Genomic DNA, 113,862 nt, shown 5'->3' on the forward strand with positions numbered 1-113,862 from the left:
TCTGCTGTTGCCGCTGTCGCTGGCTTTCGTGCTGGCGATCGGTGTGGCGTTGTGGTGGGCCGTGTTCAGCGGCCAGTACGACGACACCGAGGACCAGGGCGCCGCGATATTGCGCGATAACGACAACTGAGCGCCGCGCGGGTCCCGGAAACAGACGGAACGAAGGCCGCTTGACGCAAATCAAGGCGTCCCGGCGCACGGGGCCGCATCATCCATCCTGGAGAAACACTGTCTTTTCTTTTGGGGGATGGCTGATGAACGATTGCAGCGCAATCGCAAGCAAGGCCGAGACGTTCAACTACAAGGTCGTGCGGCAATTCGCCATCATGACTGTGGTGTGGGGCATCGTCGGCATGGCCGTGGGCGTATTGATTGCCGCCCAGTTGATATGGCCGCAACTGAATTTCGAAACCGCCTGGCTGACCTACGGGCGCCTGCGGCCGCTGCACACCAACGCGGTGATCTTCGCCTTCGGCGGCAGCGCCCTGTTCGCCACCTCGTATTACGTGGTGCAGCGCACCTGTCAGGCGCGGCTGTTCTGCGACAAGCTGGCCGCCTTCACGTTCTGGGGCTGGCAGGTGGTGATCGTGGCGGCCGCCATCACCCTGCCCATGGGCTTTACCAGCAGCAAGGAATACGCCGAGCTGGAGTGGCCCATCGACATCCTGATCACGCTGGTGTGGGTGGCCTACGCGGTAGTGTTCTTCGGCACCATCGTCAAGCGCCGCTCCAAGCACATCTACGTGGCCAACTGGTTCTTCGGCTCGTACATCCTGACCATCGCCATCCTGCACATCTTCAACAACATCGAGATGCCGGTGACGCTGTGGAAGTCGTACTCCGCCTATGCCGGCGTGCAGGACGCCATGGTGCAGTGGTGGTACGGCCACAATGCCGTGGGCTTCTTCCTGACACCAGCTTCCTCGGCATGATGTATTACTTCGTGCCCAAGCAGGCCGGCCGTCCGATTTATTCGTACCGTCTGTCCATCGTGCACTTCTGGGCGCTGGCGTTCACCTACATGTGAGCCGGCCCCCATCACCTGCTGTATACCTCGCTGCCCGACTGGACCCAGTCGCTGGGCATGACGTTCTCGCTGATCCTGCTGGCGCCTTCGTGGGGCGGCATGATCAACGGCATCATGACGCTGCAGGGAGCCTGGCACAAGCTGCGCACCGATCCGATCCTGAAGTTCCTGGTGACCGCGCTGTCGTTCTACGGCATGTCCACCTTCGAGGGATCGATGATGTCGATCCGCACGGTCAACTCGCTGTCGCACTACACCGACTGGACCATCGGCCACGTGCACTCCGGCGCGCTGTGCTGGGTGGCGATGATCACCTTCGGCTCGCTGTACTACCTGATCCCGCGCCTGTACGGCCGCCAGCAGATGTATAGCGTGCGCGCCATGGAGCTGCATTTCTGGGTCGCCACCATCGGCGTGGTGCTGTACATCGCCGCGATGTGGATCGCCGGCGTGCAGCAGGGCCTGATGTGGCGCGACACCGCCGCCGACGGCACGCTGGTCTACAGCTTCGTCGAGGAACTCAAGACGCGCGTGCCGTACTACGTGATTCGCCTGGCCGGCGGCATCCTGTACCTGAGCGGCGTGTTCGTCATGGCCTGGAACGTCTGGATGACCGTGCGCGGCGCGCGCGCCGTCAACCCGGCGATTCCGCTGGAAAACGATAACCGCGCGACGGCGCCCGCGGGCGTGCCGGCGGCCGTCCCGGCAGTCTGAGGAGCATCTCGTGGCACAGAAACAACATGGCTTTTTCTCCCACCAGACGCTGGAGAAGAACATCGGCCTGATGATCATCGCCAGCATCCTGGTGGTGTCCGTCGCCGGGCTGGTGCAGATCATCCCGCTGTTCTTCCAGCACTCGACCACCCAGGCCATGCCCGGGGTGGAGCCCTACGAGCCGCTGCAGCTGATGGGGCGCGACGTGTACATCCGCGAAGGCTGCGTGGGCTGCCACTCGCAGCAGGTGCGCACCCTGCAGGCCGAGGTGCAGCGCTACGGCCCGTATTCGGTGGCGGGGGAGTCGGTGTTCGACCATCCCTTCCTGTGGGGCTCCAAGCGCACCGGCCCCGACCTGGCGCGCGTGGGCGAGCGCTATTCCGACGAATGGCACCGCATCCACCTGCGCGATCCGCGCGCCGTGGTGCCCGAGTCCAACATGCCCGCCTATCCGTGGCTGCAGCATGCCGACCTGACCGGCCAGAACGTGGCCCAGCGCATGCAGGCGCTGCGTAGGCTGGGCGTGCCGTACACCGACGAGGCCATCGCGGCGGCGCCGGCGGCCATCGCCGGCAAGACCGAAGAGGACGCCCTGGTGGCCTATCTGCAGGCGCTGGGCGTGGGCGCGCGGCGCGGCGCCGCCAGCGAGCCGCAACGCGCGGCGGGAGGCTGATCATGATGGGTTATCTGAGCGCGCTGATAACGGTTCTTTCGATGGGAACGTTTCTTGGCATCGTATGGTGGGCCTGGTCGAGCCACCGCCAGAGCGCCAATCGCGAATCGGCCTTGCTGCCGTTCGCCTTGCCCGACGAGGACGGGCCCGCACAACAGGATGGAGCAATGCAGCCATGAGCGATTTCGTCAACGGCTTCTGGAGCTATTTCATTGGCATCATTGCCATCGGCGGCATTGTCTGGTGCGTCTGGCTGCTGTATTCGCAGCGGCGCTGGCTGAGCACCCGGCCGGCGGGGTGGTCGAGGACACCGGCCACGTCTGGGACGGCGACCTGACCGAGCTGAACAATCCGGTGCCGCGCTGGTGGACCTGGATGTACCTGCTGACCTGCGTGTTCGCGCTGGGCTACCTGGTGCTGTTTCCGGGCGTGGGCTCGTACCAGGGCACCCTGGGCTACACCTCGGTCGGCGAGGTCAAGCAGAAGCAGGCCGAGCTGGCCGAGCGCGTCAAGCCGGTGTACGAACGCTTCGGCGGCATGACGCCGGAGCAGCTGGTCGCCGACGCGCCGGCGCGCGAGATCGGCCAGCGGCTGTTTCTCAACACCTGTGCGCAATGCCACGGCTCGGACGCCAAGGGCAGCACCAGCTTCCCCAACCTGACTGACGGCGACTGGCTGTACGGCGGTACGCCGGAGATCATCGCCGAAACCATTGCCAAGGGGCGCCATGGGGTGATGCCGCCCTGGAAGGGCGTGATCGATCCCAGGATGGCTGGCGATATCGCCCACTACGTACGCTCGCTGTCCGGCCTGGCGGTCGATCCGGTGCGGGTGTTTCGCGGCAAGCGCGAGTTCGCCAACTACTGCGTGGCCTGCCACGGGGTGGACGGCAAGGGCAACCAGGCGCTGGGCGCGCCCAACCTGACCGACGATGTGTGGCTGTACGGCAGTTCCGAGGCGTCCATCGTGCGCACCATCCTGGACGGCCGCGACAACCGCATGCCGGCCCACGAGGAAGTGCTGACGCCCGAGCAGATCAAGCTGCTGTCGGCCTGGGTGTGGGGCCTGTCGAACCAGGCGCCGGCCAAGGCGGCCGAGGCGGCGCGATGAACGCGCGCCGGTGCGCCGGCTGGCCGTCGGCCGGCGGCCGCGCCGGCGGCGCGTACGCGCGTCTGCGCCAACCGCAGTACGGAGTATCGCAATGACCCAAGGGACACCGGCCGCGCCTGGCGGCCCGTCCGATCCGCAGCCGCCGGCCTGGCGGCCCGCTCCCGGCCCGCGGCGCGCCGACGGAGAAACGCTGGAGCAGACGCTCGCCGATGTGCGCAGCAAGATCTACCCGCGCTCGGTCAGCGGCATATTCGCGCGCTGGCGCGTCGTGTTCGTGGTCCTGACCCAGTTGATCTTCTACGGTCTGCCGTGGCTGCAGTGGAACGGCCGGCAGGCCGTGCTGTTCGACCTGGGCGCGCGCAAGTTCTATCTGTTCGGGCTGGTGCTGTGGCCGCAGGACGTGGTGTACCTGGCCGTGCTGCTGGTGATCAGCGCGCTGGCGCTGTTCCTGTTCACGGCCATCGCCGGTCGGCTGTTCTGCGGCTATGCCTGCCCGCAGACGGTCTATACCGAAATCTTCATGTGGATCGAGCGCCGCGTCGAAGGCGACCGCATTGCGCGCATCCGCCTGGACGAAGCGCCGTGGAGCGCGCGCAAGCTGCGCATCAAGGCCACCAAGCACGTGCTGTGGCTGGCGGTGGCATGGTGGACCGGCTCGACGTTCATCGGCTACTTCGCGCCCATCCGCGAGCTGGGCCATCAGCTGTTCGCGCTGCAACTGGGCGGCTGGCAATGGTTCTGGATGCTGTTCTACGGTTTCGCCACCTGGGGCAACGCCGGCTTCATGCGCGAATCGGTCTGCAAGTACATGTGCCCGTACGCGCGCTTCCAGAGCGTGATGGTCGATCACGACACGTTCGTGGTGACCTACGACAAGCGGCGCGGCGAGCCGCGCGGCGGCCGCTCGCGCAAGATCGACCACAAGGCGGCGGGCCTGGGCGACTGCGTCGATTGCAGCCTGTGCGTGCAGGTCTGTCCGACCGGCATCGACATCCGCGACGGCCTGCAGTACATGTGCATCGGTTGCGGCGCCTGTATCGACGTGTGCGGCCAGGTCATGGACAAGATGCGCTATGCGCCGGGCCTGATCCGCTATACGTCCGAGCGGGCCGTGGACGAGGGCCTGGACGGCCGGCGCGCGCGCTCGCACCTGCTGCGCCCGCGCGTGCTGATCTACGGCGGGTTGATCCTGGCGCTGGCGATCGCCTTCGCGGTGTCGCTGGGCATGCGCAACCCCTTGCGCGTGAACGTGATCCGCGACCGTGGCGCGCTGGGCCGCGAGGTGGCCGGCGGATTGGTCGAGAACGTATACCGCCTGCAGATCATCAATACGTCCGACCAGCCCCTGCGCCTGCAGCTGACGGCCGAGGGCATCGACGGCCTGGCCGTGCTGGCCGGCCGCGACGGCTCGGACGTGGTGGAGGTCGAGGCCGCCGCCAACAAGCTGGTGCCGGTGGTGCTGCGCGCGCCGCGCGGCGATACCGCGCCCGGCGCCCATGCCATCGTCGTGCAGGCCCGTTCGCAGGACACCGGGCGTGTGCTGGAAGTGCGCGAACCCGCAAGTTTCTACCTACCCGAATAGGCCGGAGCCCCGGCAAGGAGACGCTTTCATGACCGATACGCCCGCTGCCCGCCCCTGGTATCGCGAACCGTGGCCCTGAATCCTGATGGCCGGGCCGCTGGTCGCCATCATCGGCTGCGTCATCACCATCTACCTGGCGATGACGCGCTACGGCGACCAGCCCATCGCCGAGGGCGCGGTCAAGCGCGGGCTGGTGGTCGAGCGCGTCGCCGCGCCGGCCGCCGACGCGCGTCGCTGAAGCGGAGCCGACCATGCGCTGGCGTTCGCTGATGTGGATACTCTGGCCGTCCTTCCTGGCCGCCGGCGTGGGCAGCGCGCTGATCTTCGCGCTGATCGACCCGCTGGACGTGGCCATCTTCGGCCAGGTGCCGACCAGCCGGACCGGGTTCTATACCGTGTCCTTCTTCGTGCTGTGGCTGGTGACGGCGCTCTCCAGCACCGTTACCGCCTACCTGATGCCGCCTGGCGGCCAGGACGAGACGCCGTTCTGAAGCGCCGTGTTTGTTGCGACGCAGCAAACACGACCCGCGCAAGCCGGTAAGATCGCCGCCTGCCATCACGTTGAACAGGGGGCGACGGGCGTATCGTGGATGCATTGCATGTCGTGGTAGTGGCCGGCGCGGTGGTGGCCGGCTTCGTGCAGGGCCTGTCGGGTTTCGGCTACGGGCTGACCGCCATGTCTGTCTGGGCGTGGAGCATCGATCCGCGCCTGGCGGCCGCCCTGGTGGTGTTCGGGTCGCTGACCGGGCAACTGATCGCCGCCTTCTCGGTGCGGCGCGGCTTCGACTGGCGGCGGCTGCTGCCGTTCCTGCTGGGCGGCCTGGTGGGCATTCCGATCGGCGTGCGCATCCTCCCCATGCTGGACGTCCATATGTTCAAGGCGCTGCTGGGCTGCTTCCTGGTGCTGTGGTGCCCGCTCATGCTGGCGGTGAAGTACCTGCCCCGCATCACGGCGGGCGGCCGGCTGGCCGACGCCGTCGTGGGCGGGCTGGGCGGCGTGATGGGCGGGATCGGCGGGTTCACCGGCACCTTGCCCACATTGTGGTGCACATTGCGCGGCTTTGCCCGCGACGAGCAGCGCTCCATCATCCAGAACTTCAATCTGGGCACGCTCTTGGTTACCATGGCGACATACGTCGGCACCGGCATCGTCACCGCCGACATGCTGCCGCTGTTCGGCCTGGTGGCGCTGGCGATGCTGATTCCCACCGTGCTGGGCACGCGCCTGTACCTGGGCATATCGGATCAGGCGTTTCGTCGCATCGTGCTGGGCCTGCTGACCTTGTCCGGCGTGGCCATGCTGGCCTCGTCGCTGCCCCGATTGCTATAGGCGCCCGCGTGGCGGGCGTCGCGGGAGGCCCCATGCTGATCCGTTCCGAAACCCCCGCCGACCAGCGCGCCATCTTCGACGTGACGCAGGCGGCGTTTCGCGGCCATCCGCACAGCGAGCAGACCGAGGCGTACATCGTCCAGGCGCTGCGCGCCGCCGGCGCGTTGACGCTGTCGCTGGTGGCCGAGCTCGACGCCCGGGTGGTCGGCCATGCCGCGTTCTCGCCGGTGCAGATTTCCGACGGCAGCCCGTCGTGGTTCGGCCTGGGACCGGTGTCGGTCGATCCGGCCCACCAGGGCCGCGGTATCGGCACCGCCCTGATCGAACACGGCCTGGCGCGGCTGCAGGCGCGCGGCGCGGCCGGTTGCGTCCTGGTGGGCGAGCCGGCTTACTATGGGCGTTTCGGCTTTCGGCCCGAACCCGGGCTGGTGCTGCCGGACATGCCGCCGACGCATTTCCTGGCGCTGACCTTCGGCGCGCCCGCGCGCGGCACCGTCACCTACCATCCGGGATTCGCGGCGCGCGACGCATAATCCGCCGGGGCCGACAACTGTAGTCGGCGCTGGCGTGCAGTGGCGCGCGGCCAGCCGGTAGAATCGGCCATCCCGTACCTTTCCTCCAGGGAGACGCAGTGCAAGCAGTCATCTCCGTGCAAGGCCTGTCCAAGACGTATGCGTCAGGGCATCCCGCGCTGAAGAACATCAACCTGGATATCTACCGCGGCGAAATATTCGCGCTGCTCGGCCCCAACGGCGCCGGCAAGACCACGCTGATCAGCATCATCTGCGGCATCGTCAATCCGGGCAGCGGGCGTGTGCTGGCCGACGGCCACGACATCGTGCGCGAGTTCCGCGCCGCGCGCGACGCCATCGGCCTGGTGCCGCAGGAACTCACCACCGACGCGTTCGAGACGGTCTGGAACACGGTCAGCTTCAGCCGCGGCCTGTTCGGCAAGCCGGCCGACCCGGCGCTCATCGAACGCATTCTGCGCGACCTCTCGCTGTGGGACAAGAAGGACAGCCGCATCATGGCGCTGTCCGGCGGCATGAAGCGGCGCGCCATGATCGCCAAGGCGCTGTCGCACGAGCCGCGCATCCTGTTCCTGGACGAGCCGACCGCCGGCGTGGACGTCGAACTGCGCCACGGCATGTGGCAGATGGTGCGGCGGCTGCGCGAAAACGGCGTCACCATAATCCTGACCACGCACTACATCGAGGAAGCCCAGGAGATGGCCGATCGCATCGGCGTCATCCGCAAGGGTGAGATCATCCTGGTCGAGGACAAGCACGCGCTGATGAGCAAGCTGGGCAAGAAGCAGCTCGTCATCATGCTGGATGCGCCGCTGGCCGCGCTGCCGGCGCTGGCCGGCGACTACCAGCTCGAACTGGCCGCCGAGGGCACGCAGCTGGTCTATACCTACGACAACCAGGTCAGCGGCGGGATCGCCGCGCTGCTGCGCGAGCTGGACGCGCGCGGCATAGGCTTTCACGACCTGCAATCGTCCGAGAGCTCCCTCGAGGATATCTTCGTCAGCCTGGTGAGTGCGCAAACATGAACTGGTATGCCATCAAGGCCATCTACAAATTCGAAATGGCGCGCGCCTGGCGCACGCTGATGCAGAGCGTGGCCTCGCCGGTCATCTCGACCTCGCTGTACTTCGTGGTGTTCGGCGCGGCCATCGGTTCGCACATGGTCGAAATCGACGGTGTGAGCTACGGGGCGTTCATCGTGCCGGGCATGATCATGCTGTCGCTGCTGACCCAAAGCGTCGCCAATGCCTCGTTCGGCATCTACATGCCGCGATTTTCCGGCACGATCTACGAGATCCATTCCGCGCCGATCTCGTACGTCGAGATCGTGCTGGGCTACGTCGGCGCGGCGGCCAGCAAGTCCATCCTGCTGGGGCTGATCATGCTGGCGACGGCGCGCCTGTTCGTGCCGTTCCATATCGACCATCCGGTCTGGATGCTGGCCTTCCTGGTGCTGACGGCGGTGACCTTCAGCCTGTTCGGCTTCATCATCGGCATCTGGGCCGATGGCTTCGAGAAACTGCAGATCATCCCGCTGATGATCATCACGCCGCTGACCTTCCTGGGCGGCACCTTCTATTCGATCAAGATGCTGCCGCCGTTCTGGCAGACGGTCACGCTGTTCAACCCGGTGGTGTACCTGGTCAGCGGCTTTCGCTGGGCGTTCTATGGGTCGGCCGACGTCAGCCTGGGCGTGAGCCTGGGCATGACGCTGGCCTTCCTGCTCGTGTGCCTGCTGACCGTGCGCTGGATCTTCCGCACCGGCTACCGCCTCAAGACCTGAACGGCGCGCGCCGGCTCAGCCGGCCGGCGACTGCTGGCGCACCCACTGCATGAACAGGACATAGCCCAGCCCGAACCCCACCGATCCCAGGAACAGGCCGACGATGCCAGCGGCCAGCACGCCGCCCAGGGCCCCGATCAGGATGACCGGGATGGGGATGTCGACCCCGCGCGCCAGCATCAGCGGCTTGAGCACGTTGTCGCACAGCGACACCAGCAGGCACCAGACGGCGAACACGATGGCGACCGTGGGGGTGTTGTTCAGGAAGACGTACACCACCATGGGCACCATCAGCAGGAACAGGGGCAGCTGCACGATGCAGATCAGCAGCGCCACGATGGCCCACAGCCCGGCGGCCGGCACGCCGGCCAGCAGGAAACCCAGGCCGGCCAGCACGGCCTGGATCAGGGCCACGCCGATCACGCCCTGGGCCACGGCCCGGATGGTGGCGGCCGTCAGCTGCGCCAGCGCGACGCCCTGTTCGGGCCCGGCGATGCGCACGCCGATCGCGTGCGCGGCGCGCTTGGCCGGGTCGGCATAGACCAGGATGACGCCCGCGATGGCGATCGAGGCCAGGAAGACGGCGATGCCCAGGCCGGCGCTGGCCATGCCCGCCAGCAGCCAGCGGCCGGCGGTGGCCAGGTGGGGTTGCAAGGGCTTGAGCACGTCCTGCAGGTTGGTCATCGCCTGCAGCCAGATTTCGTGCAGGCGTACGCCGATCAGCGGCAGTTCGATCACGAAGTCCGGCGGCGCCGGGATGCGCACGATCCGGCCGGTGGAGTGATGGAAGATGTTCACCAGCGAGTCGCCCAGCGACGCGGTCAGCATGGCGCCGGGCACCAGCAGCACCAGCATGGTGGCCAGCGTCAGCACGACGGCGGCCAGCCGCGGGCGCGCGCCCAGCAAGCGGGTCAGCCGCATGTGCAGCGGCGCCAGGGTGACCGCCAGGATGATGGACCACAGCAGCATGCCGATGAAGGGTTCGGCGACCCGGTAGCACCAGACGGTCAGCCCGCCGATCAGGGTAATGCGGATGGCCAGGTCGAGCAGGTTGCGCGCAATGAAGCGTTCGGCCAGGGGATTGGATTCGGTCTGCATCATGAGCCTCGCGGATTGAAGACGGACTTCCGGCGCGCGGCGTCAGGAAAGCGGGCAACGGCAAGCGGGCGCGCGAGGCTATTCTACTGTCGGCCGGCCGCTAGTTGTGAAGATTCAATAGGTTGTATGCATGGTTCATCCGAACCGGATTTGAGAAACTGGAAATCGCCGATCCCCCAGTTCACTCAAGGAGCCCGGCCGGATGAACACCCATAAGCATGCCCGATTGACCTTCCTACGTCGACTCGAAATGGTCCAGCAATTGATCGCCCATCAAGTTTGTGTGCCTGAAGCGGCCCGCGCCTATGGGGTCACCGCGCCGACTGTGCGCAAATGGCTGGGCCGCTTCCTGGCTCAGGGCCAGGCGGGCTTGGCCGATGCGTCCTCGCGCCCGACGGTCTCGCCCCGAGCGATTGCGCCGGCCAAGGCGCTGGCTATCGTGGAGCTGCGCCGCAAGCGGCTGACCCAAGCGCGCATCGCCCAGGCGCTGGGCGTGTCAGCCAGCACCGTCAGCCGCGTCCTGGCCCGCGCCGGTCTGTCGCACCTGGCCGACCTGGAGCCGGCCGAGCCGGTGGTGCGCTACGAGCATCAGGCCCCCGGCGATCTGCTGCACATCGACATCAAGAAGCTGGGACGTATCCAGCGCCCTGGCCACCGGGTCACGGGCAACCGACGCGATACCGTTGAGGGGGCCGGCTGGGACTTCGTCTTCGTGGCCATCGATGACCACGCCCGCGTGGCCTTCACCGACATCCACCCCGACGAGCGCTTCCCCAGCGCCGTCCAGTTCCTCAAGGACGCAGTGGCCTACTACCAGCGCCTGGGCGTGACCATCCAGCGCTTGCTCACCGACAATGGCTCGGCCTTTCGCAGCCGCGCCTTCGCCGCGCTGTGCCATGAGCTGGGCATCAAGCACCGCTTTACCCGACCTTACCGCCCACAGACCAATGGCAAGGCCGAACGCTTCATCCAGTCGGCCTTGCGTGAGTGGGCTTACGCTCACACCTACCAGAACTCCCAACACCGAGCCGATGCCATGAAATCCTGGCTACACCACTACAACTGGCATCGACCCCACCAAGGCATCGGGCGCGCTGTACCCATCTCCAGACTCAACCTGGACGAATACAACCTATTGACAGTTCGCAGCTAGCGCCGGCTTCGATGGGCGAGACGATATAGGCGAACGCCAGCACGGCCGCGCCGATGAACAACAGGAAGAAAGCCGTCCAGCCCAGCCAGGGAATGCGCTGGCCGCGCGGGGCGATCTGCGTCTTGGCAGCGGCCTTGGCGGCGCGGGCGGCCGGCTTCGCCCCCTTGGGCGGCGCCGCCTTGCGGGGCGCCGGCTGCTCGGCCGCGGCGGCGCGCCGGGCGCGCAGCCAGCGCCAGAAAGCCGGGCCGCCGGCCAGCATGGCCGCCGCCGTGGTGGCGCCCATCAAGGCCGCGGCCGACACGTGGCTGTTGCCCGCCAGCCAATGGGGCGCGCCGCCCACCAGGGCCGTGGCGCCGATGGCGCCATACAGGATCTCGCCCACCGCATGGCAGCCCCACAGGGCCAACGCCACCAGGAGGAAAATCGCCACGCCGCTGGCCAGCGCCTGCGAACGCTCCAGCGCGAAAGCGCGCACGGCCCACCCTACCAGCCGGGTAGCCAGCAGCGTCGCCGCCACCAGCAGCATCAGCGCCGCCAGCAGCATGCAGAAACCAAACCCGAAACGGGCCAGAACCAGGGCCATGAAGCACGCCATGCAGGAAAAGAGGCGTCAGACATTAGCATAAAGTGCGCACGGCCCGCCCCGGAGCCATCCGCGCGCCCGGTCCTGTCCCGATGCGCGGGGGGCCTGTCCCCGCAGGGGGACTGGCACCCGTCGACGGCACGCGCAGATTCCAGGTGCCTGTCCCGGCGGGGACAGGCACCCGGTCGCTGCCGCGATGGGAAAAGACCCCCACGCTGCGCCCGCTGTGCGGGCTTGCTGCCCCCCGAGGGGGCTTTTTTGCCTTGGGGCGGCCCGGCGGCAAAAAAAAAGGGGGCGTCCGAGGACGCCCCAAATCCACCCTGCAACTACACTTGCTGGCGCCGGCCCCATGCGGGGCGGGCGCCGCCCGATCACGCCGCCTTGACGGCCTGCCCGCCCTGCTCGAACTGCACTTCCTCGGTCGAGCCGGTCAGGGCCGTGGTCGAGGATTGGCCGCCTTCGATGGTCTGGGTCACGGCGTCGAAGTAGCCGGTGCCGACTTCGCGCTGGTGCTTGACCGCGGTAAAGCCCAGTTCGGCGGCGGCGAACTCCTTCTGCTGCAATTCCACGAAAGCGCTCATCTGGCGGCGCGCATAGCCGTGCGCCAATTCGAACATGCCGTAGTTCAGCGCGTGGAAGCCGGCCAGCGTGATGAACTGGAACTTGTAGCCCATCGCACCGAGTTCGCGCTGGAACTTGGCGATCGTGCCGTCGTCCAGGTTCTTCTTCCAGTTGAACGAGGGCGAGCAGTTGTACGCCAGCAGCTTGCCCGGGAACTGGCGATGGACGGCCTCGGCGAACTTGCGCGCATACTCCAGGTTGGGCGTGGAGGTTTCGCACCAGATCAGGTCGGCATACGGCGCGTAGGCCAGGCCGCGCGAAATCGCCTGGTCCAGGCCGGCGCGGGTGCGGAAGAAGCCTTCCACCGTGCGCTCGCCGGTGATGAACGGGCGATCGTTCTCATCCACGTCGCTGGTCACCAGGTCGGCCGCGTCGGCGTCGGTGCGGGCCAGCAGGATGGTGGGCGTGCCCATCACGTCGGCGACCAGGCGGGCCGAGACCAGCTTGGACACAGCCTCGCGGGTCGGCACCAGCACCTTGCCGCCCATGTGGCCGCACTTCTTCACCGAAGCCAGCTGGTCTTCGAAGTGCACGCCAGCCGCGCCCGCCTCGATCATGGCCTTCATCAGTTCGAAGGCGTTGAGCACGCCGCCGAAACCGGCCTCGGCATCGGCCACGATGGGCGCGTAGTAATCGATGTAATCCTGGTCGCCCGGGTTCTTGCCTTCCATCCACTGGATCTGGTCGCAACGCGCCAGGGCGTTGTTGATCCGGCGCACCACCTGCGGCACCGAGTTGGCGGGGTACAGCGACTGGTCCGGGTACATCTCGCCGGCCAGGTTGGCGTCGCCGGCCACCTGCCAGCCGGACAGGTAGATGGCCTTCAGGCCGGCCTTGACCTGCTGCATGGCCTGGTTGCCGGTCAACGCGCCCAGCGAATTGACGAAGGGCTCGCTATGCAACGAATCCCACAAGCGGGTCGCGCCGCGGCGCGCCAGCGAATGCTCGACGGCCACCGAGCCGCGCAGGCGGATCACATCCTCGGCGCTGTAGGCGCGCTTGATGCCCTGCCAGCGGGTGTTCTCGGCCCAGTCTTTCTGCAAGTTGCGGATTTCGGTTTCGCGATTGCTCATGGTGTGCTCCTGCTCAGGTTTGGAAAGGCGTTGATCCGGCGGTTTTCAAAGCGCGAATCGTTGGAGAGAGTCTATGCCTTTGCTGCAGGGCAATGCGGGCTTATATCTTATATAAGACAAAAATTTTATATATTGAAAATCAAGTAGTTATATTTTAAATTTCGGATTACGAAACGCAATTGTTGTCTGTGAAATGCCATCGCATTGCCGCGCAACACGCACTTTCATATGACGGAGTCGGCTTTTCACATTGCAAAAAAAGCGGGCCGTGGAAGCGCCTACAATGCGGGCATCATTGCTTACGCGGATCCGGTTTCCATGTCGCTGTCCAACGCCCCGCTGGGCCAACACGTCGCCTACCCCTCGCAGTACGACCCCGGCCTGCTGTTTCCCATCCCGCGCGCGACCAACCGCGCGAGCCTGCAACTGGGCGCCGCCCTGCCCTTTACCGGCGTCGACCTCTGGAATGCCTACGAGCTCTCGTGGCTGGACGCGCGGGGCAAGCCGCGCGTGGCCATGGCCACCTTCAGCTTTCCCGCCGACAGTCCCAACATCGTCGAATCCAAGTCGTTCAAGCTGTACCTGAATTCGTTCAACCAGACGCGGCTGCCGAATGCGCAGGCGCTGCGCGACCGCCTGGAGCGCGACCTGGCCGCCGCCGCCGGCGCGCCCGTGGGGCTGGAGTTCATCAGCCCGCAGCGCTTTGGCGAATTGAACATGGCCGAACTGGACGGCATCTATATAGACAAGCTGGACATCGAGATCGACACCTACGAGCCGGCGCCGCAATTGCTGCAATGCGCGCCCGGCGACGAGGTGGAGGAAACGCTGGCCACGCGCCTGCTGAAGTCGAACTGCCCGGTCACCGGCCAGCCCGACTGGGCCAGCCTGCAGGTGCGCTACCGCGGCCGGCCGATCGACCGCGCGGCGCTGCTGAAGTACGTGGTGTCGTTTCGCCAGCATGCGGAATTCCACGAGCATTGCGTGGAACGCATCTTCGGCGACATCATGCGCGCCTGCCAGCCGCGCCAGCTCACCGTCTACGCGCGCTACACGCGACGCGGCGGGCTGGACATCAATCCGTGGCGCAGCAACTTCGAAAGCGCGCCGCCGGCCGACGTCCGCACGGCGCGCCAATAGCCGCGTTCAGCGCGGTGCGGCGCGCCTGCATCGCGATCCATTGCGCCAGCAGGGCGGCGGCGGCGAACGCCACGCCGGCGCCGACCCACGGGCCATGCGCCATGCCGGCATCGAGCAGCAGGCCGAAACCCAGCGGCCCCAGGGCCGACCCGACGTCCATGCCGGAATACACCAGCCCGTACACCGAGCCGGTCGCGCCCTTGGGCGTGACCCGGCGGATCAGCATGTCGCGCGACGGCGCCGCCACGCCCGAACAGAACCCGGCCAGTCCGACCACCAGCGCCGCTCATCCGGCCGGCACCCAACCCATGGCCAGCACGACCAGCGTCAGCCCCGCCATGATCAGCGCGGCGGTCACCGTCAGCTCGGTGCGGGGGGTGGCCGACACCAGGAAGCCGCCGGCGGCCATGCCCAGCGCGGACGCCACCATATAGCCCGACAGCGCCGAGCTGGCCGCCACCTTGGACAGATCGTAGAGCTGGCCCAGCAGCGGGATGGTGTAGTTCTGCACCGACGACAGCGCGATCGAGGTGCAGGCGAAGAACAGGAAGGCGCCCCACAGCGCCGGCCGGGCCAGCAGGGCCGCCAGCGTCTGCCAGACGCTTTCCTGGGCGGCCGGCCGCGCGGCGCTCTTGCCGCCCGCCTCGGCCGGCGCGGCGCCGCCCAGCAGGTCGCGGCCGATCACCGTCATCAGCAGCACCACGGCCACCAGCGCGGCGGCCGAAAACGCCGCCACGCGCCAACTGGCCAGCAGCGTGATGGTGGTGATGAACACCGGCGTCAGGGCCCAGCCCAGGTTGCCGGTCAGCCCGTGCAGGCTGAACGCATGGCCCAGCCGCGGCGGGCTGACGCGATGGTTGATGATGGAATAGTCGGCCGGATGGAACACCGAATTGCCGATACCGCCGATGGCCGCCGCCAGCATCAGCATGGCATAGCCGCTGGCCGCGCCGATCAGCACCGCCGACAGGACGAAGCAGGCCAGTCCGAACCACAGCACGGGCCGCGCGCCGATGCGGTCGACGACAAAGCCCGAGGATGCCTGCCCGAGGCCGGAGACCACGTAGAACACCGACACCAGCAGGCCCAGCCGGGCGAAATCCAGTCCGAACTCCGTGCCCAGCGACACATACAGCGAGGGCAGCACCAGCTGGAAGAAATGGGAAGACGAGTGCGCCACGCCTATCAGCAGGATGATTTGCCAATCGCGCCGGCGCAGGGCGGGGCTATCCAGTACAGCGGTTTCCGAATTCATAGCCATCACGGCCCCACGGCGGGGGCAGGAGCGAAGTGCGCCGATGGCGGCGGCGCTTCGCGGTCTCCAGAAAGCGGCGGCCGCGAACCAGCCCGCCACACCATGGACGAATGGCGCGCAGCGCGCTTCGCCTCTTGTATTGCCCGGGCCTGCGCCCGGCCGCGTACGCTCACTGCGACTTTTCGCGGATGGCGGGCCAGGCCCGCTGCAGGTAATACAGCATCGACCAGACGGTCAGCACCGCCGCCACCACGATCAGCACGTCGCCGATCAGGCGGCTGCTCAGGCCGAACAGCGGCTGGTCATACAGCAGGCACGGTATCGCCACCATCTGCGCCGCCGTCTTGAACTTGCCCAGCCGATGCACCGCCACGCTCGCGCTGGCGCCGATCTTGGCCATCCATTCGCGCAACGCCGAAATGGTGATTTCCCGGCCGATGATGATCAGCGAAATGAAGGCATCGACGCGGCTCAGGTCCAGCAGCACGATCAGCGCCGCGCAGACCATCAGCTTGTCGGCCACCGGGTCCAGGAACGCGCCGAAGGCCGAGGTCTGGTTCCAGCGCCGCGCCAGCCATCCGTCGAACCAGTCGGTCAGGGCCGCGATAATGAACGCCCAGGCCGCGAAGGTGTCGCGCATGGGCACGGACATCCAGCTCTCGGGCAGGTAGAACAGGCCGACCACCAGCGGAATCATGGCGATCCGCAGCCAGGTCAGGAAAATGGGTACGTTTATCGGCATAGTGACCGTATGCTACCTCACCGGCGCGGCGGGCGGATGTCAGCCATGCAGCGCATCATAGATGCGCACGGCCAATTCCTGCGAAATACCCTCGACCGAAGCCAGGTCTTCGATGCTGGCCGAACTGACGCCCGACAGGCCGCCAAAGCGCGCCAGCAGCCGCTGGCGCCGGCGCGCCCCGATCCCTTCGATTTCTTCCAGGCGCGAGACATTGCGCGTCTTGGCGCGGCGCGCGCGCATGCCGGTGATGGCAAAGCGGTGCGCCTCGTCGCGCACCTGCGCAATCAGCATCAGGGCCGCCGATTCCTTGCCCAGCGCGACGGGCGGCCGCCCGTCGGCGAACACCAGGGTTTCCAGCCCCACCTTGCGGCCCTCCCCCTTGGCCACCCCCACCAGGGACTGGATGTCCAGCCCGAGTTCGACGAACACCTGGCGGGCCACCTCGACCTGGCCCTTGCCGCCGTCGATTAGCACCAGCCCCGGCATGGGCGCCTCGCCGTCGGTCACCTTGCCGAAGCGGCGCGTCAGCACCTGCCGCATCGCCGCATAATCGTCGCCCGGGGTAATGCCCACGATGTTGTAACGGCGATACAGCGACGGCTGCATGTCGTGATGCAGGAACACCACGCACGAGGCCTGCGTCGCTTCGCCGGCGGTGTGGCTGATATCGAAGCATTCGATGCGCAAAGCATCGAGCGACTCCTCGTCGGTATCGAGATCCAGCGCCTCGGCCAGCGCCAGGGTGCGCCCGGCGCGCGCGCCCGATTCGGTCAGTGCCCGCGCCAGCGCCATCTCGGCGTTTTTCTGCGCCTGCTCCAGCCATGAGCGGCGCACGCCCTGCGGACGGGTCAGCACCCGGGCCACGCGGGTGCCGCCCTGCTCGGCCAGCAGGCCGACCAGGCCGCTGTCGGGCAGCGCGTGCGAACAGACCAGCACGGGCGGCATGGCGCCGTCGGCGTAATGCTGCGCCACGAAGGCCTCCAGCACCTGGGCCGGCTGCTCGCCCTCGGCATGCGTGGGAAAGAACGGCTTGTCGCCCAGGTGGCGCCCGCCGCGCACCATGGCCAGGTTGACACAGATCTTGCCGCCGGCCGACGCCACGGCGATCACATCGGTGTCGTCGCCGCCGACGTTTTCCATGGTCTGCTGGTGCAGCACCTTGGACAGCGAGCCCATCTGGTCGCGCAGCACCGCCGCTTCCTCGAAGCGCAGCTCGGTCGAGGCCTGCAGCATGCGGGCTTCGATCTCGTCCATGACTTCGCGCGCCTCGCCGTTGAGAAAGCGCACGGCGCGCTGCACGTCGTGGGCGTAGTCCTCGGCCTCGATCACGCCCACGCACGGCGCCGAACAACGGCCGATCTGGTGCAGCAGACAGGGACGCGAGCGATTGGCGAAGACCGTGTCCTCGCAGGTGCGCAGGCGGAACACTTTCTGCAGGATCTGGATGGTCTCGCGCACGGCCCACGAATTGGGGTACGGGCCGAAGTACTGCCCCCGCTTGCTGGTGGCGCCGCGGTAATACGCGATGCGCGGCCACGCGTGGCCGGTGATCAGCAGATAGGGATACGACTTGTCGTCGCGGAACAGGATGTTGTAGCGCGGCCGCAGGCTCTTGATGAGGTTGTTCTCGAGCAGCAGCGCCTCGGCCTCCGAACGCGTGACGGTGACGTCCACGCTGGCCACCTTGGCCACCATCTGCGCAATGCGCGGGCTGGCCAGGTTCTTCTGGAAATACGACGATACGCGTTTCTTGAGATCGCGCGCCTTGCCGACATACATCACCTCCCCGGCGGCATCGAGATGCCGGTACACGCCGGGCAGGTGCGGCAGGTCAGCCAGAAACGATTTGAGATTGAAGTCGTCGGGCATGCTGATAGCGGCTGTCATTCTGCAAAGTGTCCCAGTCCGGCGCGGCGAACCGCGGCAACAGCCGGCGGATGCGCTCGACCGAGGCGGCCGGATGCTGGACCTGCAGGCGGTCCAGCAGCTCGTCGGCCAGGTCCGGGCGGCATACCAGCACCATGTCGCAGCCGGCGCCCAGGGCCGCCTCGGCGCGGGCCAGGATGTCGCCCGCCACCGACGCGCCCTCCATGGTCAGATCGTCGGAGAACACCACGCCATCGTAGCCCAGCCGTTCACGCAGGATCTCGCTGACCCAGCGGCGCGAAAAACCCGCGGGCTGGGCATCGACCTTCGGATAGATCACATGCGCCGGCATGACAGCCGGCATGACCAGGTCGCCCAGCCAGGCGTAAGGCGCCGCGTCATCCTTCAGGATGCGCGCGAGCGGCCGCGGATCGACCGGGATCTCGTGGTGCGAATCGGCGCCCACGAACCCATGGCCGGGGAAATGCTTGCCGCAGGCCGCCATGCCCGCCAGCGCCAGGCCCTGCGTCAGCGCGCGCGACAGCATGGTGACCACGCGTGCGTCATGGTGGAAGGCGCGATTGCCGATCACCTTGCTCACGCCGTAGTCGAGGTCCAATACCGGCGTGAAGCTGAGATCGACGCCGCAGGCGCGCAGCTCGGCGGCCAGCACGTAGCCGGCCTCGGTCGCCAGCCGCATCGCCGCCAGCGGATCGCGGTCCCACAGCTTGCCCAGTTCCTGCATGGGCGGCAACGCGGTAAAGCCATCGTCGCGAAAGCGCTGCACGCGGCCGCCCTCGTGGTCCACCGCGATCAGCAGCGGCTCCTTGCGCGCCTTGTGGATGGCCCGCGTCAGCGCGCACAATTGCCGGCGATCGGTGAAATTGCGCGCGAACAGGATCACCCCGCCCACCAGGGGGTTGCGCAGGCGGCGCTTCTCGTCCTTGGTCAGCGTCGTGCCGGCCACATCCACCATGACGGGACCGGGAGGCAGGACGGGCTTGGTTTTCTTCTTGCTGGACATGGCTCTAGCCTCGGTTGGGATGGCGGCCGCGCCGGCCTCACGGCCGGCCGTCGGGCGCCGGTTTGCGTTCGACGATGACGTAGGCCGCGGCCATATCGGACTCGTCGGTAATGGACACATGCGCCGCGCCGAAGCGCGCATCGAACCAATCGGCCAGCTCGGCGCCGATCACCAGCACCGGCCGCCCGCCCGGCGCATTCAGGGTCTGCACCCGTCGCCAGCTCATGGGCATGCGCATGCCCAGCCCGATGGCCTTGGAAAAGGCTTCCTTGGCGGCAAAGCGGGTGGCCAGGAAACGCACGCCGCGCGCCGGGTCGCGGCGGCGGCGCGCCTGGAACTTGGCCAGCTCCTTCGGCCCCAGGATCTTCTGCGCGAAACGGTCGCCATGGCGCGCCAGCGCGCGCTCGATGCGTTCGATGCGCAACAGGTCCATGCCGATGCCGGCGATGCAGCCGGGCGACGCGGGCGGCGTCGCGCCGGCCGCGGAAACGGAGCTCATGTGGTTCGGATTCCTGCAGTGGAGCGCGCGGCGCGGCCGCGACGCGATATCGTGATGATAATACGCCGGGCGCCCCGCCCTGCTTCAGGCGTGGCCGCGCACGGCCGCCAGGCGCGCCTGCACCATCAGCGCCTTCATGTCGCGCACCGCCTTGTCCCAGCCGTCGAAGATGGACTGGGCCACGATGGCATGGCCGATGTTCAGTTCGGCGATGCCGTCGAGCGCCGCCACCGCCTGCACGTTGCCGTAATGCAGCCCATGGCCGGCGTTGACGCGCAAGCCATGGCGCAGCCCCTCGGCCACGGCGGCGCGCACGCGCGCCAGCTCGGCCTGCACCGCGGCATCGTCGCGCGCCTCGGCGTAGGCGCCCGTGTGCAGCTCGATGACCGGCGCGCCGGCGCGCGCCGCCGCCTCGATCTGGCGCGCGTCCGGATCGATGAACAGCGACACCCGGATGCCGGCCTCGGCCAGCAATTGCACCGCGTCGGTGACGGCCGCCTGCGCGCCGGCCACATCCAGGCCGCCTTCGGTCGTCAACTCGGTACGCTTTTCCGGCACCAGGCACACATCGCTGGGCTTGACCGCGCAGGCGATCTCCAGCATCTCCGGCGTGACCGCGCACTCGAGGTTCATGCGGGTGCGCAGCAAGGGGCGGATGGCGTAGACGTCGGCGTCCTGGATGTGGCGGCGGTCTTCGCGCAGATGCAGCGTGATCAGGTCGGCGCCGGCGTCCTCGGCGCGCAGCGCCGCCTGCACCGGGTCGGGATAAGCCGTGTGGCGCTGTTGCCGCAGCGTGGCCACATGGTCGATGTTGACACCTAGTTCAATCATGGTTGCTTCGTCGTTGATTCCTGCCAGCCGCCGCCGAGCGCCTTGTAGAGTTCGACGCGGTTGATCAATGCCGCCAGCCCGGTCTGCACCAGCGCGAGCTGCGCGTTGAAGAAGTCGACCTGGGCCGTCTGCACCTGCAGATAGCTGTCGATGCCATTGTTGTAGCGCAGGTTGGACAGCTCCAGCGTGCGCCCGGCCGCCACCTGCAACGCGCGCTGCGCGTCGAGCTGCGCGCTGTAGGTCGCCTCGCCGGCCAGCGTATCCGACACCTCGCGGAACGCTTGCTGGATGCTCTGTTCGTACTGGGCCACCGCGATGTTGTCGCGCGCCTTGGCCAGGTTCAGGCCTTCGCGGATGCTGCCGCCGGCGAACAGGGGCGTGGTGATCGACGGCGAGAAGCTCCAATAGCCCTGCCCGCCCTTGAACAGGGTGTCCAGCGACGTGCTGGCCACGCCCAACAGGCCGGTCAGCGAAATGGTCGGGAAGAACGCCGCGCGCGCCGCGCCGATATTGGCATTGGCCGCCTTGAGCTGGTTCTCCGCCGCCAGGATGTCGGGCCGGCGCGTCAGCAGGTCGGACGGCAGCCCGGCCGGCACGCTGGCCAGCAACTGGTCGCGGCCGAATACGGCCGGCGCCGGCAGGTCCTCGGGCAGGCCCGGCAGCCCGACCAGCACCACCAGGGCGTTGGCGGCCTGCGCGCGCCCGCGCCAGCGCCGCCAGGTCCGCGGAGGCGCTGTCGAGCAGCGACTTGGATTGGTTCAGGTCGAGCTCGGAAGCCACGCCGCCGTCAAAGCGCGTCTTGACCAGGTTGTACGACTCCTGGCGCGAGGCCAGCGTCTTCTGGGTCAACTCCAGCTGCACCTCGGCGGCGCGCAGGTTGAAGTACGACTGCGCCACCGCTCCGACCAGCGTGATGTGCACGCTGCGCTGCGCCTGCTCGGTCGACAGGTACTGCTGGTAGGCCGCCTCGGACAGATTGCGCAGGCGGCCGAACAGGTCGATCTCGAACGTGGTCAGCCCCAGGCCGGCCTGGTACTGGCTGGAGATGGAGGTCGAATCCGGGCCGAGCGGACGCATGTCGGGCGGCAGATGCTGGCGCTGCCCCTGGATGCCCGCGCCAATGCTGGGCCATTGCGCGCCGCGCTGCACGCCGTACTGCGCACGCGCCTCTTCGACGCGCTGCACCGCCACGCGCAGATCGCGGTTGTTGACCAGGGCCAGTTCGATCAGCTTCTGCAGGCGCGCGTCGCGGAAGAACTCGCACCAGCCGATCTCGTCGGCCGGCGTGGCGCCCTGCGGCGCCACCGCCGCGGCCGGCTGCTCGCCCAGCGAGGTCGGGCTGGCGTAGGCGCCGTACTGCACCTTGGGCTGGTCCGGCCAGTTCGCCTGCACCGGCGCCTCCGGTCGCTTGTAGTCGGGCGCCAGCGAGCAGCCCGCGAGCGCGGCCGCCACCAGCACCGAGAGCGCACTGCGCTTGCACATCACGGCCATCATTCCTTGTTCTCCTGACCGCCGGTCTGCGGCGCCGGCGTCGCGGCGCCGTCCTGCGGCTGCTGTTGCTCGGCGGCGCGCTTGGCCGCCTGCTCTTCCTCGAAGGCGCGCAGTTCGGCGCCCAGCAGGCGCGGCCGGGTCTTGAACAGGCCCAGCACCACCACGAAGAAGGTCGGCACGAAAATCACCGCGAACGGGGTGGCCGCCAGCATCCCGCCCAGCACGCCGATACCGACGGCGCGCTGGCTGGCGGCGCCGGCGCCGGTGGCGATGGCCAGCGGCACCACGCCCAGGATGAACGCCAGCGACGTCATCAGGATGGGGCGGAAACGCAGGCGCGCCGCCTCCACCGCCGACTCGTACAGGCCCTGCCCGCGCGCGTACTGGTCCTTGGCGAACTCCACGATCAGGATGGCGTTCTTGGCCGCCAGCCCGATCACCGTCACCATGCCCACCTGGAAGTACACGTCGTTGGACATGCCCAGCACCGTCACCAGCGCGACGGCGCCCAGCATGCCCAGCGGCACGACCAGCATCACCGACAGCGGGATGGCCCAGCTCTCATACAGGGCGGCCAGCACCAGGAACACGACCAGCAGCGCCAGCCCCATCAGGATGGGCGCCTGGTTGCCGGCCAGCCGCTCCTGGTAGGACAGGCCGTTCCATTCGTAGCCGAAGCCCTGCGGCAAGCGGGCCACCAGGTCCTGCATTTCCTGCATGGCTTCGCCGGTGGTGTAGCCCGCCGCCGCGTCGCCGCCGATACGCACCGACTCGTAGCTGTTGTAGCGCACCACCTGGACCGGCCCTTGCACCCACTTGGCCGACACGAAGGTCGACAGCGGCACCATGCCGCCCTGGTTGTTACGGGCGTTCAGCTTGAGCAGGTCTTCGACCTGCATGCGGTACTGCTGGTCGGCCTGCACCCAGATGTTCTGCATCCGGCCCATGTTGGGGAACTTGTTCAGGAAGGCCGAGCCCACCGCGGTGGAGATCAGGGTGGCCGCCTCGTCGAAGTTGACCCCCAGCGCCGCCGCCTTGTCGCGGTCGATCGTCAGGCTCAGCTGCGAACCCGGTCCCAGCCCGGTAATGCGCACCTGCGACAGCACCGGGCTCTTGGCCGCCATGCCCATCAGCTCGGCGGTGGCCGCGCCCAGCGCCTCGGTGCCGGCGCCGCCGCGGTCCTGCAGGCGGAAGTCGAAGCCCGAAGCGTTGCCCAGCGACGAAATCGCCGGCGGCACCAGGGTGAACACCTGCGCGTCGTGAATGCCCATCAGCTGCTTGGAAAAAGCCGTGAAGGCAATCGCGCCGGCCGAGTCGGCGCGGCTCTTGCGCTCGGAGAAATCCTTGAGCGTGGTGAACGCGATGGCCGCGTTCAGGCCGTTGCCGTTGAAGCTGTAGCCCTGCACCGTGATGACGTTCTCCACCGCGGGGATGTTGCGGAAGTAATTCTCGACTTCCTCGATCACCTCGATGGTGCGGTTGGCGCTGGCGCCGGTGGGCAGTTCGATGTTGCTGACCACGTAGCCCTGGTCTTCCTCGGGCAGGAACGACGACGGCAGGCGCATGTACAGCCAGCCCAGCAGCACCACCAGCAGCGCGAACGCCAGCATCATGCGCCCGCCCTTGTGCAGGATGCGCGAGACCCAGTTCTGGTAGTTGTGCGTGGTGGCGTCGAACTTGCGGTTGAACCAGCCGAAGAAGCCTTTCTTTTCCTGGTGATGGCCCTTGGGGATGGGCTTGAGGATCGTCGCGCACAGCGCCGGCGTGAAGCTGAGCGCGAGGAATGCCGAGAAGAAGATCGACACCGCCATCGCGACCGAGAACTGGCGATAGATCACGCCGACCGAGCCGGTCATGAAGGCCAGCGGCAGGAACACCGTGACCAGCACCAGCGTGATGCCGACGATGGCGCCGCTGATCTGCGGCATGGCCTTCTTGGTGGCCTCCTTCGGCGACAGGCCCTCGCTGGCCATGATCCGCTCCACGTTCTCGACCACCACGATGGCGTCGTCGACCAGGATCCCGATGGCAAGCACCATGGCGAACATGGTCAGCACGTTGATCGAGAAGCCCAGCGCCAGCATCACCACGAACGCGCCCAGCATGGCCATCGGCACCACCAGGGCCGGGATCAGGGTATAGCGCACGTTCTGCAGGAACAGGAACATCACCAGGAACACCAGCACCATGGCTTCGACCAGGGTGTGGATCACCTGCTCGATCGACACCTTCACGTAGGGCGCGGTGTCGTACGGGATGTCGTAGCGGATGTTGGACGGGAAGTACTGCGACAGCGAGGCCATCTGCTGGCGCACGCCCTCGGCGGTGGCCAGCGCGTTGGCGTCGGGCGAGAGCACGATGGCGAACGCCGCCGTGGGCTTGCCGTTCAGGCGCGCGCCGAACTGGTAGTTGTCCGCGCCCACCTCGATGCGGGCCACGTCGCGCAGCAACACCTTCGAGCCATCGGTGTTAGCGCGCAGCACGATCTGGCCGAAGCCCTCGATCGTGCTCAACTGGCCATTGACGATCACGGTGGCCGTGGCGCGCTGGCTGTCCGGATTGGGCGGCGCGCCGATGCTGCCGGCCGAAATCAGCACGTTCTGCTGGCTGATGGCCTGGTTGACCTCGGCCATGCTGAGGTTGAAGCCCACCAGCTTGTCCGGGTCGACCCAGATGCGCATGGCGCGCGGCGCGGCGAACAGCTGGAACTGGCCCACGCCGGGCACGCGCGACACCGGGTTCTTGACGTTGCGGGTGATGTAGTCGGCCAGCGCCGTCTGGTCGAGCGTGCCGTCGGTGGACGACAGCGTCACGATCATCAGGAAGCCGGCGCTGGTCTGCTCGTACTGCAGGCCCTGCTGCATCACCGCCACGGGCAGCTGCGCCGTCACGTTGGACACGCGGTTCTGCACGTCCACCTGGGCCAGGTCGGGATCGGTGCCCGGAGCGAACGTCGCGGTGATCTGCGACTGGCCGTACGAGTCGCTGACCGATTCGTAGTACAGCAGGCCCTTGGCGCCGTTGAGCTGGTCCTCGATGATACTGGTGACCGACTCGGCCACTTCCTTGGCGGAAGCGCCCGGGTAGGTCGCGGTGATCGTGATGGCAGGCGGGGCCACGTCCGGATACTGCGACACGGGCATATTGGGAATGGCCAATATCCCTGTCAGCAGGATGAACAGTGCGACTACCCAGGCAAAAATCGGTCTATCAATAAAAAATTGCGGCATGTGGGCTGACTCTGAAAGCGATGCTCACGAAAAGGGAACGCGGCGCCGTCGGGCGCCGCGCGCCGCTTAGGACTGCTGGCCTGCGGCCGGCGCCTGCTTGGCGGGTTCCTGCTTGGCGGGTTCCTGCTTGGCGGGTTCCTGCTTGGCGGGTTCCTGCTTGGCGGGTTCCTGCTTGGCGGGTTCCTGCTTGGCGGGCTGCTGCTTGGCGGGCTGCTGGGCCGGCGCCTGCTGGCCAGGAGCGGGCTGCTGGCCGGCAGGCGCCGCGCCCCCCTTGTTCCAGGGCGAAGCCTGCACCGGCGCCCCCGGACGGATCTTCTGGAAGCCTTCGACCACCACCACGTCTCCCGCCGCCAGGCCGCTGTTAATGACCCACTGGTTGTGGATCACGCTGCCCGTGGTCACCGGCACCTGCTCGACCTTGTTGTCCTTGACCAGCATCAGGCTCTGCATGCCGTCGGCGGTGCGCTGCAGGGCCTGCTGCGGCACCAGCAGCGCCTTGTCGTCGACGCCCTGGTCCACCCGCACGCGCACGTACATGCCGGGCAGCAGGATGTTGTCGGGATTGGGCACCTCGGCCCGCAGGTTCACCTGCCCGGTGGTCGGATCCACCGTCACGCCGGTAAACAGCAGCTTGCCCGCTTCGGGGTAGATCGAGCCGTCTTCCAGCACCACCTGGACCTTGACCGCGTCCTTGCCCACCTGCTGCAGCTTGCCGGCGGCGAACGCGCGGCGCAGCGCCGCCAGGTCGGCGGTGGATTGCGTGAAGTCGACATAGATCGGGTCGAGCTGCTGCACCGTCGCCATCTGGGTGGCCGAGGTCGCCTCGACCAGCGCGCCCTCGGTCACCAGCGGCTTGCCGATGCGCCCCTTGATGGGCGAGGTCACGTCGGTATAGCCCAGGTTGATCTTGGCATTGGTCAGGTTGGCCTTGGCCGCCGCCACGCTGGCGTCGGCCTGCCGGTAGCGGGCCACGGCGTTGTCGTATTCCTGCTTGCTGACGGCATTGGCCTTGACCAGCGGCGCGTAGCGCTCGGCCAGCAGCTTGGCGCTGAACAGGTCGGCCTGCGCCTGCTTGAGCTGCGCGGTGGCCTGGTCGTAGGCGGCCTGGTAGGGCGCCGGGTCGATCTTGAACAGCAACTGGTCGGCCTGGACGTCGCCGCCCTGCTCGAAGGCGATCTTCTGGACGATGCCGGTTACCCGCGCCCGGATCTGTGCATCGCGCACTGCATCCACGCGGCCGGGCAGCTCGGACACCACCGCGGCGCGCTGCGGCTGCACCGTGATCACGCTGACCTGCGGCATGCCAGGATTGAACTGGGGCTTTTCGCCGCATGCTGCCAACAACACTGAAAGCGTCGCAACAAGACCGAAAGCCGAGACACGCTGAGGCGAAAAACGCATGGATTCCTCACGGAGGTAAAAGCGCGCTGCTCCCAACCGCCATTGCGACGGCCGCACGCGAGCATGAGGCACGCAGAGAACGCATTAATGTAGCCGATTTTTGTTTAAAACGTCGGGGTTTCCCCCCTTTGGCCGATGGACATGCCGGCGTCAAAGGCGCATGGGGCGGTCGTTTGCGGACAGCGGCGGCATCTGCGCCGGGCCGATGTCCATGCACCCGCCTGGCGGGGCGGACACGACGCCGGACGGATTTCAACCCGCGGCGGGCGTCGCCTGCGGCGGCGCGGTGTCGCTGCGCAAGCCGGCCAGGAACACATAGCCCATGCCGTGCACGGTGCGCAGCGGCAAGACCTCGCCGGTCTCGCCCACCTTGCGGCGCAGACGGCTGATGACCACGTTGATGGCGCCCGCGCCCAGCCCGGGCAGGCTCTGGACCAGCGCCGCGCGGGTGAGCTCGCGCCGGGGATGCGCAAGCAGGCCCAGCATACAGATGCGTTCGGCGGCCGACAGATGCACGATGGCGCCGGCCGGCGTGACGAGCACCCAGGCCTGGTAACGCAGCTCCCAGAGCTGCGCCCCGGCGGACGGCTTGGCGGCGGGAAAGGAAGCGGAACGACGGAGGGACATCGGAGAGGGAGGTGCGGAAGCGGCAGGCGCAAGAGGCTACGCCATCCCACCCGATTGCAATCGCCTCCCCCAAGAAAAGCGAACTCGTCCTAGATACAAGGTTCAAGCGTCCGCGCGGTGGATGTCGTGCGTCACGAAACTCTCGTCGGGCGACGGCTTGTCCAGCACGCCGGGCTGCGCCAGCGTGCGTTCGATGTCGGCCAGGCCGAAGCGCCAGTGCTCCCGCATCGACTCGGTATTGAACTCGTAGTCCTTGGAATGGCGTTCGAACTGGTTGGCCTCGTAGATGAGGTTGACCACGTTGACCAGTGGCGTGCAGGCCTCGCGCCGGACCTCGGCCAGCTCGGGGCTGCTGCGCACCCGCGCAGGCAGGCGGTCGAGCACGCGCTGCAGGCTGCGGCGCAGCTTGAGCTGGCGGCGGAACGTATCGGTGACGATGCGCGTGCGGCTGGAGTACTGGATATCCTTCTGGCGCTCCGCCACCTCTTCCAGGCTGGCGGGCAAGGGGCCGCGCGCCGGCCACAGGTCGACCTGGAAAGCCAGCGTGTCGCGCATCGGGTGGACCGCCAGCACCTTGGTCAGCGGGGTGTTGGACACCAGACCGCCGTCCCAGTAGAACTCGCCATCGATCTCGATGGCGGGAAAGCCAGGCGGCAGCGCGCCGGAAGCCATGACGTGCTCGGGCCTGATGACGGTCTCGCGGCTGTCGAAGTAGGCGAAATTGCCGGTGCGTACGTTGACCGCCCCCAGGCTGACCCGCACATCGCCGCGGTTGAGCAGGTCGAAATCGACATAGTCGCGCAGCGTCTGCAGCAGCGGCGTCGTGTCGTAGAAGCTGGTCGCGGCCGCCCCGCCCCCCTGCACCAGGTACGGCGGCGGAAAGCGCGGCTCGAAAAACCCCGGCTGGCCGCGCGTGAGCGCGTTGAAGGCAGCCAGCTGGCCGTTGCTCTGGTTGGAGCCGAAGCCGAACGGCGCGTTGGCGAACAGCGCCGCCCAGGCATCGCCCCAGGGCAGCCCGGCGAATCCGGTGGGCCGGCAGATGGCTTCCCAGAAGCCGCGCAGGCGCCCGACCCGTTCGTCCACGGGGGCGCCGGCGATGATGGCCGCATTGATGCCGCCGATGGAAATGCCGGCCAGCCAGTTCGGCCGTATGCCCGCGGCATGCAGACCCTCGTAGACGCCGGCCTGGTACGCGCCCAGGGCGCCGCCGCCCTGCAGCACCAGCGCCACCGTCTCGTAGTCGAGCATGCCGGCGCCGCGGCGCGCCTTGCGCTTGCTCATCGGCGCCCCGCTACGGCTTGGGAGGCGTCTGCGGCTGGCCGTTGCCGGCGCGGAACGGATACTTAGAGAAGATCTGCGCCACGCCCTGCTCGACGCTGGCGGCGGATTGCGCCTTGTCGAGATCGTTGACCTCGCCCGTCGCCACGCCCTCCCAGACCAGTTGCCGGCGGCGCGCGTCGATCAGGTCGATGTTCAGCGTGCCTTCGGTGTACTGGTAGACGTCGTCGCCCCAGCCGTAGCCGGGCCAGCCGCCGTAGAAGCCGGCCCGGTAGCCGTAGTATGGGCCCATGGGCGGCGGCGCCGGCGTCACCTGGGTTTTTTCCTGCAGCTTGCCGTTGAAGTTGACCAGCAGGTCGGGCTTGCTCTCGTCATAGGTATAGCCGCGCATCTCGAGCTGGCCGCGAGTGGCCTGCTTGAGGCGTTCGGTCAGCAGGCTGCTGTAGCCGGCCCGGTCGGTGCCCAGCGGCGACATGAACGCGAAGGTGCGGTACTGCGCGAAGTTGGCGCTGTGGTCATAATCGCTGCGTAGCGTGGGGCCCGACGCGCAGCCGGCCAGCAAGCCGGCGGCCACCGAGACGGTAAGCAATTTGACGATCTGCATGTCTCACCTGTGTAGCGACGTGTGAGCGCCCATCATGCCGCGATCGGAGGCAACTTGCAATAAACTCTCATTTGCATCCGCCATCCGCCGGCCGCGCCGGCCAGACCGCCATGTCCGCACCTTCCCTGCAACTCGACGGCACGCTTTGGCTGCGCTCGGGCGACCAGCCCTGGGGCGGCCAGCATCGCATCGACCTGCTGGCCCAGATCGAGGCCACCGGCTCGATCAGCGCCGCCGCGCGCGCCGCCGGGATGAGCTACAAGGGCGCCTGGGACGCCATCGACGCCATGAACAACCTGGCCGGCGAACCCCTGGTGCTGCGCTCGGCCGGCGGGCGCGGCGGCGGCGGCACGCGCCTGACCGACCGCGCGCGCCGCCTGATCGCCACGTTCCGGGCGCTGCAGGCCGAACACCAGCGTTTCGTCCAGCACCTGGCCGCCAGCGGGCTGGACGCCGCCGGCGACATCGACATCATGAGGCGATTCATGCTCAAGACCAGCGCCCGCAACCGCCTGCTGGGCACCGTGGAGGCGGTCCATGCCGGCGCCGTCAATGACGAAATCGTGTTGCGCATCGCCGGCGGCCAGCGCATCGCGGCCGTCATTACCCGCGCCAGCACCGAAGAACTGGGCCTGGCGCCCGGCACCCAGGCCATCGCCTTGATCAAGGCGCAGGCGGTGCTGCTGGGCCTGCCCGGCCCCGGCCTGCGCCTGTCCGCGCGCAACCAGCTGCCCGGCAAGGTGGCCGAGGTGCGGCCGGGCGCCGTCAACAGCGAGATCATCGTCGACCTCGACGGCGGCGGCACGCTGGCGGCCATCATCACCGAGGAAAGCGCGCGCGACCTGGCGCTGGCCGCCGGCATGCCGGTCTGCGCCCTGTTCGACGCCGCCAGCGTGATGCTGGGCGTACTGGACTGACGCGCCCGGGGCAGCCCCGGCGGGCTCAGCCCAGCAGCAGCGCGTCGTCGGACAGCTTCTCGCCGCGCACCCGCTCGAACATGGCCAGCAGGTCGGGCACGTCCATGCCCTTGCGCTCGTCGCCGGACACGTCCAGCACCACCTGGCCCTGGTGCAGCATGACGGTGCGCTCGCCCACGTCGAGCGCCCGGCGCATGCTGTGCGTGACCATCATGGTGGTGAGCTGGCTCTCGGCCACGATGCGGGCGGTCAGCTGCAGCACGAAATCGGCGGTGCGCGGGTCCAGCGCGGCCGTATGCTCGTCCAGCAGCAGGATGCGCGAAGGCTGCAGCGCGGCCATCAGCAGGCTGACCGCCTGGCGCTGCCCGCCCGACAGCAGGCCGATGCGGTCGGCCAGGCGGTTCTCCAGCCCCAGGCCCAGGGTCGCCAGCCGCTCGCGGAAACCCTCGCGCATCGACGCCTTGACGGCCCGGCTGAAGCCGCGCCTGGCGCCGCGCATCTGGGCCAGCGCCATGTTCTCTTCGATGGTCAGGTCTTCGCAGGTGCCCGCCATGGGGTCCTGGAAAACCCGCGCCACGCGTCCGGCGCGCTCCCAGACCGGCTGGCGGGTCACGTCGGCATCGTTGATGCGTATGGTGCCGGTGTCGACCGGCAGGTCGCCGGAGATGGCATTGAGAAACGTCGACTTGCCGGCTCCGTTGGAGCCGATGACGGTCACGAACTGGCCGTTCGGAATGTCCAGCGACAGCCCGCGCAGCGCGCGCGTCTCGATCGGCGTGCCGGCATTGAAGGTAATGTGCAGATCCTTGGCGCTCAGCATGTCAGGCCCCCTTCCTGCCGACCAGGCGGCGCTTGAGCATCGGAATCACCAGGGTGATCGTGACCAGCACGGCCGTCACCAGGTTCAGGTCCTGTGCCTTGAGTCCGATGAAATCGCTGTTCAGGGCCAGCGCGATGAAGAAGCGGTACACGATGGCGCCGAGGATGACCGCCAGGGTCGCCATCACCAGGCGGCGCGACGGCAGGATGCTCTCGCCCACAATGACCGCGGCCAGCCCGATGACGATGGTGCCGATGCCCATCGAGATGTCGGCGCCGCCCTGGGTCTGCGCGAACAGCGCGCCCGCCAGCGCCACCAGCGCGTTCGACAGCGCCATGCCGGCCAGGATCATGGCGCCGGTATTGACGCCCTGGGCGCGCGCCATGCGGCCGTTGGAGCCGGTCGAGCGCATGGCCAGGCCGGCCTGGGTGGCGAGGAACCAGTCCAGCGCCAGCTTGACGATGATGACCACCACCAGGAGGATCAGCGGCCGCGCCACGTAATCGCTCAGCCACTGCGGCTGCAGCAGGGTGAAGACGGTGGGTTCGGTGATCAGGGGCACGTTGGGCTTGCCCATGATGCGCAGGTTGACCGAGTACAGCGCGATCATCATCAGGATGCTGGCCAGCAGGTCCATGATGCGCAGCCGCACGTTGAGCCAGCCGGTGACCAGCCCGGCGGCGGCGCCGGCGAGGGTGGCGACGCTGGTGGAGGTGAAGGGGTCGTAGCCCGCGGCGATCAGGGTCGCGGCCACCGCGCCGCCCAGCGGGAAGCTGCCGTCGACCGTGAGGTCGGGAAAGCGCAACAGGCGGAAGGAAATCAGCACCCCCAGCGCGACCAGGCTGAAGATCAGGCCGATTTCCAACGCCCCGAGCAAAGAGAACAATGACATGTAGGAGAACCTGGCCAGCCCTGTCTTGTGGATGAGGCCGGCGCTGCCTTGAATTGTGTTCGGTGGAAATGCCGGCCGGGCGCCGCGCGGCGCCCGGCCGAATACGCGATTACTTGATGACTTGCGCCGCGGACTTGACCAGCGCGTCGGACAGCGTCACGCCCTGCTTGGCGGCGGCGCCCGGATTCACGTAGAGCTCCAGCTTGGAGCTGGTCTCGGAGGGCATGGCGCCGGGCTTTTCGCCCTTGAGGATGCGCACCACCATCTTGCCCGTCTGCACGCCCAGGTCGCGGTAGTTGATGCCCAGCGCGGCGATCGCGCCGCGCTTGACGCTGTCGGTGTCCGAAGCCACCAGCGGGATCTTGGCGTCGTTGCCCACCTTGACCAGCGACTCGTACGCCGAAACGACGTTGTTGTCGGTGTTGGTATAGATGACGTCGACCTTGCCGATCAGGCTGCGCGCGGCCGAGGCCACGTCCACCGTGCGCGGCGCGGCCGCCTCGACCAGCGTCATGCCGGCCTTGGGCAGCAGGTCCTGCATCTGCTTGACGACCACGACCGAGTTGGCTTCGCCCGGGTTGTAGACCATGCCCACGCGCTTGGCATTGGGCACCACCTTCTTGATCAGCTCGATCTGCTTGTCCAGCGCCAACAGGTCGGACACGCCCGTGACGTTGGTGTTGGAGGCCTCCATCGAGGGCACCAACTGCGCGGCCACCGGGTCGGTCACGGCCGAATACACCACCGGCACGTCCTTGGTGGCCGCCACCACGGCCTGGGCCGACGGCGTGGCGATCGCCACGATCACGTCAGGGCGGTCGCCGACGAACTTGCGCGCAATCTGCGCGGCCGTGCCGGTGTTGCCCTGGGCGCTCTGGTATTGCCACTTCAGATTCTTGCCCGATTCGTAACCCGCCTGCTTCAGGGCGTCCTGTACGCCGTCGCGCACGGAATCGAGCGCGGGGTGTTCGACGATGGTCGTGATCGCCACCGATTTCTGCTGCGCCATGACCGGTGCGGCGTGGATAGCCATCGCCAGCGCCAGCGCGCCTACCGTCAGAAAATGTTTTTTTCCGATCAGCATGTTGTCTGCTCCTTAGACCCTCGGGTAGTTATCGTCCATGGCGCCCCCGCGGCCTCCCGCAGGTCGTGCGGCCATGAAACCGTGTAGTCTAACGTGACGTACACGGCCGGCAGGTCGCCCTTGTGGCCGGTCTTGTCGTACGGCCCCTTGTGGGCCCCGGTCTTGTCCGGATCCCAGTGTCCGCCCGCGCCACCGCCGACCATGTCCTTGCCGTCGACCTTGGTCATCGCGCAGGAGGGTTTGTCATGCAGGTGAAAGCCGTGCACGCCGGGCGCCAGGCCGTGCAGGTCGGGGGTGAACAATACCCCGTAGTCGGTCTGTTCGTACTTGATCTGGCCGATCTTCTGGTCGTCGCCCTTGGGACTCAGGAGGGACATTTCGACGGACTGGGCGGCGGCCACGCCGGACATGGCCGCCAAGGCCAAGGCTATCAGGGACTTCATCACACGCTCCTTGAAAAGGGCCCGCCGGGGCTCGCGCACGGGCAAGCCCGCGCCATGCGATCCCGCGGCCAGGCCGCCTGCAATACGGAACCAGCGATGAAAGAAGAGCGGCGCCGGCCGGCGCCGCTCCCCTTTCGTCCCTCACTGTACACCCGCTCAGTCCAGCGTGACGCCCGAATCCTTGACCACCTTGGCCCAGCGCGTCACCTCGCTGTCGACGAACGCGCCGAACTGCGGGCCGGTCAGGTCGGGGATTGCCGAGCCGTTGCCCGCCCAGGTTTCCCTGATCTTGGGATCGTTCAGGGCCTTGGTCACGGCAGCGGTCATTTTGTCGACCGCCTCCTGCGGGGTGCCGGCCGGCGCCCACAGGGCGTACCAGGTCGATACCTCGTAGTTGGGCACGCCCGCCTCCTTGGCGGTGGGCACGTCGGGAAAGGACGGCGAGCGCTGCGGCGCCGCCACCGCCAGCGGCTTGATGGTGCCGGCCCGGATATGCCCCGCCGACGATCCCAGCCCGTCGAAGGCCAGGTCCACCTGGCCGCCGATCAAGGCCGAGAGCATCGGCCCGGCGCCCTGGTACGGCACGTCGACCAACTTGATGCCGGTCTGCATGGCGAACAGTTCGCCGGCCAGGTGGTGGGTGCTGCCCTTGCCGGCGGTGCCGAAGTTGATGTCGCCCGGCCGCTTGCGCGCGTATTCGATGAACTCCTGCAGCGACTTGACCGGCAACTTGGCGGTGTTGATGACCACGACCTGGGGCGGCTGCGCCAGCAGGGCCACCGGCACGAAATCCTTCTGGATGTCGTAGCTCAGGTTCTTGTACAGCGATGGCGCCAGGGCATGGTGGGCGCCCCCCATGAAGAAGGTGTAGCCGTCGGGCTTGGCCTTGGACGCCACGGCGGCGCCCACGGTGCCGCCGGCGCCCCCCTTGTTGTCGATGACCACGCTCTGGCCCAGCTGCATGCCCAGTTGCTGGGCCAGCGGGCGCGCGAAGGTGTCGGTGCCGCCTCCGGCCGGAAACGGCACGATGATGGTGACGGGGCGCTCCGGCCAGGCGGCCTGAGCCGGCGCCGCGGCGCCCAGCGCCGTCGCGGCGATGAGCGCGGCGCCCAGGATGGAGTATTTCATGGTGTCTCCTCGTTGGTACAGCGTAGCGGGGCCTGCCGGCCCGGTCTGTTATGCGCCGTGCTCGCCACGCTGGCGGCCGGCTTGTATGTACATCTGACGCGTCCAAATCCTGCGGTTGTCTGTCTGGTGGTCTGCACTCCTTCCTGGTCTGCTGCATGGGGACGCGCGCCCTGGCGGCGCGCGCCGTCGATATCGCGTCAGGACGCGGCGTAGGTATCGCGCAGAACGTTCTTCTGCACCTTGCCCATGGTGTTGCGCGGCAACTGGTCCACGACGTGGATCCGCTTGGGCACCTTGAAATTGGCGATGCGCGACTTCAGGTCGGCCTGCATGGCGGCGACATCGATCGCCGCGCCGGCGCGCGGCACCACCACCGCCACCACGGCCTCGCCGAAATCGGGGTGCGGCACGCCGATGACGGCCGACTCCAGCACGCCCTGCATCTCGTCGATGACCGTCTCGATCTCCTTGGGGTAGACGTTGTAGCCGCCCGAGATGATCAGGTCCTTGCTGCGCCCGACGATCGACAGGTAATCGGCCGGCACCGCGCGCCCGCCCGACTCGCCGCCCCAGCGGCCCACGTCGCCGGTCTTGAACCAGCCATCGGCGGTGAATTCCTCGCGCGTCTTCTCGGGCATGCGCCAGTAGCCGGAGAAGACGTTCGGCCCGCGCACCTGCACGTTGCCGATCTCGCCGGCCGCCACAGCCTGGCCCGCGTCATCCACCACCCGCACCTGCACGCCCGACAGCGCCTTGCCCACCGTGCCGCCCAGGCGTTCGCCGTCCGCGGGCCGGCAGGGATTGGAGGTCAGCATGACGGTTTCGCTCATGCCGTAGCGCTCCAGGATGGTCTGGCCGGTGCGGGCCTGGAAATCGGCGAACGTCTCGGTCAGCAGCGGCGCCGAGCCGGAAATGAACAGCCGCATGTTGGCGCAGGCCGCGCGGTCGAAGCGCGCATCGGCCAGCAGCCGCACGTAATAGGTAGGCACGCCCATCATGACCGTGCTCTGCGGCAGATAGCGCAGCGCCTGGTCCACGTCCAGCCTGGGCAGCCAGATCATGCGCGCGCCGGCCAGCAGCGCCCCGTGCGAAGCGACGAACAGGCCATGCACGTGGAAAATGGGCAGCATGTGCAACAGCACGTCGTCCTCGCGCCAGCCCCAGTATTGGTGCAGCACGCGGGCATTGGAGGCCAGGTTGCCGTGCGACAGCATGGCGCCCTTGCTGCGGCCGGTGGTGCCGGACGTGTACAGGATGGCGGCCAGGTCGTCGGCCTTGCGCGCCACCGTCCTGAAGCGCTGCGGCATCGCGGCGGCGGCCTGCAGCAGCGTGCCGGTACGGTCTTCGTCCAGGGTGTAGACGTGCGCGCTGCCCGCCTTGGCGGCGGCGCGGCGCACCCAGCCGGCATTGGCGCTGGTGCACACGACCACGGCCGGCTCGGCGTTGCCCAGGAAGTATTCGATCTCGGCTTCGCGGTAGGCCGTGTTCAGCGGCAGGTAGACCAGTCCCGCGCGCAGCGTGGCCAGGTACAGCAGCAGCGCCTCGGGCGACTTCTCGACCTGCACCGCCACCCGCGCGCCGGCCGGCAGCTTCAGCGAGGCCAGCAGATTGGCCAGGCAGGCGCTGGCGCGGTCGATGTCGTTCCAGGTATAGCGCAGCGTCGGGGTCTCCAGCGCCACGCGGTCGCGATCGGCGGGGAAGCCCCCCTCCAGCACAGCATATAGGTTGGCGTTGCTCACCTTGTCTAGTCTCCGGTAAATGTGGGGGCCGTGCCGGCCAGGAAGGCGCGCACGCCCTCCCGGTGGTCGCGGCTTTCGGCATAGGAAAAGAAATCCAGGTATTCGTCTTCGCCCAGCGGCGCGCCGGCGCACAGGCGGCGCGCCTGGCGCTTGTTCAGGCGCGCCGCCTGCGGGGCGCCGCCCAGGATGGCGGCCACGCTGCGCTGCACCGCCTGGTCCAGTTCGGCCGCGGGCACCGTGCGCGTGACCAGCCCCAGGCGCAGCGCTTCGGCGGCGTCGAAGACGCGCCCTTCGAGCAGGATGGCCAGCGTCACCGCGCGGCCGACCAGGTCGAGCAGGCCGCGCATTTCGTCCGGCGCCATCGGAAAGCCCAGCTTGCCGATCGGCACGCCGAAGCGGGCCGACTCGGCGGCGATGCGCAGATCGCACTGCGCGGCGATCTCCAGGCCGCCGCCCACGCACACGCCCTCGATACGGGCCAGCACGGGATGCGGGCAGGCGGCCACCGCGGCCAGCGCCGGCGCCAGGATCTCGCGGTGATAGCGCTGCACCCCGGCCAGGTCGGCGCGTTCGGCCGGAAACTCGCGGATGTCGGCGCCGGCGGCGAAATGCCCTTCGGCGCCGGCGACAACCACGCAGCGCAGCGTCGGCCCCGAGGGCCTCGAAGACCTCGCGCAGCTGCCGCCACATCGCGACCGTCATGGCATTCATGCGGCCCGGATGGCTCAGCGTGACATGGGCCACGCCGGCGTCGATGCGGCACAGGATCTGCCCGGGCGGGGAATTCGGCTTCATGGCGCGGCTCATCCCAGGCGCGCGATGCCGCGGCTGACTTGCGGCTTGCCTTCGTTCAGGCGGGCCAGGTTGCCGTCCAGCTCGCCCAGTTCGTAGAGGTAGTTCACCATCATGCCGCAGGACTGCGCCAGCCCCTTGGCCGAGGTGTCGGCGGCCCAGTTCAGGCGCTCGATGCGCGCGCCGTTGCCCAGATGGAAACGGGCCACCGGATCGAGCGGCTGGCCGGCCCGCATCGCCTGCAGGTAGCGCGCGGCCAGGCGCAGGCCCGCGCGCTGCACCACTTCCGACGGTTTGCCCGTGGCCGCGCGCGCCAGCCGCGCCACCCAGCGCGCGCCGTCCGGCGCGCCGCTGCGCGTGCGCGCCTTGTCGCGCACCGCCTGCTCGACCTCCTGCGCGTCCAGCCGCGACAGCCAGTCGACGAAACCGGGGATGGGCGACAGCGTGGCGAAGAATTTCAGCTTGGGCAGTTCCTGCAGCAGGCGGTCGATCACGCGCTTGAGCAGGAAGTTGCCGAAGCTGATCCCGCGCAGGCCGGGCTGCGTATTCGAGATGGAATAGAAGATCGCCCAGCGCGCCTTGTCCAGGTCCTGCGGCGGCGCGCTGGTGTCGAGCAGCGCCTGGACGTTGTCGGCCATCTGGGCCGAAAACGCCACCTCCACGAAGATCAGCGGCACATCCGGCATCTGCGGATGGAAATACGCATAGCAGCGCCGGTCGCCCGCCACCCGGTGGCGCAGGTCGTCCCACGAGCGGATTTCGTGCACGGCTTCGTAGAGGATCAGCTTCTCGAGCAGCGAGGCAGGCGAGTCCCAGGTCAGCGGGCGCAGCTCCAGCAGGCCCACGTCGAACCAGGCCGACAGCAGCGCCTCCAGCTCCTTGTCCAGGGCCTGCAGTCCGGCGACCTGCTTGCGCCAGCGCAGCATGTCGGCGCGCAGCGCCACCAGGAAACGCAGTCCGTCGGGCAAGGCATTGAACCGCTTGAACAGGCGCGTGCCCTGCGCGCCGTCGCCCTGCATGCCGGCGCCGACCTGCGCCAGCCCGCCCAGCATGGCGCGGCGCCGCTTGCCGTCGGCCTGCTCGTAGGCCAGGCGCCAGGCCTGCGCCAGCTTGTTGGCGCGCACATCGGTCAGGCGCGCCTCGAACAATTGCGCCAGGTCGGCCGGCGGCGGCAGCCTGTCTCGCTCGAACAGCCGGCCCAGCCGGGCGATCAGGCCGGCGCTTTCGCCGGCGGCCGATGCGTCGACCGCCTCCGGTTCGGCGTCAGGCGTGCGTGCGACGCGTGCGGATGCCTGGGGATCGAGTGCGGACATGGTTGAGCTCCTGTACGGCTTGAACGGCGGGTGAATCGATGGCGGCGGCCCCGCCGGCCGGCTCCTGCCCGGCCAGCGCCTGCAGGGCGGCCAACTGGCGCAGCAGGTGCTTGCGGGTCAGGGCCTCGGCGCCTTCCAGGTCGCGCGCCTTGAGCGCGGCGAAGATGGCCATGTGCTCGGCGCAGGATTCGCGGATGCGCCCCGGCAGCGCCAGGCTCTTGTGGCGAAACAGGCTGAGCACCTTGCGCAGGTTGTCGACCATGTCGGACAGCCAGCGGTTGTCGGCCAGGGTCTGCACCGCGACGTGGATGCGGTAGTTGGTCTCGTAATAGGCGTCGATGCGGCCGGCCTGCGCATGCGCCTGCAGGGCGCGGTGCAAGGGTTCGAGCGCGCGCAGGTCGTCTTCGCCGGCGCGCTGCGCCGCCTCGAAGGCGCAGCGTCCCTCCAGCATGGCCATGAGCGGAAAGATCTGCTCCAGGTCGCGCACCGTCAGCTCGTTGACGAAGCAGCCCCGGCCCGGCTCCAGGCGTACCAGGCCCTCGGTAGCCAGTACCTTGAGGGCCTCGCGCAGCGGCGTGCGGGAGATGCCCAGCTGCTCGGTCAGCCCCGCCTCGTCCACCCATGCGCCGGCGCCCAGCGCATGGGTGCGGATCATGGTGCGCAAGCGATCCGCCACTTCCAGGTACAACGCCTGCCGGACGATGGGTGTAGTCATGGGCTGCCCCTAGGCCGTAATTCATAATTATGAATAAGGCGATGGTAGCCTGCTTTGCGGCGGCCGTTAAGGACCGCGCGCCTAGGATATTCCCAGGGGAGGAAGCCGCCCGCTCAGAAGTGCAGCACGCCGTCGACCGCGTGGCGGGTCAATGCCCGCGCCCAGCGACGCGCCGGCAACCCGTACTGCGCCTCGACGGTTTCGGCGCGCGCCAGCAGTTCGGCCGGGGTGATGGCCAGCGGCGGGCCGGAAAACGCCAGCACGATCTGGTTGCCCGCGTCGATCTCGGGCAGCAGCACCAGGCGGTCGTCGAAAGCCTTGCTCAGGTTGTCGATGTTGCGCCCGTAGCTCTCGTGGCGGCCGAACAGGTTGACCGACAGCACGCCCACCTCGCCCAGCACACGGCGGCAATCGCGGTAGAACTTGACCGAATCGCGCACCGGGCCGCGCGCCTGCGCGTCGTAGAGATCGACCATGAGCACCGGGCAATCGCCGGCGCGCGCAGGGTCGGCCACCCAGGCGCCGGCATCGTCATGATGCACGTCCAGGCGCTGCGGCGTGGGCAGGCGGAAAAACATCTGGCAGACCGCGGTGACCTGGGGGTTCCATTCGACCACCGTCACCGGGCTGCGCGTGTGCTTGAGGCAGAACCGCGCCAGCGACCCCGCGCCCAGGCCGAGCAGGCCGATGGATTGTTCGCGCGGCGGCTCGAGAAAAAGCAGCCAGGCCATCATCTGGGCGGTGTACTCGAGCACCAGCCGGGCCGGGTCGCGGATCAGCATCGCGCCCTGCACCCACTCGGTGCCGAAATGCAGATAACGGATGCCGTCGGCTTCGGACAGCGAAGGTTGGTCGAGTTCTGAGGGGGTGTAGCGAATAGGCATCGCGGCATTGTAGCCACTGCGCCCCCCCCTCGCCGCAGGGCGAGGGCGGGCTCGCGGCGCCAGCGGCGCCACGAGCGCCGGACCTCAGACGCGCTCGAAAATGGCGGCGATGCCCTGCCCGCCGCCGATGCACATCGTCACCAGCGCGTAGCGGCCGCCCACGCGCTGCAACTCGTACAAGGCCTTGACCGTGATGATGGCCCCGGTCGCGCCGATGGGATGGCCCAGGCTGATGCCGCTGCCGTTCGGATTGACCTTGGCGGGATCCAGCTCCAGCTGGCGCGTCACCGCGCAGGCCTGCGCGGCGAACGCCTCGTTGGCCTCGATCACGTCGAGCTGGTCGACGGTCAGGCCAGCGCGCTTGAGCGCGGCCTGCGTGGCCGGCACCGGGCCGATGCCCATGATCTCGGGGTCCACGCCGGCATGCGCATAGGCCACCAGGCGCGCCATCGGCGCGATGCCGCGCTGCGCCGCCGCGGCCGCGCTCATCAGCACCACCGCCCCCGCGCCGTCGTTCAGGCCCGACGCGTTGCCCGCCGTGACCGTGCCGTTTTCCTTCTGGAACACCGGCCGCAGGGCCGCCATGCCTTCGATGGTGATGTCGCGGCGCACGTGCTCGTCGGTGTCGAACACTGTCTCGCCCTTGCGCGTCTTCAACGTCACCGGGACGATCTGGTCGCGAAAGCGGCCCGCGTCGATGGCGGCCGCGGCGCGGCGATGCGACTCGACCGCCAGCGCGTCCTGGTCGGCGCGGCTGATGGAATAGCGCGCCGCCACGTTCTCGGCCGTCACGCCCATGTGCATGCGGCCAAACGGATCGGACAGCGCGCCGGTCATCATGTCGACCATGGCGCTGTCGCCCATGCGCGCGCCCCAGCGCTGCGCCGGGGCGATATACGGCGCGCGGCTCATGCTTTCGGCGCCCGCGCCCACGGCGATCTCGGTATCGCCCAGCATGATGGTCTGGGCGGCCGACACGATCGCCTGCAGCCCCGACCCGCACAGGCGGTTGACGTTGAACGCCGGGGTTTCCTTGCCGATACCGGCGTTGATCGCGGCCACGCGGGACAGGTACATGTCGCGCGGCTCGGTGTTGATGACATGGCCGACGGCGACGTGGCCGACCTCGGGGCCGGCCACGCCGGCGCGCGCCAGCGCTTCCCGGATGACCGTGGCGCCCAGGTCGCAGGGCGCCACGTCTTTCAGGCCGCCGCCGAAATCGCCAATGGCGGTACGGGCAGCGGCTACGACTACGACTTCGTTCATGATGTCAATTCCTCCTGTTTTCATGCGGTATGGCCATGCAATCGATCATACCGCCGCTCGCCGCGGCATGCCTCAGCGGCCCGCCGCCCGGGCGCTGATGCCATTGGCCACGCCCATGTTGGCCTTGGAAACGTCGTGGATCATCACGCGCACATCCGTGCCGTCGATGCCTATGCTGTCGCACACGGCGCGGTTCAGCGCGCCGATCAGCGCCTCTTTCTGCTCGTCGGTGCGGCCGGCGATCATGTCCACCGTCACCAGCGCCATTTGCCGGCCCAGCTCGCCCGCCACGATGACATGGGCGGCAGGGACTTCCTCCAGCACCACGCGCACGCTGGCCAGCGGCGCGCCGATACTGTCGACCACAGCCTGGCAGGCGGCCGCGAGCAGCGCCGACTTCTGCGCCGGCTGGTGGCCTTGCATGATCTGTACATTCAAGAGAGGCATGACAGGGTTCCGAGAGCGATTGGGAAAACGGCCACCCACTGGTGACCGTCTTCCATCATATCGCCGTCGGGGCGTGCGGCGAAACCCGCGGGCGGCCGGCTCAGGCCGCGTCGCGCTCGTGCGCCTGCCCCGCGCCGTCCGAGGCCGCGTCCGCAGCATCGCCCTGCCCGTCGGCCGAGTCGGACTCGGCCAGCACCGGCGTGACCAGCTCGACCACCTTCTTGCGCGACAGCATGCCGATGAACTCGTCGCCCTCGCCCGTCACCGCCACCGGCTGGTCGCTGTGCACCAGCTGCGCCAGCACCTGGTCCAGGCCGGCGGTGGCCGGCACCGAGGCCAGGTCCTCGACGAAGCGCGACACATCGCGCGCGCCCTCGTCCACCGCCTGCTGCGCGGCGGCGGCCATCAGCACGCCCGCCAGGCGCTTGCCATCGAGCACCGGAGCGTACTCGTAGCTCAGCGCCTGCATGCGGTCCAGCGCATGCGCCGGCCGCGAGCGCATCGTCAAGGTCAGGCGCGGCGGGTTGACCGCGTGCGCCGCGTTGAGCACCTTGGTGCGGTTGACGTCCTGCAGGAACGACTGCACGTATTCGGTGGCGGGATTGAGCAGGATGTCTTCCGGCGTGCCTTCCTGCACCAGCTCGCCGTCCTTCAGGATCGCAATGCGGTTGCCCAGGCGCAGCGCCTCGTCCAGGTCGTGCGTGATGAACACGATGGTCTTGTTCAGCTTGGCCTGCAGCTGCAGCAGGTGGTCCTGCATCTCGCGGCGGATCAGCGGGTCCAGGGCCGAGAAGGCTTCGTCCATCAACAGGATCTCGGCGTCGGTGGCCAGCGCCCGCGCCAACCCCACGCGCTGCTGCATCCCGCCCGACAACTGGTGGGGATACTGGTTCTCGAAGCCGGACAGGCCTACCTGGTCGAGCCAATGGCGGGCCCGCTGTTCGCGCTCTGCGCGCGCCACGCCCTGCACCGCCAGCCCGTAGCCGGCGTTGTCCAGCACCGTGCGGTGGGGGAACAGGCCAAAGCGCTGGAAGACCATGCTCATCTTCTTCTGGCGGAACGTCTCCAGGTCGCGCTTGTTCAGGCTGACCACATCCACGCCATCGACCAGGATATGGCCGGCGCTGGGCTCGATCAGGCGGTTGAAGTGGCGGATGAGCGTCGACTTGCCCGACCCCGACAGCCCCATGATCACGTAGATGCTGCCTTCCTCGATGGACAGGCTGATGTCGCGCAGGCCCAGCGTGTGGCCGCTTTTGGCCAGCAGGTCTTCCTTGCTGATGCCGTCGCGGGCGGCCTGCAGCCACTTGCCGGGATGCGGGCCGAAGATCTTGTAGATATTCTTGACTTCGATTTTGCTCATCGCTGGCCTCCCGTGCGTACGCGTTGCCCGTACGATTGCGTGATGCGGTCAAACAGCACCGCCAGCACGACGATGCCCAGCCCGGCCAGCAGTCCGCGGCCGACCTCCAGGCGGTTGATGCCCAGCAGCACTTCATAGCCCAGGCCGCGCGCACCGATCATCGAGGCGATGACCACCATCGACAGCGCCATCATGGTGGTCTGGTTGATCCCGGCCATGATGTTGGGCAGGGCCAGCGGCAACTGCACGCCGAACAGCTGCTGGCGCGGATTGGCGCCGAAGGCGCGCGCCGCCTCCAGGACTTCGCGGTCGACCAAGCGGATACCCAGGTCGGTCAGGCGGATCAGCGGCGGCACGGCGTAGATCACGGTCGCGATGATGGCCGGGATCTTGCCCAGCCCGAACAGCATCACGACCGGGATCAGGTACACGAAGCTGGGCATGGTCTGCATCACGTCCAGCACCGGCAGCATGCCGGCGCGCAGCCAGTCCACCCGCGCCATCAGCACGCCCAGCGGGATGCCGATCACCACCGAAAGGCCGGCGGCCATGATCATGAGCGCCAGCGTCTGCATGCCGGCGTCCCACAGGCCCAGCACGCCGATGACGCACAGCAGCGCGCCCATGGCCAGGCTCAGGCCGATGCGGCGGCTGACCAGCCACGCGATGGCGATGGTGACCGCCACCACCGCCCACCACGGCGACTGGCGCAGCACCTGCTCCAGCCAGACCAGCACGCTCAGGAAAGGTTGCGACATCGCTTCCAGCGTGTCGGCGTAGTTGGTAACGAGATGATCGACGAATCCGTCGATGGCCCCGCGCACTGCGCGCGCGGGAATGACTTCAGGGAACATCAGGCGACTCCATTCTGGCGTATCGCGCGGCCCGGGAAAGGGCCGCTCCGGCGTACGGGGCCGGCGACACGGGATGCCCGGGGCCTATGGCCGCGCCGGGCGCGATCGGCGCCCCCGTCGGGCGCCATCGCGGGCCACGGCGGCGCAATGGCGCCATCGTGGCCCTGGACCGCTACAGGGCGGTCTGGACGCGCTCGGCCACGTCGGCCGGCACCCACTTCTTCCAGACGTCGGCCTGGTTCTTCAGGAACCACTGCGCCACGGCGCCGGACTCGTCGCCGGACTCTTCCATGTGGGCCAGGGTCTGGTCCATGACCGGCAGCGGCACCGCCACCTTGGACAGGAACTCGGTCAGCTTGGGCGCCTCTTCCGAGAACCGAGTATTCACAGCGGTGAACACCGGGTTCTCGGGATAGGCGCTAGGCTGCGGATCGCTGCATTTGGGCGCCGTCAGGCACTTGTGCTTTTCCGCATCGTACGGCGGCAGTTCCAGCTTGACCAGATCCATCGAGCCGACCAGCGGCGTGGGGTACCAGTAATAGAACACCACGTCCTGCTTGCGCTTGTAGGCGGACATCAGGGCCGCCTTCTGCGCCGCGCCGGTGCCGGGCGAGTACAGCGTGTAGCTGTCACCCAGCTTGAGCGCATGGAACAGGTTGGTGCTGGTCACTTCGCAGCCCCAGCCCGCCGGACAACCATAGAAGCGCCCCTTGCCGGGCTCCTCGGGGTCCTTGAAACGGTCCTTGAACTTGGGCAGGTCGGCCGCCGACTTCAGCTCGGGCAGGCGCTCGGCGGTGTAGCGCGGAACGAACCAGGCTTCGCCGCCCATGTAGAGCTCGCCCACCCGCTTGACCTTGCCGGTCTTCTGGGCGCGGTCCCAGGGGTCGGCAACGCTGTTGAGCCAGATTTCGGTATTGATGTCGAGGTCGCCGCGCTCCAGGGCGGCCAGCGCCGGCAGGGTCTCGGTGGGCAAGACCTCGGTCTTGCAGCCATAGCCCTTTTCCATGATGAAGCGCTCGATGTCGACGAGGACGAGGTTGGATTCCCAATTCATGCCGCCGAAATTGACGGGCCGCGAGACTTCGCACTGGGGCTTGTCGGCTGCCTGGGCCGCACCGCTGAACGCGCATAGTGCGGCCAGGGCGGCCAGGGTCTTTACTGGGGTGAAACGCATTGGCTTTTGCCTCCATAGGTCAGGGACACGGGACCGGGCAGACGCCGGACCATGCCGTGGAGCTAAGGGGGTTGTGCGGAAGACGGGCAGAACCGCCAATACAAACCGACACTAGCAGCAGGAGGCCGCGCCGCGGGCTGGGGCCATCCTGTAAGACAGCGGCCTGGTCACCGGCGAAGTTGCCGATACAAGGCTCGCAGAAAATTGAAAGAAACTAAACGAAGAAGGCCGCATCTTAGACGATTTTGAATCGTCGACCAACCCCAGGACCGAAGCAAACAGATACATTCACCCTGTTCTGGCGTCGGGGAAAGCCCCTAGGCGTGAGGCGCAAAACCAGCGTACGCGCCGTGCTGCGGCGCAACACGGCGCCGAATTATTTAGTTTCAATTGGAGATGAAATGATTTGCGACGGCCGACCCCGGCGCATGGCGCCGGGGTCGGCGGCATCCTAGCTGTGAACTGTCAATAGGTTGTATTCGTCCAGGTTGAGTCTGGAGATGGGTACAGCGCGCCCGATGCCTTGGTGGGGTCGATGCCAGTTGTAGTGGTGTAGCCAGGATTTCATGGCATCGGCTCGGTGTTGGGAGTTCTGGTAGGTGTGAGCGTAAGCCCACTCACGCAAGGCCGACTGGATGAAGCGTTCGGCCTTGCCATTGGTCTGTGGGCGGTAAGGTCGGGTAAAGCGGTGCTTGATGCCCAGCTCATGGCACAGCGCGGCGAAGGCGCGGCTGCGAAAGGCCGAGCCATTGTCGGTGAGCAAGCGCTGGATGGTCACGCCCAGGCGCTGGTAGTAGGCCACTGCGTCCTTGAGGAACTGGACGGCGCTGGGGAAGCGCTCGTCGGGGTGGATGTCGGTGAAGGCCACGCGGGCGTGGTCATCGATGGCCACGAAGACGAAGTCCCAGCCGGCCCCCTCAACGGTATCGCGTCGGTTGCCCGTGACCCGGTGGCCAGGGCGCTGGATACGTCCCAGCTTCTTGATGTCGATGTGCAGCAGATCGCCGGGGGCCTGATGCTCGTAGCGCACCACCGGCTCGGCCGGCTCCAGGTCGGCCAGGTGCGACAGACCGGCGCGGGCCAGGACGCGGCTGACGGTGCTGGCTGACACGCCCAGCGCCTGGGCGATGCGCGCTTGGGTCAGCCGCTTGCGGCGCAGCTCCACGATAGCCAGCGCCTTGGCCGGCGCAATCGCTCGGGGCGAGACCGTCGGGCGCGAGGACGCATCGGCCAAGCCCGCCTGGCCCTGAGCCAGGAAGCGGCCCAGCCATTTGCGCACAGTCGGCGCGGTGACCCCATAGGCGCGGGCCGCTTCAGGCACACAAACTTGATGGGCGATCAATTGCTGGACCATTTCGAGTCGACGTAGGAAGGTCAATCGGGCATGCTTATGGGTGTTCATCCGGCCGGGCTCCTTGAGTGAACTGGGGGGGTGGCGATTTCCAGTTTCTCAAATCCGGTTCGGATGAACCATGCATACAACCTATTGAATCTTCACAGCTAGTCCATGCCACACAAGGAGCACAGAAAAGTGAAATATCCCATTGCCATTGAACCCGGCAGCGACACGCGCGCCTGGGGGGTCGTTGTTCCTGATCTGCCCGGCTGCTTTTCAGCAGCGGACGAAGGGATTGATCAAGCAATCGAGAACGCCAAGGAAGCCATTGAGTTGTGGATTGAAACGGCCATCGACTCCGGCGCCCCCATTCCTCCGGCGACCAGCATCGCCAATCATCAGGCCAATCCAGAGTTTGCCAACTGGATTTGGGCGATCGCTGATGTCGATCCTGCAGTCTTGGATGAAACTGTTGAGCGCGTGAACATCACGATCCCGCGCCGCATTCTCAAGCGCCTGGATGATCGCGCCCGCGCCGCCGGCGAAAGCCGGAGCAGCTACATCGCACATCTCGCCATGACTGCCTGATGACGCATATTGCGTCCGACGCACCCAGCAGAGAGCCCCGACTGGACAATCCGTATCGGGGCTCTCGTTTGCGTGGGTAGCACGAAGTCAATGCTGCTTGCACACCTTGCGAGTCTGGCGGCCTAGCATCCACATGCCTGTACCACTATCAAAACTCGACGTACGTGGCATGAGTTTCACTTCGCACGGCTACTTTTCTTTCCGGACAGCGCCCGCCCCCGGCCTGGACGAGTTCCTGCGCCGCGAACCGGCGAGCGGCCATCCGCGGCTCCTGCCCTAGCCTATGCTCTGGCGGATCGCGCGCCGGAAGTGGTCTGCCAGCGTAGTGTGGTGGTCCGGACTGCTCAGCAGCGCCAGGCCCGTACGGAATCGCGAGCCTGGGGCAAGCGGACGGAACGCCACGCGGTAGCCGACACGGCCCACGATGGATTGCGGAACCAGCGCGATGCCGGCGCCCATTTCCACCAGCGCCAGCACGGTCGCGGTCTGCGTGGCCATGTGATTGGCGATGCGAGGCATGATGCCCTGGGCCTGGAAGCCCTCGAGCATGAGCGCGCGCAAGGGCGGCGAATGTTCGCGCGGCGGCAGCAACAGCGGCTCGTCGGCCAGGTCGCGCAGCGAGATTTCCCCGGCCGCGACCAAGGCATGGTCGTGCGGCAGCGCCACGCAGAAACCGTCCTCGTCCACGAGTTCGAGCTCCAGGCCCGGAAACGCATCCAGCGGATAGCGCACGATGCCCAGGTCGAACGTCCGATTGTGCAGGCCTTCGACAATGCGATCGGTGGTGGCCTCGTACAGCTCCACGTGGACGCCCGGGTGGGCGCGCTGCAGTTGCGGCAATGCCTGCGGCAGCAGGCGATAGGGTGCGCTGCCGACGAAGGCCAGCCGCAGGGTGCCGACGTCGCCGCTTGCGGCGTCCCGGGCGAGGAACGGCAGCCTTTCGGCGTGCCGCAGGATCTGCATGGCTTCGGGCAGCAGCAGCGCGCCGGCCTCGGTCAGCGTGACGCCGCGCCGTCCGCGCACGAACAGCCTGGCGCCCAGCCTCGACTCCAGCTGCGCGATGGAGACCGACAGCGCCGGCTGCGCGATATGGAGCTGCTCGGCGGCGCGGCGCAGGTTCTGTTCGGTGGCGACAACGCAGAAGTGGCGCAGGCTCTTCAGGTTCATGCTTGCCACGAAATCAGCCATATCGTTTTTATTATCAAAGTGACTAAAAATAGTATTTTACTCATTATGGCTGCGTATCTAAGCTCTCGTTGATCCACCGAACCGGCCCGCTCCGGATCCGATATCGATAACGACAGGGGGAGACATGAATCGTAGACATGCACTGAAGGTCCTGGGCGCGGCAGCCCTGCCCGCTCTGGGCTGGCCGATGAGCGCCATGGCTGGCGAGTTTCCGCAAAAGCCCATCCGGTTCATTTCGCCCAGCCCGCCCGGCGGCGTGACGGACTTCCTGCCGCGCCTGCTGGGCCAGGAGATGAGCAAGATCCTGGGCCAGCCGGTGGTGATCGAAAACCGCACGGGCGGCAACCAGACCATCGCGACGAATTACGTCGCCAAGGCGGCCCCGGACGGATACACCATCCTGCTCGCCACGTCGGGCGCGCTGGCGGTCAACCCGCATCTGATCGCCGACATTCCCTATCAACCCCTGACGGACTTCGAGCCCATTTCCATGCTGGGCGGGGTCGCCTCGGTGGTGATGGCAACGCACGCGTCGGACGCCCGGACACTGGCGCAACTGCTCGAAGCCGGCCGCGGGAAGGGACGCAAGCCCGCATTCGGCCATACGGGCATCGGCACCTCTCCGCACCTGGTGCTCGAGGCGCTGAAGCAGGAAGCCGGCATCGACATCGTGGACGTTCCATACAAGGGAACGCAGCAGTTGTTCACCGATGCCAAGGGCGGGCAGTTCGAGTTCCTTTGCAACAACATCGGGCCGTCCCTGCCGCTGATCAGGAACGGCGACCTGCGCGCGCTGGCCGTCACGAGCCGCAAGCGCTCGCCGGCGCTGCCCGACGTTCCGGCCATAGCCGAAACGCTGCCGGGATTCGAGGTTCTCGGATGGATGGCTGCCTACGCCCCAGCGGGAACGCCGGCGGACGTCATCGACAGGCTGGCCGCCGCGCTGCACGCCTCCCTCGCCACGGACGAGGTGCGCAAGGCGCTGGCCAATTTCGCCATCGACGCCATGCCGACGAGTCCGCAGGAAGCGAAAGACTTTCTCGCGGCCGAGTACCGCCGGTGGGGCGAGGTGGTGCGGCGCTCCGGCATCCGGATCTAGCGGCGGGACCATATACAACAGGAGGGGCAACAGCATGCAGGAATATCGATTGGTGGTGTTTACCAACCCTACGCAGGGCATGGAAGATCAGTTCGATGAATGGTATGTGAACCAGCATCTTCCCGACGTGCTGGCCGTGCCGGGGTTCAAGGCGGGGCAGCGCTTCGAGCTGGAGCAGGAACAGCTGAAGGCCGGCCCGCATCCATGGCGCTTCATGACGGTGTTCGACATCGAGACCGATGACTTGCGCCACACATTCGACACCCTGATCAGCCGCGTCAATACCCCTTTGATGCCCATGTCCCCCTCTATCGCGGAACATCGGATTGCCTACGCCTACAAGGCCGTGACGCCCAAGGTGCAGGCGACGCCGCACGGACAGCAGCCGAAATAACAGGTTCCGGCCCAGCCCCGACCCGCATCGCGCGGCGCGGGGACCAGCCGGAGGATGGAGACAGACATGACGAGACACGCTCTGGCCTATGTGGCGGGCGCCTATGAACATCCCCTGCGCCATGCGCCGGACAAGTCCGTGGCGCAATTGCATGCGGAGAGCGCGCGCGGCGCGCTGGACGACGCCGGCCTGAGTTTCGCCGACGTGGACGGGTATTTCTGCGCCGGCGACGCCGGCCTGGGGCCCGCCTATATGGTGGATTATCTGAACCTGACGCTGCGGCACGTGGACGGCACCGAGATCGGGGGCGGCTCCTATCTTGCGCAGATCGGCCACGCCGCCCATGCCATCGCCGCAGGCAAGTGCTCGGTGGCCCTGATCACCCTGGCCGGACGCCCGCGCAGCGAGGGCCAGGCCACGGGTACCGAGCCGCGCATCCCGGGCCCGGACCGGCCCTCGGCGCCATGGGACTCGGCATACCGCTGGACGATAGGCACCATCTACGGGAATTTCGCGCGCCGCCACATGCACGAGTACGGCACGACCAGCGAGCAACTGGCATGGGTCAAGGTCGCCGCCTCGCATCACGCGCAGCACAACCCCGACGCGCTGCTGCGCAAGGTCTATACGGTGGACGACGTGCTGGGCTCGCCGATGGTGGCCGACCCGCTGCATCGGCTGGACTGCTGCGTCATCACCGACGGCGGCGGCGCATTGGTGATCGTGGCGCCCGAAGTGGCGCGCAGCCTGAATCGGCCGCGCATCAAGGTGGTGGGCCACGGCGAGACCATCCGCACCAACAACGGCGGCCACCATGAAGACCTGCTGGTGACGGGCGCCGCCCGCTCGGCGCCCGCGGCGTTCGCCCAGGCTGGCGTGACACCGGCGGATATCAAATATGCGTCCATCTACGACAACTTCACCATCATGGTCATCATGCAACTGGAAGACCTCGGCTTCTGCCCCAAAGGCGAAGGGGGACGCTTCGTGGCCGACGGCAACCTGATATCCGGCGTGGGACGGCTGCCTTTCAATACCGACGGCGGCGGACTGTCTGTGCAACAACCATCCGGCCAATCGGGGCGGCATGACCAAGGCGATCGAGGCCGTGCGCCAGCTGCGCGGCGAGGCGCATCCGGCCGTACAGGTGAAGAACTGCGACCTGGCCCTGGCGGCCGGCCCCGGCGGGGTCTATGGCATCGGCCATTCGCACACCACCGTCATTTTCGAGCGGGAGGACTGACAGATGCAGAACAGCGAACAGGCGTGCGGCTGGCAGGCCGACCCCTACGCCCTTGCATATCCGGAATCGGCGCCGTTCTGGCAGGCGGCCGAAACCGGCACGCTGCTGTTGCCCCAGTGCGTCCGGTGCGAATGCTTCCATTGGCATCCCCGCGCGTTCTGCCCTTTCTGCAAGGCCCCGGACCCTCGCTGGACCGCATCGAGCGGCCAGGGCGAGATCTTCAGCTTCAGCGTGGCGCGTACCGCGACCCCCTATGTCGTGGCCTACGTCAGGCTGGCCGAGGGCCCGTTGATGCTGACCAATATCGTCGACTGCGACCCCGACAGCGTGCGCATCGGCCAGCGCGTCAGCGCCCGCTTCCGCCCGACGCAGCAAGGCCGGCTGCTGCCAGTGTTCGCCCCGACGCACGATCACGAAAAGGATTAGAGACATGCATTCCGGAAATCGCATCACCCGTCGCAGTTTCATGCTGGCCGCGGGGGCCCTGGGCCTGGCCCTCGCGGGCGCCGCCCAGGCGGCCGCGTTCCCGCAGCGCCCTGTCGCGATGATCGTGCCCTTCCCGGCCGGAACGGCCGTGGACGTCGTGGCCCGTTTCCTGGCGACGCGGTTCACGCAGCAGTGGAACCAGTCGGTCTACGTGGAAAACCGCGTGGGCGCCGATGGGCTGATCGGCACGGTGGCCGCCAAGATGGCGCCGGCTGATGGCCACACCATCCTGTACACCGGTCCGCCCTTTCTCTTCGTGCCGGATCTCAACCCGCAGGCAGACTACGACCCGCTGAAGGATTTTCGGCCGGTCGCGCGCGTGACCGCGCCGGTCTACATGCTGGCGGCGACCAAGAGCGCGCCCTACAGCACCTTCCGGGAGATGGTGGAAACGGCAAAGCGCACCGGCGGCCAGCTGGATGTCGGCACCGTCGGCGCGCACGGCACCGCCACGGCCGCGGGGATGGCCAGGGCGGCCGGCGTCGACATCAACATCATCAACTACAAGACCACGGCGCAATTGATCAGCGACAGCATCGCCGGGCACGTTCCCATGGTCCTGTCCGCGCTGGGGTCGCTGAACACGCTGACGCACAACGGCTCGCTGAAGGCCCTGGCGGTCAGCGGGCCGCAGCGATCGATCATCGCGCCCGAGGTTCCCACCGCCATGGAGGCCGGCGCAAAGGATTTCTCGGTGGTCTCGTGGAACAGCGCATTCGTGCGCACCGGTACCCCGGACGCGGCCGTGGATGCCATCGCCCAGGCCATCCACAAGGCGACGCTGAGTCCGGACTTCATCGAATTCTGCCGCGCCCAGGGCCTGGAGCCGGCATTCGAGGACGGCCAGGCGTGGCTCAAGACCTTGCCGGCCGAACGTAGCTATTTGAACGGGCTGCTGCGCCAAAGCGGCCTGCTGGCGGCAAAGTGAGAACGGCATTCATGCAAGCAGCAAACATCTGGCCGGCCATCGACGCCGAAGCCGAAATCGGTGACATCCGGCAGTGGACGACCGGCGCGGTACTGGCGCGCCGCGCCGAGCGCTGCCCGGACCGGGTTTTCCTGCGCTTTGCGCCGGACGGCCGCAGCTATACCTTCGCGGACCTGCACCGCCGCACCAATGGTATCGCCCAGGCGATGATCGGCTACGGCATCGCCCAGGGCGAGCACGTCGCCATGCTGTCGCCGAACTGCCCGGAATGCCTGCTCGGCAATCTGGCGCTCGGCAAGGTGGGCGCCGTATCGGTGCCGATCAACACCAATGCCAAGGCGTCGCTGCTGGAGTACTACCTCACGCATGCGGATTGCGTGACCGCGATCGTGGCCGACGCCTGCATGGAAGCGTTTGCGGCGGTGGCCCCGCGCCTGGCGCAACTGCGGCGAGTGCTGGTCATCGGCGATGCCGCGAACGCTCGCCGGATGCTCGCAGGCCTGCCGCTGGCGGTCGAGCCCTTTCCCGCGGACGCCGCGAGCGACGAGGCGGTGGACAATGACGTGCGCTTCACCGACCTGGCCTATCTCATGTTCACCTCGGGCACCACGGGGCCATCGAAGGCCATCATGATTCCGCACGGGGCGGCCTGGCACTGGGGCAAGCACAGCGTGCACTACCGCTACTTCCTGCCCGAAGACGTCGACTACGTCTGCATGCCGCTGTTCCACGCCAATGCGCTGCTGCTCAGCTGCACGACCGCGATCGTGGCCGGCACCTCGGTGGTGCTGGACGAACGCTTCTCCGCCTCGCGCTTCTGGGAGCGCGTACGCGCCTTCGGCGTGACACGCTTCAACGCCATCGGCGCCATCGGCAATTTCCTCTGGTCGCAGCCGGCCTCGCCGGTCGATCTCGAGCACAAGGTGCGTATTTGCTCGCTGGCGCCCCCGCCGCCCTTCGTGCACGATTTCGAGCGCCGCTTCGGCCTGCGCGTGATCGCGGGCTACGCCCTGAGCGACTACGGTTTCGGCGCGTCGCTCTCGCCCGATGCGCCGCCCGAGAAGTCGCTCAGCCTGGGCAGGACCTGCGAAGGCGTCGCGATACGCGTGGTCGACGAGGACGACCTGACCCTGCCGGCAGGCCAGGTCGGCGAGATCGTGATGCGCATCGAACAGCCGGGCGCCGCGCCGCTGGGCTACTACAAGATGCCGGAAGCCACGCTGGCGGCCTGGCGCAACCTCTGGTTCCATACCGGGGACCTCGGCTACTTCGACGCCGACGGCTATCTCTACCTGACCGATCGCAAGAAGGACATGATCCGCCGCCGCGGCGAGAACATCTCGTCGTACGAAGTCGAATCCGTGATCGCCCTGCATCCCGCCGTGCTGCAGGTGGCGGTATACCCGCTGCAGTCGGAGCACAGCGAGGACGAAGTGGCCGTCACGATCATGCTCAAGGACGGCCAGGCCCTGGATCCGGACGAACTGGTCGCCTTCTGCCAGCAGCAGATGGCGGCGCACATGGTGCCGCGCTTCGTCGAATTCGTGGACGCGATGCCGCTGACGCCCACCAACAAGATAGAGAAATACAAGATAAAGGAGCGCGCGCAGGCGGATCGCTCACGGCTCTGGGACCGCGAACGCACGCCGGGCGCGCGGCCCGGGCCGTAAGGCGCAGGAGCCGGAAGTCGCCGCACGGGCCGGGCGGGGGCCGGCCCGCCTGCCCTATACTGGCGCCTGCCTACCAGACCCGACAGCTCCGGCGTGAAACTCAAGCCAGCCCCCAACTCGATATTCGCCATCCTCCTGCGCTCTTCGTGGTGGATCAGCGCCGCCATCGCGCTCGTCCTGATCGCCAGCGCGCTCGCATCCACACGGCCGACGTTCACCGCGGTCCTGTTCTTCGCCGCCCTGCCCTTTCTCGTCATTGCGGCCATGGCGGCCTGGAAGCAGCGCAACGTCCCTTCGGCCGCCCGCGTCGAACGCGCCACCAACGCGGCGCGCGCCATGTCCTGGGAAACATTCTCGAAAGTGCTGCAGGAGGGCTTGCGCCAGGACGGCTGCGAGGTCACCGTGCTGCAGGGCGGGCCGGCCGATTATGTGTTGCGGCGCAAGAATCGGCTGGCCGTGGTCGGCGCAAAGCGGTGGAAAGCCTCGCGCGTCGGCGTGCAGGCGCTGCAGGAGCTGAACGCCGTCCGTGAGACCCATGGCGCGCACGACGCCATCTACGTCACCATCGGCGAGATCAGCGCGCCGGCGCTGGCGTATGCGAAGGCCAACCAGATCCAGTTCATGGCCGAGGCCGAATTGACGCGCCTGTTGCCGCAGCTGTCGACATAGCGCGCCGCTCGAACGCGGGCCGGATCAGAATTCGCCGGCGCGGACAGCCGCCCCGGTTTCCATGGCGCCCGGCATGGCGGCCGCGCACTCGATCAGCGCGTTCTTCATGTCCATGATTTCCGCGATGTCGCCCTTGGTGCGCCGCCACACCACCGAAATCGGCGGTAGCGGAACCCGCGGATTGACGGGCAGCACATGCAGGCGGCCGCCCTGCTGCAATTCGGCCGCCACCGAGGCAGGACATATGCCGAGGAAATTGCTTTTCTGCACCAGGGTCAGGCGCGAGGCCGAGGTAAGCCATTCCACTTTCGGCACGGGCGGCCGCAGCCCTGCGCTGACGAACTCCTCTTCGATCAATTTGCCGGTGATGGAGGTCGACGGCGGCAGCACCCAGTCGTACTGCGTCAGCATGTCCAGGGTGACCGTGTCCACCGCGCTCAGCGGATGGTCCGTGCTGCATACGATGGCAATGGCTTCCTCATAGAGGACCGCGCTGTCGAAATTGCGCGCGCCGGCCAGACCCGCGTGGCTTTCCAGCAAACGGGTGACCGCGATATCGATGGCGCCCTGGTCCAGCGCGTCGAGCAGCTGCCGCGACGTGCCTTCGGCAATCCGTACGCGCGACCTGAAGCCGGCGCCGAACAGGCGCACCAGCGTCGTGGGCACAAGGGTATGCAGGCAACGCGGCAGCGCGCCGAGGTCGATCGACACACCCTGGCGATGCTCCAGCTCAGCCACGTCGGCCTGCATCTCGTGCAGCTCGCGCAGGATGACCCACACGCGGCCGACCAGCACATCGGCAAACGGATTCGGCCGCATGCCCCGCCTGCCTCGCTCGAACAGCGTCACCCCGAACGTGGACTCGACTTCGCGCAGCATCTGGCTGGCGGCCGGCTCGCTCAGGTGCAGGCCCTCGGCCGCCTTGCGCAGGGACCCGTACTGCACCACCAGTTCGAGCAAGCGCAAGTGCTTGATCCGGATATGCCCCAGCCCCCTGGCCGCCGATTTCTGCATTTTGTTTTTCCGATCATTTGATAAGTTACTCCTATTATTAATTTATCACTGACCCGGATAGACTGCTTTCCACCAAACGGAATACGTCACCACTTGCGCCGGGGCACACCGGTCGACCGAAAACCTGGAGACAGAATAATGTTGCAACGGCTTTTCGCAGTATTGCTGGCCGCCTCGACGCATGCAGCCGCCTGCGCGCAGACCCCTGCCCCGGCCTATCCGGAGCGAACGGTCCGTTTTCTGGTGCCCTACACCCCCGGCGGCAATGCCGATATGCTCGTGCGGCTGTTGTCGCTCAAGCTGACCGAGTATTGGGACAAGCCGGTCGTGGTCGAGAACAAGCCCGGCGCGTCCGGCACCATCGCGGTCAACACCGTCGCCAAGGCCGAACCGGACGGGCACACCCTGGTCCTGGGCGCGGCGGGCAACCTGGTCGTCGCGAACAAGCTGATCAAGGGCCTGCCGTACGACCCCGTCGAGGACCTGAAAGCCGTCTCGGTGGTCGCCACCCCACCCTTTGTCCTGATCACGGCCGAGCAATCCAGGTACCAGGATGTCGCCAGCCTGGTCGCGGACGCCGGCCAGCGGCCCGAGCAGATCACCTTCGGCTCGGCCGGCATCGGATCGGCCAATCATCTTTCCGGCGAGTTGCTGGCCCTGATGAAGCGCGTCAAGTTCACGCACGTCGCCTACAAGGGAATGGGGCCCGCCCTCAACGACGTGGTGGCCGGCCGCATCGACTTCGCCTTCGCGCCGATTCCGCTCGTACTGCCGCAGATCCAGGCCGGCAAGCTGCGCGCGCTGGCCGTCTCCGGCACGACCCGCACCCAGGTCCTGCCCGACGTGCCAACCGTGTCCGAGGCGGGCGTCACCGGATTCGAGAGCGGCGCCTGGTTCACCGTCATGGTGCCGAAGAACACCCCCGATCGCATCGTCGACAAGATCAACCACGATCTGAAGTCGGCGATGCAGGACGCGGACTTCATCCGCAAGCTGGCCGAAGAAGGCGCGGTCCCGATCGGCAATACGCCCGCCGAGGCATCCGCGTCGCTCCAGTCGGAAATGGCCAAGTGGGGCGACCTGATCGACCGCCTGAATCTGCAGCCCATCTGAGACAGCCGCAGCGCCGGCCTGGGCGCAGCGCCCTTTCTGAACCGCAATCCCGCCACGCACGCGTGGCAGGGGCAAACTCGTCCGCCGGTTTCGCAGCCGACGGGCCATCCCGCAGGGAGAATGCCATGAACGAAGCATGCACGCCGACCGAAGCGTCGCTGGACTCATACCGGAATGCACAGGCCTGGTACGGGCCGCAGCTGGACAAACACCCGGAATACTGGGTGCATCACCTGACCGGCCCCGAGCTGGAGCAGCTGGACCGGGCGGTGCGGCGCGCCGACGCCGGCGGCAAGGACATCACGGAATTGAGCCAGGACGACTTCGAACTGGGCGAACTCGGCCAACGCCTGCAACACGTCAAGCATGAAGTGCTGCACGGGCGCGGCCTGTACCTGATCCGCGGCGTGCCGGTCGAACAGTACACCATGCGGCAGTCCGCCATTGCGTTCTGGGCGCTCGGAACGAACCTCGGCCTGCCCGTCTCGCAAAATGGCAAGGGGCACGTACTGGGCCATGTCGCCAATCTGGGGCTGGATTATGCGGACGCCGCCGTGCGCGGCTACCAGACCTCCAACCGGCTTCCGTATCACACGGATTCATCGGACATCGTGGGCCTGCTGTGCGTCAGGCCGGCGAAGGCCGGCGGGCTGTCTTCGGTCGTCAGCTCCACGACCGTCTGGAACGAACTGGCCGCCCGTCACCCCGAACACGCGCGCACGCTGCTGGACAGTTTTCATCGCACGCGCTGGGGCGAGATCCCGGAAGGACAGAAGCCCTACTCGTCGAGCCCCGTCTTCGCGCCCTACCAGGGGCGCATGTACGCCAACTACGTACGCAGCGCCATCCGCAAGGCGCAGGCGCTGCCGTCCGTGCCACGCCTGAGCGCCCAACAGAACGAGGCGCTCGACTGCCTGGACGCACTGACATGCGATCCGGCGCTCTACCTCGACATGGACTTCAAGCCCGGCGACGTGCAGCTCCTGTCCAACTTCACCATCTTCCACTCTCGCACGGCGTATGAAGACTGGCCCGAAACCGAGCGGCGCCGGCATCTGCTGCGCCTGTGGCTGGCCTGCGAGGGCGGCCCGCCCATCCCGGAACCGCTGCTGCGGCGCAATGGCCTGGCCAGCAACGGCCGGCCCAACGGCATCGAGGTCCCCGGCGTCAAGCCCAACGCGCCCCTCGTGCCCCAATAGGGGCGCGGGCCCAAGCCCCGTCCGCACCACCGAACCGCGGAGCACGCACGCTCCGCCCACACCACCGTCGAGAAAACATGCAATTCGTGAACCTAGACCACGCCGGGCGCGCGATGGCCGCCGTGGCGCACCCTCATGGCTATGTCCTGCTGCCCGGCCCGGAAAACGGCGACTCGCCCGAGCTGGGCGAGCGCATACGCCGGGAAGAAGACCTGCCCGCGCTCGGCGCGCAGGCGCTCGCCGCCGGCACGCCGCTTGTCGCCGGCTCGGCCGCCGTGCTCGCCCCCCTGCTGACCCGGCCCGGCAAGATCATCTGCCTGGGCCTGAACTACTACGATCACGCCAGGGAGGGCGGCCGCGACAAGCCGACGTATCCATGGTTCTTCCTGCGCGCTCCCAGCTCGCTGGTGGCCCACGGGCAAGCCGCATGGCTGCCCCGGGTCTCGGGTCATTTCTATTACGAAGCGGAGCTGGCCGTCGTCATCGGCAAGCGGGCCAGGCACGTCATGCCGGAACAGGCCCTGGACATGGTGCTGGGCTACGCCTGCTTCAACGACATGTCCGTGCGCGACTACCAGAAGAAAACACCGCAATGGACCGTGGGCAAGAATTTCGACCGTACCGGCGGCTTCGGCCCGGCGCTCGTCCTGGCCGGCGACCTTCCGCCGGGCGGACGCGGCCTTGGCATCGCATGCCGGGTGAATGGGCGGACGGTGCAGGAAGCCAACACGGACGACATGATTTTCGACGTCGCGGAGGCGATCGGCATCGTTACCGAATGCATGACCCTGGAACCCGGCGACGTTCTGGTAATGGGAACGCCCGCCGGCGTCGGCATGGCGCGGACTCCCCCGCTCTGGCTCAAGCCGCAAGACACGGTCGAAGTGGAGATCGAGCGCGTCGGCCGGCTGTGCAACCCCGTCCTGGCCGAGCCCTGATGCGGTGCGCGGCCCGGGCAAGGCACGCCTTGCCCGTTGTTTGGGCCCGCCGGCTCAGGCCGCCGTGGCCTTGCCGGCCAGCCGGGCAGGGTCGGCCGTTTCCAGGAATACCTTCAATGCATCCGCCTGATCCGCGGGCAGGTAGCTCTCGCGCAACTTGACCAGCGCCGGTCCGAACTTCTCCTGGATCTCGTCGCCGAAGCAGCTGAAGATCTCGGCAAAGTAGATCTCATGGCGCAGCAGCGAGTCGGCCAGGGTGACGATGGGCTTGTTTTCCGTATAGGAGCCGTAGGCATCCCGGCCGACCTCGGCGACCAGGGCCTCTTTGTAGTCGCGCGTGACGGTGATCAGCTTGTGCGAGATGCCGACGCGTATGCCGTTGCCTTCGTGCAGATAGACCTTGCAATTCTTGCCCAGCTCGAACGGCCGGACATCCTCGCCGAACAGGATGATCAACACCTTGACGCCGCGCCGGGCGGCCTTCTTCAAGCTGGGCAAATGCGGCTCCAGCGTGGTGTCCGCGGCCTTGATGCGAATCGTGTCGCGCGCCGAGCCGATCATCTTCTCGATATGCAGGCCGACCGCCGCCGCGTCGTTAAGCGACCATACCAGGTCTTCCTGCGGCAGGTGGCCGATGTTCTTCAGGCTTTCCTTCAGGTCTTCGCAGCGCAGCTGGGTGAGCTCGACCATCTGGTTGAAATAGCGGTTGGGATCGACGGCGACATACTTGACCGGATTCTCCGAAACCGCCTGCACGGCGCCATTCTTGCGCAGCGCCTCGAGCACGGAGTAGCAGTTGGCCTTGGGAATGCCGGCTTCCTTGCTGATTTCGTAGGCGGTTGCATTGGGCGTGAGCAGAAGCGCGATATAGGTCTTGGCTTCGTAATCGCTGAAGCCCACGCCCTGCAGGTCCTTGATTATCTTCTCGTACGCCGATCTCGTATTGTTCATCTGGAAACTGCCTTGCTGTCGTGACCGTGCCGGGGCCTGCCTCAGATGCGGGACAAGATGGAGTAGTTGACCGCACGGCCCACGCCGTAGCGGAATCCTTGCAGGCGCAGCACCTGGTCCGCGGTAATGTTGGCGAGATTGACGCCATCGCCGAATTTCTCGAGCAGCGTCGCGTGGCCCTTCGGGAAGGCGTACGGGTCCGCCTCGATGAATATATTGCGAAACCAGTCCCGGGCGGCAATGTCCTTGAGTATAGCCGGATTGCTGGCGCTGACGCAGTCGATCTCGGACTGCTCGATGATGGTGTGATGCACGCCCATGGCCACATTGCTGCGGATGACACGCTCGAGTTGCGCCAGGCTGAACGGCTCGGTCGGGTTCTTCCTGCCGAACTCGTATATCACCTCGAAGCCATGCTTTTGCATCGTCTCTATATGGCGCATGCGTTCGTCATCGCCGAAGTCGAGATAATTCTCCGAGACCTCGATCCTGGGCATGCCCAGTTTCTTCAGGTGCCGGATGTAGCCGTCCAGCTCGTTCTTCAGGTACGCATACTCGAACAGTATGCCGCCGGCGTATGGCTTGATGTCCGCATCCCGGTAGATCCGCACGGTCTCGCGCACGATCTCTTCGGGCAGGATCAGGGCGTTCAAGGCGTAGATCTTGGCGTAATCGATGTAGTCGGCCACGCAACGCAGGTAATCGCGCAGGCTGGCGGGCCCCGCCCAGCCGAAACCGTCCGGACCGAAATCGATGACCGACGTGAGCCCGACGGCCCGCGGCTTCTTCGAACGATGGTCGTGATCGAAACTCAACGGCGACAACGAGGCAACAGGTGCGGTACGCGGCTTGTCCATGATCGAGCCTTGACAACGGTTTTGATGGTAGTAGTATTATTCACTACTTCCAATATCCTGTAAAGACGCAGGCACCGGCCGCCGTCCCGCCAGGATCCGCAAGGAGACCGCCCATGGATGCACCCGCCCAAGAACCGCCGCGCACGCAGGCCCCTCCCTCACCGCTTTGCGTGACGGCCGATCCGGAACAACTCAGCCTGCCTTGCCTGTACATGCGGGGCGGCTCCAGCAAGGGCGGCTTTTTTCTCGCGGCCGACCTTCCGGCCGACCCCTTGGAGCGGGACGCGACGCTGCTGGCGGCGTACGGCTCGCCGGATGCCCGGCAGATCGATGGCATCGGCGGCGCCGATCCCCTGACCAGCAAGGCGGCCATCGTCGCGCGATCCGGGCGCCCCGACGCGGACGTCGAGTACACCTTCTGCCAGGTCGACCTCACGCGCGCCCAGGTCTCGACCGGCGGCAACTGCGGCAACATGCTTGCCGCGGTCGGCCCCTACGCGGTCCTGCGCGGCCTGATCCCGGCCCGGGAGGGACAGAATCGCGTGCGCATCTACACCACCAACACCAAGCAGGTGGTGGAGGCCAGCTTCGCGGTGCGGGCCGGCGTGCCTTGCGTCGAGGGGCCCACGGTGGTGCCCGGGGTGCCAGGCAGCGGCGCGACGGTGGCCATCGACTTCGGCGACTGCGCGGGTTCCGTGTCCGGAACCTTGCTGCCCACCGGCCGGGCCGCCGACGCCATCGAGATCGACGGGCGCCCCGTCCGCGTCTCGCTGGTCGATGCGGCCACGCCGTTCGTCTACGTGGTAGCCGAGGACATAGGCGGCGACGCCACCGCCACCCCGCAGGACATCCAGAACGACAGTGCGCTCATGGACCGCCTGGAGCAGGCGCGCGGCTGGGCCGCCGTGACGCTCGGCCTGGTCGACGACGCCCGCAAGGCGCGCGAGACCAGTCCCAACGTGCCGCGCGTGATGATGATATCGGCGCCGCGCGACTACGTGGCGGGCGACACGCCCATCAAGGCCGCCGACATCAACCTGTGCGTGCGCCAGCTGGCGATGCAGAAACCGCACAAGGCCCTGGCGGTGACTGGCGCGGTGTGCACCGCCATCGCCTGCCGCATCCCAGGTTCGGTGGTGCAGGAGCAATTGCGCGGCGATACCGGCAGCGAGATCCGGCTTGGCCATCCATCCGGCGCGCTTTCGGTCGATTCGCAAGTGGACCAGACACCAGCCGGGCCGCGGGTCCGCAAGGCCGCCCTGAACCGCACGGCGCGCCTCATCATGGCGGGCCAGCTGTTCATCGCGCGAGAGAAGATCCGCCAACTCATGCAACGGATGCGGTAAGGCCGCGCCGTGCGCGGACATTCAGCGAAGGAGAGGAGACAGATGAGCACACCCTATACCGAAAGCCAGGTCATGGCCCGCGCAACGATACCGATCGCGGTGGAAGACACCGGCATCGAGCACGACGAAGCGCAGGCGCGGCGCATCCTGACGATCTGCAATGCGTGCCGGTACTGCGAGGGATTCTGCGCGGTGTTCCCGGCGATGACGCGGCGCCTCGACTTCGTGAAAGAGGATGTGCACTATCTCGCCAATCTTTGCCATAACTGCGGAGCCTGCCTGCATGCCTGTCAGTACGCGGCGCCGCACGAATTCGACGTCAACATCCCTCGCACCCTGGCCAAGGTGCGCCTGAAAACCTATTCCGAGTATGCGTGGCCGAGGGCGCTGGGGCAGCTCTACGACCGTAACGGCCTGACGCTGTCGCTGGCGACGGCCGTGGGGCTCTCGCTCTTTCTGGCGCTGCTGTTCTGGCTCAACGGCGCCCTGTGGCACGCCCCGTTGCAGGGCAATTTCTACGCCATATTCCCGCACAACCTGCTGGTGGCCATGTTCGGCCTGGTCTTCCTGTATGCGGCACTGGCGCTGGGAATCGGCGCAACCCGTTTCTGGCGCGGCACCCGCCAGGACGCCGCGCCGCCGTCCTCGGCCAGCGGCGCGGCCGCGGAGGCTTCGTTCGACGTCCTGACGCTGCGCTACCTGGGTGGCGGACACGGGGAAGGCTGCAACGAAGAAAGCGCGCGCTTCACCCTGTGGCGGCGCCGCTTTCATCACCTGACGTTCTACGGCTTCATGCTGTGCTTCGCGGCCACCGGCGTAGCCACGGTCTATCACTACGCGCTGGGCTGGCAGGCGCCCTACCCCGTACTCAGCCTGCCCGTACTGCTGGGCACGGCCGGCGGCATCGGCCTGCTGATCGGGCCCGCCGGACTCTACCTGCTCAACCGCAAGCGCCACGCCGACCATGGCGACCCCGCCCAGCATGCGATGGACCGCGGATTCATAGCCCTGCTGTTCTTCGTGAGCCTGACCGGCCTGCTGTTGCTGGCGCTGCGCGACACGTCATGGATGGCGGTGCTGCTGGCGGTGCACCTGGGCTTCGTCATGGCCTTTTTCCTCACCATGCCGTATGGCAAGTTCGCCCACGGCATTTATCGCAGCGCCGCACTGCTCAAGAACGCCGTCGAGAAACGCACGCCCGGCACGCTCAATGTAGGCGCTGACTGAACCAACCCCTGGAGGAACGGATGATAGACGTACTGGTGATTGGTGGCGGCAACGCCGCGCTGTGCGCCGCCCTGTCGGCGCGCGAAGCGGGCGCGAGCGTTCTGCTGCTCGAAGCCGCGCCGCGCGAATGGCGCGGCGGAAACTCGCAGCACACGCGCAATCTGCGCTGCATGCACGACGCACCGCAGGACGTGCTGGTGGAGAGCTACCCGGAAGAAGAATACTGGCAGGACCTGTTGAAGGTCACCGGCGGCATCACCAACGAGCACCTGGCCAGGCTCGTCATCCGCCGCTCCTCCAATTGCCGGCCGTGGATGCGCAGCCATGGCGTACGGTTTCAGAACTCGCTGTCCGGAACCTTGCACCTGGCCCGTACCAACGCATTCTTCATGGGCGGCGGCAAGGCCCTGGTCAACGCGTACTATCGCAGCGCCGCCGCCCTCGGGATACAGGTGCGCTACGACACGCCGGTGGCGGCCATCGAGCGCGACGGCGAGCGCTTCGTGGCCGCCGTCCTGGAAGACGGCGCCCGCATCGAGGCCGGCAGCTGCGTACTAGCGGCCGGCGGCTTCGAGTCCAACCTGGATTGGCTCGACCAGGCCTGGGGCACCAACGAGAACGGCGAAAGGCCCGCGCTGCAATTCCTCATCCGCGGCACCCGGTACAACCGGGGCGTGCTGTTGCGGCACATGCTCGACAGCGGGGCCGACGCCATCGGCGACCCCACCCAGGCCCATATGGTGGCCATCGACGCGCGCTCCCCGTTGTACGACGGCGGCATCTGCACCCGCATCGACTGCGTACCGCTGGGCATCGTGGTCAACCGCGCCGGCCAGCGCTTCTATGACGAAGGCGAAGACTTCTGGCCCAAGCGGTACGCCATATGGGGCCGGCTGGTGGCCCAGCAACCCGGCCAGATCGCCTGGTCCATCATCGACCGCAAATCGATCGGCCGCTTCATGCCGCCCGTGTTCCCAGGCACGCAGGCCGACAGCATCGAGGCGTTGGCGCGCAAACTGGGCCTGCCCGTGGAGCAGACCAGCCGGACCATCGCCGAATACAACGCCACGTGCATATCCGGCACGTTCGACCACACCGTGCTGGACGACTGCCGCACGCAGGGGCTGACTCCGGCCAAGACCCACTGGGCCAGCCCCATCGTCGAGCCGCCCTTCCAGGGCTTTCCGCTCAAGCCGGGCATCACCTTCACCTACCTGGGCCTGAAGACCGACGACACGGCCGCGGTCCGCTTCAATGACCGGCCCAGTCCGAACCTGTTCGTGGCGGGCGAAATGATGGCGGGCAATATCCTCGGCAAGGGCTACACCGGGGGCATCGGCATGGCCATCGGCACCGCCTTCGGCCGGATCGCCGGCGCCGGCGCGGCGCAGCACGCCCTGGCCGGGCGCCGCCAGGCCGCCTGAACGCAACGGCCCGCCTGACGGCGGGCCGCTTTTCGGACCGGATCGAGAACTACTGGTTGAAGACGATCAGGCGCTCTTCGGTCATCTCGCGGGCCGCATAACCGGGCCCCTCCTTGCCGAAACCGCTGTCCTTGACGCCGCCGAACGGCATGACGTCGCACCGCGCGCTGGAGGTCTCGTTGATATGCACCGTACCGAAGCGCAGCGAACGAACGGCGCTCATGATACGGGCGTGATCATTGGTGAAGATACCGGCGGCCAGGCCATAGGGCGTGTCGTTCGCGCTGGCCAGGACGTCATCGAAGCGGGCAAAGCCCCCGACCGACACCATGGGCGAGAACACCTCGGTGCTCCAGGCCGAGCAGGACTCGGGCACGTCGGCCAGGACGGCCGGCTGCACCACCGCTCCCTGGCGCTCGCCGCCGCGCACCAGGCGCGCGCCCGCCTCGACGGCCTCGGCGATCCAGGCTTGCGCCCGCGTCGCGGCCGCCTCGCTGATCATGGGGCCCACCCGCGTCGCGACGGCGCGCGGATCGCCGGCAGGCATGTCGTCCAGGTAGCGGGACAAGCGTTCGATCAGCTCGTTCTTGAGCGCGTCCTCGACGTACAGCCGTTGAATCGATGTGCACACCTGGCCGGCCTTGCGGAACGCCGCGTTGGCGATCCGCGGCACGGCGGCCTCGAGATCGGCATCCGCGCAGACAATGGTGCTGGCGATGCTGCCCAGTTCCATCTGCGTGCGCCGCAACCCGGCGGCACGCTGGATGATGCGCCCGACCCGGGTACTGCCCGTGAATGTATAGAACGCCACATCCTGCTCTTCCAGCAGCCACGTGCCGACGTCATCGCCCTCGCCCTGGACCACGGCCAGGAACTCGGGCGGCATGCCGGCCTCGAGCAGCACCCGCGCCAGCAGCGCGCTGGTCAGCGGCGTGAAGGCCGACGGCTTGAGCACCACGGCATTGCCCGCCGCGAAGGCCGGCGCAACCTTGTGCAGCACCGTGTTCAAGGGCGCGTTGAACGGCGTGATCGCCGCCACCACGCCCACCGGGACGCGCACCGTGAACCCCAGCTTGTGCTCCGCGCCCGGGCTGGCCTGGAACGGCACCATGCTGCCGGTCAGACGCAGCGCTTCGTCGGCCGACAGTTCCAGCGTCACCTTGGCCCGCGTGAACTCGGCGGAAATGTCGTGAACGGTAAAGCCGCCTTCCACCATCATGACGGCCTCGAAGTCCTGACGATAGGTGTCCAGCAAGCCGGCCGCGCGGCGCAGGACGGCCGCGCGTTCGCGCGCCGCCGGCGCTCCCCGGTCGGCCGCCGCCTTGCACTGCGCCACCGCCTGCGCGACCTGCCGGCGGCTGGCGCGGAAGACCTCGGCTGCGGGCACCAGGGTGTATTTGTCCAGCACCGGAAAGCTGCCCTCTCCCGCCTGCCAGACGCCGTTGATCAGGATGCCTGTGTACTCAGCCATCGACCGTTGCGCAATCCCGTCCGTCACGTTCATCGCTTAATCCTCGTATGGGCGCAACACCCGCGCCCTCGGGCCTGATGCCGCGGGGGCGGCCGGCGCCCCCGCGGTTCATTGTCGCGCATCCCGGCGCGGCGGCGTCAAGCGGCGCGCAGCGCGGGAGTCTGGCCAGCCGCCTTCAGCGGTCCGATCAGGTCCGCGATCGCCTTCTCGTCCTCCAGGCGCATCAGGCGCTGCGAAAACTCGCCGCTGACCTGGCTGGACGTTTCGACCATGTCCACCAGGCCGGTGAACTTGTCGGTCAGCTCCTGGTCGGTCAGCGGGTTGCTGGGCTCGCCCTTGGGCTCGGCCTGGTCGCGCTGCAGCACCCGCCCGTCCTTCAGCGTGACCGCCATGGCCGCCTGGCGGCCGGTGACGCCGTACGCAGGCTCCATGATGAGACGCGTGCGGTCCGCCGCGGCCTCGTGGACGCGCTGGTCGTTGAAACCGTCCCAGTACTCCCGCAGGCCGTTGCGCCCGCCCGCCAATGCCAGCGCGACACCGAACTCGGTGCTGCCCATGGCGGCGTTCAGGTTGGACGCCTTGGGCTTGGACGCCTGGCGGATCGACAACTCGCACATGCGCACGTCGATCTTCTCGACGTCCTCCAGGCGCACCCCCTCCTCGAAGAACTGCTGAGCCAGATCGATGGGGCCGTGCGCATAGCGGCAGGCGGCATGCGGCTTGAAGCCGACCTCCATGATGACGAAGCGCTCGCCCAGTCCGTCGAGCAGGTCGTCGACGCGGATATCTTCGCAGTAGGCGTTGAAGAAGCCCTCCTTGCATTCCAGGGCCTTGCGCGGGCCGGCGAAGCCGCGGCTGGCCATGACGGCCGCCATGGTGCCGTTGAAGGCCGATTTGCCGGGACTGAACGGCTTGGCCATGCACGGATCGTCCAGGTATGACTGGATGCCCGCCGACTGCATGGCGGCCAGGCCGATCGCCGCCGCGATGCCTTCTTCGTCGCAACCAAGCAGCTTGGCGCCCCCGGCGGCCGCGCCGAACAGGGATACCGTGCCGGTGGTGTGAAAGCCGCGCTGGCGATGTCCGGGGTTGATCGCCTTGGCGATGCGGACCGCCACTTCATAGCCTGCGACGATGGCCGTGATGACGTCGCGGCCGCTTTTGCCGTTGGCCTCGGCCAGCGCCATGATCGAGGGAATCATGACCGAACCGCCCTTGATCAGGCCCGACCCATGCGCGTCATCCAGCTCCACGCCGTGGCCCAGCATGGCATTGCACATGGCCGCCAGCGGCGCGGGCACCTTGAACCCGTAGCCGATGACGGTGGCCTCGGGCTTGCCTCCCCATTCGCGCACGATCTCGACCACGCGCCGCGCCGGCTCGCTGATGGCCGAAGCCGCGATCTGGTTGCCCAGTCCATCGCGAATGATCAGCTTGGCCTTGTGCAGCACCTCCTCGGGCAAGTCCTCGAACTTCAGGTCGTGCACCAGTTTGGCGAAACGCCGGGTCAGGCCCTGGAGTTTGGCGGCGGTTTCCTCGTTCATGCTCATTTCTCTCACCTCGGTATGGTTGACTGCAAATTGGGAGTATCTAATGATACTACTTTAAATCAGGCGCGCCAATATGGAATGCGGCCGGCATCGCCGGCCCGCCGCGCGTCACGCCGCCACGCGCCGCTCCATGCTCATGGATTTGTCGACTTCGGCCGACAGGATGCACGTCACCTCGTCCTCGTACGCCTTCACGCCCTCGTCGCCGGCGCCCCTGGGATGGGGCAGGTCGATCTTGATGTCGGCAATGATGGAGGACGGCCGCGCGCTGAAGATCAGCACGCGGTCGGCCAGCAGCACCGCCTCCGACACACTGTGCGTCACCATGACGATGGTCTTGTTCGCCTCTGTCCAGAGGCTCTGCAGGTCATGGATCATGTAGTTCTTGGTCTGCACATCCAGCGCGCCGAATGGTTCGTCCAGCAGGATCACCTCCGGGTCGTAGGTCAGCGCCCGGGCGATCGCCACCCGTTGCTTCATGCCTCAGGACAGCGTGGACGGATACGCATCCTCGAAACCGTCCAGCCCCGCCAGGGTGATCCACTTCTGGGCGCGCCGCCGCGCTTCCTGCGGCGGCGTCTTCTTGATGTCCAGGCCCAGCGTGACGTTCTCCATGACGGTGCGCCAGGGGTACAGGACGAACTCCTGAAAGACGATGCCGCGGTCCGGGCCCGGGCCGCGTATCGGTTCGCCGTCCAGTTCGACGGCGCCGCCTGAAATCCCTTCGAAACCCGCGATCACATACAGAAAGGTGGATTTGCCGCAGCCGCTGGGGCCGATGATTGCGACAAACTCCCGTTCCCCGATGCTGCAGGTCGCATCCTTGATCGCCAGTACGTCGCCGAACCGCATGCTCACGTTCCTGGCCACGATCTTGTCCCTTGCCATCTCCGTCTCCCGTTTCGTTGTTTTCAGCGTTCGACCTGGACGCCCCATTTGCCGACCGTACGCTCCTCGAACGCGCCCATCAGCACGTTCTCGATCAGATAGCCGAGCAGCGCAATCATGATCAGCCCGCCGTAGATGGTGGTCATGTCCATGAACTCGGAGGCCTCGTAGATCATGAAGCCCAGCCCGTAGGAGCTGGCGGCCAGCATTTCCGCGGCGATCAAGGCCCGCCACGCATAGCCGCTGCCCAGCCGCACCCCGGTGATCAGGTACGGCAGGATGCCGGGAACGATCACCTTGAAGAAGATCTGCAGGCGGCTGGCCCCCATCGAGCGCGCGACCCAGAACACCTTGACGTTCATGTTCTCGATGCCGGCCACTACGTTGAGGATCACCTCGAAGCTGGCCGCGATGAACACGATCAGGATCGTGGTCTTGTTGTCGACGCCGATCAGCAACAGCAGGATCGGCGTCCAGGCCAGCGTGGGCACCGGCATGAACAGGCTCAGCAAGGGCTTGAAGACGAACCGCCCCCAGCGGGTCAGGCCGATCAGGATGCCGATCAGGGTGCCGACGGCCGCCGCCAGCGCAAGGCCGGCCAGCAGGCGCATCATGCTGTAGTACACATGGCGGTATAGCTGTCCGCCGTGGACGTCGGCTCCGGAGTCCGACCAAAGCGTGGAGAAAATACTGCTGGGCGGGGGGAACAGGAAGTCGCTGACCAGGCCGGAGCGCGCCAGGAATTCCCAGATCAACAGCGGCACGCCCAGCGAGACCAGGGGCACGAGAAGCCGGTCGAAAACCCTGGCCCCGTCGTCGCCAGGCATGGAGGAAGCCATTGCGCTGCTCATTTCGATCCTCCTATGCGCGAGGCGCCATGCCATTTCCTGATGGTGCGCTGCTCCAGCATGCCGAATATCCCGTATTCGATCGCCATGCCGATCAAGGCCAGCAGCGCGATGCCCACGAACATGGTCGAGACGTCCATATAGCTGCGGGCGGCGAAGATCATGTAGCCCAGGCCCGTGCTGATGGCCGCCAGCATCTCGGCGGCGACCAGCGTGCGCCACGAGTGGGCCATGCCCAGCTTCAGGCCGGATATCAGCGCCGGCAGGCAGGAGGGCAGCAGGACGTTCAGCAGGACGTGCCGGCGCTTGCCGCCCATGCTGCGCACCACCCAGATCGACTGTTTGCTCACTGCCTTGACGCCTTGGATCGTGCTGTAGAGCACAGGGAAGAACGCGCCCAGGAAGCATACGGTGATGATGGTCCGGTCGCCCTGGCCGAACGCGACCAGCAGGATGGGGGTCCACGCGACGGCGGGCAATGGCAGCATGACGCTCAGGATCGGGCTGGTCCATTTGTGGACCGACGGCATCAGGCCCAGGCAGAAGCCCAGCGGTATCCCGATGAGCACGCTCAGCAAGAAGGCGCTGATGGCGCGATACAGGCTGGCGCCGATGTGCTTGAACAGCATGCCCTGCTCCGGCCCGGTGGAAAAGAGCTGCTCGCTGGCGCGAGCGAAGATCATCGACGGCGAGGGAAAGATGTTCGAGGCGATCCACCCCGCCCTGACGGCGAACTCCCAGAACACGAGCAGGGTGACGATGGGCAGCATGAACCGGCCGAACTCGGCGTACGCGGCGCAAGCGCCGGGAGTACGCCGCGCGGCAGGCCTGATCATGACCGTGTGGGCTGTGGTTGCGGCAAGCGGCTTCATGGGGTCTCCGTGATCCGGCTCACTGCCTGGCCTTGGCAAGCGCGGCAGCCCGCTCGTAGTACGACTTCTGAACCAGCTTGCCGAACTCCGGCATGGCGTTGATGCGCCCGGCAGCGATCATGGGCTCGGCGATGGCGGGCAGCTCTTCGAGCAGGCGATCCTCGATCCGCGGATCCACCACGATGCGCGAGACGGCCAGCTCCATCGCCTTGGGCGGGATGCTGACGCCGGACTTGCCCAGCTGGGCCGCGATCATCTCGCCGGCCTTCTTGGGATCGTTCGCGGTCAGCTGCGACATGTCGATCATGGACGCGATGTACTTGGCGACCGCTTCGGGGTGCTTGCCGGCATACTCGCGATTGACGAGGATGAAGTTGGGGCTTTCGTTGACGCCCTTCATCGACTGGATGCGCTTGACCGCGCCGTTGACTTCCGCCAGGGCGACGTGCGGCTCCCAGGCCAGGCCGGCATCGACCACGCCGCGGTTCACCGCCGCCGCGATATCCTCGACCTTCATGTTGACGAAGCGGAAATCCTTGGGACTGAGCTGGTTCTTCTCGAGGTACAGCATCAAGGTGCCGTGCGCGCCCGAACCGCTGACCACCCCGATCTTCTTGCCTTTGAGATCGGCGATCGATTTGTACGGGGCCTCGGGCCCGACGATGATGCCGTAACGGTCGCCGCCGTACTGGTTGGCGGCCACGATGTAGAACACCTCGGGCTGCTTGGCCGCCATGGTGACCAGCCGCGCCGCGCCGCCGGACACCACGTCCACGCGGCCGGCCAGGAACGCCTTGAGAGAGTCGCCGGCCGAACTGTAGGTCGAGATTTCCGTTTTCAGCCCGTAGGGCTGGGCCCAGTCCCGGGCCTGGTACAGCTCGTCGGTGGGGACCGCCTGCAACCCCAGGCGTATGGTGTCCTGCGCCTGGCTGGCGCAAGCCGCAACCACACCGAGCAACGCGCCGGCCAGCCGGCGGCAAATGCGTGACTTCATGGTCAGTCTCCTTGGCTTGTTATCGATCCGCCTTTAGCAGTATCAATTGATACTACCTTTGTGAAAGCAGTCTAGCTGTGAACTGTCAATAGGTTGTATTCGTCCAGGTTGAGTCTGGAGATGGGTACAGCGCGCCCGATGCCTTGGTGGGGTCGATGCCAGTTGTAGTGGTGTAGCCAGGATTTCATGGCATCGGCTCGGTGTTGGGAGTTCTGGTAGGTGTGAGCGTAAGCCCACTCACGCAAGGCCGACTGGATGAAGCGTTCGGCCTTGCCATTGGTCTGTGGGCGGTAAGGTCGGGTAAAGCGGTGCTTGATGCCCAGCTCATGGCACAGCGCGGCGAAGGCGCGGCTGCGAAAGGCCGAGCCATTGTCGGTGAGCAAGCGCTGGATGGTCACGCCCAGGCGCTGGTAGTAGGCCACTGCGTCCTTGAGGAACTGGACGGCGCTGGGGAAGCGCTCGTCGGGGTGGATGTCGGTGAAGGCCACGCGGGCGTGGTCATCGATGGCCACGAAGACGAAGTCCCAGCCGGCCCCCTCAACGGTATCGCGTCGGTTGCCCGTGACCCGGTGGCCAGGGCGCTGGATACGTCCCAGCTTCTTGATGTCGATGTGCAGCAGATCGCCGGGGGCCTGATGCTCGTAGCGCACCACCGGCTCGGCCGGCTCCAGGTCGGCCAGGTGCGACAGACCGGCGCGGGCCAGGACGCGGCTGACGGTGCTGGCTGACACGCCCAGCGCCTGGGCGATGCGCGCTTGGGTCAGCCGCTTGCGGCGCAGCTCCACGATAGCCAGCGCCTTGGCCGGCGCAATCGCTCGGGGCGAGACCGTCGGGCGCGAGGACGCATCGGCCAAGCCCGCCTGGCCCTGAGCCAGGAAGCGGCCCAGCCATTTGCGCACAGTCGGCGCGGTGACCCCATAGGCGCGGGCCGCTTCAGGCACACAAACTTGATGGGCGATCAATTGCTGGACCATTTCGAGTCGACGTAGGAAGGTCAATCGGGCATGCTTATGGGTGTTCATCCGGCCGGGCTCCTTGAGTGAACTGGGGGGTCGGCGATTTCCAGTTTCTCAAATCCGGTTCGGATGAACCATGCATACAACCTATTGAATCTTCACAACTAGAAGGCGTCGCCGAACAGCTCCGCCTGGCGCGGCGCCTCGGCCTGCGCGTCGGGGAAATTGCTCATCCCCACCCCGACCAGCCGGTAGCGCGTGTGCGCCGGCAGGTCCACGCGGGTACAAAGCTGGCGCGCGATCGCCGCCAGCTCCGCCGCCGAGCCCGGCGGCTGCATCAGCGTCAGGCTGCGCGTCAGGATGCGGAAGCGGTCGGTCTTCAGCTTCAACACCGTGGTGCGCCCGATGCGCCCTTTCTTCGCGCCCTGCTCCCATACCTTGGCCGCCAGCCGCTCCAGCGCCTCGCCCAGCGCCTCCAGCGCCAGGTCGGTGTCGAACGTCGTCTCGGCCGAAACCTGCTGCGCCGGCTGGTCCGCCTGCACCGCGCGCTCGTCGATGCCGCGCGCCAGCTCGTACAGGCGCACGCCATAGCGCCCGAAACGCTGCTCCAGCTCGGCCACCGAATGGCGGCTCAGGTCGCCCACCGTCTGGATGCCCAGTTGCTCCAGGCGCGCCTGCATGACCTTGCCCACGCCCGGCACCTTGCGCACCGGCAAGGGTTGCAGGAAGTCCAGCACGCGCGAGGGCTTGATCACGAACAGGCCGTCGGGCTTGTTCCAGTCGGAGGCGATCTTGGCCAGGAATTTGTTGGGCGCCACGCCCGCCGAGGCGGTCAGGCCGGTCTCCTCGCGTATCTGGCGCCGGATGATCTGCGCCACCTCGGTGGCCGAGGCCAGGCCCAGCTTGTTGCACGTCACGTCCAGATAGGCCTCGTCCAGCGAGAGCGGCTCGATCAGGTCGGTGTGGCGCGCGAAAATGGCGCGCACCTGGCGCGACACCTCGCGGTAGCGATTGAAATCGGGGGGAACGTAGACCGCGTCCGGACAGAGCCGCTGAGCGCGCGCCGCCGCCATCGCCGAATGCACGCCATAGCGCCGCGCCTCGTACGAGGCCGCGCACACGACCGAGCGCGGCCCGGTCCAGGCCACCACGACCGGAAGGCCGCGCAATGCCGGATTGTCGCGCTGCTCGACCGACGCATAGAACGCATCCATGTCGATGTGCACGATTTTGCGCTGGAGCTGGGACATGACTGAAAAGCGTCGCCGCCTGCCGCGGCCGGAAAAAGCGATATTATGGCTCGCCTCTTACCTTCACCACAGATCTGTCACGCAACAGCTACCCATCATGTCGACACCACACACCGACTTTTTCGGCCTGACCATTCCCTTCATGCAGTTGCTCGGGGTGGTTCCCGAGCACTCGGGCAACGGCACCGCCCGCACCCGGCTGCCGGCGCGCGCCGACCTGGTCAACAGCCGCGGCGACATCCACGGCGGCACGCTGATGAGCGTGCTGGATTTCACCCTGGGCGCCGCCATCCGCGGCGACACCCCCGAAGTCGGCGTGGCCACCATCGACATGAACACCAGCTTCATGTCCCCGGGGCGCGGCGACCTGGTCATCGAAACGCGCTGCCTGCGCCGCGGCGCGTCGATCGCCTTCTGCAAAGGAGAGATCCGCGACAGCGCCGGTGAACTGGTGGCCAAGGCCACCGCCACGTTCAAGATCATCCAGCGCCGCCCCGGCGGCGACTGAGCCTAGCGGTTGGGCAGGCGCCAGACTTCCTCGGTCGGCGCCGGATCGCCGGCATATAGGCCACGCAGGACGGCACTCCGTACACGACCGCTTCGCGCATGGCGCGCAGCGCGTCGGTATTCCAGATACTCTTGCCCCACATGCCGATATAGACGTTGGAGCTGTGCGCATCGATGGTGCCGATCTCCACGCGCGCCATCTCGCCGTCGAAGAACGGCGCCACGACCCGCACCAGGCCGGTGCGCGCGTTGTCGTCGAGTTCGCCCACCACCCGGTAGCCGCCCTGGCCCACCAGGCAGCGCTCGGCCTGCACCGTCGCGTAGCGATAGGCGTCCTGATAGTTGGTCTGCAGCTTGTAGTTGCCCGACACGGCGCCGGCCCCTGGCGCGGTGCCCACCGAGCAGCCAGCCAGCCCCACCACCCCCGCAACCGCGGCAATCCGTGCAATGCGCATGATTTCTCCCGATGACATGGGCGCGATTATCCCGCATATCGGGGCCGTTCGACACTGCCGGCGCGCCTGTGGCATGATCGACACGGTCGCCGGCGCCGGCGGCACGCCCAACGCCGTATCGCGCGGCCGCGCCGCGCCCGCATTCTCCGGAGGTTCCCCTTGCTCACCCTCATCAAGCGCACCGTCCTGGCCGCCGGCCTGATCGGCACCACGCTGGGCGCGGCCGCCCAGCCCCCGCGCGCCTATCCGCTCAAGGACTTCTTCCGCAACCCCGAGCGCGGCTACTTCCGCCTGGCCGACGACGGCAAGACGCTGGGCTTCATGCAGCCGGTCAGCATCGACGGCCAGCCGCCGCGCATGAACATCTACGTGCAGGCGCTGGCCGACGGCGTGCCGGCCGGCGAGCCGCGCAAGCTGACCAGCGAAACCGCGCGCGATATCAGCAATTTCTTCTGGAAGGGCGACGACACCGTGCTCTACCAGAAAGACTTCGGCGGCGACGAGAATTTCCACGTCCTGGCCGTCAACGCGCGCACCGGCCAGGTCGCCGACCTCACCCCCTACGAGGGGGTGCGCGCCTCGATCGAGGACGACCTGCCCGACGACCCCGACCACGTGCTGATCAGCCACAACCGGCGCGACCCGCAGGTGTTCGACGTCTACCGCGTCAATGTGCGCACCGGGGCGGCCGAACTGGTCGCGCAGAACCCGGGCAACGTGGTGGACTGGCAGACCGACCATGCCGGCAAGGTGCGCGCCGCCATCACCAGCGACGGCCTGAACACCACCCTGCTCTACCGCGACGACGAGGCCGCGCCGTTTCGCCCGCTCATCACCACCGACTACCGCGTGAGCGTCAGCCCGGCCTTCTTCACCTTCGACGACAGGAAGCTGTACGCCCTGAGCAACCGCGGCCGCGACAAGCTGGCCCTGGTGGTCATCGACCCGGCCACGCCCGACGTGGAGCAACCCGTATTCGAACCGGACGAGGTGGACCTCGACGCGGCCGGCTATTCGCGCAAGCGCAAGGTGCTGACCGTCGCCTCCTACCAGACCGACAAGCCGCGCCACCGGTTTTTCGACGCCGAGACCGAAGCCCTGTACGCCCGGCTGGCGCGCGCCCTGCCCGGCTACGACTTCGCGCTGCAGGGCTGGAACCGCGACGAGGACACCTTCATCGTGGCCGCCTACAACGACCGCACGCCGGGGTCGCGCTATCTGTACGACGCGCGGCGCGACAGCCTGCACAAGCTGGCCGACATCAATCCCGCCATTCCCGAGGCCGACATGGCGCCGGTGCGGCCCGTCAGCTACCAGAGCCGCGACGGCCTGACCATCCACGGCTATCTCACCCTGCCGGCCGGACGCGCGCCCAGGAACCTGGCCTGCATCGTCAACCCGCACGGCGGGCCCTGGGCGCGCGACGGCTGGGGCTACAACCCGGAAGTGCAGTTCCTGGCCAACCGCGGCTTCTGCGTACTGCAGATGAACTTCCGCGGCTCGACCGGCTACGGCCGCAAGTTCTGGGAAGCCGGCTTCGGCCAATGGGGCCTGAAGATGCAGGACGACATCACCGACGGGGTGCAATGGCTGATCGACCAGGGCATCGCCGACCCGCGGCGCATCGGCATCTACGGCGGCAGCTATGGCGGCTACGCCACGCTGGCCGGCGTCGCCTTCACGCCCGACCTGTACGCGGCGGCGGTCGACTACGTGGGGGTATCCAACCTGTTCACCTTCATGAACACCATACCGCCCTACTGGAAGCCGCTGCTGGCCAAGATGCAGGACATGGTGGGCGACCCGGTGCGCGACAAGGCGCGCCTGGAAGCCACCTCGCCCGCGCTGCACGTCGACCGCATCAAGACGCCGCTGTTCATCGCCCAGGGCGCCAAGGACCCGCGCGTCAACAAGGCCGAGAGCGACCAGGTCGTCCAGGCGCTGCGCCAGCGCGGCGTCGAGGTCGAGTACATGGTCAAGGACAACGAAGGCCATGGCTTCCACAACGACGAGAACAAGTTCGAGTTCTACGCCGCCATGGAAAAATTCTTCACCGAGCACCTCAAGCCCTGAGTCCGGCCCCCGCCCCGGCGGGGGATCGGTCCGATCCGTCCCGCATTACGCCGGCGCAGCGCCGTGCACGTTTGGTTACGGAAACCAATTCCCCCAGATGCCGGTCTATGGTGTTCTGCCCTAGAATCGGCACCGATGAATACGTCTTCGCAATCCACCAAGCCGCCCCCGCCCGGCGGGCCGCGGCTGTTTCGCAAATCCCTGTTGATCAAAGCGGGCGTGGCCGTGGCCGGCCTGGGCGCCGCGGGCGCGCTGGCGCTGGGGCTGGCCCTGGCGCTGGCCTGGCCCAGCCTGCCCGAGCTGCACGCCATGACCGACTACCGGCCGCGCGTGCCCTTGCGCGTCTATACCGCCGATGGCGTGCTGATCGGCGAGTTCGGCGAAGAACACCGCAACGTGTTGCGCGCCGACGAAATCCCGCAGGTCATGAAGCAGGCCGTGCTGGCCGCCGAGGATGACCGCTTCTACCAGCATGGCGGGGTGGACTGGATGGGCGTGGCGCGCGCCGTGCTGACCAACATGGTCAAGCTGTCCAAGAGCCAGGGCGGCAGCACCATCACCATGCAGGTGGCGCGCAACTTCTACCTGTCCTCCGAAAAGACGTACTCGCGCAAGTTCTATGAACTGCTGCTCACCTACAAGATAGAAGCCGAGCTCACCAAGGACCAGATCCTCGAGCTCTACATGAACCAGATCTACCTGGGCCACCGCTCATACGGCTTTGCCGCCGCGTCGCGCACCTATTTCGGCAAGCCGCTGTCGGAGGTCACCCCGGCCGAGGCCGCCATGCTGGCCGGCATTCCCAAGGCGCCCTCGCGCGCCAACCCGCTGGCCAGCCTGCCGCGCGCCACCGCGCGCCAGCAATATGTGCTGGGCCGCATGCAGACGCTGGGCTACCTGACGCCCGAGCAGGTGCAAGAGGCGCGCGCGCAGACCATCGTCCTGCGCGGCAGCGAGGGCGGCCCGGCGCATGGCTTCGCCATCCACGGCGAGTATCCCGCCGAGCTGGTGCGCCAGCTGATGTACAGCATCTACCAGGACGGCGCCTATACGCACGGCATCGACGTCTACACCACTATCGATTCCAAGGCCCAGCAGGCCGCCTATCGCGCGGTGCGCGCGGGCGTGCTCGACTACACCCGGCGCGCGCCCTATCCCGGCCCGCAGGCGCAGATCGACCTGCCCGACGGCATCGAACAAGACGCCCAGGCCTTCGACGAAATCCTCGACAGCGTGCAGGACCAGGCGCCCGACAGCGACGACCTGCTGGCCGGCGTGGTGCTGTCGACCAGCCCCACCTCGGTGACCGTGGCCCGCACCGCCACCGACATCGTCACCGTCGACGACAAGAAAGCGCTGGCCATCGTGGCCCGCGCGCTGGCCCCCAACGCCAAGGATGCGCTGCGCATCCGGCGCGGCTCGGTGGTGTACCTGCACAAGAACGGCGACACCTGGGAAATCATCAACATGCCCGCGCTGCAGGCGGCCCTGGTATCGATGTCGCCGGCCGACGGCGCGATCAGCGCCATGATAGGCGGCTTCGACTTCCACCGCGGCTCGTTCAACCGCGTCACCCAGGCGTGGCGCCAGCCCGGCTCCACCATCAAGCCGTTCGTCTATGCCGCCGCGCTCGAGCGCGGCATGACCCCGGCCACCCAGGTCAACGACCAGCCCTTCATGCTGACCGCCGAGCAGACCGGCTCGCGCGCCTGGCAGCCCAAGAACGACGGCAACCGCTACGAGCCCATGCTCACCTTGCGCGAAGGGCTGTATCGGTCCAAGAACATGGTGTCGATCCGCATCCTGCAGGCCATCGGCCCCGAGTACGCGCGCGACTACCTCACCCGCTTCGGCTTCGAGCAGGCGCGCTGGCCCGCCATGCTGCCGCTGGCGCTGGGCGCCGGCGGCGCCACCCCGCTGCAGGTCGCCAACGCCTACAGCGTGTTCGCCAACGGCGGCTATCGCGTCACCCCCTACCTGATCGACCGCGTCACCGACCGTTCCGGCAAGGTCCTGATGCAGACCACGCCGGTCAAGGCCGGCGACGAAACCGCGCGCGCCATCGACCCGCGCACGGCCTGGGTGATCGACGACATCATGCACGACACCACCACCAAGGGCACGGCCGCGCGCGTCTACCGCACGCTCAAGCGCAACGACATCGCGGGCAAGACCGGCACCACCAACGACGCGGTCGATGTCTGGTTCTCCGGCTACACCGCGCAGCAGACCACCACGGTCTGGATGGGGTTCGACCAGCCCCGCTCGCTGGGCACCAACGAATTCGGCAGCGGGCTGGCGCTGTCCACCTGGCTCGACTACGAACAGCCCACGCTCAAGGGCACGCCCCAGGCGCCGCGCGCGCCGCGGCCCCAGGGCCTGATCGTCGACAACGGCGAGTACTACTTCAGCGAATTCCCGCCCGGGCAGGCCGTGGCCGCGCTGGATCTGTCCAGCGGCGACGAGCTGACCGACTTCCTGAACAACATGCGCCCCAGCGACGGCGCGCCCGCGCGCGTGCAGCAGCCCGGGCAGCCGCCCGCCGGCTCCTCGTCGGGCGGGCAACCTCCCATTCCACCGATTCCGGTGCCCCGCGCCGACCTGCCCGACGGGCAGGCCACGCCGGCCAGCCTGCCGCTGGGCGCGCCGCCCGCGGCCGCCTCCGCACCGCCTGCCGCGCCCGCGCACGGCGGCGCCTCGGCCCAGCCCGTCACCCTGCCGGGCAGGGTCGGCGCCACGCCGCTCTAGCTGTGAAGATTCAATAGGTTGTATGCATGGTTCATCCGAACCGGATTTGAGAAACTGGAAATCGCCACCCCCCCAGTTCACTCAAGGAGCCCGGCCGGATGAACACCCATAAGCATGCCCGATTGACCTTCCTACGTCGACTCGAAATGGTCCAGCAATTGATCGCCCATCAAGTTTGTGTGCCTGAAGCGGCCCGCGCCTATGGGGTCACCGCGCCGACTGTGCGCAAATGGCTGGGCCGCTTCCTGGCTCAGGGCCAGGCGGGCTTGGCCGATGCGTCCTCGCGCCCGACGGTCTCGCCCCGAGCGATTGCGCCGGCCAAGGCGCTGGCTATCGTGGAGCTGCGCCGCAAGCGGCTGACCCAAGCGCGCATCGCCCAGGCGCTGGGCGTGTCAGCCAGCACCGTCAGCCGCGTCCTGGCCCGCGCCGGTCTGTCGCACCTGGCCGACCTGGAGCCGGCCGAGCCGGTGGTGCGCTACGAGCATCAGGCCCCCGGCGATCTGCTGCACATCGACATCAAGAAGCTGGGACGTATCCAGCGCCCTGGCCACCGGGTCACGGGCAACCGACGCGATACCGTTGAGGGGGCCGGCTGGGACTTCGTCTTCGTGGCCATCGATGACCACGCCCGCGTGGCCTTCACCGACATCCACCCCGACGAGCGCTTCCCCAGCGCCGTCCAGTTCCTCAAGGACGCAGTGGCCTACTACCAGCGCCTGGGCGTGACCATCCAGCGCTTGCTCACCGACAATGGCTCGGCCTTTCGCAGCCGCGCCTTCGCCGCGCTGTGCCATGAGCTGGGCATCAAGCACCGCTTTACCCGACCTTACCGCCCACAGACCAATGGCAAGGCCGAACGCTTCATCCAGTCGGCCTTGCGTGAGTGGGCTTACGCTCACACCTACCAGAACTCCCAACACCGAGCCGATGCCATGAAATCCTGGCTACACCACTACAACTGGCATCGACCCCACCAAGGCATCGGGCGCGCTGTACCCATCTCCAGACTCAACCTGGACGAATACAACCTATTGACAGTTCACAGCTACCGCTCGATCGACACGGCTGCCATCTATGGCAACGAGGCTGGCGTGGGCGAGGGGCTGCGCGCTGCGGGGGTAGCCCGCAAGGATTTGTTCGTCACCACCAAGCTGTGGAACGACCGGCATGGCTACGACGAGGCGCAGCGCGCCATGGACGAGAGCCTGCGCAAGCTGGGCCTGGCCTATGTCGACCTGTTCCTGATCCACTGGCCGGTGGCCGGCAGCGACAAGTTCGTCGATGCCTGGCGCGCCATGGTGGCGATGAAGGAGGACGGGCGCGCCCGCTCGATCGGCGTGTCCAATTTCACGATCGCCAATCTGCGGCGCCTGGTCGACGAGACCGGCGTGGTGCCGGCGGTCAACCAGGTCGAACTGCATCCGGGGTTCGCCCAGCGCGAGCTGCGCGCCTTCCATGCCGAACAGGGCATCGCCACCGAATCCTGGAGCCCGCTGGGCCAGGGCGCCGTCATGCACGACGCGACGCTGGCCGGGATCGCCGCGCGCCACGGCAAGTCGGCGGCGCAGGTGACGCTGCGCTGGCATCTGCAGAATGGCCTGATCGTGATTCCCAAGTCGGTGACGCCGGCGCGCATCCAGGCCAACATCGACGTATTCGACTTCGAATTGTCGGCCGACGAGATGGCCGATATCGACGCCTTGCCGGAAGGCCCGCGGCTCGGACCCGACCCCGCCACCTTCACCGGCTGATACCCGCGGCGCCGCCCCAGGGGGCGGCCAAGGAGCTTGGAGACCATGGAATACGTACGACTGGGCAGCACCGGACTGAAGGTGTCGCGCCTGTGCCTGGGATGCATGACCTACGGCGAGCCGGCGCGCGGCAACCACGCCTGGACGCTGGACGAGACGCAGAGCCGGCCGTTCTTTCGGCAGGCGCTGGATGCCGGCATCAATTTCTTCGATACCGCCAACAGCTACTCGGACGGCACCAGCGAGGAATTCCTGGGACGCGCCTTGCGCGAGTACGTGCCGCGCGACGAGGTGGTGGTGGCGACCAAGGTGTTCTTCCCCTTGCGCAAGGAACCCAACAGCGGCGGGTTGTCGCGCAAGGCCATCATGCGCGAGATCGACGCCAGCCTGCGGCGGCTCGGTACCGACTACGTGGACCTGTACCAGATTCACCGCTGGGACTACGACACGCCCATTGAGGAGACGCTGCAGGCGCTGCATGATGTGGTCAAGGCCGGCAAGGCGCGCTACATCGGCGCTTCCTCGATGCATGCCTGGCAGTTCGCCAAGGCGCTGTACCTGGCCGACCGGCATGGCTGGACGCGTTTTTCCACCATGCAGAACCACTACAACCTGCTGTACCGCGAGGAAGAGCGCGAGATGCTCAAGCTGTGCCGCGCCGAGGGCGTGGGCGTGCTGCCGTGGAGTCCGCTGGCGCGCGGGCGCCTGACGCGCGACTGGGCCGAGGGCAGCGCGCGCGCCGACACCGACGATGTGCTCAAGCGGCTGTACAGCGCCACCGAGCAGGCCGATCGCGGCGTCATCGACGCGGTGGGCGAGGTGGCGGCGCAGCGCGGCGTCTCGCGCGCGCAGGTGGCCATGGCCTGGCTGCTGCGTCAGCCGGCGGTGACCGCGCCCATCGTGGGGGCGAGCAAGCCGCGCCACCTGGAGGACGCGGTGGCGGCGCTGGCCCTGCGCCTGACCGACGAGGAGGCCGCGCGCCTGGAAGCGGCCTATGCGCCGCATCCGGTGGCCGGATTCGCTTAGCCGCCGCGGCGCGGGCCGGGCGCGGGACGGCGTTCGCGCGGGACGATCCAGAAGCGCGCGATCACCACCAGCAGCCAGGCCAGCGCCAGCCACGAGGCCCAGTGCCACACGCCGGTGCCCAGCAGGGCGGCGAGCAGCCCGAACACGCTGAGCGCGCCCAGCACGATGGGCATGCCCCAGACGAAATAGAAATGCTGGCGCGGCGTCATGCGGGCGTCCTTTGCGGTTCGGCTGCCTGCTGGTGGCGGCGCACCAGCTCGGCCACGCGTGCGTCGGTGGCCTTGCGGCGCGCCAGCCACAGGTAGAGGCCGCTGCCCAGCACCACGATGGTGATCAGGTCGAGCAGGGCCCAGATGATTTTCAGCGGCATGCCGCCGTAATCGCCGAAATGCAGCGGGCGCGACAGTTCCAGGACGGTGAGGTACCACGGCATTCTGGCGACGGCGGCCAGCTCGCCGGTCTTGCCGTCGACCAGCACCGGCGTGTTCAGCTTGGAGGTCAGCGGCGTATTGCCCTTGAGCCAGACGATGTAGTGCTGCGGGCTGCCGAAGGCATTGCCGGGATACGAGATGCCGGTCAGGGCGCGGTCGGGCACGGCCGCCAAGGCCGTGTCGGCGGCGCGCTGCGGCGCCGACAGCTCGGCCGGCCGCGGGACGGGCTTGCCTTGGTAAGGAGCCGTCATGGCCTGCAGTTCGGTCTGCTGCCAGAGGCGGAACAGCGGCGTGGACAACTCGTTGATGACGCCGGTCAGGCCGACGACGAAGGCCCAGACCAGGGTGACGATGCCCAGCAGGTTGTGCAGGTCCAGCCACTTCAGGCGGTTGGAACGCGAGGCGCGCACCGTGCCGAAATCCAGCTTCTTCATGAACGGACCGTACAGCACCACGCCCGAGACGATGGCGATGACGAACAGCAGGCCCATCAGGCCGAGAAACAGTTCGCCGGCCAGCCCGGCGTAGAGGTCCACGTGCAGCGCCAGCATGATGCCCATGAAGCTGAAGCGGTCGGCCGAATACTTGGGGCCGTCGTGCAGGATGTCGCCGGTGCGGGCGTCCACGCGCACCGCGTGGCCGGCCTCGACCGCCTGGCCCAGCTTGGGCGTGAAGCCGACATAGACCTGGGGTTCCTCGTCATCCAGGAAAACGTAGTCGATGTATTCGTCGGGGTAGAGCGCATGGGCGCGGGCGACGATGGTGTCGAGGCTGGCGTCGGGCGTGCCCTCGGCCACCTGCGCCACGGGCTTGCCCTCGTCGAGCAGGTGCTCGATCTCGTGGTGGAAGACCAGGGGCAGGCCGGTGATGCAGATGATCAGCAGGAAAAGCGTACAGACCAGGCTGGTCCATTTATGGACCAGGTACCAAGTCTTGATGGTCGACGCTGTACTCATGGAATAGTGGAAGTAGGTCTAAAAGCGGAAAAGTATCACGAATAATATTTATTCTCATCAGTTTTTTGTAAGCTGGGCATGCGCGCCCGCGCCGGCCGGCCCGCCGCCATCCGGGTTACAGTGACCGTACCGCTTTTTTCCAGGGATCCGGCCCTGGCTTGCGATGGCCCCGAACCTGCAGTACCCCGCTTTCCTGCGCCTGCCGCGCAACCCCGCCGGACGCGACTTCGCCGTGGGCGATATCCATGGCCATTTCTCCCGCCTCGAGCAGGCGCTGGACGAATGCGGCTTCGATCCGCGGCGCGACCGCCTGTTCTCGGTGGGAGACCTGATAGACCGGGGGCCGGACAGCGAGGCCGCGGTGCAATGGCTGGCGCATCCGTGGTTCTACGCCGTGCAGGGCAACCACGAGGACTATGCCATCCGCCATGTGCGCACCGGCCTGGTCGACCAGGACAATTGGCGCAGCTATGGCGGCGGCTGGTTTCTCGATGCCGCGCCCGAGCGCCAGCGCGCCTGGGCCGGCGCGTTCGCGGCCTTGCCGGTGGTGATCGAGGTGGCGACGCAGGCCGGCCCGGTGGGCTTGCTGCACGCCGATTGCCCGGTGCGGGACTGGAGCCGGCTCGAGTATTTCCTGCAGGCGCGGCCCAAGCGGGCGCGCTCGGTCTGCCAGTGGTCGCGCGAGCGGCTGGCCAGCGGCGACGCGCGCGGCGTGGACGGCATCCGCGCCGTGGTGGCGGGCCATACGCCGGTCAGCGAGCCCGTGGTGCTGGGCAATGTCTATCACATCGACACCCAGGGCTGGCGTCCGCATGGCTATTTCACCTTGCTCGACCTCTGTACGCTGAGCGCCTGGCCGCGCCCGGCGCAGGCCGGCGCGCCGGCCGCGCGCGGCTGAGCTAGATGTGAACTGTCAATAGGTTGTATTCGTCCAGGTTGAGTCTGGAGATGGGTACAGCGCGCCCGATGCCTTGGTGGGGTCGATGCCAGTTGTAGTGGTGTAGCCAGGATTTCATGGCATCGGCTCGGTGTTGGGAGTTCTGGTAGGTGTGAGCGTAAGCCCACTCACGCAAGGCCGACTGGATGAAGCGTTCGGCCTTGCCATTGGTCTGTGGGCGGTAAGGTCGGGTAAAGCGGTGCTTGATGCCCAGCTCATGGCACAGCGCGGCGAAGGCGCGGCTGCGAAAGGCCGAGCCATTGTCGGTGAGCAAGCGCTGGATGGTCACGCCCAGGCGCTGGTAGTAGGCCACTGCGTCCTTGAGGAACTGGACGGCGCTGGGGAAGCGCTCGTCGGGGTGGATGTCGGTGAAGGCCACGCGGGCGTGGTCATCGATGGCCACGAAGACGAAGTCCCAGCCGGCCCCCTCAACGGTATCGCGTCGGTTGCCCGTGACCCGGTGGCCAGGGCGCTGGATACGTCCCAGCTTCTTGATGTCGATGTGCAGCAGATCGCCGGGGGCCTGATGCTCGTAGCGCACCACCGGCTCGGCCGGCTCCAGGTCGGCCAGGTGCGACAGACCGGCGCGGGCCAGGACGCGGCTGACGGTGCTGGCTGACACGCCCAGCGCCTGGGCGATGCGCGCTTGGGTCAGCCGCTTGCGGCGCAGCTCCACGATAGCCAGCGCCTTGGCCGGCGCAATCGCTCGGGGCGAGACCGTCGGGCGCGAGGACGCATCGGCCAAGCCCGCCTGGCCCTGAGCCAGGAAGCGGCCCAGCCATTTGCGCACAGTCGGCGCGGTGACCCCATAGGCGCGGGCCGCTTCAGGCACACAAACTTGATGGGCGATCAATTGCTGGACCATTTCGAGTCGACGTAGGAAGGTCAATCGGGCATGCTTATGGGTGTTCATCCGGCCGGGCTCCTTGAGTGAACTGGGGGGTCGGCGATTTCCAGTTTCTCAAATCCGGTTCGGATGAACCATGCATACAACCTATTGAATCTTCACAGCTAGACGGCGCGTTAGCCGCGCTTGCCGTCGAGCAGCCCCGACAGCGAAGCCAGCAGGCTGCCGGCATCGAAGGATTGGCCCGACTCGGCCTGGCCGCCCGGCGTGGCGGTATCCACCAGGCCCGGCAGCAAGCGGCTCAGGTTGGCCAGCACGTCGCCGCGGTCCTGGCCGGACTGCTGCGCCATCTGGTCGACCATGCCCGGCTCCAGCACCGAGTCCAGCTGCGCCGGCGTCACGGGCTGGTTGGGCCCGGCGCTCACCCACGAGGCGATCACCTCGCCCAGGCCGCCTTCCTGGAAGCGCTGGATCAAGGCCGTCAGGCCGCCGGGGTAATTGTTCAATTGCGCGACCAGGACGGGCAGCAACGCTGCCATGCCGCCGTTGGCCGAGCGCTCGTCGCCGCCACCCAGGGCGCCGCCGGCGATCGACGTCAGAGAATCGAGAAGACCCATGACAGGCTCCCAAGAGAAAGAAGGGGAAGCCAGTCTAGCGCATCCGTCCTACGCGGCCGTGCCCGCGCGGCGCAGAAATTGCAACCATTTCCGCGCCGCCCTCGGCGGCGCGCCGAACCCGGCCGGCGCTACGGCGTGCGCAGGGCCTTGAGCGTCTTCTGGCCGGCGCGCCCGTCGGCCGGCAGGCCCAGCTGGCCCTGCACGGTCTGCAGCGCCTGGCGCGTACGCACGCCGATCACGCCATCCGGCTTGCCGATATCGAATCCGCGGGCCAGCAGCAGCTCTTGCAATTCGCGGCGTTCGGCGCGCGACAGGCCGGGATCGTCGGTGGGCCAGGCGCGCGCGAACGGCAAGTCGCCGCGCAGGCGGTCCGACAAATGGGCAATGGCCAGCGCGTAGCTCTCGGCCGCGTTGTACGAATACAGCGCATCGAAATTGCGCAACACCAGGAACACCGGGCCTTGCGCCCCGGCCGGCGCCAGCAGCGCCGCGGGCGTATCGCCCGCCGGCAGCGCGCCGCCGTCCACGCGCTTGATGCCGCGCGCCTGCCAGGCGCTCATCGGCTGCTTGTTGCGGCGTCCGGTGCCGGCCAGGTCCATGCCGGCCGGCAGCTTGACCTCGAAGCCCCAGGGCTGCCCGGTTTGCCAGCCGGCGCGGCGCAGGAAGTTCGCGGTGGAGCCCAGGGCGTCGGGCACGCTGTCGACCAGGTCGCGCCGCCCGTCGCCATCGAAGTCGACCGCCAGGCGCAGGTAGGTCGACGGCATGAACTGCGTCTGGCCGAAGGCGCCGGCCCATGAGCCGGCCAGGCGCTCGGGCTGCATGTGCTCGTCCTGGATGATCTTGAGGGTGGCGAAGAATTCGCCTCGGAAATAGCTTTGCCGGCGCCCGAAGCACGACAGCGTCGAAAGCGACGTCAGCAAGGGGCGTCCGCCCAGGTTCTTGCCGAAATTGCTTTCGACTCCCCAGACGGCCACCACGGTCGCGGGATCGACGCCATATTCGGCCTGCGCCCGCGCCAGCACGTCGGCATGCCGGGCCAGGGCCTGGCGGCCGTCCTCGATGCGTTCCTCGTCGACCAGGCCCGCCATGTAGTCCCAGATGGGCGTCTTGAATTCGGGCTGCACGTCCAGGAAGCCCAGCACGTCCATGTCCGGCGCCAGCGACGCGGTCTGCGCGTCGTAGGTGGCTGCCTGCACGCCGCTCTTGATGGCGTCGCCGCGCAACTGCTTCAGGCAGGCGCGATACGCATCGAGGTCGGCGGGGGTGGCGGCGGCGGGCGCGGCCAGCGCGGGAATGGCCGCCGCGGCGAAGGCCGTGGCGCACAACAGGCGTAGGTAGGCTTTGTTCATGTGCACCATTCTAATTCGGGCGGCCGCCCGCAGACATGCCCGCGCCGTTACGCCTGCAACAAGGCCCGCAGTTCGTCCTCGTCGAAACCGGCGGCGCGGCGGGCCTCGAGGTTGAACGGGCCACGCAGGCGCGGCGCCCCGTACCGGGAGGCGAGCTGCGCGTACTGCGCCACCGGATCGAGGCCGCGCTGCGCGCACAACGCCTTGTACCAGTGGTTACCGATGGCCACATGGCCGATCTCGTCGCGCAGGATGATCTCCAGAATGGCGGCGCCATCGGCGTCGCCGGCCGCCGCCAGCTTGTCGCGGATCAGCGGCGAGGCATCCAGGCCGCGCGCCTCCAGCGTGCGCGGCACCAGCGCCAGGCGGGCCAGCAGGTCGGCGCGCGTTTTCTCGGCCATCTCCCACAGGCCATTGTGGGCCGGAAAGTCGCCATAGGCATGGCCCAACCCGGACAGATGACGGTTGAGCAGGTCGAAGTGGTAGGCCTCCTCGCGCGCCACCTTCAGCCAGTCGAGATAGTAGGCGTCCGGCAGGCCGCCGTACCGCCACACGGCATCCAGCGCCAGGTTGATGGCGTTGAACTCGATATGCGCCAGGGCGTGCAGCAAGGCGGCGCGCCCTTCGGGCGATTGCACCGAGCGCTGCCGCACCTGGGACGGCGGCACCAGCTGCGGGGCGGGCGGCCGCCCCGGCAGGCCGGCCGGCTCGGCGAGGTCCTGTTGCGCGCCCACCGGCGCGCCAGCGTCGATGGCCGCCACGGCCGCCAGCTTGTCGGCCCAGGCAGGCGTCATCAGGGCGTCCAGCGCCTGGGCGCGCAGACTGGCGCCGGCTCCGGCACCAGGCACTGCTATGCTTGCTGCTTCCATTGTCTTCTCGTTGCGAAAGGCATGCCGGGCCTGTGGCGCCGCGGCATGGCCACATGGCGACTTTATCATTGGCCATGCCCTCCTCTGTCGAACTCTCGGTGCAAGCCGGCCTGGAGCACTTCGATGCGGCCCAATGGGATGCGCTGGCCGGCCCGCAGCCGTTCGTGCGCCATGCCTTCCTGCGGGCGCTGCACGATACCGGATGCGCCAGCCCAGGCACCGGCTGGACGCCCTGCTTCCTGGCCCTGCGCCGCGCGGGCCTGCTGGCCGGCGCGGTGCCGCTCTATGCCAAAAGCCACTCGCGCGGCGAGTATGTGTTCGACTATGCCTGGGCCGACGCCTACGCGCGCAACGGCCTGCCCTACTATCCCAAGCTGCTGTCGGCCGTGCCGTTCACGCCGGTCGGCGGGGCGCGCCTGCTGGCGCACACGCATGCCGACCGGCTGCTGCTGGCGCGTGGCCTGATCCAGCTGGCCCGGCAGTTCGAGGTATCGTCGCTGCATGTCCTGTTCCCGAGCGATGACGACCTGCTCGCCCTGCGCGAGGCCGGCTACCTGATCCGCGCCGGCGTGCAATTCCACTGGCGCAACGCGGGCTATGCCGGATTCGACGACTTCCTGGCCGCGTTCAGCCACGACAAGCGCAAGAAAATCCGCCAGGACCGCAAGAAGGTCGCCGCCGAACGCGTTTCGTTTCGCTGGCTGCGCGGCGCCGACATCGATGCCGCGGCGCTGGATTTCTTCTACCAGTGCTATCGCCACACCTACCTGGCGCATGGCAACCCGCCCTATCTGAACCTGGAGTTCTTCCGGCAGCTGCATGCCGAGATGCCGGACGCGCTGGTGCTGATCCTGGCCGAACAGGACGGCCAGCCGGTGGCGGCGGCGCTGAACCTGCAGGCCGACGGCGTGCTGTACGGCCGCTACTGGGGCGCCCGGCGCTACATCCCCGGCCTGCATTTCGAAACCTGCTACCTGCAGTCCATCGAATACTGCATCGCGCACGGCCAGGCCAGCTTCGAAGGCGGCGCGCAGGGCGAACACAAGATGGCGCGCGGCCTGCTGCCCACGCCGACCTGGTCGGCCCACTGGATCGCCGACACGCGCTTTGCCGCGGCCATCGACGATTTCCTCGGCCACGAAACCCACGCCATCGACGAATATCGCGACGAACTGGCCACCCACAGCCCGTTTCGAAAAACCTGACCCAACCCTCCGGTGCCTGTCCCCGCAGGAATCCTGGTGCCTGTCCCCGCTGGGACAGGCACCCGGGCACTCGGGCACCCGGCCCCCTGCGCTACAGGAACCGATCCAGCAGCTTGCGGCTATGGCGGTCCAGCGCCAGCGCATCGCGGATCAGGAAGAAAATTCCGTGCATGTCGGTGATCAGCAAGGTATGGCCGGCCAGCCGGCGGATGTCTTCTTCACCGCGCAATACGAAGGTGGCGTTGCCGCGGTCGGTCTCGACCTGCCAGGACGATGGCGTGGCGAATGTGGACACCGAGACAATGCGCCGGATCTCGGGCATGAATTCGCGGCTGGCCAGCTCTGCTTCGACCAGTGGCCGCTGCGCGGGCGGCAACTGCGCCACGTCGTCCAGCCAGGCCAGTTCATGCCCGTCGGCGCTGACCAAAGACAGGCCGCTGGCCGGAGCGCTGATCGGAAACGCGCGCACCGGCACCACGCCTTCATGCGCCCGGCCGTCGGCGCCGGTGAAAACCAGCCGGCCGGCCTGGTTGCGATGCAGCTGGAATGCGGAGTCGTTCATGGCGGGCTGCGCTCTCATGCGATGGCGGCGATGGCGTCGCTGTCGTCGTCGCCACCTTCGGCCTGGCGCGTCTGTTGCGCCTGGTACAGCCGATAGTAGGCGCCTTCGCGCGCCATCAAGGCCTCGTGCGCGCCCTCCTCGACGATCTGCCCGCGGTCCAGCACGACCAGCCGGTCGGCCCGCCGCAGCGTGCTGAGGCGATGCGCGATGGCGATGGTGGTGCGCCCGCGCACGAGGTTGTCGAGCGCCTTCTGGATTTCCTTCTCGGTCGTGGTGTCCACCGACGAGGTCGCCTCGTCCATGATGAGAATGCGCGGGTCGATCAGCAGCGCCCGGGCAATCGAGATGCGTTGGCGCTCGCCGCCGGACAGCGCCTGGCCGCGTTCGCCCACCAGCGAGTCATAGCCATGCGGCAGGCGCAGGATGAACTCATGGGCATGCGCGGCGCGCGCGGCGGCGATGATCTCCGCGCGCGTGGCGTCCGGCTTGCCGTACGAGATGTTGTCGGCGATGGTGCCGAAGAAGAGGAAAGGCTCCTGCAGCACCAGTCCGATGTTGCGCCGGTAATCGGCGATGCGCAGCGAGCGGATGTCCACGCCGTCGACCAGCACCGCGCCTTCCGATACGTCGTAGAAGCGGCAGATCAGGTTGATCAGGGTGCTCTTGCCCGAGCCGCTATGCCCGACCAGGCCTATCATTTCGCCCGGCGCGATCGACAGGTCCAGCCCGCGTATCACCGAACGGTTGCCGTAGCGGAACCCCACGTCGCGCAGCTCGATGTGGCCGTTCACGCGCGGCAGGTGCACCGGCTTGTGCGGCTCGGGCACGCTGGAGACGTGGTCGAGAATGTCGAAAATGCGCTTGGCGCCGGCGGCCGCCTTCTGCGTCACCGACACGATGCGGCTCATCGAATCCAGGCGCGTGTAAAAGCGGCCGATATACGCCAGGAACGCCGCCAGCACGCCAACCGTGATGTGCTTCTGCGACACCTGCCAGATGCCGAAGATCCACACGATGAGCAGGCCGATCTCCGTCAGCAGCGTCACCGTCGGCGAGAACAGCGACCACACGGTATTGACGCGGTCGTTGACCTCCAGGTTGCGGTTGTTGGCTTCGCGAAAGCGCTGCACTTCGCGCCGCTCCTGGGCAAACGCCTTGACCACGCGGATGCCCGGTATGGTGTCTGCCAGCACATTGGTGATCTCCGACCAGATCCGATCGACCTTCTCGAAACCGTGGCGCAGCCGGTCGCGCACCACGTGGATCATCCACATGATGAACGGCAGCGGCACCAGGGTGGCCAACGCCAGCCACGGGTTGATCGACACCAGGATCGCGGCGGTCATGGCGATCATCAGCACGTCGGTGGCGAAGTCCAGCAGATGCAGCGACAGGAATACGCAGATGCGGTCGGTTTCGCTGCCGATGCGCGCCATCAGGTCGCCGGTCCGCTTGCCGCCGAAGTACTCCAGCGAAAGCTGCTGCAAATGTTCGTAGGTGGTGGTGCGCAGATCCGCCCCGATGCGTTCGCTGACCCAGGCCAGGATATAGGTACGCGCCCAGCCCAGTCCCCAGGCCAGCACGGCCGAGGCCAGCAGGCCTGCCAGGTACAGCCTGACCTTGGCGTAGTCGATAGACGCACCGTTCTGGAACGGAATCAGTACGTCGTCCATCAGCGGCATGGTCAGGTAGGGCGGGACCAGCGTGGCGGCGGTACCCAGCAGCGTCAGCAGGAATCCGGCCAGCAGCGCGCCGCGATAGGGCCGCGCGAACCGCCACAGCCGCAACAGCGCCCAGGTCGCCGGCGGGGCGGCGGGCTCCTGGCTGCACTCCGGGCAGTCTTCCCGGTCGGCGGGGATCGGCGCCTGGCAGGTCGGGCATGGCCGGGGAGATTCGCCAGCCGTCGGGGCCGCGCCGGCCAGGCGCAGGGCCTGGAGACTCTCGAACTGTTCCAGCAGGCGCAGGGCCGCCGGATTGCGGCCCAGGGTGAACCGCCAGCTTGCCAGGCGCCGCGCGCCGGCATCGAGCTCCAGGCTGGCGGCGCCCGGCGTGGTCGTGCAGGGCCAGGCGCAGATCAGGGGAATACGGTCAGCTGGACCACTCGCGGCGGCCCGGCGCGCAGGCCAGGATGCGCCGGTCGGTTGCCAACACCATGCCCGTCTCGAAGCGCAGCCGCGCGTCAAGATCGGTTTCCAGCCAGGCCAGCACGGTTTCGCCTGCGTCAAGATGCGAATGAATCGCATCCCTCCACTCGGCCGGCACCTCGCGCCGGCCCGCGCCAGCTAGATTTTGTGGTTTTTTCATTAGAACGCGTTTCGAGCCACAGCCCGGCCCAAAAAGGCGATTCTCCGGCTTCCGGCCTCGGACCTGAAGCCTGTCCGTTCCTTACAACAGCGCGAGTTTATATGGGCAAAAAGGCGGCGTATAGTAGCAGCCGATTTTCACAATTTCCATACTTAGGAATTCTTCCGCCCATCCACGTGTTGGCACTTCCCAACCGGCCCTTCGCCCCTCGACTTTGCACGGGGTGACTTCGGCCTGCCAATGCGCAATCACTCCTCCATAACCATGAAAAAGAAAGACATTGAATTTCTCGATGTCGTGACTTTGCGCGGCCCCAACATCTGGACGTACCGTCCGGTGCTGGAAGCGTGGGTGGACATCGGCGAATTGGAGGATTTCCCCTCCAACACGATACCCGGCTTCTACGAGCGCCTGTCCGGCTGGCTGCCCACGCTGATCGAGCACCGCTGCAGCCCCGGCGTGCGCGGCGGCTTCCTGCAGCGCCTGCGCGAAGGGACCTGGCCGGGCCACATCCTCGAGCACGTCACGCTCGAACTGCAGAACCTGGCCGGCCTGCCGGGCGGGTTTGGCAAGGCGCGCGAGACCTCGCGGCGCGGCGTCTACAAGGTGGTGGTGCGCGCCTGGCACGAACAGGTCACGCGCGCCGCCCTGCAGGAGGGACGCGACCTCGTGATGGCGGCCATCGAGGATCGCCCGTTCAACGTGCCGGCGGCCGTCGCGCGGCTGCGCGCCCTGGTCGACTCGCTGTGCCTGGGGCCCAGCACCGCCTGCATCGTGGACGCGGCCGACGACCGCGACATTCCCTATATCCGGCTGTTCGAGGGCAACCTGGTGCAGTTCGGCTACGGATCGCGGCAACGCCGCATCTGGACCGCCGAAACAGACCGCACCAGCGCCATCGCCGAAGGCATATCGCGCGACAAGGACCTGACCAAGGAACTGCTGTCGACCTGCGGCGTGCCGGTCCCCGAAGGACGGCTGGTGCAAAGCGCGGCCGACGCCTGGGAGGCCGCGCAGGACATCGGCCTGCCGGTGGTCGTCAAGCCCTACGACGGCAACCATGGACGCGGCGTCTTCACCAACCTGCTGACGCGCGACGAAATCGAATCGGCCTATGCCGTGGCGGTGGATGAAGGCAGCGGCGTCATCGTCGAGCGCTTCATCACCGGCAACGAACACCGCCTGCTGGTGGTGGGAGACCGCATGGTGGCGGCGGCGGCGGGCGAACCCGCCTGGGTCACCGGCGACGGCGTATCCACCATCGAAGACCTGATCGGCAGCCAGATCAATACCGACCCGCGGCGCGGCCGCACCGAAAACCATCCGCTCAATCCGGTGCGGCTGGACTCGGCCGCGCGCCTGGAGATCGCCCGCCAGGGCATGACGGCCACCAGCGTGCCCGCCGCGGGCCGCAATGTGCTGATCCAGCGCAGCGGCAGCGTGGCGTTCGACGTCACCGACCGCGTGCATCCCAGCGTGGCGGCCACGGTGGCGCTGGCCGCCCGCGTGGTCGGCCTGGACGTCGCCGGCGTCGACCTCGTCACCGACGACATCTCGCGTCCGCTGGACCAAACGCGCGGCGCCATCGTCGAAGTCAACGCCGGGCCGGGGCTGCTCATGCACCTGAAACCGGCCGACTGCCCGCCGCGCCCGGTGGGCCGCGCCATCGTCGACCACCTGTTCCCGGCCGACGACGACGGCCGCATCCCCATCGTGGGCGTGACCGGCACCAACGGCAAGACCGTGGTCGCGCGCCTGGTGGCGCGCCTGGTGCAGAAAGGCGATTGCGCCAATTGGGCCGCGGGGCGGCGCGTGCTGATGAACCGCTCGGTCGATGCGGCGGTGATCGAGAACGACAGCGGCGTCATCCTGGGCCAGGGGCTGGCCTATGACCGCTGCCTGGTCGGCGTGGTCACCAACATCGACGACGGCGATCACCTGGGCGATTTCGATATCAACGAAACCGACCGCCTGGTCGACGTGTTCCGCACCCAGATCGACGTCGTGCTGCCCGGCGGCGCTGCCGTGCTCAATGCACGCGACCCGCGCGTGGTCCGCATGGCCGAGCTGTGCGACGGCGAGGTGCTGTACTTCGGCCTGGACCCCGCCCTGCCGACGCTGGCCGCCCATCTGGCCGAAGGCAAGCGCGCCGTCTACCTGCGCGCCGGACGCATCGTGCTGGCGCGTGGCCGCGACGAAGAAGCCTTGGCCGACATCGCCGCGGTTCCGCTGACGCACGGCGGCCGCGTCGCGTTCCAGATCGAGAACGTGCTGGCCGCGGTCGCGGCCGCCTGGGCGCTGGACATTCCGGTCGAGCTGATACGCGCCGGCATCGAAACCTTCGACATCGACCAGGCCGACGCGCCGTGGCAGTTCACGCTGTTCGAGCGCAACGGCGCCTGCGTGGTGGTCGACGACGTGCACAACCCTTCGGCGCTGCGCGCGCTGCTGGCCGCCATCGAGCAGTTCCCCGCCAGGCGGCGCGCCGCCGTGTACTCGGCCGGCGCCGACCGCAACGACGATGCCCTGGTCGAACAGGGCCGCCTGCTGGGCACGACGTTCGACCAGGTCGTGCTCTACGACGACGCCACGGTTGCCAGCAAGCGTCCCTCCGGGCAGGCGCGCAGCCTGCTGCGGCAGGGGTTGGAGCAATCGGCGCGCGCCACCGCCATTGCCGACGAGGCCGACCACGCGCGCGCCATCGCCCGCGTGCTCGACGACCTGCGCGAGGGCGACTTCGCGCTGCTGCAATCCGATGAGGCATTCTCCGGCCCCACCATAGACCTGGTGCGGCGCTGGATACAACAAGGCTGAACCCGCGACTTCGCCCCTCTTGCCGCGCCGCCCGAACGGCGGCGCTTCTTCGACGACAGGAATCCCTGCCATGGAAGTTTCCCGAATCCGCGCCCTGCGCGGCCCCAATCTCTGGAGCCGCAACACCGCCATCGAGGCCATCGCCGCCTGCTCCGATGCCGAATGCGCGATCAACGGCATGCCGGACTTCGAGGCGCGCCTGCGCGCCCGGTTCCCGCAATTGGGCGTGCTGCAGCCGGAAGGCCAGCGCGACGCCATCTCGATGGCCCACGTGCTGCAGGCGACCGCGCTCGGCCTGCAGGCGCATGCGGGCTGCCCGGTCACCTTCGGACGCACGTCCCCCACCATCGAACCCGGCGTGTTCCAGGTCGTGGTCGAGTACAGCGAGGAAGACGTCGGGCGGCTGGCGTTCGAACTGGCCGAAGCCCTCATCCGCTCGGCCCAGGACGACACGCCTTTCGACCTGCCCCAGGCCCTGCAACGCCTGCGCGACCTCGACGAGGACACCCGCCTGGGCCCGAGCACCGGCTCCATCGTCAACGCCGCCGTGGCACGCAGTATCCCCTACCACCGGCTGACCCAGGGCAGCATGGTGCAATTCGGCTGGGGCAGCAAACAGCGCCGCATCCAGGCCGCCGAAACCGACATGACCAGCGCGATCTCGGAGTCGATCGCCCAGGACAAGGACCTGACCAAGATGCTGCTGGACGCCGCGGGCGTCCCGGTGCCGATGGGCAGCTCGGTCGACAGCGCCGCGGCGGCCTGGCAGGCCGCGCAGGCGCTCGGCGGCTCCGTCGTGGTCAAGCCCCGCGACGGCAGCCAGGGCCGCGGCGTGGCAGTCAATATCGAGACGCGCGACCGTATCGAAAGCGCCTTCGAGGCCGCCGCGGAAATCAGCTCGGAGGCCATCGTCGAACGCTACATTCCCGGCCATGACTTCCGTCTGCTGGTGGTGGGCGACACCCTGGTGGCGGCGGCGCGCCGCGATCCGCCGCAGGTCACCGGCGACGGCACGCACACCATCGCCGAGCTGGTGGCCCAGGTCAATGCGGACCCGCTGCGCGGCGATGGCCATGCCACGTCGCTGACCAAGATCCGCTTCGACGACATCGCCATCGCCACCCTGCGCAAGCAGGGCTACGAGGCCGACTCCGTCGCGGCCGCGGGCGCCCTGGTCGTGCTGCGCAACAACGCCAATCTCAGCACCGGCGGCGCGGCCACCGACGTCACCGACGAAGTCCATCCCGAACTCGCCGCGCGCGCCGTCACGGCCGCGCGCATGATAGGCCTGGATATCTGCGGCGTCGACGTCGTCGCCGAGACCGTGCACCTGCCGCTGGAGGACCAGCACGGCGGCGTGGTCGAGGTCAACGCGGCGCCCGGCCTGCGCATGCACCTGAACCCCTCGTTCGGCAAGGGCCGCGCGGTGGGCGAAGCCATCATCTCCCACATGTTCGCCGAGCGCGACGACGGCCGCATTCCGGTCGTGGCGGTGGCCGGCACCAATGGCAAGACCACCACGGTGCGCCTGACGGCGCATATCCTGGACTGCGCGGGCCACCGCGTCGGCATGACCAACTCGGACGGCGTCTATGTGGGCAAGCAGCGCATCGACACCGGCGACTGCAGCGGCCCGCGCAGCGCCCGCCGCCTGCTGCTGCATCCCGACGTGGATGCCGCGGTGCTGGAGACCGCGCGCGGCGGCGTGCTGCGCGAGGGCCTGGCCTTCGATCGCTGCAACGTCGCCATCGTCACCAACATCGGCATGGGCGACCACTTCGGGCTGGGCTATATCAGCACCGTCGAGGACCTGGCGGTCGTCAAGCGCGTGATCGTCCAATACGTGCAGCCTGACGGCATGGCCGTGCTCAACGCCGCCGATCCCATGGTGGCCGAGATGGCCAGCGCCTGCCCCGGCTCGATCACATATTTCGCCGAAGACCGCAACCATCCCGTCATGGCCACCCATCGCGCCCAGGGCCATCGCGTGGTCTATCGCGACGGCGACAGTCTCGTCGCCGCGCAAGGCGGCGCCGAAGTCGCCTTCGCGCTGGCGGACATTCCGCTGACGCGCGGCGGCGCGATCGCCTTCCAGGTGGAGAACACCATGGCGGCGCTGGCGGCGGCCTGGGCGCTGGGCATCGACTGGGACACCATCCGGCACGCGCTGGCCATCTTCGTCAACGACGCGCAGACGGCCCCGGGACGCTTCAACGTCTTCGATTTCCGCGGCGCGACCCTGATCGCCGATTATGGCCACAACCCCGACGCCATCCAGGCGCTGGTGCGGGCCATCGACACCATGCCGGCGCGCCGCCGCAGCGTGGTCATCAGCGGCGCGGGCGATCGGCGCGACGAAGACTTGCGCCAGCAGACAGAGATCCTGGGCGGCGCCTTCGACGACGTGATCCTGTACCAGGACCAATGCCAGCGCGGCCGCGCCGACGGCGAAGTGGTGGCCTTGCTGCGCCAGGGCCTGCAACAGGCGCCGCGCACGCGCCACATCGACGAAATCCAGGGCGAGTTCGTCGCCATCGACGCCGCGCTGGAGCGGCTGGCCCCTGGCGACCTGTGCCTGATCCTGGTGGACCAGGTGGAAGAAGCCCTGGCCCACATCGCCAGCCGCGTCACCGGGCAGCCATGACAAGCGTGGTTACCTGAGCCCGTCAAAGCGGCTCAATTCTTTGCTCAAATGTAACTTGGGCCGGCGCAAGCCGGCCTTTTTTCTCCCTGCGCAAAACGTATCGCCAGCCACGCCGGGCCATTTACATTTCCCCACACGCCGGTTTGACACCGCCACCGCCCCCTCTTACGGTAGAACCGTACGCTGATCAGTGTCCACACTCACTCGCGGCAAGGCATTCGGCAGGCACGGATCCCGCGCCGCAACGACCTAGAAGAGGACAACCATGAACAACGATATTGTTGCAGGCAAGTGGAAGCAATTGACGGGCAAGGCCAAGGCGGCCTGGGGCGAGCTGACCGACGACGAGCTCACTCGCACCGAAGGCAATGCCGAACGGCTGGCTGGCCTGATCCAGGAGCGTTACGGCAAGACCAAGGAACAGGCCCAACGGGAGGTGCGCGAGTTCTTCGACCGCAATCCCTGACTGACTGCTTCGTGAACCAAGGAGAAACATCATGCTGCACTACGCGGTCGTGTTTTTCGTCATTGCCATCATTGCAGCCGTACTGGGCTTCGGCGGCATCGCCGCCGGCGCGGCCGGCATCGCCAAGATCCTGTTCTTCGTGTTCCTGGTGCTGGCGCTGCTGTCCATCCTGGGCGGCGTCTTCAGGAAATGACGGGCTGCGCCAGTACCCGCTCCTGATCCTGGGCTTCATCGATAAAGGAGAATAACCATGCAAGTTCGCAAACTGTTCGTTGCCACTCTCATCGGCGCCACCGCCGCCATCGGTTCGCTGGCCCACGCCGCGGGCGAAGACAAGCCCAAGCAATCGGTGGGCGAGTACGCCTCCGATGCCACGGTCACCACCAAGGTCAAGGCCGCCTTCGTCGCCGACAAGTCCCTGAGCGCGCTGGACATCGCGGTCGAAACGAACAATGGCGTGGTGACGCTGACCGGCACGGTCGGCACCGCCACCGAGGCGGATCAAGCAGCGACCGTGGCGCGTGACGTCGAAGGAGTCAAGCAGGTCATGAACAACATCAAGGTCGATCCGGCCAAGGCCGCGAAATAAGTCATGACGCGGGGCCGCCGGGTGGTCCGGCGCGCCGTACGTGTACCGCCTTCGGGTTCGCCCGAAGGCTTTTTTTTGGTGCCTGTCCCGGCGGGGACAGGCACCCGTGCATCGGGACGGAACCGGCTCCTGCCGCGTCCGCCGCGGCCTAGCTGTGAACTGTCAATAGGTTGTATTCGTCCAGGTTGAGTCTGGAGATGGGTACAGCGCGCCCGATGCCTTGGTGGGGTCGCTGCCAGTTGTAGTGGTGTAGCCAGGATTTCATGGCATCGGCTCGGTGTTGGGAGTTCTGGTAGGTGTGAGCGTAAGCCCACTCACGCAAGGCCGACTGGATGAAGCGTTCGGCCTTGCCATTGGTCTGTGGGCGGTAAGGTCGGGTAAAGCGGTGCTTGATGCCCAGCTCATGGCACAGCGCGGCGAAGGCGCGGCTGCGAAAGGCCGAGCCATTGTCGGTGAGCAAGCGCTGGATGGTCACGCCCAGGCGCTGGTAGTAGGCCACTGCGTCCTTGAGGAACTGGACGGCGCTGGGGAAGCGCTCGTCGGGGTGGATGTCGGTGAAGGCCACGCGGGCGTGGTCATCGATGGCCACGAAGACGAAGTCCCAGCCGGCCCCCTCAACGGTATCGCGTCGGTTGCCCGTGACCCGGTGGCCAGGGCGCTGGATACGTCCCAGCTTCTTGATGTCGATGTGCAGCAGATCGCCGGGGGCCTGATGCTCGTAGCGCACCACCGGCTCGGCCGGCTCCAGGTCGGCCAGGTGCGACAGACCGGCGCGGGCCAGGACGCGGCTGACGGTGCTGGCTGACACGCCCAGCGCCTGGGCGATGCGCGCTTGGGTCAGCCGCTTGCGGCGCAGCTCCACGATAGCCAGCGCCTTGGCCGGCGCAATCGCTCGGGGCGAGACCGTCGGGCGCGAGGACGCATCGGCCAAGCCCGCCTGGCCCTGAGCCAGGAAGCGGCCCAGCCATTTGCGCACAGTCGGCGCGGTGACCCCATAGGCGCGGGCCGCTTCAGGCACACAAACTTGATGGGCGATCAATTGCTGGACCATTTCGAGTCGACGTAGGAAGGTCAATCGGGCATGCTTATGGGTGTTCATCCGGCCGGGCTCCTTGAGTGAACTGGGGGGGTGGCGATTTCCAGTTTCTCAAATCCGGTTCGGATGAACCATGCATACAACCTATTGAATCTTCACAGCTAGCCGGCGCCGATGGCGCCGCCGTGCTCGGCCGCGGTGCGCTGCGCCAGCAGCGCGATGGCGCGCGCGGCGTGGCTGTCCGGTCCCTGCACCCAGCTGGCGGTGAAACTCAGGTCGGGCAGCGGGTCGGCCTGCACGTTGAGCAGGCGCAGCTCGCCGCGGGCCAGTTCCTCGTCGAGGAACACCGGCGCGATCACGCTGGTGCCGATGCCGTCCTTGGTCATGCGTACCACCATGGCCAGCGATGCGCTGCCGTACATGCGCGGCGCCGCCACGCCGGCGCGCGTGAGCATGTCGCGCACCTGGCGGTACGGTTCGCTGCTGGACGGATAGGTAATGACGGGCAAGGTGCCGATGCGCTCGAGCGTCAGCGGCTCGGGGCCGAGCTCCAGCAAGGGGCTGGCCACCCAGGCCAGCGGATAGGCGCACAAGGGAATGTTTTCCATGCGCGCCTCCAGGATGGGGCCCATCAGGAAAGCGACGTCGATCTGGCGCGCCATCAATTGCCCGCGCAGCACATGCGTGGTGTCGACCTCGATCTGCAGCACCAGGGCCGGATAGGCGGCGTGCACATGTTCGATCAGCGCCGGCAGCCAGGTCTGGACGATGGTTTCGGCCACGCCGATGCGCACCGTGCCGCTCATGACATTCTGCTCGCGCGCGGCCTGCATCAGGTCGTGGCGCATCTGCAGCATGCGCTCGGCATGCGAAAGCAGCTCCTGTCCCTTGCCGGTCAGCGAGACCCCGCGAGCGTCGCGCTCGAACAGGCGCACACCAAGGTCGGCTTCCAGCGAGGCGATGCGCTGCGACGCAGGCTGGGTGGTGTTCAGTTTCTCGGCCGCGGCGCGGAAACTGCCCAGCGTGGACACCCAGAAGAAGGTCTCGATGTGTTTGAGGTCTATCATGTGCCGTTCCTATAGCCGGATGAGCGTATCATGACCGCCGTGCCGGATTGGCCGCCCACCGGCGGCGGCCGCCGCGCAACCGCGATCGAAACAGGAGACCACCATGCACCGGCGCCAGTCCGGCCCGGCCGCGCGCCCGCCGGCCTCGACCACCCCGACGCCCTTCACCGCGCGCCCGCTGATCGGGGTGGCGCTGTTGATCCTGTCCATGTGGACGCTGTCGGGGCTGGACGCGAGCGGCAAGTGGGTCATGGCCGCCGGCGTGCCGCTGCTGGTGCTGTGCTGGGTGCGCTACCTGGTGCACCTGGTGCTGGTGCTGACGCTGGTGCTGCCCGCCCGCGGCCTGCGCATCCTGCGCGCCACCCGTCCGCGCGAACAGATCGTGCGCGGGGCGGCCATGTTCTGCGCCACCCTGCTTTTTTTCACGACCCTGAGCTACCTGCCGCAGGCCGAGGCCACCGCCATCAATTTCCTGGCGCCGCTGATCGTGCTGTCGATCGCGCCCTGGGTGCTCAAAGAGCCGCCGCGCCTGTCGCGCTGGGTGGCGGCCGGCGTGGCGTTCCTGGGCGTACTGATCGTCATCCGGCCCGACGGCGGCCTGCATCCGCTGGGCGTGATGTTCGGCCTGCTGACGGCCTGCTGCTTTGCCGCGCAGTACATCGCCACCCGCAAGGTGGCCGGCGACGATCCCTATACCTCGCTCATCTGGAGCGGCGCGGTCGGCGGGCTGTGCCTGACCGCGGCCCTGCCCTTCATCCTGCCGCCGGCCATGCCGGTGCTGCGCGAACTGAGCCTGGGGAACTGGCTGCTGCTGCTGTCGACCGGCGTGTCCGGGGCGCTGGGCCACCTGCTGCAGATCGGCGCCTACCGCAATGCGGCCGCTTCCACGCTGGCCCCCTTCGTGTACCTGCAGATCGTCAGCGCAACCACCATAGGCTGGCTCTTCTGGGGGCATTTCCCCGACGCGATCACCTGGCTGGGCATCGCCATCATCTGCGCCAGCGGCAGCGTCATCGTCGTGCTGGAATGGCGCCGCGGGCGCCGCCTGGCGCCCGCGGCCACCTGAGGCTCAGTCCTGCAGGCGGCCCGCGGCCAGCACCAGTTGCCGGCCGCAGCGCGCGGCCAGTTCGGGGTCGTGGGTGACCAGCACCAGCGTCGTGCCATGCTCGCGGTGCAGATCGAACATCAGGTCGATGACGGTTTCGCCGGTGGCCGCATCGAGGCTGCCGGTGGGCTCGTCGGCGAACAGCAGGTCGGGCTGAACCACGAAGGCGCGCGCCAGCGACACCCGCTGCTGCTCGCCCCCGGACAACGTACGCGGGTAGTGGTGCAGCCGCTCGCCCAGGCCCACCCGCCGCAGCATCGCCTGCGCCGCCTCGCGCGCCGGCTGGCCGGCCAGCTCCAGCGGCAGCATGACGTTTTCCAGCGCCGTGAGGTTGGGCAGCAGCTGGAAAGACTGGAATACGAAGCCCACATGGCTGGCGCGCAGGCGCGCCCGGCCATCCTCGTCGAGGGCGAAAAGATCCTGGCCGGCCAGGTGCACGCTGCCCGATGAGGGAACATCCAGGCCCGCCAGCAGTCCGAGCAAGGTGGACTTGCCCGAGCCGGAACTGCCGGTGATGGCCACGGCGCTGCCGGCCCGGACCGTAAAATCGATGCCATCGAGGATCGACAGTTCACCGCCGGCGTCGGCCACACGCTTGCCCAGCCCTTTCACTTCAATCGAGTTGCCGTTATCCATGCGCATTGTTTTCCGTTTGCTCGCACCTTGCCTTGCCGCCATCGCGCTCGCCGCCACCTTGCCGGCCCAGGCTCAGACCGCGCCCGCGCCCACAGGTTCCGCACCGCACGCCGTCCTGGTGGTCGGCGACAGCCTGTCGGCCGAATACGGCCTGCGGCGCGGGTCCGGCTGGGTGCCGATGCTGGCCCAGCGGGTTTCGCAACAATCCCCCAACTACCGCGTCGTCAATGCCAGCATCAGCGGCGATACGACCAGCGGCGGGCTGGCGCGCCTGCCGGCGCTGCTGCGCCAGCACGCGCCGGCCGTCGTCGTGCTGGAACTGGGGTCCAACGATGCCCTGCGCGGCCTGGCGCTGGACATGACCGAGCGCAATCTGCGCGCCATGGCGCAGGCGTCGCGCCAGGCCGGCGCATCGGTGCTGGTGGTCGGCATGCAGATCCCGCCGAACTACGGCCGCGACTACACCCAGCGCTTCGCGCAGGTCTTTCCAGCCGTGGCCGAACAGGAAAAAGCCCGGCTGGTGCCGTTCCTCATGGAAGGAATCGCCACCAACCGGGCCATGTTCCAGGCCGACGGCATCCATCCCAACGAGAACGCCCAGCCGGCGCTGCTTGACAATGTCTGGCCCTTGCTCGAGCCGATGCTGGCTCAGCCTGCGGCCGACTGAGCGTCGCCCTTGATGGCCTCGGCGGCCTCCGGCAGGATCTGCACCTTGTACTGGTCGCGCAGCTGCCTGAGCACCGCCGCGTCCTCGGCCTGGCCCCAGGCGCCCGAGAGCTGCGTCTTGAGCAGGTCGAGGTCCTGCTCGGTGCTCTGGCCCGCCTCAACCTTCTCGATGCGCGCCACGACGTAGTCGGCGCCCAGCTCCACCCCGGTGTAGGCGGGCAGCGGCGACGGCGCCTGGCGCATGACGGCGTCGAGCACGCGGCGCGGCAGGTTCTGCGCGTCCTGGCGCGAGACCACGATGGCCGGCGCGAACCCCTCCGGCGTTGCCGAAGCGTCGGCCTGCACGCTCTTGAGCGCGGCCTCGCCGGCCTGGCGCGCGGCCTGGGCGGCGCGCTCTCCGAACAGGCGGTCTTCGATGCTGGCGCGGACCTGCTCGAGCGGCGGAATGTGCGAGGGCTCGACCGCCGCCACGCGCACGGCCAGCATCGTATCGGGCGTCAGCTCGATCACGCCGGAATTGAGTTTCTCGCGCAGCACGTCGGGCGAGAACAGCACCTGGCGCACGCGCGGGTTGTCCAACAGTTGCGCATCGTCGCCACCGGCGGCGGAGCCGGCGCCGGCCTGCTCGGCCGGCAGCAGGCCGGTGCGGGTGATGCCGCCGGCGGTACGCAGCTTCAGGCCCAGCTTGTCGGCGGTGGGCTGCAGGCTGTCGCGCTGGTCATAGACCAGCCTGGTCATGTCCGTGGCCATGTCGGCGAAGCGGGCCGAGGCCAATTGCTTGCGGATCTCGCCCACGACCTCGTCCTTGACCTCGGCCAGGGGCTTGACCGAGCCCGGCTGGAAGTCGGTGACCTTGAGGATGTGGAAGGCGGTGGGGGTGTCCACCACGCCCGAGACCTGGTCCTTGGCGAGGGCCTGCGCGGCCTGCTGCAGCGGCGCCGGCAGGGGCGCCCAGCCCAGATCGCCGCCCTGCCCGGCCGAACCCGTGTCCTGCGAGTTCTTGCGCGCCAGCTCGGCGAACCCGGCCGGATCGGCGGCCGCCTGGGCAGCGATTTCCTGCGCCTTGGCCGCGGCGGCCTTGCGCGCCTCCTCCGAGGCGCCGGGCGGGATGGAAATCATGATGTGGCTGACGCGCCGCCGCTCGGGCTGGCCGAAACGCGACTTGTTCTGCTCGTAATAGCTGGCGATGTCCTCGTCCTTGACCTGCACGCCTTCGGTGGCGGCCGCCTCGTCGAGCACCAGGTACTGGGCCTGGACCTGCTCGGGCACGCGCAACTGCTCCTGGTTGGCGTCGTACCAGGCCTGGATGTCCTGCGGGGACACGGTGACCTTGGCGCGGAAGTCGGAGGCGGCGAACTGGCGCAGCTGCACCGTGCGCCGCTGCGTCAGGGCGGCTTCGACCGACCTGGCCACTTCGGCCGGCACGCTGGCCGACTGGCTGATCGGGTCGAGCACGCGCGCCACCGCGAGGTCGCGCCGCAGCCCGGCTTCGAACGAGGTCGGGGACATGCCTTGCGCGGCCAGCACCTGGCGGTAGCGCTCGGGCGAGAAGCGGCCGTTGTCCTGGACCTGCGGGATGGCGGCGATCGTGTTGCGCAGCGTGCCGTCCGACACCGAGAAGCCATTGTCGGCGGCGACCACGGCCAGCAGGCGCTGGTCGATCAGCTGGTTGAGCAACTGCTCGCGCATCGCCGGGGTATCGATCATGGCCGGGTCGAACTGCGAGCCCAGCCGCTGGCGCAGCTGCTCGAGCTGGTTGCGGTGGGCCTGGTCGAACTCGGAGCGGGTGACGGGCTGCCCGGCCACGGTGGCCAGTTCGGGTTCACGATTGATGAAACTGTCGTAACCTTGGACGCCAACCAGCATGAACGACGGCACGATCAATAGCAGCAGGATGAGTTGCATCCAGCGTCGATGGGTGCGAATTATTTCAAACATGGAACCCCTGTTGCCGCGCTTGCGCGAACCTTCGCCGCGCCAAGCCGCAAGAAAACGCATAAAAAAAGGCGAACCCGATTCGCCTTACTCCGTGCCGGAAACTGTACCGGATCAGCCGCCGGAGTTTACCACCAACAGGCCGGCGAACCACCCCCGCCGTGCACGGAAGAAGGCGGCGTTCGGGGTATGCTTGCAGGCTTGAGCGCGGCTGTGCGCAGCTCCATTTCCCGTAACCGAGCATCATGACCGCACCCCTTCCCGCCTGGCCCTATTCTCCCTATATCGCGCACCGCGGCGGCGGCCGCCTGGCGCCCGAAAACACCCTGGCCGCCATGCGCGTCGGCGCGGCCCATGGGTTCACCATGTTCGAATTCGACGTCAAGCTCAGCCGCGACAATGTCGAGGTGTTGCTGCACGATGACGACGTGGACCGCACCAGCAATGGCCACGGCCCGGCGGCGTCCAAGACGTACGCCGAGCTGGCCCAGCTGGACGCCGGCAGCTGGTATGCGCCGCAGTACGCAGGTGAACCCGTCCCCACTTTTTCGGCAGTGGCGCGCTATGCGCTGGCCAACGGCATCGCCTGCAATGTCGAGATCAAACCCTGCCCGGGCCGCGAGGCCGAGACCGGCGCGGCCGTGGCGCGCGCGGCCGCCGCGCTGTGGCAGGATGCCCTGCCCGCCCCGCTGCTGTCCTCGTTTGCCGAGCCCGCGCTGCACGCGGCCCGCGGCGCCGCCCCGCAGCTGCCCCGCGCGCTGCTGGTGGATCGCGTGCCGGCCGACTGGCTCGAACGGCTGCGCAAATACGATTGCATCGCGCTGAACATCAATCAGCGCGACGCCAGCCGCGAGCTGGTCGACGCCGTGCACCAGGCCGGCTACCGCATCGCCGCCTGGACCGTCAACGACCCGGCCCGCGCCCGGCTGCTGCTGGATTGGGGCATGGACGCCATTTTCACCGACGAGCTGGCCACCATCCGGCCCGCCGTCTGACGCGGAGCCGCCTTGTTCAGTTACCGACACGCCTTTCACGCCGGCAACCATGCCGACGTCCTCAAGCACGCCATTCTGGTCCACGTGCTGGACTACATGAATCGCAAGGAAGCGCCCTATTGGGTGGTGGACACGCACGCCGGCGCCGGCCTGTACGCGCTCGGCAGCGACTGGGCCAGCAAGAACGCCGAGCATGCCGACGGCGTGGCGCGCCTGTGGGAGCTCTCCGGCCTGCCTCCGCTGCTGGCCGACTATGTCGCCCGCATCCGCGACTACAACACGGACGGCGTCCTGCGCCATTACCCGGGCTCGCCCTGGCTGACCCTGGACGTGCTGCGCGAGCGCGACCGCCTGCGCCTGTTCGAGATGCACCCGAGCGAGTCGGACGTGCTGGTCAGGAACCTGGAACGGCGCAACGAGCGCACCGCCCTGCGCCAGACCACGGTCTTCGCCGCGGACGGCTTCGAGGGCGTCAAGGCGCTGCTGCCGCCGCCGACGCGCCGCGGCTTGGTGCTCATCGATCCTTCCTACGAGGACAAGCAGGATTATCGGCGCACGCTGACTGCCGTGCGCGAAGGCGTCAAGCGCTTCGCCACCGGCACCTTTGTCGTCTGGTATCCGCTGGTGCAGCGCCGCGAGGCATCGGAGATGGCGCGCCAGCTGGAGCGGCTGCCGGTCAAGAGCTGGCTGCACGCCACGCTGACCGTGCGCAAACCCGCCGCCGACGGCTTCGGGCTGCACGGCAGCGGCATGTTCCTGGTCAACCCGCCCTGGACGCTGCACGACGCGCTCAAGCCGGCCATGCCGCTGCTGGCGCGCGAACTGGCCCAGGACGACCGGGCCGGTTTCACGCTGCAGTACCGCGAGAACCCCTGAGGCTCAGGCCGCCAGGCGCTGCGGGCGGGCCTGCGCCAGGCGCGCCGCGGCATCGCGCAAGGCGGTGCGCAGCCCCTCTTCCACCACGGGGTGGTAAAACGGCATTTCCAGCATCTGCGCCACCGTCAGCGACTGTTGCGCCGCCCAGGCCAGCAGGTGGCCGATGTGCTCGGCGCTGGGGCCGACCATTTCCGCGCCCACGAAACGCCCCGACTCGATGTCGGCATAGACGCGCAGCATGCCGCGATTGCGCAGCATGACGCGCGAACGGCCCTGGTCGCCGAAATCGACTTCGCCGGCCACGAAGGTGCCGCTTTCCAGCCGCGCGAACGGCGTGCCCACCAGCGCGATCTGCGGATCGGAGAACACCACGCCCAGCGCCGCCCGGCGCAGGCCCGGCGCGACGTCCGGATAGCGCGCGGCGTTCTCGCCGGCGATGCGCCCTTCGTCGGCCGCTTCATGCAGCAGCGGCGCGTCGGCGTTGGCGTCGCCGGCGATGAACACCGGCGCCTGGCCCGCCTGCATGGTATGGCGGTCGAAATGCGGCACGCCGCGCGCATCGAGCGCCAGGCTGGTGTTGTGCAGATCGAGGCCATCGACATTGGGACGCCGGCCGGTCGCCACCAGGGCGTAGTCGAAGCGCTCGGTGCGCTCGGTATTGTCCAGCGCCACGTAGCGCACTTCGACCTCGTCGCCGACGCGCTTGGTTTCCAGCACGCGCGCGTCCGGATCCAGGTAGAACTCCTGCTGGAAGGCCTTGCGGGCGCTCTGGCGCACGCGCGGGTCGGTGATGCCGCCCAGGCTGCCGCTCACGCCGAAAACGCGCACCTGCACGCCCAGGCGCGCCAGCGCCTGGCCCAGTTCCAGCCCGATCACGCCGGGCCCGAACACCGCGACGCGCGCCGGCAGCGTGTCCCAGGCAAAGACGTCGTCGTTGACCACCAGGCGGTCGCCCAGCGCCAGGAACGGCGGGGGCACCGCGGGCCGCGAGCCGCTGGCGATGACCACGCTGCCGGCGCGCACCTCGGTGTGTCCATCCACGCGCAGCACCGTGTCTTCGACAAAGCGCGCCATGCCGCGCAGCTTGTCCTCGGCCGGGATGTTCTCCACGCCCTCGAGCACGAAGCCGACGAAGCGGTCGCGCTCGCTCTTGACGCGCGCCATGACCTGCGCCCCGTCGATCCGCACCGCGCCATCGATATGCACGCCGAAGGGCCCGCCGTGCGCCGCCGCATGGGCCGCCTCGGCGGCCGCGATCAACAGCTTGGACGGCATGCAACCCACGCGCGCGCAAGTCGTGCCGTACTGGCCGCCTTCGATCAGCAAGGCGCGCTTGCCGGCGGCGCGCGCGGCGCGATGGGCCGCCAGGCCGGCCGTGCCGGCGCCTATGATGGCCACGTCAGTGTGCAAGGTTTTCATCGATTATCCTCATGAGTGCGGGCGAGCCGCCCAGGCGGCGCGCGGACAGGCAGACGCGCTGGCCGCTGCGAAGCGGCCAGCGTCGGCACGAAGGAAGGGAAAAGCCGGCGGCGGCAGCGCCGCCGGCCAGGCATCAGGCCAGGTAGGCCTTGAGGGCGTCGAAACCGCCGATCAGCTTGCCGTTGATGAACACCTGGGGCGCGGTATCGCCACCCGAGACGGCGCCGATCACACGGCCGCGCACCTTGTTGTCCAGCGGGATCTCGATCGGGTCGAAGCCCTTGCCCTTGAGCAGGGCCTTGGCGTCGACGCAGAACGGGCAGCCCGGCTTTGAGAACACCACGACCTGGTCGGGCTTCCTGGCCTGGGGCGCGACGTAGGCGAGCATCGTGTCGGCATCCGAGACCTCGAACGGATCGCCTTCCTTCTCGGGCTCGATGAACATCTTCTCGACCACGCCATCCTTGACCAGCATGGCATAGCGCCAGCTGCGCTTGCCGAAGCCCAGGTCCTTCTTGTCGACCAGCATGCCCATGCCATCGGTGAACTCGCCGTTGCCGTCGGGCAACAGCGTCACATTGGCGGACTCCTGGTCTTTCGCCCGCTCGTTCATGACGAAGGTGTCGTTGACGGAAACGCAGACAATGCTGTCGACGCCGGCGGCGAAGAAGGTGGGAGCCAGCTCGTTGTAGCGCGGCAGGTGCGTGGACGAGCAGGTCGGCGTGAAGGCGCCGGGCAGCGAGAACACCACGACGGTCTTGTTCTTGAAGACGTCGTCGGTCGTCACCTGCTTCCAGGCATTGTTTTCACGGACGGGAAACGTCACGCTCGGTACACGTTGACCTTCGCGATTTTGCAGCATTCATATCTCCTTGGATTAGCTTTGCGACATTCTGTGGAACAACCACCATGAAGAGATGATAATTGTTAGCTATCAATTAATAAAATTTAATAAATCTAATTAATTGATAGTCTCAAGCAATCGATCGCTAAACGCTGATTAAGCTGCTTGCACGGCATAGCCGGCGGCGCGGATCGCCTGGGCGACCGGCTCGGCCGCTGCCGCGCCTTCCACCGTCACGCGGCGCGCCGCCAGGTCGATCTGGACCAGCGCCTGGGGCACGGCCTGCTGCACCGCCTGCGTGATGCTCTTGACGCAGTGGCCGCAGGTCATGTCGGGAACGTGAAAGGCGATAGTCATGGTTTTCTCCTGGATGAGGGCCGGCCTTGTGCCGGCGGACAGCGTCCGGTTTTCGAACGTTGGAGAGAGCTTAAACCTTCCCATGATGTGAAGGTCAAGCGTAGAATGGAAGCGACGCCTTCCATGCCGGAAGGCGCGCAACCGGCCAGCCGTCGGCGGGCCAGGGACACTGCCCATGAATATCGGAGACGCCGCCCAGGCCTCGGGCATTTCGGCCAAGATGATCCGCTACTACGAAAGCATCGGACTGATCGGCCCTGCCGCGCGCACCGAATCCGGCTATCGCGTCTATGGCGATGCGGAACTGCATACGCTGCGTTTCGTGCGGCGCGCGCGCGATCTCGGTTTCTCGGTCGAACAGATGAACGAACTGCTGGCGCTGTGGCGCGACCGCAGCCGCGCCAGCGCCGACGTCAAGCGCATTGCGCTCGAGCATGTCGCCACGCTGGAGCGCAAGGCGGACGAATTGCGCCAGATGGCCGACACGCTGAAGCACCTGGCGCACCATTGCCATGGCGACACCCGACCCGACTGCCCGATCATCGAAGAACTGAGCAACACCGGGCGGCGCTGAACGCCGCCGCCCGGCGGGCCGCCTCAGGCAGCGGCCGCCTCGGCAAGGCGCTCGGCCTCCTCGCGCGCCTTCTGCCGCGCCTGGGCCTGCGCTTGCAGCACCGTCGCCTCGTCGAGCGACTCGAACACTGCGATCGATTCGACATGGCCGGTATGCGGGAACATGTTGATGACGCCAGCGCTGCGCAGCGCATAGCCGCCTTCGTGCACCATGATGGCGGCGTCGCGCGCCAGGGTGCCTGGACTACAGGAGACGTACACGATGCGGCGCGGCCGCTCGCCCGGAGCCAGCAGCGACAGCGCCTGCGCGACAGCCTGCGCGCCTTCCCGCGGCGGGTCGATCAGCATGCGGTCGAAGTAGCCCAGCCCGCGCAGCCATTGCACATCGACCTCGAACAGGTTGAGCGTGGCGAAACGGGTGCGCTCGCCCAGCCCATGACGCGCCGCCGCCTCGTGCGCGCGGTCGGTCAGCGCCTTGCTGCCCTCCACCCCCACCGCCTCGCGCCCCTGGGTGGCCAGCGGCAACGTGAAATTGCCCAGGCCGCAGAACAGGTCCGCCACGCGGTCCTGCGGCTGCACATCCAGCAGCTTCAGGGCGCGCGACACCATAGCGCGGTTGATGGCGTGGTTGACCTGGGTGAAATCCGTCGGCCGGTAAGGCATGCGCAGCCCGAACTCGGGCAGGGTATAGGCCAGCGCGTCGGCATGCTCGCGCTCTAGCGGATGCACGGTATCCGGGCCCTTGGACTGCAGCCACCACTGCACCCCGTGCTCGGCGGCAAACGCGCGCAGCACGGCGATATCGCCGTCGGTCAGCGGCAGCAGGTGGCGCAACACCAGCACGATCGTCTCGTCGCCCAATGCGACCTCGATCTGGGGCATGCGGTCCGGCGCCGACATGGCCGCTATCATGGCGCGCAGGGGCAGCAGCAGGCGGCTGACCGCCGGCGGCAGCACATGGCATTCGCGCATGTCGGCCACGTAGCTGCTCTTGCGTTCATGAAAGCCCACCAGCACCCCGCCCTTCTTGGGCACGACGCGCACCGACAGGCGGGCGCGATAGCGGTAGCCCCAGGTCGGGCCATAGAGCGGCGGCAGGATGCGCGCCGGCTTGAGCTTGCCCACGTGCCAGAAAGTGTCTTCGAGCGCGCGCTGCTTGATCGCGACCTGGGCCGCGGGCGCCAGGTGCTGCATGGCACAGCCGCCGCAAACGCCGAAATGCGGGCAGCGCGGCGCCACGCGCTGCGAGGACGGGCGCAGGACCTCCTCGACCTTGGCAATCTCGTAGGACGGCTTGCGGCGCACCGTCTGCACCGTGACCCGCTCGCCGGGCAAGGCGCCTTCCACGAACAGCACTTTGCCGTCACGGTGGGCTATCCCCCGGGCCTCGAGGTCCAGGGACTCAATATTCAAAACGTCGACCATCTCGCACAGTCCAGATACACAGGCAGGCCGGCATTGTAAAAGAGCTCGGGCCATGCCGGAAACGGCTGTCCGAGCGGACGCCCCGTCCCCCACCGGACGGGACGTCCCCGGCAGCGCCTCAGAAGGTCCGCGCCACCGAAAGCACCGCTCCCAGCCTCCCCGACGGATGCCCGTTCTTGGTGGGCAGCCAATTGTCGCGGGTCGCGCCCACCGCGGCCAGGCCCAGCACCCAGCCGCTCAGGTCCTTGGTCACGCCCAGCTTGTAGTCCACGTAGTGGCCCAGCGCGTCGCCGTCCATGTCCTGCGCCTTCTTCAGCTTCTGGTAGCCCAGGTGGCCGACCAGCCCCCAGCCATCGCCCAGGTCGAACGTCGCCGTGCCGTCCAGGTACCAGGTGCCCTTGGTATCGGGCGTGCTGAAGAAATCGCCGGGCGTGTACGAGTACTTCAGCGAGTAGTTCGCATAGCTCACGCCCAGGTACAGGTCGGTGTTGTTGTAGTTGCCGCCCTTGGGCGAACTGGACCCCGGGTAGTAGTAGTGCAGCACGCCCACGTCCAGGCCGACGCCGCCGCCCGCCTCGCCCTTCCAGCCGCCATAGAAGTCCATTTCGAGATTGCCGTCGGTGAAGACAAAGTCGGAGACGTTCGAATTCCAGTTGCCCAGGTAGAGGCCGGAAGTGTGCGTGAGGTCGAACCCCAGCTGGATGGCAGGCCGGAAATCGGTCTGCGAGTAACCCCGGAAAAGGTAGTCGCTGACCATGGCGGCGTTGCCGCTCAGCGAAAATCCCGCCCCCAGGTCGGTCGGCTCGGCACGCGCGCCGGCGGCGGCGCAGACGGCCAGTACCAGGGGCAAGGCGAACAAGGGCTTTTTCATGATGTGCGGTTCCTGATCGATTGGAATAAGGACGCGGCATGCAGCCGTCCTCCCAGCCGCGGGGCAAGTCCCCTCCCCTGACGGCTTACCCCATGAAAAGCACATTCCATGCCAGCCCGCCCGCGCCGGCATAGCGTGCGCGCACGGCGCCGCGGCGCACCGCAGCGGTGCACCCCGACCCGGCGCCGCCTTGTTTCGGCGCATGGCGCGCCAGGCTGGCTCGCGCGCCAACGCAAACGTCCCGGGGCGTTGCAGCCCCGGGGCGTCATTCCTGCGGATCGGCGTGGATCAGTTCGCCGTGGCGGCGCCGGCCGGCGCGGCGGACTGGCCGCCTTCGGCGTGCCGCTTCTGCATGCGTTCCTGCATGCGGGCGTGGCGTTCGCTCATGCGGGCCTGGTTGGCCTTGGCGATCTCGGTGACCTGGCCGCGCTGGGCCTCGTTCAGGCTATCCCAGACCGCCAGCCATTTGTCGCGTACCTGGGTGGCCTGGGCGCGGAACTGCTCGTGCCGCTTGTCCGATTCGGCCAACAGCGCGCGCGGATCCAGCTTGCCGCTGTCGAGTTGCGCTTTCAGCGCGTCGCGGCCCGTGGCGCCCGCGTCGCGGCGGCTCTTGTGCACATCGCGTTGCGCCTGGCGAGCCTGGTCGACCAGCCCCTGCTGCTTGGCGTCCAGCTTGAGCGACTCGATCTGCGCCTTGGACAGCGGGCCGACGCCCGGCAGCCAGACGCCGTCGCGCATCATTTTCTTGTGGTGGTGACGGCCCTGCTCTTTCATATGGCCGGCCGCCGGGCCTTCCTGGGTGGCCGCAAGGGCGGGAGCCGCCACGACGCCCGCCGAAAGCGCCAGGGTCAGGCCTGCCAGAGTGGAACGGATAGCGTGTCGGGACATGGTGATCTCCTGAAAGGTTGAAACGCGCTGCCATTGTGCGGGCGACGCGGTTTCAACCGGGTTTCGCACCCGGCCCATCTGTTTCAGTCGATTGCCGACGCGCCTTATGCCGCGTCCCAGGCCGCCAGGTATTCTTTCCAGTGCGGCGCGTCGCTGGCCGCCAGCGTGTCGCGCACCAGGGCGACCTCGGCGTCGTAGGCGACGCGGTCGAGCTCGCCGCGCAGGAAGCGGAAGCGGCAGTACACCAGCCAGGTATTGACCACGTCGGTCTCGCAGTACGCGCGCACCTCGTCGGCCTTGCCCTGGTTCCAGGCTTCCCAGACCTTGCTGCCGTCCATGCCCAGCTTGCCGGGAAAGCCGCACAGCTTGGCCAGTTCGTCCAGCGGCGCATTGGCGCGGCCGTTGTACTTGGCCAGCAAGTCCA

At 67.7% G+C, this 113,862-nt stretch carries 100 protein-coding genes and 11 pseudogenes (2 of these 111 only partly in view); 48 read left to right on the plus strand and 63 right to left on the minus strand.

Translation table 11 applies throughout. From position 1 onward, the window contains the following. The 12 genes and pseudogenes from ccoS to BN118_RS10500 form a co-directional block, all read left to right on the plus strand. Nucleotides 1-130, plus strand: partial view of a cbb3-type cytochrome oxidase assembly protein CcoS gene (ccoS, locus tag BN118_RS10445; RefSeq protein ID WP_003810379.1) — the 3' portion only. It extends 14 nt beyond the left edge of the window; 130 of the gene's 144 nt are visible here — the last part of the coding sequence; the start codon falls outside the window, past its left edge; the stop codon is at nt 128-130. 124 nt (nt 131-254) lie between these two features. After that, nucleotides 255-1,741 (plus strand): annotated as a pseudogene (ccoN, locus tag BN118_RS10450) (cytochrome-c oxidase, cbb3-type subunit I). A gap of 10 nt (nt 1,742-1,751) precedes the next feature. Then, nucleotides 1,752-2,414 (plus strand): cytochrome-c oxidase, cbb3-type subunit II, encoded by a 663-nt coding sequence (ccoO, locus tag BN118_RS10455; protein WP_003810383.1) that lies wholly within the window; start codon nt 1,752-1,754, stop codon nt 2,412-2,414. Between the two features lie 2 nt (nt 2,415-2,416). After that, nucleotides 2,417-2,593, plus strand: coding sequence for a cbb3-type cytochrome oxidase subunit 3 (locus tag BN118_RS10460; RefSeq protein ID WP_003818560.1), 177 nt, complete (start codon nt 2,417-2,419; stop codon nt 2,591-2,593). Next, nucleotides 2,590-3,524, plus strand: a pseudogene (gene ccoP, locus BN118_RS10465) (cytochrome-c oxidase, cbb3-type subunit III). The gene BN118_RS10460 and the pseudogene ccoP overlap by 4 nt, the downstream one beginning before the upstream one ends. Before the next feature lie 91 nt (nt 3,525-3,615). Then, nucleotides 3,616-5,106, plus strand: coding sequence for a cytochrome c oxidase accessory protein CcoG (ccoG, locus tag BN118_RS10470; RefSeq protein ID WP_014905800.1), 1,491 nt, complete (start codon nt 3,616-3,618; stop codon nt 5,104-5,106). A gap of 85 nt (nt 5,107-5,191) precedes the next feature. Then, nucleotides 5,192-5,344, plus strand: coding sequence for a lipoprotein (locus BN118_RS10475; RefSeq protein WP_010930777.1), 153 nt, complete (start codon nt 5,192-5,194; stop codon nt 5,342-5,344). Between the two features lie 13 nt (nt 5,345-5,357). Further along, a complete protein-coding gene (locus tag BN118_RS10480) occupies nt 5,358-5,597 on the plus strand; it encodes a membrane protein (RefSeq protein ID WP_010930778.1) in 240 nt (79 codons plus the stop codon). A 95-nt stretch (nt 5,598-5,692) separates the two neighbouring features. After that, nucleotides 5,693-6,436: a sulfite exporter TauE/SafE family protein gene (locus tag BN118_RS10485; protein ID WP_010930779.1), complete on the plus strand. Its 744-nt coding sequence runs from the start codon at nt 5,693-5,695 to the stop codon at nt 6,434-6,436. 32 nt (nt 6,437-6,468) lie between these two features. Next, nucleotides 6,469-6,969, plus strand: a complete 501-nt coding sequence (locus BN118_RS10490) for a GNAT family N-acetyltransferase (protein ID WP_010930780.1) — start codon at nt 6,469-6,471, stop codon at nt 6,967-6,969. 98 nt (nt 6,970-7,067) lie between these two features. Continuing rightward, a complete protein-coding gene (locus BN118_RS10495; RefSeq protein ID WP_010930781.1) occupies nt 7,068-7,991 on the plus strand; it encodes an ABC transporter ATP-binding protein in 924 nt (307 codons plus the stop codon). After that, nucleotides 7,988-8,749: an ABC transporter permease gene (locus tag BN118_RS10500; RefSeq protein WP_003810400.1), complete on the plus strand. Its 762-nt coding sequence runs from the start codon at nt 7,988-7,990 to the stop codon at nt 8,747-8,749. The genes BN118_RS10495 and BN118_RS10500 overlap by 4 nt, the downstream gene beginning before the upstream one ends. Nucleotides 8,750-8,764: 15 nt before the next feature. On the opposite strand, the gene BN118_RS10505 is transcribed toward BN118_RS10500, so the two are convergent. Beyond that, nucleotides 8,765-9,850, minus strand: a complete 1,086-nt coding sequence (locus BN118_RS10505; protein WP_010930782.1) for an AI-2E family transporter — start codon at nt 9,848-9,850, stop codon at nt 8,765-8,767. 199 nt (nt 9,851-10,049) lie between these two features. On the opposite strand from BN118_RS10505, the gene BN118_RS10510 reads away from it, so the two are divergent. Then, nucleotides 10,050-11,000 (plus strand): IS481-like element IS481 family transposase, encoded by a 951-nt coding sequence (locus BN118_RS10510; protein WP_014905422.1) that lies wholly within the window; start codon nt 10,050-10,052, stop codon nt 10,998-11,000. On the opposite strand, the gene BN118_RS10515 is transcribed toward BN118_RS10510, so the two are convergent. After that, the gene (locus tag BN118_RS10515; RefSeq protein WP_227914989.1) at nt 10,960-11,583 is read right to left on the minus strand and encodes a hypothetical protein; all 624 of its coding nucleotides are present in this window, start codon (nt 11,581-11,583) and stop codon (nt 10,960-10,962) included. The genes BN118_RS10510 and BN118_RS10515 overlap by 41 nt on opposite strands. Before the next feature lie 371 nt (nt 11,584-11,954). Further along, nucleotides 11,955-13,277, minus strand: a complete 1,323-nt coding sequence (aceA, locus tag BN118_RS10520; protein ID WP_010930728.1) for an isocitrate lyase — start codon at nt 13,275-13,277, stop codon at nt 11,955-11,957. A gap of 318 nt (nt 13,278-13,595) precedes the next feature. Between aceA and queF the strand changes: the two genes are divergently transcribed. Then, on the plus strand, nt 13,596-14,417 hold the full coding sequence (queF, locus tag BN118_RS10525; protein ID WP_010930727.1) for an NADPH-dependent 7-cyano-7-deazaguanine reductase QueF: 822 nt from the start codon (nt 13,596-13,598) through the stop codon (nt 14,415-14,417). Here queF and BN118_RS10535 read toward each other — a convergent pair. The 12 genes and pseudogenes from BN118_RS10535 to BN118_RS10590 all read right to left on the minus strand — a co-directional run bounded on the left by BN118_RS10535 (nt 14,353) and on the right by BN118_RS10590 (nt 29,265). Then, a pseudogene (locus tag BN118_RS10535) lies at nt 14,353-15,678 on the minus strand (MFS transporter). The gene queF and the pseudogene BN118_RS10535 sit on opposite strands and share 65 nt — an antisense overlap. 163 nt (nt 15,679-15,841) lie before the next feature. After that, nucleotides 15,842-16,414: a CDP-diacylglycerol--glycerol-3-phosphate 3-phosphatidyltransferase gene (pgsA, locus tag BN118_RS10540; RefSeq protein ID WP_003810356.1), complete on the minus strand. Its 573-nt coding sequence runs from the start codon at nt 16,412-16,414 to the stop codon at nt 15,842-15,844. A gap of 39 nt (nt 16,415-16,453) precedes the next feature. Next, complete coding sequence (uvrC, locus tag BN118_RS10545; RefSeq protein ID WP_014905802.1) at nt 16,454-18,283, minus strand: excinuclease ABC subunit UvrC; 1,830 nt, start codon at nt 18,281-18,283, stop codon at nt 16,454-16,456. After that, on the minus strand, nt 18,246-19,304 hold the full coding sequence (nagZ, locus tag BN118_RS10550; protein WP_010930725.1) for a beta-N-acetylhexosaminidase: 1,059 nt from the start codon (nt 19,302-19,304) through the stop codon (nt 18,246-18,248). Before nagZ ends, uvrC begins: the two co-directional genes overlap by 38 nt. Before the next feature lie 37 nt (nt 19,305-19,341). Then, complete coding sequence (gene acpS, locus BN118_RS10555; RefSeq protein WP_010930724.1) at nt 19,342-19,803, minus strand: holo-ACP synthase; 462 nt, start codon at nt 19,801-19,803, stop codon at nt 19,342-19,344. A gap of 84 nt (nt 19,804-19,887) precedes the next feature. Further along, nucleotides 19,888-20,634, minus strand: coding sequence for a pyridoxine 5'-phosphate synthase (gene pdxJ / locus BN118_RS10560; protein ID WP_003810344.1), 747 nt, complete (start codon nt 20,632-20,634; stop codon nt 19,888-19,890). Next, a pseudogene (locus BN118_RS10565) lies at nt 20,631-22,128 on the minus strand (efflux transporter outer membrane subunit). The gene pdxJ and the pseudogene BN118_RS10565 overlap by 4 nt, the downstream one beginning before the upstream one ends. Then, nucleotides 22,125-25,355 carry an efflux RND transporter permease subunit gene (locus BN118_RS10570; protein WP_014905803.1) on the minus strand — a complete coding sequence of 1,077 codons (3,231 nt, stop codon included), beginning with the start codon at nt 25,353-25,355 and terminating at the stop codon, nt 22,125-22,127. Before BN118_RS10570 ends, BN118_RS10565 begins: the two are co-directional and overlap by 4 nt. A gap of 66 nt (nt 25,356-25,421) precedes the next feature. Beyond that, nucleotides 25,422-26,756 carry an efflux RND transporter periplasmic adaptor subunit gene (locus BN118_RS10575; RefSeq protein WP_014905804.1) on the minus strand — a complete coding sequence of 445 codons (1,335 nt, stop codon included), beginning with the start codon at nt 26,754-26,756 and terminating at the stop codon, nt 25,422-25,424. A 252-nt stretch (nt 26,757-27,008) separates the two neighbouring features. Further along, the gene (locus BN118_RS10580) at nt 27,009-27,383 is read right to left on the minus strand and encodes a helix-turn-helix domain-containing protein (protein ID WP_014905805.1); all 375 of its coding nucleotides are present in this window, start codon (nt 27,381-27,383) and stop codon (nt 27,009-27,011) included. 102 nt (nt 27,384-27,485) lie between these two features. After that, nucleotides 27,486-28,664 carry a DUF3734 domain-containing protein gene (locus BN118_RS10585; RefSeq protein ID WP_010930720.1) on the minus strand — a complete coding sequence of 393 codons (1,179 nt, stop codon included), beginning with the start codon at nt 28,662-28,664 and terminating at the stop codon, nt 27,486-27,488. A gap of 10 nt (nt 28,665-28,674) precedes the next feature. Next, on the minus strand, nt 28,675-29,265 hold the full coding sequence (locus tag BN118_RS10590) for a DUF4136 domain-containing protein (protein WP_003810329.1): 591 nt from the start codon (nt 29,263-29,265) through the stop codon (nt 28,675-28,677). A 110-nt stretch (nt 29,266-29,375) separates the two neighbouring features. On the opposite strand from BN118_RS10590, the gene BN118_RS10595 reads away from it, so the two are divergent. Next, complete coding sequence (locus tag BN118_RS10595; protein WP_003818535.1) at nt 29,376-30,182, plus strand: TOBE domain-containing protein; 807 nt, start codon at nt 29,376-29,378, stop codon at nt 30,180-30,182. 25 nt (nt 30,183-30,207) lie between these two features. Here BN118_RS10595 and BN118_RS10600 read toward each other — a convergent pair whose 3' ends face one another. From BN118_RS10600 to BN118_RS10675, 16 genes and pseudogenes are all read right to left on the minus strand, one after another. Next, complete coding sequence (locus BN118_RS10600; RefSeq protein ID WP_010930719.1) at nt 30,208-31,002, minus strand: ABC transporter ATP-binding protein; 795 nt, start codon at nt 31,000-31,002, stop codon at nt 30,208-30,210. 1 nt (nt 31,003) lies between these two features. After that, a complete protein-coding gene (locus tag BN118_RS10605) occupies nt 31,004-31,894 on the minus strand; it encodes an ABC transporter permease (protein WP_014905806.1) in 891 nt (296 codons plus the stop codon). A gap of 109 nt (nt 31,895-32,003) precedes the next feature. After that, complete coding sequence (locus tag BN118_RS10610) at nt 32,004-32,978, minus strand: ABC transporter substrate-binding protein (protein ID WP_014905807.1); 975 nt, start codon at nt 32,976-32,978, stop codon at nt 32,004-32,006. Then, on the minus strand, nt 32,972-33,421 hold the full coding sequence (locus BN118_RS10615; protein ID WP_227914988.1) for a superoxide dismutase family protein: 450 nt from the start codon (nt 33,419-33,421) through the stop codon (nt 32,972-32,974). The genes BN118_RS10610 and BN118_RS10615 overlap by 7 nt, the downstream gene beginning before the upstream one ends. 156 nt (nt 33,422-33,577) lie before the next feature. Further along, on the minus strand, nt 33,578-34,549 hold the full coding sequence (locus BN118_RS10620) for a Bug family tripartite tricarboxylate transporter substrate binding protein (RefSeq protein WP_014905808.1): 972 nt from the start codon (nt 34,547-34,549) through the stop codon (nt 33,578-33,580). A 197-nt stretch (nt 34,550-34,746) separates the two neighbouring features. Beyond that, nucleotides 34,747-36,288 carry a malonate--CoA ligase gene (locus tag BN118_RS10625; protein WP_014905809.1) on the minus strand — a complete coding sequence of 514 codons (1,542 nt, stop codon included), beginning with the start codon at nt 36,286-36,288 and terminating at the stop codon, nt 34,747-34,749. Nucleotides 36,289-36,293: 5 nt separating this feature from the next. Continuing rightward, nucleotides 36,294-37,095 (minus strand): annotated as a pseudogene (locus BN118_RS10630) (enoyl-CoA hydratase/isomerase family protein). Further along, a complete protein-coding gene (locus BN118_RS10635; protein WP_010930716.1) occupies nt 37,092-38,393 on the minus strand; it encodes a malonyl-CoA decarboxylase domain-containing protein in 1,302 nt (433 codons plus the stop codon). The pseudogene BN118_RS10630 and the gene BN118_RS10635 overlap by 4 nt, the downstream one beginning before the upstream one ends. Beyond that, a complete protein-coding gene (locus BN118_RS10640) occupies nt 38,344-39,108 on the minus strand; it encodes a GntR family transcriptional regulator (protein ID WP_010930715.1) in 765 nt (254 codons plus the stop codon). Before BN118_RS10640 ends, BN118_RS10635 begins: the two co-directional genes overlap by 50 nt. A 113-nt stretch (nt 39,109-39,221) precedes the next feature. Continuing rightward, nucleotides 39,222-39,992 carry a class I SAM-dependent methyltransferase gene (locus BN118_RS10645; protein WP_010930714.1) on the minus strand — a complete coding sequence of 257 codons (771 nt, stop codon included), beginning with the start codon at nt 39,990-39,992 and terminating at the stop codon, nt 39,222-39,224. 84 nt (nt 39,993-40,076) lie between these two features. Further along, nucleotides 40,077-41,258, minus strand: coding sequence for a beta-ketothiolase BktB (gene bktB / locus BN118_RS10650; RefSeq protein ID WP_014905810.1), 1,182 nt, complete (start codon nt 41,256-41,258; stop codon nt 40,077-40,079). 72 nt (nt 41,259-41,330) lie between these two features. Continuing rightward, entirely contained in the window at nt 41,331-41,705 is a 375-nt protein-coding gene (locus BN118_RS10655) for a tautomerase family protein (protein WP_003818524.1), read from the minus strand. A 100-nt stretch (nt 41,706-41,805) separates the two neighbouring features. After that, complete coding sequence (locus BN118_RS10660) at nt 41,806-43,068, minus strand: quaternary amine ABC transporter ATP-binding protein (protein WP_003810308.1); 1,263 nt, start codon at nt 43,066-43,068, stop codon at nt 41,806-41,808. Then, a complete protein-coding gene (locus BN118_RS10665; protein ID WP_003810306.1) occupies nt 43,065-43,922 on the minus strand; it encodes an ABC transporter permease in 858 nt (285 codons plus the stop codon). Before BN118_RS10665 ends, BN118_RS10660 begins: the two co-directional genes overlap by 4 nt. A gap of 172 nt (nt 43,923-44,094) precedes the next feature. Further along, nucleotides 44,095-45,096 (minus strand): ABC transporter substrate-binding protein, encoded by a 1,002-nt coding sequence (locus BN118_RS10670; protein WP_003818523.1) that lies wholly within the window; start codon nt 45,094-45,096, stop codon nt 44,095-44,097. Between the two features lie 451 nt (nt 45,097-45,547). Then, nucleotides 45,548-46,498, minus strand: coding sequence for an IS481-like element IS481 family transposase (locus BN118_RS10675; RefSeq protein ID WP_005012067.1), 951 nt, complete (start codon nt 46,496-46,498; stop codon nt 45,548-45,550). Nucleotides 46,499-46,515: 17 nt separating this feature from the next. Between BN118_RS10675 and BN118_RS21070 the strand changes: the two genes are divergently transcribed. Then, nucleotides 46,516-46,650 carry a hypothetical protein gene (locus BN118_RS21070; RefSeq protein WP_257792194.1) on the plus strand — a complete coding sequence of 45 codons (135 nt, stop codon included), beginning with the start codon at nt 46,516-46,518 and terminating at the stop codon, nt 46,648-46,650. After that, entirely contained in the window at nt 46,628-47,020 is a 393-nt protein-coding gene (locus BN118_RS10680; protein ID WP_004566317.1) for a type II toxin-antitoxin system HicB family antitoxin, read from the plus strand. The genes BN118_RS21070 and BN118_RS10680 overlap by 23 nt, the downstream gene beginning before the upstream one ends. A 276-nt stretch (nt 47,021-47,296) precedes the next feature. Here BN118_RS10680 and BN118_RS10685 read toward each other — a convergent pair whose 3' ends face one another. Further along, nucleotides 47,297-48,187, minus strand: coding sequence for a LysR family transcriptional regulator (locus BN118_RS10685; RefSeq protein WP_014905811.1), 891 nt, complete (start codon nt 48,185-48,187; stop codon nt 47,297-47,299). Nucleotides 48,188-48,332: 145 nt separating this feature from the next. Here BN118_RS10685 and BN118_RS10690 point away from each other — a divergent pair, with 145 nt between their 5' ends. From BN118_RS10690 to BN118_RS10720, 7 genes and pseudogenes are all read left to right on the plus strand, one after another. Next, nucleotides 48,333-49,307 carry a Bug family tripartite tricarboxylate transporter substrate binding protein gene (locus BN118_RS10690; RefSeq protein WP_003821495.1) on the plus strand — a complete coding sequence of 325 codons (975 nt, stop codon included), beginning with the start codon at nt 48,333-48,335 and terminating at the stop codon, nt 49,305-49,307. A gap of 34 nt (nt 49,308-49,341) precedes the next feature. Further along, on the plus strand, nt 49,342-49,701 hold the full coding sequence (locus BN118_RS10695; protein ID WP_010930087.1) for a DUF4286 family protein: 360 nt from the start codon (nt 49,342-49,344) through the stop codon (nt 49,699-49,701). A 66-nt stretch (nt 49,702-49,767) separates the two neighbouring features. Next, a pseudogene (locus tag BN118_RS10700) lies at nt 49,768-50,944 on the plus strand (thiolase domain-containing protein). A gap of 3 nt (nt 50,945-50,947) precedes the next feature. Then, nucleotides 50,948-51,370, plus strand: coding sequence for a Zn-ribbon domain-containing OB-fold protein (locus BN118_RS10705; RefSeq protein ID WP_010930086.1), 423 nt, complete (start codon nt 50,948-50,950; stop codon nt 51,368-51,370). Nucleotides 51,371-51,374: 4 nt separating this feature from the next. Beyond that, the gene (locus BN118_RS10710; protein ID WP_014905812.1) at nt 51,375-52,358 is read left to right on the plus strand and encodes a tripartite tricarboxylate transporter substrate binding protein; all 984 of its coding nucleotides are present in this window, start codon (nt 51,375-51,377) and stop codon (nt 52,356-52,358) included. A gap of 11 nt (nt 52,359-52,369) precedes the next feature. Continuing rightward, a complete protein-coding gene (locus BN118_RS10715) occupies nt 52,370-54,028 on the plus strand; it encodes an AMP-binding protein (RefSeq protein ID WP_014905813.1) in 1,659 nt (552 codons plus the stop codon). A 93-nt stretch (nt 54,029-54,121) separates the two neighbouring features. Continuing rightward, nucleotides 54,122-54,697: a restriction endonuclease gene (locus tag BN118_RS10720; protein ID WP_003821488.1), complete on the plus strand. Its 576-nt coding sequence runs from the start codon at nt 54,122-54,124 to the stop codon at nt 54,695-54,697. Between the two features lie 24 nt (nt 54,698-54,721). Here the strand turns inward: BN118_RS10720 and BN118_RS10725 are convergent, their stop codons facing one another. After that, nucleotides 54,722-55,711: a LysR family transcriptional regulator gene (locus BN118_RS10725; RefSeq protein ID WP_014905814.1), complete on the minus strand. Its 990-nt coding sequence runs from the start codon at nt 55,709-55,711 to the stop codon at nt 54,722-54,724. 135 nt (nt 55,712-55,846) lie between these two features. Here BN118_RS10725 and BN118_RS10730 point away from each other — a divergent pair, with 135 nt between their 5' ends. The 3 genes from BN118_RS10730 to BN118_RS10740 all read left to right on the plus strand — a co-directional run bounded on the left by BN118_RS10730 (nt 55,847) and on the right by BN118_RS10740 (nt 58,961). Next, a complete protein-coding gene (locus tag BN118_RS10730) occupies nt 55,847-56,824 on the plus strand; it encodes a Bug family tripartite tricarboxylate transporter substrate binding protein (protein ID WP_041166274.1) in 978 nt (325 codons plus the stop codon). Nucleotides 56,825-56,949: 125 nt separating this feature from the next. Beyond that, nucleotides 56,950-58,023, plus strand: a complete 1,074-nt coding sequence (locus BN118_RS10735; protein WP_004566323.1) for a TauD/TfdA family dioxygenase — start codon at nt 56,950-56,952, stop codon at nt 58,021-58,023. Nucleotides 58,024-58,100: 77 nt separating this feature from the next. Continuing rightward, nucleotides 58,101-58,961: a fumarylacetoacetate hydrolase family protein gene (locus BN118_RS10740; RefSeq protein WP_014905816.1), complete on the plus strand. Its 861-nt coding sequence runs from the start codon at nt 58,101-58,103 to the stop codon at nt 58,959-58,961. A gap of 54 nt (nt 58,962-59,015) precedes the next feature. Here BN118_RS10740 and BN118_RS10745 read toward each other — a convergent pair whose 3' ends face one another. After that, the gene (locus tag BN118_RS10745; RefSeq protein WP_003813501.1) at nt 59,016-59,912 is read right to left on the minus strand and encodes a TrmB family transcriptional regulator; all 897 of its coding nucleotides are present in this window, start codon (nt 59,910-59,912) and stop codon (nt 59,016-59,018) included. 41 nt (nt 59,913-59,953) lie between these two features. Then, nucleotides 59,954-60,769, minus strand: coding sequence for a phosphosulfolactate synthase (locus BN118_RS10750; protein ID WP_010930080.1), 816 nt, complete (start codon nt 60,767-60,769; stop codon nt 59,954-59,956). A gap of 113 nt (nt 60,770-60,882) precedes the next feature. On the opposite strand from BN118_RS10750, the gene BN118_RS10755 reads away from it, so the two are divergent. Genes BN118_RS10755 through tcuA form a run of 3 tightly spaced genes read left to right on the plus strand, consistent with a single transcriptional unit; the run spans nt 60,883 to nt 64,766 of the window. After that, the gene (locus BN118_RS10755) at nt 60,883-62,115 is read left to right on the plus strand and encodes a 2-methylaconitate cis-trans isomerase PrpF family protein (protein ID WP_003821482.1); all 1,233 of its coding nucleotides are present in this window, start codon (nt 60,883-60,885) and stop codon (nt 62,113-62,115) included. A gap of 42 nt (nt 62,116-62,157) precedes the next feature. After that, the gene (tcuB, locus tag BN118_RS10760; protein ID WP_014905817.1) at nt 62,158-63,342 is read left to right on the plus strand and encodes a tricarballylate utilization 4Fe-4S protein TcuB; all 1,185 of its coding nucleotides are present in this window, start codon (nt 62,158-62,160) and stop codon (nt 63,340-63,342) included. Between the two features lie 20 nt (nt 63,343-63,362). Next, nucleotides 63,363-64,766, plus strand: a complete 1,404-nt coding sequence (tcuA, locus tag BN118_RS10765; RefSeq protein ID WP_014905818.1) for an FAD-dependent tricarballylate dehydrogenase TcuA — start codon at nt 63,363-63,365, stop codon at nt 64,764-64,766. A 49-nt stretch (nt 64,767-64,815) separates the two neighbouring features. On the opposite strand, the gene BN118_RS10770 is transcribed toward tcuA, so the two are convergent. From BN118_RS10770 to dinB, 8 genes and pseudogenes are all read right to left on the minus strand, one after another. After that, nucleotides 64,816-66,270 carry an aldehyde dehydrogenase family protein gene (locus BN118_RS10770; RefSeq protein WP_010930076.1) on the minus strand — a complete coding sequence of 485 codons (1,455 nt, stop codon included), beginning with the start codon at nt 66,268-66,270 and terminating at the stop codon, nt 64,816-64,818. A 104-nt stretch (nt 66,271-66,374) separates the two neighbouring features. Next, nucleotides 66,375-67,787 (minus strand): MmgE/PrpD family protein, encoded by a 1,413-nt coding sequence (locus tag BN118_RS10775; RefSeq protein ID WP_162471244.1) that lies wholly within the window; start codon nt 67,785-67,787, stop codon nt 66,375-66,377. A 108-nt stretch (nt 67,788-67,895) separates the two neighbouring features. After that, nucleotides 67,896-68,723: pseudogene (locus BN118_RS21225) on the minus strand (ABC transporter ATP-binding protein). After that, a complete protein-coding gene (locus BN118_RS10785) occupies nt 68,699-69,526 on the minus strand; it encodes an ABC transporter permease (protein WP_014905820.1) in 828 nt (275 codons plus the stop codon). The pseudogene BN118_RS21225 and the gene BN118_RS10785 overlap by 25 nt, the downstream one beginning before the upstream one ends. Further along, nucleotides 69,523-70,395 carry an ABC transporter permease gene (locus BN118_RS10790; protein ID WP_010930074.1) on the minus strand — a complete coding sequence of 291 codons (873 nt, stop codon included), beginning with the start codon at nt 70,393-70,395 and terminating at the stop codon, nt 69,523-69,525. The genes BN118_RS10785 and BN118_RS10790 overlap by 4 nt, the downstream gene beginning before the upstream one ends. A 19-nt stretch (nt 70,396-70,414) precedes the next feature. Next, nucleotides 70,415-71,389 (minus strand): NrtA/SsuA/CpmA family ABC transporter substrate-binding protein, encoded by a 975-nt coding sequence (locus tag BN118_RS10795; protein WP_003821473.1) that lies wholly within the window; start codon nt 71,387-71,389, stop codon nt 70,415-70,417. Nucleotides 71,390-71,460: 71 nt separating this feature from the next. Next, entirely contained in the window at nt 71,461-72,411 is a 951-nt protein-coding gene (locus tag BN118_RS10800; RefSeq protein WP_005012067.1) for an IS481-like element IS481 family transposase, read from the minus strand. A gap of 98 nt (nt 72,412-72,509) precedes the next feature. Further along, on the minus strand, nt 72,510-73,595 hold the full coding sequence (dinB, locus tag BN118_RS10805; protein WP_003810865.1) for a DNA polymerase IV: 1,086 nt from the start codon (nt 73,593-73,595) through the stop codon (nt 72,510-72,512). A gap of 97 nt (nt 73,596-73,692) precedes the next feature. On the opposite strand from dinB, the gene BN118_RS10810 reads away from it, so the two are divergent. Beyond that, nucleotides 73,693-74,103: a PaaI family thioesterase gene (locus tag BN118_RS10810; protein ID WP_010930072.1), complete on the plus strand. Its 411-nt coding sequence runs from the start codon at nt 73,693-73,695 to the stop codon at nt 74,101-74,103. A 2-nt stretch (nt 74,104-74,105) separates the two neighbouring features. Here BN118_RS10810 and BN118_RS10815 read toward each other — a convergent pair. Further along, a pseudogene (locus tag BN118_RS10815) lies at nt 74,106-74,557 on the minus strand (BPTD_2524 family lipoprotein). Nucleotides 74,558-74,716: 159 nt separating this feature from the next. Here BN118_RS10815 and BN118_RS10820 point away from each other — a divergent pair. From BN118_RS10820 to BN118_RS10840, 5 genes and pseudogenes are all read left to right on the plus strand, one after another. Next, complete coding sequence (locus BN118_RS10820) at nt 74,717-76,630, plus strand: S9 family peptidase (RefSeq protein WP_014905821.1); 1,914 nt, start codon at nt 74,717-74,719, stop codon at nt 76,628-76,630. A gap of 135 nt (nt 76,631-76,765) precedes the next feature. Then, nucleotides 76,766-79,378: a penicillin-binding protein 1A gene (locus BN118_RS10825; RefSeq protein WP_014905822.1), complete on the plus strand. Its 2,613-nt coding sequence runs from the start codon at nt 76,766-76,768 to the stop codon at nt 79,376-79,378. 98 nt (nt 79,379-79,476) lie between these two features. Beyond that, nucleotides 79,477-80,424 (plus strand): annotated as a pseudogene (locus BN118_RS20535) (IS481 family transposase); the annotation flags it as partial. After that, nucleotides 80,425-81,129, plus strand: a pseudogene (locus BN118_RS20540) (aldo/keto reductase); the annotation flags it as partial. A 45-nt stretch (nt 81,130-81,174) separates the two neighbouring features. Further along, the gene (locus tag BN118_RS10840; protein ID WP_003810847.1) at nt 81,175-82,155 is read left to right on the plus strand and encodes an aldo/keto reductase; all 981 of its coding nucleotides are present in this window, start codon (nt 81,175-81,177) and stop codon (nt 82,153-82,155) included. Here the strand turns inward: BN118_RS10840 and BN118_RS10845 are convergent. Both BN118_RS10845 and BN118_RS10850 read right to left on the minus strand, forming a co-directional pair. Further along, entirely contained in the window at nt 82,152-82,364 is a 213-nt protein-coding gene (locus BN118_RS10845; RefSeq protein WP_003810850.1) for a hypothetical protein, read from the minus strand. The genes BN118_RS10840 and BN118_RS10845 overlap by 4 nt on opposite strands. Continuing rightward, nucleotides 82,361-83,542 carry a PepSY-associated TM helix domain-containing protein gene (locus BN118_RS10850; protein WP_003810851.1) on the minus strand — a complete coding sequence of 394 codons (1,182 nt, stop codon included), beginning with the start codon at nt 83,540-83,542 and terminating at the stop codon, nt 82,361-82,363. The genes BN118_RS10845 and BN118_RS10850 overlap by 4 nt, the downstream gene beginning before the upstream one ends. 163 nt (nt 83,543-83,705) lie before the next feature. On the opposite strand from BN118_RS10850, the gene BN118_RS10855 reads away from it, so the two are divergent. Continuing rightward, nucleotides 83,706-84,440: a metallophosphoesterase gene (locus tag BN118_RS10855; RefSeq protein ID WP_014905823.1), complete on the plus strand. Its 735-nt coding sequence runs from the start codon at nt 83,706-83,708 to the stop codon at nt 84,438-84,440. A 1-nt stretch (nt 84,441) separates the two neighbouring features. Here BN118_RS10855 and BN118_RS10860 read toward each other — a convergent pair whose 3' ends face one another. The 4 genes from BN118_RS10860 to BN118_RS10875 form a co-directional block, all read right to left on the minus strand. After that, complete coding sequence (locus BN118_RS10860; RefSeq protein ID WP_005015810.1) at nt 84,442-85,392, minus strand: IS481-like element IS481 family transposase; 951 nt, start codon at nt 85,390-85,392, stop codon at nt 84,442-84,444. 110 nt (nt 85,393-85,502) lie between these two features. Beyond that, nucleotides 85,503-85,943: a YidB family protein gene (locus tag BN118_RS10865; RefSeq protein ID WP_004566334.1), complete on the minus strand. Its 441-nt coding sequence runs from the start codon at nt 85,941-85,943 to the stop codon at nt 85,503-85,505. 128 nt (nt 85,944-86,071) lie between these two features. Further along, complete coding sequence (locus BN118_RS10870; RefSeq protein ID WP_010930537.1) at nt 86,072-87,301, minus strand: lytic murein transglycosylase; 1,230 nt, start codon at nt 87,299-87,301, stop codon at nt 86,072-86,074. A 38-nt stretch (nt 87,302-87,339) separates the two neighbouring features. Further along, complete coding sequence (locus tag BN118_RS10875) at nt 87,340-88,161, minus strand: ferritin-like domain-containing protein (protein WP_004566336.1); 822 nt, start codon at nt 88,159-88,161, stop codon at nt 87,340-87,342. 53 nt (nt 88,162-88,214) lie between these two features. Between BN118_RS10875 and BN118_RS10880 the strand changes: the two genes are divergently transcribed. Continuing rightward, nucleotides 88,215-89,366, plus strand: a complete 1,152-nt coding sequence (locus BN118_RS10880) for a GNAT family N-acetyltransferase (protein ID WP_029443743.1) — start codon at nt 88,215-88,217, stop codon at nt 89,364-89,366. Nucleotides 89,367-89,457: 91 nt separating this feature from the next. Here BN118_RS10880 and BN118_RS10885 read toward each other — a convergent pair whose 3' ends face one another. Then, nucleotides 89,458-89,946 carry a cyanophycin metabolism-associated DUF1854 family protein gene (locus BN118_RS10885; RefSeq protein WP_010930535.1) on the minus strand — a complete coding sequence of 163 codons (489 nt, stop codon included), beginning with the start codon at nt 89,944-89,946 and terminating at the stop codon, nt 89,458-89,460. After that, a pseudogene (locus tag BN118_RS10890) lies at nt 89,943-92,232 on the minus strand (cyanophycin metabolism-associated ABC transporter). Before BN118_RS10890 ends, BN118_RS10885 begins: the two are co-directional and overlap by 4 nt. Nucleotides 92,233-92,496: 264 nt before the next feature. On the opposite strand from BN118_RS10890, the gene BN118_RS10895 reads away from it, so the two are divergent. The 5 genes from BN118_RS10895 (at nt 92,497) to BN118_RS10915 (ending at nt 98,745) form a co-directional block, all read left to right on the plus strand. Further along, entirely contained in the window at nt 92,497-95,046 is a 2,550-nt protein-coding gene (locus tag BN118_RS10895; RefSeq protein WP_041166180.1) for a cyanophycin synthetase family protein, read from the plus strand. A 70-nt stretch (nt 95,047-95,116) separates the two neighbouring features. Continuing rightward, complete coding sequence (cphA, locus tag BN118_RS10900) at nt 95,117-97,690, plus strand: cyanophycin synthetase (protein WP_010930533.1); 2,574 nt, start codon at nt 95,117-95,119, stop codon at nt 97,688-97,690. 265 nt (nt 97,691-97,955) lie between these two features. Continuing rightward, on the plus strand, nt 97,956-98,156 hold the full coding sequence (locus BN118_RS10905; protein WP_003813568.1) for a CsbD family protein: 201 nt from the start codon (nt 97,956-97,958) through the stop codon (nt 98,154-98,156). Nucleotides 98,157-98,187: 31 nt separating this feature from the next. Then, the gene (locus BN118_RS10910) at nt 98,188-98,349 is read left to right on the plus strand and encodes a DUF1328 domain-containing protein (RefSeq protein WP_003813570.1); all 162 of its coding nucleotides are present in this window, start codon (nt 98,188-98,190) and stop codon (nt 98,347-98,349) included. A gap of 57 nt (nt 98,350-98,406) precedes the next feature. After that, nucleotides 98,407-98,745, plus strand: a complete 339-nt coding sequence (locus BN118_RS10915) for a BON domain-containing protein (protein WP_003813572.1) — start codon at nt 98,407-98,409, stop codon at nt 98,743-98,745. Nucleotides 98,746-98,893: 148 nt separating this feature from the next. On the opposite strand, the gene BN118_RS10920 is transcribed toward BN118_RS10915, so the two are convergent. Next, on the minus strand, nt 98,894-99,844 hold the full coding sequence (locus tag BN118_RS10920; RefSeq protein WP_010930179.1) for an IS481-like element IS481 family transposase: 951 nt from the start codon (nt 99,842-99,844) through the stop codon (nt 98,894-98,896). 98 nt (nt 99,845-99,942) lie between these two features. Further along, entirely contained in the window at nt 99,943-100,848 is a 906-nt protein-coding gene (locus BN118_RS10925) for a LysR family transcriptional regulator (protein WP_014905825.1), read from the minus strand. Between the two features lie 103 nt (nt 100,849-100,951). Between BN118_RS10925 and BN118_RS10930 the strand changes: the two genes are divergently transcribed. Then, on the plus strand, nt 100,952-101,914 hold the full coding sequence (locus BN118_RS10930) for a DMT family transporter (RefSeq protein ID WP_014905826.1): 963 nt from the start codon (nt 100,952-100,954) through the stop codon (nt 101,912-101,914). A 3-nt stretch (nt 101,915-101,917) separates the two neighbouring features. On the opposite strand, the gene BN118_RS10935 is transcribed toward BN118_RS10930, so the two are convergent. After that, complete coding sequence (locus BN118_RS10935) at nt 101,918-102,589, minus strand: ABC transporter ATP-binding protein (protein WP_010928863.1); 672 nt, start codon at nt 102,587-102,589, stop codon at nt 101,918-101,920. Here BN118_RS10935 and BN118_RS10940 point away from each other — a divergent pair. Further along, nucleotides 102,588-103,256, plus strand: coding sequence for an arylesterase (locus BN118_RS10940; RefSeq protein WP_041166181.1), 669 nt, complete (start codon nt 102,588-102,590; stop codon nt 103,254-103,256). The genes BN118_RS10935 and BN118_RS10940 overlap by 2 nt on opposite strands. Here BN118_RS10940 and BN118_RS10945 read toward each other — a convergent pair. Further along, nucleotides 103,238-105,253, minus strand: coding sequence for a SurA N-terminal domain-containing protein (locus tag BN118_RS10945; RefSeq protein ID WP_019247881.1), 2,016 nt, complete (start codon nt 105,251-105,253; stop codon nt 103,238-103,240). The genes BN118_RS10940 and BN118_RS10945 overlap by 19 nt on opposite strands. Nucleotides 105,254-105,435: 182 nt before the next feature. On the opposite strand from BN118_RS10945, the gene ugpQ reads away from it, so the two are divergent. Next, complete coding sequence (gene ugpQ, locus BN118_RS10950; protein ID WP_004568486.1) at nt 105,436-106,185, plus strand: glycerophosphodiester phosphodiesterase; 750 nt, start codon at nt 105,436-105,438, stop codon at nt 106,183-106,185. Nucleotides 106,186-106,197: 12 nt separating this feature from the next. Beyond that, nucleotides 106,198-107,061: a 23S rRNA (adenine(2030)-N(6))-methyltransferase RlmJ gene (locus BN118_RS10955; protein WP_003816518.1), complete on the plus strand. Its 864-nt coding sequence runs from the start codon at nt 106,198-106,200 to the stop codon at nt 107,059-107,061. Between the two features lie 3 nt (nt 107,062-107,064). Here the strand turns inward: BN118_RS10955 and BN118_RS10960 are convergent, their stop codons facing one another. The 3 genes from BN118_RS10960 to BN118_RS10970 all read right to left on the minus strand — a co-directional run bounded on the left by BN118_RS10960 (nt 107,065) and on the right by BN118_RS10970 (nt 109,681). After that, the gene (locus BN118_RS10960) at nt 107,065-108,480 is read right to left on the minus strand and encodes a dihydrolipoyl dehydrogenase (protein WP_003816520.1); all 1,416 of its coding nucleotides are present in this window, start codon (nt 108,478-108,480) and stop codon (nt 107,065-107,067) included. A gap of 133 nt (nt 108,481-108,613) precedes the next feature. Then, on the minus strand, nt 108,614-109,342 hold the full coding sequence (locus BN118_RS10965) for a redoxin family protein (protein WP_010930530.1): 729 nt from the start codon (nt 109,340-109,342) through the stop codon (nt 108,614-108,616). 138 nt (nt 109,343-109,480) lie between these two features. Then, complete coding sequence (locus BN118_RS10970) at nt 109,481-109,681, minus strand: heavy-metal-associated domain-containing protein (RefSeq protein WP_003811035.1); 201 nt, start codon at nt 109,679-109,681, stop codon at nt 109,481-109,483. A 175-nt stretch (nt 109,682-109,856) separates the two neighbouring features. On the opposite strand from BN118_RS10970, the gene cueR reads away from it, so the two are divergent. Beyond that, a complete protein-coding gene (gene cueR / locus BN118_RS10975; protein ID WP_003816523.1) occupies nt 109,857-110,255 on the plus strand; it encodes a Cu(I)-responsive transcriptional regulator in 399 nt (132 codons plus the stop codon). A gap of 23 nt (nt 110,256-110,278) precedes the next feature. Here cueR and rlmD read toward each other — a convergent pair whose 3' ends face one another. From rlmD to BN118_RS10995, 4 genes are all read right to left on the minus strand, one after another. After that, on the minus strand, nt 110,279-111,679 hold the full coding sequence (gene rlmD / locus BN118_RS10980) for a 23S rRNA (uracil(1939)-C(5))-methyltransferase RlmD (RefSeq protein WP_003816525.1): 1,401 nt from the start codon (nt 111,677-111,679) through the stop codon (nt 110,279-110,281). A gap of 118 nt (nt 111,680-111,797) precedes the next feature. Beyond that, a complete protein-coding gene (locus BN118_RS10985; RefSeq protein WP_010930529.1) occupies nt 111,798-112,550 on the minus strand; it encodes a TorF family putative porin in 753 nt (250 codons plus the stop codon). A 288-nt stretch (nt 112,551-112,838) separates the two neighbouring features. Beyond that, nucleotides 112,839-113,438: a hypothetical protein gene (locus BN118_RS10990; RefSeq protein WP_010930528.1), complete on the minus strand. Its 600-nt coding sequence runs from the start codon at nt 113,436-113,438 to the stop codon at nt 112,839-112,841. A gap of 104 nt (nt 113,439-113,542) precedes the next feature. Beyond that, nucleotides 113,543-113,862, minus strand: the 3' portion of a protein-coding gene (locus BN118_RS10995; RefSeq protein ID WP_004568488.1) for a 3'-5' exonuclease. Its footprint extends 460 nt past the window's final position; the window shows 320 of its 780 coding nt (coding positions 461-780); the start codon falls outside the window, past its right edge — the gene reads right to left on this strand; it ends in the stop codon at nt 113,543-113,545.

The organism is Bordetella pertussis 18323 (assembly GCF_000306945.1).
Lineage (GTDB): Bacteria > Pseudomonadota > Gammaproteobacteria > Burkholderiales > Burkholderiaceae_B > Bordetella > Bordetella pertussis.

Bases quoted from the DNA above. Each gene is read 5' to 3' on its own strand.
- BN118_RS10460 (WP_003818560.1), top strand. From the start codon at position 2,417: ATGATGGGTTATCTGAGCGCGCTGATAACGGTTCTTTCGATGGGAACG.
- ccoG (WP_014905800.1), top strand. From the start codon at position 3,616: ATGACCCAAGGGACACCGGCCGCGCCTGGCGGCCCGTCCGATCCGCAG.
- BN118_RS10475 (WP_010930777.1), top strand. From the start codon at position 5,192: ATGGCCGGGCCGCTGGTCGCCATCATCGGCTGCGTCATCACCATCTAC.
- BN118_RS10480 (WP_010930778.1), top strand. From the start codon at position 5,358: ATGCGCTGGCGTTCGCTGATGTGGATACTCTGGCCGTCCTTCCTGGCC.
- BN118_RS10490 (WP_010930780.1), top strand. From the start codon at position 6,469: ATGCTGATCCGTTCCGAAACCCCCGCCGACCAGCGCGCCATCTTCGAC.
- BN118_RS10500 (WP_003810400.1), top strand. From the start codon at position 7,988: ATGAACTGGTATGCCATCAAGGCCATCTACAAATTCGAAATGGCGCGC.
- BN118_RS10505 (WP_010930782.1), bottom strand. From the start codon at position 9,850: ATGATGCAGACCGAATCCAATCCCCTGGCCGAACGCTTCATTGCGCGC.
- BN118_RS10510 (WP_014905422.1), top strand. From the start codon at position 10,050: ATGAACACCCATAAGCATGCCCGATTGACCTTCCTACGTCGACTCGAA.
- BN118_RS10515 (WP_227914989.1), bottom strand. From the start codon at position 11,583: ATGGCCCTGGTTCTGGCCCGTTTCGGGTTTGGTTTCTGCATGCTGCTG.
- aceA (WP_010930728.1), bottom strand. From the start codon at position 13,277: ATGAGCAATCGCGAAACCGAAATCCGCAACTTGCAGAAAGACTGGGCC.
- queF (WP_010930727.1), top strand. From the start codon at position 13,596: ATGTCGCTGTCCAACGCCCCGCTGGGCCAACACGTCGCCTACCCCTCG.
- pgsA (WP_003810356.1), bottom strand. From the start codon at position 16,414: ATGCCGATAAACGTACCCATTTTCCTGACCTGGCTGCGGATCGCCATG.
- uvrC (WP_014905802.1), bottom strand. From the start codon at position 18,283: ATGCCCGACGACTTCAATCTCAAATCGTTTCTGGCTGACCTGCCGCAC.
- nagZ (WP_010930725.1), bottom strand. From the start codon at position 19,304: ATGTCCAGCAAGAAGAAAACCAAGCCCGTCCTGCCTCCCGGTCCCGTC.
- acpS (WP_010930724.1), bottom strand. From the start codon at position 19,803: ATGAGCTCCGTTTCCGCGGCCGGCGCGACGCCGCCCGCGTCGCCCGGC.
- pdxJ (WP_003810344.1), bottom strand. From the start codon at position 20,634: ATGATTGAACTAGGTGTCAACATCGACCATGTGGCCACGCTGCGGCAA.
- BN118_RS10570 (WP_014905803.1), bottom strand. From the start codon at position 25,355: ATGCCGCAATTTTTTATTGATAGACCGATTTTTGCCTGGGTAGTCGCA.
- BN118_RS10575 (WP_014905804.1), bottom strand. From the start codon at position 26,756: ATGCGTTTTTCGCCTCAGCGTGTCTCGGCTTTCGGTCTTGTTGCGACG.
- BN118_RS10580 (WP_014905805.1), bottom strand. From the start codon at position 27,383: ATGTCCCTCCGTCGTTCCGCTTCCTTTCCCGCCGCCAAGCCGTCCGCC.
- BN118_RS10585 (WP_010930720.1), bottom strand. From the start codon at position 28,664: ATGAGCAAGCGCAAGGCGCGCCGCGGCGCCGGCATGCTCGACTACGAG.
- BN118_RS10590 (WP_003810329.1), bottom strand. From the start codon at position 29,265: ATGCAGATCGTCAAATTGCTTACCGTCTCGGTGGCCGCCGGCTTGCTG.
- BN118_RS10595 (WP_003818535.1), top strand. From the start codon at position 29,376: ATGTCCGCACCTTCCCTGCAACTCGACGGCACGCTTTGGCTGCGCTCG.
- BN118_RS10600 (WP_010930719.1), bottom strand. From the start codon at position 31,002: ATGCTGAGCGCCAAGGATCTGCACATTACCTTCAATGCCGGCACGCCG.
- BN118_RS10605 (WP_014905806.1), bottom strand. From the start codon at position 31,894: ATGTCATTGTTCTCTTTGCTCGGGGCGTTGGAAATCGGCCTGATCTTC.
- BN118_RS10610 (WP_014905807.1), bottom strand. From the start codon at position 32,978: ATGCTGATCGGAAAAAAACATTTTCTGACGGTAGGCGCGCTGGCGCTG.
- BN118_RS10615 (WP_227914988.1), bottom strand. From the start codon at position 33,421: ATGAAGTCCCTGATAGCCTTGGCCTTGGCGGCCATGTCCGGCGTGGCC.
- BN118_RS10620 (WP_014905808.1), bottom strand. From the start codon at position 34,549: ATGAAATACTCCATCCTGGGCGCCGCGCTCATCGCCGCGACGGCGCTG.
- BN118_RS10635 (WP_010930716.1), bottom strand. From the start codon at position 38,393: ATGTCCGCACTCGATCCCCAGGCATCCGCACGCGTCGCACGCACGCCT.
- BN118_RS10640 (WP_010930715.1), bottom strand. From the start codon at position 39,108: ATGACTACACCCATCGTCCGGCAGGCGTTGTACCTGGAAGTGGCGGAT.
- BN118_RS10645 (WP_010930714.1), bottom strand. From the start codon at position 39,992: ATGCCTATTCGCTACACCCCCTCAGAACTCGACCAACCTTCGCTGTCC.
- bktB (WP_014905810.1), bottom strand. From the start codon at position 41,258: ATGAACGAAGTCGTAGTCGTAGCCGCTGCCCGTACCGCCATTGGCGAT.
- BN118_RS10655 (WP_003818524.1), bottom strand. From the start codon at position 41,705: ATGCCTCTCTTGAATGTACAGATCATGCAAGGCCACCAGCCGGCGCAG.
- BN118_RS10660 (WP_003810308.1), bottom strand. From the start codon at position 43,068: ATGAGCAAAATCGAAGTCAAGAATATCTACAAGATCTTCGGCCCGCAT.
- BN118_RS10665 (WP_003810306.1), bottom strand. From the start codon at position 43,922: ATGTTCCCTGAAGTCATTCCCGCGCGCGCAGTGCGCGGGGCCATCGAC.
- BN118_RS10670 (WP_003818523.1), bottom strand. From the start codon at position 45,096: ATGCGTTTCACCCCAGTAAAGACCCTGGCCGCCCTGGCCGCACTATGC.
- BN118_RS10675 (WP_005012067.1), bottom strand. From the start codon at position 46,498: ATGAACACCCATAAGCATGCCCGATTGACCTTCCTACGTCGACTCGAA.
- BN118_RS10685 (WP_014905811.1), bottom strand. From the start codon at position 48,187: ATGAACCTGAAGAGCCTGCGCCACTTCTGCGTTGTCGCCACCGAACAG.
- BN118_RS10690 (WP_003821495.1), top strand. From the start codon at position 48,333: ATGAATCGTAGACATGCACTGAAGGTCCTGGGCGCGGCAGCCCTGCCC.
- BN118_RS10695 (WP_010930087.1), top strand. From the start codon at position 49,342: ATGCAGGAATATCGATTGGTGGTGTTTACCAACCCTACGCAGGGCATG.
- BN118_RS10705 (WP_010930086.1), top strand. From the start codon at position 50,948: ATGCAGAACAGCGAACAGGCGTGCGGCTGGCAGGCCGACCCCTACGCC.
- BN118_RS10710 (WP_014905812.1), top strand. From the start codon at position 51,375: ATGCATTCCGGAAATCGCATCACCCGTCGCAGTTTCATGCTGGCCGCG.
- BN118_RS10715 (WP_014905813.1), top strand. From the start codon at position 52,370: ATGCAAGCAGCAAACATCTGGCCGGCCATCGACGCCGAAGCCGAAATC.
- BN118_RS10725 (WP_014905814.1), bottom strand. From the start codon at position 55,711: ATGCAGAAATCGGCGGCCAGGGGGCTGGGGCATATCCGGATCAAGCAC.
- BN118_RS10735 (WP_004566323.1), top strand. From the start codon at position 56,950: ATGAACGAAGCATGCACGCCGACCGAAGCGTCGCTGGACTCATACCGG.
- BN118_RS10740 (WP_014905816.1), top strand. From the start codon at position 58,101: ATGCAATTCGTGAACCTAGACCACGCCGGGCGCGCGATGGCCGCCGTG.
- BN118_RS10745 (WP_003813501.1), bottom strand. From the start codon at position 59,912: ATGAACAATACGAGATCGGCGTACGAGAAGATAATCAAGGACCTGCAG.
- BN118_RS10750 (WP_010930080.1), bottom strand. From the start codon at position 60,769: ATGGACAAGCCGCGTACCGCACCTGTTGCCTCGTTGTCGCCGTTGAGT.
- BN118_RS10755 (WP_003821482.1), top strand. From the start codon at position 60,883: ATGGATGCACCCGCCCAAGAACCGCCGCGCACGCAGGCCCCTCCCTCA.
- tcuB (WP_014905817.1), top strand. From the start codon at position 62,158: ATGAGCACACCCTATACCGAAAGCCAGGTCATGGCCCGCGCAACGATA.
- tcuA (WP_014905818.1), top strand. From the start codon at position 63,363: ATGATAGACGTACTGGTGATTGGTGGCGGCAACGCCGCGCTGTGCGCC.
- BN118_RS10770 (WP_010930076.1), bottom strand. From the start codon at position 66,270: ATGAACGTGACGGACGGGATTGCGCAACGGTCGATGGCTGAGTACACA.
- BN118_RS10775 (WP_162471244.1), bottom strand. From the start codon at position 67,787: ATGAGCATGAACGAGGAAACCGCCGCCAAACTCCAGGGCCTGACCCGG.
- BN118_RS10785 (WP_014905820.1), bottom strand. From the start codon at position 69,526: ATGAGCAGCGCAATGGCTTCCTCCATGCCTGGCGACGACGGGGCCAGG.
- BN118_RS10790 (WP_010930074.1), bottom strand. From the start codon at position 70,395: ATGAAGCCGCTTGCCGCAACCACAGCCCACACGGTCATGATCAGGCCT.
- BN118_RS10795 (WP_003821473.1), bottom strand. From the start codon at position 71,389: ATGAAGTCACGCATTTGCCGCCGGCTGGCCGGCGCGTTGCTCGGTGTG.
- BN118_RS10800 (WP_005012067.1), bottom strand. From the start codon at position 72,411: ATGAACACCCATAAGCATGCCCGATTGACCTTCCTACGTCGACTCGAA.
- dinB (WP_003810865.1), bottom strand. From the start codon at position 73,595: ATGTCCCAGCTCCAGCGCAAAATCGTGCACATCGACATGGATGCGTTC.
- BN118_RS10810 (WP_010930072.1), top strand. From the start codon at position 73,693: ATGTCGACACCACACACCGACTTTTTCGGCCTGACCATTCCCTTCATG.
- BN118_RS10825 (WP_014905822.1), top strand. From the start codon at position 76,766: ATGAATACGTCTTCGCAATCCACCAAGCCGCCCCCGCCCGGCGGGCCG.
- BN118_RS10840 (WP_003810847.1), top strand. From the start codon at position 81,175: ATGGAATACGTACGACTGGGCAGCACCGGACTGAAGGTGTCGCGCCTG.
- BN118_RS10845 (WP_003810850.1), bottom strand. From the start codon at position 82,364: ATGACGCCGCGCCAGCATTTCTATTTCGTCTGGGGCATGCCCATCGTG.
- BN118_RS10850 (WP_003810851.1), bottom strand. From the start codon at position 83,542: ATGAGTACAGCGTCGACCATCAAGACTTGGTACCTGGTCCATAAATGG.
- BN118_RS10855 (WP_014905823.1), top strand. From the start codon at position 83,706: ATGGCCCCGAACCTGCAGTACCCCGCTTTCCTGCGCCTGCCGCGCAAC.
- BN118_RS10860 (WP_005015810.1), bottom strand. From the start codon at position 85,392: ATGAACACCCATAAGCATGCCCGATTGACCTTCCTACGTCGACTCGAA.
- BN118_RS10865 (WP_004566334.1), bottom strand. From the start codon at position 85,943: ATGGGTCTTCTCGATTCTCTGACGTCGATCGCCGGCGGCGCCCTGGGT.
- BN118_RS10870 (WP_010930537.1), bottom strand. From the start codon at position 87,301: ATGGTGCACATGAACAAAGCCTACCTACGCCTGTTGTGCGCCACGGCC.
- BN118_RS10875 (WP_004566336.1), bottom strand. From the start codon at position 88,161: ATGGAAGCAGCAAGCATAGCAGTGCCTGGTGCCGGAGCCGGCGCCAGT.
- BN118_RS10880 (WP_029443743.1), top strand. From the start codon at position 88,215: ATGGCGACTTTATCATTGGCCATGCCCTCCTCTGTCGAACTCTCGGTG.
- BN118_RS10885 (WP_010930535.1), bottom strand. From the start codon at position 89,946: ATGAGAGCGCAGCCCGCCATGAACGACTCCGCATTCCAGCTGCATCGC.
- BN118_RS10895 (WP_041166180.1), top strand. From the start codon at position 92,497: ATGAAAAAGAAAGACATTGAATTTCTCGATGTCGTGACTTTGCGCGGC.
- cphA (WP_010930533.1), top strand. From the start codon at position 95,117: ATGGAAGTTTCCCGAATCCGCGCCCTGCGCGGCCCCAATCTCTGGAGC.
- BN118_RS10905 (WP_003813568.1), top strand. From the start codon at position 97,956: ATGAACAACGATATTGTTGCAGGCAAGTGGAAGCAATTGACGGGCAAG.
- BN118_RS10910 (WP_003813570.1), top strand. From the start codon at position 98,188: ATGCTGCACTACGCGGTCGTGTTTTTCGTCATTGCCATCATTGCAGCC.
- BN118_RS10915 (WP_003813572.1), top strand. From the start codon at position 98,407: ATGCAAGTTCGCAAACTGTTCGTTGCCACTCTCATCGGCGCCACCGCC.
- BN118_RS10920 (WP_010930179.1), bottom strand. From the start codon at position 99,844: ATGAACACCCATAAGCATGCCCGATTGACCTTCCTACGTCGACTCGAA.
- BN118_RS10925 (WP_014905825.1), bottom strand. From the start codon at position 100,848: ATGATAGACCTCAAACACATCGAGACCTTCTTCTGGGTGTCCACGCTG.
- BN118_RS10930 (WP_014905826.1), top strand. From the start codon at position 100,952: ATGCACCGGCGCCAGTCCGGCCCGGCCGCGCGCCCGCCGGCCTCGACC.
- BN118_RS10940 (WP_041166181.1), top strand. From the start codon at position 102,588: ATGCGCATTGTTTTCCGTTTGCTCGCACCTTGCCTTGCCGCCATCGCG.
- BN118_RS10935 (WP_010928863.1), bottom strand. From the start codon at position 102,589: ATGGATAACGGCAACTCGATTGAAGTGAAAGGGCTGGGCAAGCGTGTG.
- BN118_RS10945 (WP_019247881.1), bottom strand. From the start codon at position 105,253: ATGCGTTTTCTTGCGGCTTGGCGCGGCGAAGGTTCGCGCAAGCGCGGC.
- ugpQ (WP_004568486.1), top strand. From the start codon at position 105,436: ATGACCGCACCCCTTCCCGCCTGGCCCTATTCTCCCTATATCGCGCAC.
- BN118_RS10960 (WP_003816520.1), bottom strand. From the start codon at position 108,480: ATGAAAACCTTGCACACTGACGTGGCCATCATAGGCGCCGGCACGGCC.
- BN118_RS10965 (WP_010930530.1), bottom strand. From the start codon at position 109,342: ATGCTGCAAAATCGCGAAGGTCAACGTGTACCGAGCGTGACGTTTCCC.
- BN118_RS10970 (WP_003811035.1), bottom strand. From the start codon at position 109,681: ATGACTATCGCCTTTCACGTTCCCGACATGACCTGCGGCCACTGCGTC.
- cueR (WP_003816523.1), top strand. From the start codon at position 109,857: ATGAATATCGGAGACGCCGCCCAGGCCTCGGGCATTTCGGCCAAGATG.
- rlmD (WP_003816525.1), bottom strand. From the start codon at position 111,679: ATGGTCGACGTTTTGAATATTGAGTCCCTGGACCTCGAGGCCCGGGGG.
- BN118_RS10985 (WP_010930529.1), bottom strand. From the start codon at position 112,550: ATGAAAAAGCCCTTGTTCGCCTTGCCCCTGGTACTGGCCGTCTGCGCC.
- BN118_RS10990 (WP_010930528.1), bottom strand. From the start codon at position 113,438: ATGTCCCGACACGCTATCCGTTCCACTCTGGCAGGCCTGACCCTGGCG.